Genomic DNA, 107181 nt, shown 5'->3' on the forward strand with positions numbered 1-107181 from the left:
GGGCGAGGTCGCCGCCATGCGAGACGATCCGCTTGACGCGCGAAGACTTGCCGGACTTGGCGACAACGATCTCGTCGCCTGACGCAACCGAGCCGGAGGCGATCGTGCCGGCAAAACCGCGAAAGTCGAGATTGGGGCGATTGACATACTGGACCGGAAAACGGAACGGCAGGTCGACCACCGCTGCATCGACCGACACGGTTTCGAGATGCTCGATCAGCGTCGGCCCGGAATGCCACTCCATGTTGTCCGAGCGGCGGCTGACGTTGTCGCCATAACGAGCCGACATCGGGATCGGCACGATGGTCTGGAAGCCGAGATCGCGCGAGAATTGCCGGTAGTCTTCAACGATCCGCTCGAACACCGCCTGGTCGAACCCGACCAGATCGATCTTGTTGACGGCCAGCACGATGTGGCGGATGCCGAGCAGCGAGGCGATGATCGAATGGCGCCTGGTCTGGCGCAGCACCCCTTGCCGCGCATCGATCAGCACGATCGCCAGGTCGGCGGTCGAGGCGCCGGTCGCCATGTTGCGCGTGTACTGCTCGTGACCGGGCGTGTCGGCGACGATGAACTTGCGCTTCGGCGTGGCGAAGAAGCGGTAGGCGACGTCGATGGTGATGCCTTGCTCGCGCTCGGCCTCGAGACCGTCGACCAGAAGCGCGAAATCGATGTCGTCGCCGGTCGTGCCATGCTTGCGCGAATCGCGTTCGAGCGCGGCGAGCTGGTCCTCGAAAATCTGCTTGGTGTCGGAAAGCAGGCGCCCGATCAGCGTCGACTTGCCGTCATCGACCGAACCGCAGGTCAGGAAGCGCAGCAGCGACTTCTTCTCCTGCGCCGCCAGATAGTCGCGGACGCCGTCGGTGGGTGCGAGGCTCTTTGCCATGATGTGGCGCATGGTCAAAAGTACCCCTCGCGCTTCTTCTTTTCCATCGAGCCGGCTTCGTCGCGGTCGATCAGGCGACCCTGCCGTTCGGAGGTGCGCGCGGTCAGCATCTCACCGACGATGGCTTCCAGCGTGTCGGCACCCGATTCGATCGCACCGGTCAGCGGGTAGCAGCCCAGCGTGCGGAAACGCACCAGCCGGTTCTCCACCGTCTCGCCGGGGCGCAGTTTCATGCGCTCATCATCGCGCAGGATCAGCATGCCGTCGCGTTCCACCACCGGCCGCTCCTTGGCGAAATAGAGCGGCACGATCGGGATACTCTCCTGCAGGATGTACTGCCAGATGTCGAGTTCGGTCCAGTTCGAGAGCGGAAAGACGCGGATCGATTCACCCGATGCAACACGGGTGTTGAATATCTTCCACATCTCGGGGCGTTGGTTCTTGGGATCCCACACATGCTGGGCGTTGCGGAAGGAAAAGATGCGCTCCTTGGCGCGCGACTTCTCCTCGTCGCGGCGAGCGCCGCCAAAGGCCGCGTCGAAACCATATTTGTCGAGCGCCTGGCGCAGCGCCACTGTCTTCATCACATGGGTGTGCGTGTTCGAGCCATGATCGAACGGATTGATGTTGTCGCGCACACCATCTTCGTTGACGTGAACCAGGAGATCGAAGCCGAGTTTTTGCGCCATCAGATCGCGAAAGGCGATCATCTCACGGAACTTCCACGTCGTATCGACGTGGAGAAACGGGAACGGCGGCTTGGCGGGATAGAACGCCTTCATCGCGAGATGCATCAGCACGGATGAATCCTTGCCGACCGAATAGAGCATGACCGGCTTGGAAAAGACGGCCGCAACCTCGCGGAATATGTGGATGGATTCGGCTTCAAGCCGCTGAAGATGCGTAAGCTCTGTTGTCATGGACTGTGAGCGTTCTTTCGTACCTTCCAACAGAAGATTTCGCCTCAAATCATCGAGCTTTTTGCGCCCGGTTCAAGCCCTGCTTCTGGACAATCTCTCTCAAGCCGGCGTTCTAGCAGATCGCCGTTGCCAAGAACAATGCAAGACTGGCGCGCCGACGCACGGTTCGGGAATGAATTTTCCAAGGATGCCGCCAAACTCGGAAATTCCTACTCGTGGGTCAGACGTCCGGGAAATCCCGGGAAAAATATTGCTTGGATAGACATGCGACTGCCCTTCCCAGGAATTCTCCAGATCGATCGGCGCAGGCTGCCGATTTTTCAGCGGCAAGCGGCCCGACACACTTTCGAAAAGCGAACCCAGCCGCTATACCAGCCTTGGGAAGCGGGCAAGTGCATGATGAAGGGTGGTAATTCGGGGCGAGGCATTCTACTTCGCCAGACAAGATCCGCCGCATGAACTTCCCGAAAAATAGCGAGCCCGACAATTGAACCGGCTTTCATCCCTGAGACAGCAATTCACGCCTTCGTGGATCAATATCTACTTCTCCATTCTTTGCTTCTTTTTTCCACCGGTTCTGGGATCGGTGGTCAGTTTTGTTTTCAATGGCGGGGCCCTAGCTTCCATCGTACTGATTGCATCTGGGAAAAGGCGCTTTAACGCAGACCGGCCGGTGATCTGGCTGACAGTCGCGATCTATGCCTACTGCGCGGCCAATCTCCTGGCTTCCGTCGTCAACAACTCGTTCGTCCGCGATGCGCCGCACCTTATCCCGCTCTTCACCTTCCTGTTTTTCCCCGTCTCCTATTCGACCTGGAGCATCACGCAGAAAACCACGCTTGCCCGCATCATCGTACTCAGCAGCATGGTCGCCTGTTTTGTCGCGCTGCCGATGGCTGTCATCCAGCAATATTGGATTGGGGTCAGGGCCGAGGGCGGGGCCGGCAATCCGATCATCTTCGCAACCGTCCTCTGCCTTGCTGTGATGGTCTGTGTGGCCGGTGCCTTGTCAGGCATAGAGCGAGCCCGGAGTCCCGTCTTCCACGCCGCGCTAGCCGGGACGATTGCCATGATCTATTCCGGTTCGCGTATCGTTTGGCTGGCACTGCTGATTGCCGGTATCGCTGTTTTGCTTGTTAACCATCAGAGGCTCAGAGGCAGGAATGCCGCTCGTGTGCTTCTGCTGCTGGTGGCAGTCGGCGTCGTGGTCGCCGCCTTCGGCTTCCAGGCGATATCCGGGCGCGTCGCCTTTCTGCACTCCGATTGGAATGCGCTTGGCGCGCAGGGCAATTACGACAGCTCACTGGGAATACGTTTGGCGCTTTGGGAGATCGGCCTCAAAGCATTCCATGACATGCCGCTGTTCGGACATGGGGTGGGTGCGACCCAGTCTTTGATCAAGCAAGGCTTTCATGATCAGTTCGCGATGGACGCCGGCTTCAATCATTTCCACAACGGCTTCCTGACTGCTTTGGTGCAGGCCGGAATTCTGGGCGCCGTGACGCTGGCGGCGATCTTTGTCGTTGCCGCTGGAAATGCCGCCCGGGTCTTGCGAAACAGCAGTGATCCGGTCGAACGGTTCGGCGCCACCATGATTGTCGTCGTGGTGATAACCTATCTCACGGCCGGAATGACGGGCATCCTGGTCGGCCATGACATTCTGGACTCAGTGCTGATGGTCTTCCTGGTGTGTGGAACGTATCTTGCCTCCGGCCGTCAGGCTCCGTTGACGGCAAAGCATGCACCTCCACCAGTAATGGAAGAGCAGGAGCTTCCGGCAGCCACCCAAGAGCTGTTGCGGGCAAGGCGATGAAGGTCCTGGTCACGGGCGCGACGGGTTTCATCGGGCGCCTTATCGTGCAAAAACTTCGCCAAGCCGGCGCCGAGCTTCGTCTCGCTTCCCGCCATCCGGAAAGGCTTGGATCGGGGGATGGCGCAGTGCTGATGCCCAATTTCGATGCACCGGCCGCGGCCTTCCTGGCACTCACCAGGGATGTGACCCACGTCGTCCATTGTGCCGGCCTCAATAATGATCGGGGCAATGCCACCGAAGCCGACTATTGGGCGGCCAATGTGGAATTGAGCGCGCGGCTGGCGCATGCGGCGGCGGCACAAGTAAGCGGACGCTTCATCCATCTCTCCTCGATCCGGGCCGTGGTCGGTGCTCGCGTCAGCGCAACGATCGACGAAAACACGCTTCCTGCCCCGCAATGCGTCTATGGACGCTCCAAACGCGAAGGCGAGATTGAGGTTTTGGGCGCCTATGCGTCGCAAGGCCGCTCCGACGCCGCCGTGTTGCGCCTGCCCCCGGTCTATGGAAACGGCATGAAGGGCAATCTCGCGACGCTGATGCGCCTTGCCGATACGGCGCTGCCGCTGCCGACCGGCGCCTTGACGGGAACCCGCTCGCTGATGTCATCCGGGGCGGCAGTACGGGCGGTGTCGCACCTTTTGAGCCATTCGGGGTCACTTCGTCAGATCTATGTCGGCGCCGATGTGTCGCCGATCGCAGTCGAGGCCATCATCGCCGCGTTTCGCAGAGGTTTCGGGCGGCCGATGCGTGTGATGGCCATACCAGCCGGCCTGATACGACCGGCGGCGGCCGTGCTGGGCAGGCGGGCGTTTTGGGACAGTCTGACCGCGACACAGATATGCGACCCTGCCCTGCTGATATCGCAGGGGTGGAGGCCTGAAACCGGCACGCTGGAAAGGCTGGCGGAGCTAGCGCGGCTTGGTAAATCCCGACTCCTTGTTTGACCATGATGATGGCCAGTCAGCTTCGATAGAACGTTCCAAGCAGAATCCGAAGGTCGAGCCAGAATGACGCCGCACCGAGATAGGCGGCATCCGTTTCAGCCAGAAGCTTCGGGTTCGACATGTCGATGCCCTTGATCTGGGCCAGGCCAGTAATGCCCGGGAGCGCCGCCAGAACCCCCAGCCGCCTGCGGCACTCGATCAATTCCGCTTGGGTCGGCAGACAGGGGCGCGGGCCGACCAGGCTCATCTCGCCCTTCAGAACGTTCCAGAATTGCGGCAACTCATCGAGCTTGAACTTCCGCAGGACTTTTCCGACCGATGTCACGGAATTCGGTGGTGCCTCATGCGAGGGCAATGACGGGGTCCCGACATACATTGTGCGCAATTTGTGACAGCGAAAAAGCCGCCCGTCGCGGCCGACCCGCGTCTGCGAAAAGATAGCGGGACCGGGTGACGAAACCCGAACGGCAAGGACGGCAAGCGCCAGAACGGGAGATGTGGCCACCAGCAGCAGAGCCGCACCGGCAAGATCGAAGATGTGCTTGGTTGCCTTCATGAACGATCGATCATGCTCCTTGCCAAAGTCCCGAGGCGACGCCGCAGGCGAGGCCCGGGTCGACGTAGCATGAGCTCATCTCTCGACCAAGGGCGCCACGCAGCCGTTCGACGCTCAGATGCGCCCGAGGATGAAAGCGAGATAGAGCCCCAGGGTGCCGGAAACCGTCTGCCGATAGACACCGCTTTTGCGCAAGCCTGCCAAGCGATGAATAAGACTGCCCTGCCGCCCGCGGATGAACAGGTCGAGGCACGCCGCCGCGTCCTCGGTCAGCAGGTCGCGATTGACGGCAAGTCCATCAAGGTTGAGATCCGTCCAGCCGGCAAACTCGCCTTTGAACAGGCGGCCAAGCCGGGAAGCCCTTGCCTTCCACGACACGTTGGCGCCAACCAGGTTCGCGGCGTGCTGCCGGTAGCGCACAAGTGGCCGCGGATCGTAGCGGACGATGCCGCCGGCAGCGGTCACGATGAGATAGGCCCACCAGTCGTGGCTGACGAAGCCGGTCCGCGCGCAGGCTTTGGCCAGCAGGTCGCGTGCCGCGGCGTTGAGTAGGATGGTGTTGCCGCCGGCGATGCTTTGCACAAGCGCGTTGCGAAAGGACGGCGGCCGGGCAAACAGCGGCGAATGGCCTACAAGGCTTCCCGTTTCGGTCATGGTCGCGGTTCGCGAGCAATACATCAGCGGCGTCTTTGCATCGTGGCCCTGCATCCAGCTGATGGCGCTTTCCAGCCTGTCGGGCTCCCAGATATCGTCCTGGTCGCAGAAGGCATAGCCGTCCGCATCGATACGTCGATCAAGGATCATCGACCGGAAATTGGCCGCGAATCCTTGCCGCGGCCCCTCCACAAGGGTCATTCGACCCTTGGGCCAGCGGGATTGCCATGCCTCGATAATCGCGGTCGTACCATCGATGGAACCATCGTCGGATATCCACAGGTCGACCAGACGGTGCGACTGGGCGAGCAGCGACTGCAGCTGCTCATCGATGAAGGCGGCGCCATCTTTCGTGCCCATCAGGACTGCGATGCGCAGGTCTGCTTTATCCACGAACGTCAAACACCTTGCATATGCCAGAGATTTCCGGATCCCATATCATGGTCGCGTCGGAAGAAGAGCGGCTTAGCCCGCCTGCCCGACCGTTTTCGGGATCGCATCTTGATGAATGCTTCCCCTGGCCTTCTTGGCGCGGTCAAGGCCTGCCAGCACGGCGAGCGCGGCAGCCTTGTCCTGATTTTTTGCTGCCTGCTGCAGCGCCGTGAGCGCGACCTGGACATCCGACCATTCCACGACGTCCGTGCTGAGGCCAAAAATCTTCGAAATGTCGAGTTCGACGAGTTCCTCGTCTTCGCCATGCAGCGTTTCGTGGAGCTTTTCGCCAGGCCTTATACCGGTGAACCTGATTGCGATGTCCTTGTACGGGCTCTTTCCGGACAGGCGGATCATCGTTTCGGCCACTTCAAGAATCGGCACCGGCTTGCCCATGTCGAGCATATAGACGGCATAATCGTCCCCGCTCTGCCGCGACGCGGCATCGGCCGCCGACATGATGACGAGATCGACGGCTTCGGCCACGGTCATGAAATAGCGTGTCATGCGCTGGTCGGTGATGGTGACTGGCCCCCCGGCCTCGATCTGCGCCTGGAATATGGTCGCAACCGAACCATTGCTGCCAAAGACATTGCCGAACCGCACGGCTATGAACTTGGTGGCGGAGCGACGCCCGCCCGGCTCGGCCGCCGGCGTCCCATGCAAGGCGCTGACGATCTGTTCGGCGGCCCGCTTCGTCATGCCAAGCACCGATGAGGGATCCACCGCCTTGTCGCTCGATATCAGGACAAACTGCGCAACCCCGCATTTGGCCGCGACCTCGGCACAGACCAGCGTTCCGAAAATATTGGTCTGGATGGCCGAATCCCAGTTTTCCTCCAGCAGCGGAACGTGTTTGAGCGCGGCGGCATGAAAAATGATATCAGGCCGGAATTCGGTGACGACCCGCGTTATCTGGCGCCGGTCCGCGACGTCGACGATGCGGACCTTGAGGCGGTCGTGGTCGTTCTCGTCAATATACTGACTGAGTTGGAAGATGCCGAACTCGGAATTGTCCGCGACCAGCACCGCCTCCGCTCCCAGTTCCAGCGACCGTTTGACCAGCGTTCGGCCGATCGAGCCGGCACCGCCCGTGACCAGGACACGCTTGCCGCCGATAAAAGCGCCGATGCGCTCGATATCGGACGCTACTGTCGGACGGCGCAGGATCGTTTCCATCTCGACGGTGTCGAGAACCAGCTTTCCGTGCCGCTCAAGCTCCGACAGACCGGAGAACTGCACCACATTTATGTCGCCGTGCCGGGCGACGCGGACGAGTTCGGAATAGTCCTCGATCTCGTGCTCGGCGCCACTGCCGAAAATCAGCAGGTCCAGGCTTTTGGTGCCGCTCGCATAGTCTTCCAAAACGTCGATCAGACGCGGCAGGGTCGCCACGACGGGAACACCCTGTATGCGCGTGCCCAACGGCGCGCCGCGCTCGGTCGCCATGATGCCTGCGATCGAATAGTCCGCCGGCTGCGCCGTGCGCGTGAAGCGGATGATCAGGTCGGCCTCGCCGAGCCGGCCGACGAACAGCGCGCGCTTGACCTCGGTCTCGCCGGTCTTGCGGCTCAGAATGCCCCAGCTCGCGCCGTCACGCAGGAAGCGGTAGAACAGCCGCGGCGCCGATATGATCGTGAAGGAGACGAGGAAGAAGACGATGAACTGGCGCTCGTTGAGCCCTTGCACCGGTTGGAAAGAACGAACCACGCGCGAAGTGGCATACAGAGCGATCGTCAAAATCGCGCAGCTCTTCAGGATGTTGAAAAAGTCCGGCGTCGAGGCAAAGCGCCAGACGGTCGTGTAGAGGCCAGAATATCTGAACAGCAGATGGCTGATGAGAACAATGGCCGCCCAGGTTGCCAAACCCTCGTTGGACAGCGCTTCGAACGAAAGATCCGACCGCGAAAGCACGAGGCTGAGCGCCACGGCGACCAGGACCATGACCACGTCCTGGACCATGATGAAGGCGCGCCGCACCTGTGGCCGGAGCCCGAATACTGATTCGAGGTAAGAATTCATCGGAAGGCACTAGACTCCAGGCTCACGGATATGAACACCGCCAAGACGCTAACACGAAGATGCTTCGCATCCACTTTCTCAAAAGTGCTATCCCCGGCCCCCGCCGTCCTGTATCGCATACTGCGAGGTTGAAGGCATAGCCAGAGGTTTTTTGGGGAAATACACCTGACTGAGGGGTTGCTTTCTCAATCCGAGGTCCTGTGGCAGCTTTTGTGCCGGCAGCTTTTCATGATAGGAATTTTTTCTTGACCTCGTGACCTCAGCTATGGTACATATTTAACTATGGTGCTGATTTGCGCCAGTGACCCGCCGTACAGGTGGGTTTTTCGTTTCCGTCAGCCTACGCGCCGGCGAAGGCTCCGAAGTTCGTTGCCTTGACTGTCGTCGCCTACCCATTGCCAGCATTAAACGCATTACAGGAGGCCTATGCGCGCAAATTTCGCAGCCTCCGGGCGAAGGGGCCCAAGATAAATTGCTTCAAAAGACGGCTGAACATATCCGCGCTGAAAAATTGAGCGGTACTCTGCATCGAACGTGGAAAACTGAACCTTCCCTGAAGTTGCGATTCCGCCATGAACCTGATGAAATGTCATGTCTGACAGCAAGCATACGTTTTTAGCATCCGGGCGTTGTACGTAGCGTGCAAAAATCTCGAGATTGGCCAAGCCTCCGCCTGGGGAAATAAAGCCCGTGTGATAGCCGCCGATGGCGTCCAGGAGATGGCGCGGCAAAGAGAACGCGTTGCTCTCGACGATGGGATTCCAGAAGCCGTTGGTGGATGATCCCGCAAATACGGAAATATCATAGAGAGCGGATGGCTTCGAAGGCCAGCCACTATCCGCGATAAGCCTATCTTCCACTGCCTCGTTGTATCCTTGGGTGGTCGAAACCATCTGCACGCTCGGCCCGAGATGGCAGCCCAGCGTATAGACGAATGCATCCGCACACATTGAGTGTGCTTTCAACATGTTGGCGATCAGTTGATCGGAAAAGATACGGGCGCCGTCGATTGCAAAGAGGATATGCGTGCCTTTGGCCACGTGCCTTGCTGCCCAATTAAGCGCAAAGACAGGGGACGGTTGTGGGTCGGGCATGCTGACAATCCGGGGAGCCGGCGACAAACCGGCGCTATTGCGCAGCGTAAAAGGAACGGCCGAGCCATTGTCGACGACAATGACCTCATAGTCCTCCGACGAGACATTTTGTTGATAAGGGCGGCAAGCGGACAGGATCGTACGCGGTGCCTCTCTTGCCATATTATTGATGCAGATGATCACCGACAGGAACGGTCGACGCTTTCGTGAGAAAAGCCTCATGTCCTTCGCAGATATCCATTGGGATTGTAAGTCATGTTCTGACCGAACATGTCACAGCAGGCGACGTCTATTTCAAAAGACCCGGAACCTTTGGCAAGAAATTCCGCAATCGCTCTGTTGGGTCCACCTTGATAACGGGCCGACCATCCGAGATCGTCAAGCACGCCGTCCTCCATGACGAGATACTCGCCGGCGCGAAGATGCTCTTCGAAAAACTCCAGAACCGAGGTGCAAACGGCGTAGCTATGAGCCGAATCCTCGATCACCAGCCAGGGCCGCGGCAAGTCAAAAAGTCCATGCTGGCGGAACGGAACCTCAAGATTGGCGGCATCGCCTTGGACGAACCGAATTCCTTCCGAAGCGGGCACGCCTGGCTGATCCGGATCGATCGAAACAATCCGGGCCTGGATATCCATTGCCCTGCACATGTCTCGGAACAGCATGGCGCTTCCGCCATGTTTCGATCCGATCTCGATGATCGATGCAGGCCGCAGTTGGTCCAGCAACCGCAGATAGATTGCGATGTCAACAGGGCTTTTTAAACACTGAATGCCACGGTAACGATATTCCATCGTCCCGGCATGATAACCAGGCAGACTGGCGCCAGCCAAGCCGGTCACGTAGCTTCGTTTCGAGCGGCGCTCGTTCAATAGCCCAAGATCAGCTTGCAAAGAGGCCGTCGGACGCGGCGCGACAATCCGGGTGATTTCCTCGATTGTATCCAATTGGTAGTGGCCGTCCAGAATCCCGGCCTCGATGTCGCGATATGCTTCCGAGAGGGTGGGGTCGCCCGGCTTCAATCCGGAAACGATACACAGACCCTTCATCTCGACATCGTACGTTTCCACGATCAGGTCAGGTCGGAATTTCCGCAATATCGTAACCAGCTTATAGATATCGCCCGTCCAAACCTGAGTATTGCGCTCACGGCTCGCGTGAGCAATGTCGCGTGGCAAGACATCGTCGATCACAATGGCGCCCTGGGCGTGACTCACGCGTTCACAATTGATGAAATCGCGGAGCGCAAACTCCGCGTTGTGCATGCCATCGATAAAGGCGAGATCGACCGAGCCACCCACCAGCGCAGCGACATCACGCTTGAAGAAGTCGTCGCTTGTCTCAGCAAACAAACGCGTTGGCGCCTTCAGTGGCGCCCTGATTTCATAGTCCGGATCGATCCCAATTGATGGCGCCTCCGACAAAGCAAGGCTGTGGCCAAAGCGAGAACCAATTTCAAGATAGTTCCTGGGTTGCAATATCTTGTGTATCAACGAGAGGGCTTCGAGATAGTCCATTTTACGCAGCCTTGCGGAACCAAACGCCCGTCCAATCGACGTGGTGCATTTGAGGAAGATCTCGCGACGTTCGCGCAAAATAATCTGCGACCGCGAGACGGCATTGCTCTATCCCGTAGTCATCAATGATCACAATCCCGCCTGGCGAAACTTTCTCGTAGAGCGCATCCAAGGAGTCCATCGTAGACTCATAAAGATCGCCATCGAGACGAAGCAAGGCAATTTCGCCCGTCTGGAGCCGAGGGAGCGTGTCCTTGAACCACCCTTTGGCAAAGACAACCGAATCGGACTCTAGCCCGTAAACTCCAAAGTTCTCGCGAACAGTTTCCTCACCGACCGCAAGCTCGGGATAGACTGTCTTGCTCAGGTCAAGTCCGGCATCCTGCGCAAGGCTCGGAGGAGGTAGTCCTTCGAAGCTGTCGGCGACAAATATCCGGCGGTTTTCGGCCGGGTTAATCCTAAGATATCCCGCCATAAAAATACAGCTTCCGCCGCGCCAGACGCCACACTCGACAAAGTCGCCCGGAATGCCGTCGCCAACCACTGTGTCGAGGCACTCATGAAGCATGTCCAGACGCGCCTGCCCGATCATCGTATGGGAATATCCCGCATTGTGAATACTGCGGCTGAAGAATCTGCCATCGGTGCGCCCTGCCATCATCTCGGCATAGGCATCAGCTCGTTCATGTCGAATATTGTGCAGCACGCGGGGATCGAACACTTCGGAGCCCGCAATGCAGTTGCGCAGATAGATGATGCGAAGCTCGTTATCGAGATACACGCGATTCAGCAGCGAGCGCTTCAGCAGATCGAGATAAAGGTCGCCATGATGCTTCATGCGGATATCTCCTGGTCGCCTAACGTTTCCATCGTGATCGACTGCATGGGGATCCCCATCAGGCCTTTTGCGACATGCGATGAGAGAACGTGGAAGAAGATGGCATCTTCGACGCGGTGCTGCTTGAGGTGTTCTGCCTGGTTACCGGTGGCCAATGCGACCGTAATTCCATAATCTCCGGTCGGCAGGTAGGGCATCTGAAACGCGAACCGGGCGATGATCGTCTCTCCGGCCGGTATGACGATGTCATCGTGGCGATAGGTCAGGAATGTGTTGTCGCCAAAGACAGCTTGGCCATGTCGGTCACGAACGGTGAACCCCAGGATTGGACGCTCAAGGTCCGTATTTGCCTTCGCCTTGATCTCAAAGACTATGCTCTCTCCACCCGACAGATTGGTGAGCGGCAACCCCGCCGGATTTTTCAACCCTGCAGAAACGATCGATCCCGAACGGGTACCAATCCAAGCGGCATCATCATCAAAATCGAAGACTTTGATCTCGTTGGCGAGAGAGGACGACCGCAGTATTTCCGAACGATGGTCCGGAGGCGGCGGGGTCTCTGGCGGGCGCTCGCCGCGGCGGCCACCAAATTTCAACTCGGCCGTGCTGTCGCCTTCAAGCTCGATCGCACGGCGGTACTCGTCGCAAACTTCCTTTGTCGGTCCGATCATTCGAACCTTTCCACCGTCCATCCACACAACACGAGAACATAGCGCCATCACCGAACCCAGATCATGCGCACATAGCAGCAGAGTCCCACGTGATTTGAACTCCCGAATGAAACGCATGCATTTCTGCGAGAAGGCAAGATCACCAACGGCCAGAACCTCGTCTACCAGCAGAATATCCGTAGGCAGATGCGCGGCGACGGCGAAGGCAAGGCGCGCATACATGCCACTTGAATAGGTCTTGACTGGCTGGTCGATGAAATCGCCGATGCCGGCAAATTCCAGAATCGAATGCATTTTGCCTTCCGCTTCGGATTTCGACATTCCGATGATGGCGGCTCCAAGATAAGCATTCTCTCGCCCGGTGAATTCCGGATTGAAGCCAGTTCCAAGCTGGAGGGAATACAGCTTGCCATTTTGATCAATGGTTCCAGACGTCGGATGCAATCCGCCGCCGATCATCTGGAGAAGCGTCGACTTCCCACTGCCATTGCGCCCAATAACTCCAACCGTTTCCCCACGAAGAATCTCGAACGACACTCCGTTTACGGCTTGATACTCCCGAAACCGCCGAACACGGCCGAGGGTTGCCATTTGGATCAGACGATCCTTAGGGCGCGCGTAGATGCGATAAACCTTCGTCACATCCTGCAGTCGGATGACAACATCGCTATTGGTCATGTGCGATGATCCTCCCATACAAAAAACGGACGCGAAAAACAGCGGCTTCGCCACCAAGTCGCGACATCAACATCTACCTGAATCGATCCTCCGGTCAGCCGACAATGAAGGATCATATACAATTGGTGCCGTTACTATCGCCGGCTTCTGCCCGCGATTTACTAGAGAACATCGGCGAATCCCTTGCGGGTCTTTTGAAAGAATTGATAGCCGAGAAACGCGACTGCTATCGCAACAATCGAATAGTAGCTCAGCGCTATCCAATCCGGGCTTAGCCCGAAAATCACCACGTCGCGGAAGCTCTCGACAGGAATCGCGAGCGGATTGAGCGATAGCCAGGGCTGCAACCAGGCCGGCAGAGACGTTCTCTGGAAGAACACTGGTGACAGAAACATCGTCGCCGTCACCAGCGGTGCTACAATCTGGCTCATATCGCGGAAATAGACGCCGATCGATGCCAGCAACCAGGCGATACCGAGCACCATCACGATTAGCGGCGCGAACACCAATGGAGCCAAAAGCACCGTCAGCGGGACATGATCAAAGACGATATAGGCGAAAACGAGCAGTACCAACAGACTAACTATCGCATGAAACAAGGCGGCGCCGGCAGAAACCACGGGCAGGATCTGGATCGGGAACACGATTTTCTTGACGTAGTTGGCGTTAGCCACGATCAAACCGGGCGCAAGCGAAACCACCTCAGCAAAGAACTGGAAGACGATAAGCCCACAGAACAGGACAACCGCGAACTCACCAGTTGAATGTGTCGCGCTCTGCTGGTCAGGCATCGTCCAGCGCGACTTCATCACTACCCCGAACACAAAGGTGTAGACAGCCAACATGAACAACGGATTCAGCAGCGACCACAACAGCCCCAGCACAGAGCCGCGATAGCGGCCGGCAATCTCCCGGCGAATGAGGCTCACAATCAACCCCATTTCAAGTCATTCCAGCAACTGAGCGCCATTTCACAGGTCCTCGGTAAACGGCACTGTAAAGTGCCGCACTCCATCATCGAACTTACGATAAAAATTAAACTTAGTCGAAATAATCCTCTGATTTAACTTCCAGTCCGACATCTTTCTTTCACTAAAAGAATCAACCTTACTATAGTGCTTCATCAGCAGCCCACCGGTAACACCAACGTTGTATCCGTGAATATGGCATCTATAGGAGAAATCAATATCATAGCACGTAAACCCGGGTATCTCCTCTGAGAATCTTAATTCCCTTGCCACACTAGCCCTTGACGCTATGAATATCCCATCCAAAGCCTGAGCTTTGCAATTATCTTCAACAGGAGAAAAAACCTCGATCTTGTCCTCCTGCCCAGCATAATCGCCGGGAACAACAACCCTCCCAAGCAAATCACCCGGATCGGAATAATACCAATTTGACGATTGACAGCGACTTGTCCCGCAGACACCAAAGACATCAAACTCTTCGAAAGCATAAGATAACATTCGACTCCTACTTCTTATGATTTCTATATCGTCATGGCAGAAAATCAGCCAGTCACCGCTCGCGCGATCTATTCCCAAATTATAACCGGACGTCATAGATCTAGCCGCGTGAATTGGTACGAACTCAACTTCGCACGAACCATTCTCAATAGCGGAGAAACTATCCATCATGCGTTGATAATTATTTGCGCTATTGGTACACGTTATTATTGAAATAGTCGTCATGCTACACCGAAATCGCCGCTTCCAGATCTTGCAAAAATCGGCCGACACCAAGACTTGAAGACTCCAGCACCGAAGTCTTTTGTGATCCGCCCGAGCTAAAGAGCCTCAAGGCGCCCTTGATACTCCCATAATCCAGAGCTCCTGTGTATTCGACTATGGATTCCTTCATTACCTCTGGGCGCTGCCCCGTAGTCTCAGACAGGACCACACAGCCACAGGCTGCCCCAAGATATATTCTCGGCTCAAAAGAAGGCATTTCGTCCGCGTGAATATTGAGGACGACTTTCGATCTTCTGAATAAGGCAGCCAAGGCTCGTCCGGACAATCCATGGGCCACCCATACAAACTTCAAGTCCGTCGAACGCAAAAAGTCGAGCTCTGCGACCCTGTGTGGTGTCGGCTTACCTATGAAGGCCACATCTATCGGTCGACGGCCTGCATTTGGACGAAAGGCAGAAGTATCAATAGGCAAGGGCCGATAAGCATTGATCGGCCAGCTCCTTTTCTCGATAGCGGACTTTTTAGTCGCATCATAATATAAACAATAGTGATAGCTCTCCCAACTCATTCTGGAATACACATTACTCCGAAGTGAGCTTTCCGGTGTCTCAAATTGTCCAGGCAATTGGATTGGCTCACTAAGGAAAGCGACTCTTTTTCCCGTGATCGACTTGATATATTTCTTTGGGTATAATTCCGGCCTGTAGAATACCGTTAAGTCGGGCCTGAAATTAATCATCCTGGTTAAAAAAGAATAATCCCACTCATCGACGTCGAGACACAATATATCATCTCTTCCCCTCCAGTTCTCGGGGAAATGATTCTCGAAGTAAGTATAAGGTCCAACAAATCCGATCCGCATTTTCGACACACCTACTTACCCATCCACCCCTTGAGGTACCGAAGCGGTGCAGTCACCCTCCAACTTGTTGACGCCTCATAATGCTGCCGAACTGTCTGCAACTGATTCTTATAATGCTGCAGGGCCCACTGAGCATCGGTCAATTGCTTCCTCATTTCCTTGACTTCGCCTGAGCTGGATTGATCGCCAGGATCAGCGACGAGCGGCGGCTCAGACGGCATTTCGGCGGCTAGATACGCGGAGCGAAGAGGCAGAAGTTCTGCAATCTGCGACACAGTGGCACGATAAGCGTTGAATAAGCGCGCGTCCTCGACGAGCCGCTTGAGATACGGATCACTCAAGCTCTTCGCTCCAACAAACAGCACACCCAATCCATGCGAATGCGTAAATTCTAACGAGGGAAACCTATGTTTTAGCTCCCCCCAGAGCCGCCATACCCCAAAATCACGTTCGCGCACGCTAATATCATGGAACATGACCACACCTCTGTCACTCATGACTGGCAGCCAATTTTCATAGTCGTGTTTAACCGCCTCATATGTGTGCAATCCATCGATATGAAGCATGTCGACAGGCCGGTTTTCAAACTCCGCCTTCGCCTCATCAAACGTCGATCGAATGAGGTTAACACCCGAAAAACTCCGACCTAGGAACGACTGGAGGTCATCATATATTCTATCTCCCTCATAACGCCCGGCATGGTCATCCCCTTCCCAAGTATCCACGCCCCACAAATTGGTCCTTAAGTCATAACTTTGCGCGGCTGTAGCTGCAGCAATCAGGCTGGCTCCAAAATGGACGCCGAGATCAACGTAGTGCGCAGGTTTCAGATTTCGAAACAGCACAAACAGAAAAGGAATATGGCCACCCCATGCCGTAATCGGCAGCTTTCGAGGCAGGGAGAAGAGAGGGGCTATATATCTGTCCTGCACGTCAACAGGATCGGAAGAAGCAACGTCAATCTGATCCGCATTCTGGCTAACTCTAGTTTCACGTCCCATTGAATTCTTTCCCAAATTTTCTACGGACACCGCAGAAAGAACTTCACCATCCGATCTGAATATCGTTCGACCGGAGCCGTCAAGCAAATAAAATCCGTCAACTGCCGGACCGACTCTAGGAGAACCCTCCATCAATTTTTGCGGATCAAATCCACTTCGAACATAAGGAAAATTGAAATCGAGCTGAACAGGCCGAGTTCTCGCCTTTAGATCGATGTCAGGATAAAGTAATCCGATATTCTTAAGATCATTATCAGAAAGATCCTGTCTCTGTATAAGATCATCGTGCTCGATCCAGTGAGCTCCGAGGCGGTTCTCGTTGAGAAACCTGTCCTCTCGCACGACTCTTGCGGATAACTTCATCTTCCGCAGATACTTATCTCGAAACGGGATTGGCATATGAAGCAAGCCGAGGGAAGATACCTTAGAAGGCAAAACCGAATTCGGAATACCTATGACGGTATGATAACCCTGCGTAATGGTCATCTCGGGATATGAGCGATAGAGCTCCCGAGATATCCCAACCTTGGTATATTTTGACGGCTTCGATAGTGTGACAAATCCTTCCGAAAAGCTACTCCTCCCGTCCAGATTTGTCGGAACTATGTTTCTCCAATTGAAATTGAAGTATCCTCTATTATTTGCAATTCTTTTTTCTAATTCTTTTCTGCTTTCGAACGGAAGATACTCGTCGCAATCTAAAAAAAGTAGAAAATCTACGTCAAAAACATCGAAAGCTAACCTTGAAAATATATTAGCCAGCTGGGCCTGAGGATATCCGCTCGATATAAGCTTGAAAATCTCCGCTTTTTCTAACCTTTCTCTTATAAAAGCAGAAGAATTGTCGTCAGACGAGTGATCCACAAAGAACGCTAGATCGAAAAACTCATCGATCTGATCGCAAAAAGGACCAAGTATCGCCTCTTCATTTTTAAACATTGTAAAGCTAGCGATACGCATCTACTGTGCACTCTTGCTTTTTGTCTTCCGTCGAAACATTGACGCCATTCGCCACACATAGCTTGTATAAACCGCTTCGAGTTCCTCTAGGACGTGCTGCTTTGCACTGAGAGCCTGATCTCGTTCTCGAAGAATCTTTTCTTGACTGGCGCGGAGTCCTTCCAATTCCTGGGTCAAAAATTGGGACTGACCCTCTGCTTCGCCCACGATTTGCGCTAGCCGATCCACTTCTGCCATCAATTCGATTTCGCGAGCGCCTGCATCCCTCTCCCTTGCTTCCCGATCCGCGGTCAACGCTTCGATTCTCGCCAATTGCGCGTCGGTTAGGTGTTGAAGAGCGTCCTGCTGCCTCGCCAGGGACGCATCTTTCTCAACCATTTCTCTTCGGAGACTCTCAAGTTCCTCCATCCGTCGATCGATCTCTCCCGCTTGCGTCTCAGCGAGATGCACAATCTGGGAATACTTTTCAGCGGTCATACCCGTGCGAACGCGCATCTCAGGAAAAAAGGCCTCACCGAACACCGGACTGACGCTATTGAAAGCATCTCTTATTGTGTCAAGCCGTGCCATGGCTCCAGCGTCGTTCGGGTCCCGTTCGAGTATCATCAGCGCGCTATATGTGTCCTTCACCCATCTGGTCGTGCGCGGATCGGCTTCAAGACGTTCTCTGCTTGCAACATGATGCTGATGCGCCACAGAAAAATGCGTTGAAAGTGCTGTCTCTGCGTCAGCGATTGGCTGCGGCCACTTTATCTGGAGGGCGGCTGTCATTCTTTCCACCCCAGGGCGCCAGTCGTCGAGCATAGTCTCGTATGATAAGAAAACGCGCGGGTAGTCGCGTGTCGCATACTCAGCTTCTAGCTCATGCCGCAACCACAAAAGCGCGCTGAAGCCGTGGGTAAAACTGCCTCGCTTTTCAAGCGAAGCGACGACTGCGAGCGGGTTGCGCTCAGTCAGCACGTACCGAACATCGACGCGCATGCGCTTCAAGACTTCCGCATAAAGCGGAACGAAACGCGAAATACGCGGCTCCTTGAGTACGAAGACCGGGGCGCTGCCATATTCTTCGTCGATAAGCCGTGCGATCTCTGCTTTGTAGAAACGCAGGCGCGGTGCGCCGAGATCGGCTTGGTCGAAGGATCGCCAGTCATCCCAACTGCTTCCTGCTTCGGTCAGCATCTGATCGTGCAGTTCTATAAGACGTGCCGGCTCCCAATGGCCGGCGGGATTCGTCGGATTGGCGCCCAGCATGTTCTTCGGCAATTCCGCGCCAAGCAGACCGATCGCCCCCGTCAGTGCGCTGGTGCCCGAGCGGTGCATGCCGAGCACCATGATGCACGTGCGCTCGGCTGCTTTCGGCTTTGCCTTGCGGTCAACAGGCGTGGCATCACGCGTGTTTTCCGGTGAAGGGTGTTTATTCATTCCGTCAATGCCTATTTCGTCCCATCGATCACAAGCCGCCGCACCACCGTCTCCGTCGATTGCCGCCAGTCCGGCGCGTTCCAGCCGAAGACGGAGGCGAATTTCGCGCTCGATAGCCGGGAATTGGCGGGGCGACGCGCCTTTGTCGGGTAGTCCATCGTAGCAATGTCCCGTACCCGCGCCCAAGGACCACCAGACACGCGGCTTGTGTCCAGGATATGACGGGCAAAGCCGCTCCAGTTGGCCTCGCCGGTTCCGGCCAGGTGATAGGTGCCGGGCGCACCGAAGCTCTTGCCGTCATGCAGCTGTGCTGCCGCATGCAGGATTGCGTCGGCGATATCAAGTGCGGATGTGGGATTTCCCCACTGGTCGGCCACCACCGAAATCTCGTCGCGGTCGGCGGCGAGCCGCAGCATGGTCTTGACGAAATTCTTGCCGAACGGGCTGTAGACCCAGGCCGTGCGCAGGATCAGATGGCGCGGGTTGGCTGATGCCACCGCCTGCTCGCCGGCAAGCTTGGAGGCGCCGTAGACACTGGCTGGTGCGGTCGCGTCGGTCTCGACATAGGCGCTGTCCTTCGAGCCGTCGAAGACATAGTCGGTCGAAAGGTGGATGATTGGAACGCCCAGCCGCCTTGCCGCTTCCGCAACCTTGCCCGCGCCGACGGCGTTCACCGCGAATGCCAGGTCGGGCTCATCCTCGGCCTGATCCACCGCCGTGTAGGCAGCGGCCGACACGACGATGTCCGGCTTGGCGGCCGCAATGGGTTCGATCACCATCTCGGGTCTTGCCAAATCGAGTTCCGGCCGGCCAATGGCAACGACCTCCACGCCGGCGCTTCGCCGGCCGGCCTCCAGAAGGCTTGCCGCGACCTGGCCCTCGCGTCCGGTGACGACGAGCCTCACGCGGCCCCCTTGCGCGCTTCGCCCAGTCTTTCACCGGCATAGTGCTGTTCGCGGATCGGCCCCCACCACCATTTGTTGTCGAGAAACCAGTCCACGGTTCTGGCGAGCCCGCTGTCGAAATTCTCGTTGGGGGCCCAGCCGAGATCACGGCTGATCTTCGATGCGTCGATGGCGTAGCGGCGATCATGGCCGGGACGGTCGGTGACGAAGGAAATCAGGTCGCGATAGCTCTTGCCACCGGCCCGGGGACGCCTGATGTCGAGCAGATCGCAGATCGTCTCGACGACGCCCAGGTTCGTCCGCTCGGAATTGCCGCCGACATTGTAGCTTTCGCCCGGCTGCCCTTTGGTGGCGACGAGTTCCAGCGCGCGCGCGTGATCCTCGACGAACAGCCAGTCGCGCACATTGGCGCCTGCGCCATAGACCGGCAGCGGCTTTTCGTCGAGCGCATTGAGGATGACCAGGGGGATCAGCTTTTCGGGAAAGTGGTAGGGTCCATAATTGTTCGAGCAATTGGAAAGCACGACCGGCAGGCCATAGGTTTCGTGCCAGGCGCGCACCAGATGGTCCGAGGCGGCCTTGGAAGCGGAATAGGGCGAAGACGGCGCGTACGGCGTTTCCTCGACGAACATGCCGCCATCGAAAGGCAGATCGCCGAATACCTCGTCGGTCGAGACGTGGTGGAAACGGAAGCGGCTCTTTCTGTCCTCAGGCAGGCCGCGCCAGTATTCCAGCGCGGAATTGAGGATCTTGTAGGTGCCGACGATGTTGGTTTCGATGAACGTGCCCGGCCCGTCGATCGAGCGGTCGACATGGCTCTCGGCGGCAAGGTTCATGACGATGTCGATATCGTCCCGGCGCAGGATGTCGAGCACCGCCCTCTCGTCACAGATATCGGCCTGCGCAAAGCGGTAATTATGCGCATTCTCGATCGGCCGCAGCGAGGCCAAATTGCCCGCATAGGTGAGCTTGTCGAGATTGGTCACGCGATAGGCCGGGTTGGCGCACAGATGCCGGCACACCGCCGAGCCTATGAAGCCAGCACCGCCTGTCACCAGAAAATTCATGCCACTGTCCTCATCCTTTGGCAATTCATCAGGCAAACACCTCGGCTGCGGCCAGTAGCGGCGCCTTCAGGTCCTTGTCCGAAAGCTGGAACCCGCCGGACAATGACGGCCATTCGATGCCGATGGCGGGATCGTCGAAACGGATAGACCGGTCATGCGCCTGCGAATAGGTGTCGGTGACCTTATACAGGACCTCGGTGTCGGGCACGAGCGTCACGAAGCCGTGCGCGAAGCCTTTCGGCACCAGAATCTGGTTGCCCTTTTCGGCCGACACTTCGAGCGCGACCCATTTTCCAAAGGTTTTCGAGCCGCGGCGAATGTCCACCGCAACGTCGAGAATACTGCCGCGGATGACGCGCAGCAGCTTGTCCTGCGCCCGCGGCGCGAGCTGGTAGTGAAGCCCTCGCAAAACGCCTGCCGCGGCGGAATAGGAATGATTGTCCTGCACGAAAAGCAGATCTATCCCAGCCTGCGCAAAACGTTCGGCATTGTAGGTTTCCACGAAAAACCCGCGCACGTCGCCATGCCGCTTCGGCACGATTTCCAGCACGCCATCGATGCCAAGGGACCTGACTTCCAGCATCTAGCCCTCCGACAGCTCGACGACACGCCGACGCAGATAGGCGGCATATTCGTTCTTGCCCAGGCGGTCGGCGCGACGCAGAACCTGGTCCGCCGTCAGCCAATCCTGTTCAAGGGCAATCTCTTCCGGACAGGCGACCTTGATGCCCTGGCGATGCTCGATGGTGCGCACGAAGGAAGACGCTTCGTGCAGGCTGTCTTGCGTACCGGTGTCGAGCCAGGCATAGCCGCGCCCCAGCCGGTGCACATGCAACTGGCCGCGCTCGAGATAGACATTGTTGACCGCCGTGATTTCGAGTTCGCCACGCGCCGACGGCCGGATGGCAGGGGCAATGTCGACGACATCATTGTCGTAGAAATAGAGACCGGTGACAGCCCAGTTGGATCTCGGGTTCTGCGGCTTTTCTTCGATCGTCAGCGCCGTCCCGGTGGCCTTGTCGAAGGATACGACACCATAACGCTGGGGATCCTCGACATGATAGGCGAACACCGAAGCACCCTTTTCGCGCGAGGCCGCAGTGCGACAAAGCTGCGACAGCCCATCGCCGAAATAGATGTTGTCGCCAAGGATCATCGACACGCTGTCCTTGCCGATGAAATCCCGGCCGATGATGAAGGCTTCCGCCAGACCGTTGGGTTGCGGTTGCTCGGCATAGGACAGATCGAGCCCGAACTCCGATCCATCGCCAAGCAGATCGCGAAAGACCGGCAGGTCACGCGGTGTTGAAATGACCAGAATCTCTCGGATACCCGCGAGCATCAAAACGCTCAGCGGATAATAGATCATCGGCTTGTCGTATATCGGCAGAATCTGCTTAGAGATTGCTAATGTTAGCGGATAAAGGCGCGTTCCACTGCCCCCGGCAAGGATAATTCCTTTCAAGAAGCTCTCCTTGACATGCCAAAGCCCCCTGGCCTTGCTGCTTGTGCTTAGGTTCCACGCAATGGCTTGTCAATCTCGGCAATCGACAAACGACCGGACCGCGTCCGGCGCCGCTCCCGGCAAGTCCACCTACTCTCATCTCGCCAACGTCAACGGCCTGGCGGGAACAAGCAAATCGTCATGGTGGGCCTCGGTCGACCCGCCCCTTTGGCTCAACCGCTCTGCAAAGCCTTTGTGAAAGATAATGCCATTCATGTAGGCAAAAATCATCGCAAGCGCCGCTGTGCGCAAGGGGTAATCAACCAGCGAATGAACCAGAAGAAACGACACCGAGAGGAACGCGGCTTTCTGCAGCGGCTCCCGCCGAACCCCAACAGACGACGCAAAAAGCAATGTCAGGTAAGCCGCGATCAGAAGAACAACGGGCGCGCCACCCTCGAGTGCCAGCTCCAGATAGTCGTTATGAGCGTGATTGACGTAGGGCTTGAAGATCATCTCGCCCTTTTCGTAAATCTGATAGACCTTCTGAAAGCTGCCGAAACCCACACCTGTCGCCCAATTCTCTTCAATCCCCGCAATCGTGGTGCGGGCGAATTCGGCTCGTCCAAATTCCGGATCAACCACCTCCGCATCGATCTTCGTCCACGCGCCTATCGTGTAGAGCGAAAGGCCGATGAAGACCGCAAGGACGCCATACCGACTTAGCCTGGAGCGAGCGGTCAGAAAGACAACCGATATTATGGTGATCGCCAATCCTATCACGATACCGGCGCGCGAACCGGCGGCCAAAAGCAGCAGCAACAGCATTATCAATCCGAGCGATCCAGACAGAAGGTGCCCGCGGAACAGGCCGTGGCAGACAACGAAAGGGATGGAAACGAACAGCAACGCCGAAAAGTGGTTCTGGTTGGCAAACAGACCCGCATTGATCGTGAACGGCAACAACCCTTCTATGGCAACCGTATCGGAGAGTGAATACTGGATCGCGGCAGCCAAGCCGTTACAGATGACAGCCATGAAAAAGAACGGCAGCAGGCCGTAGACCTGCTCCGTACGCAAGCGGATAACGCTCAGAAAAAATGCTGCCGCCGCCGAAAAATACAGAAAACACTCGATCGTGCGCCCGACGCCGACACTGGCGAAGCGCAGCCGGGTCTCGCCAGCCAACCACGGAGTTGCGAGCAGCAGCTCCGGCCGCAATCCGCTCAAAAGGGCTGTGGGCAGCGGCACGACCTGAAAGCAGAACACGACAAGGGTCAGGGCAAGCAGCCACAAGACCGGACGAGGGATGCTCTGCCCCGATGGCCTTGAAAAGATGGCCGCGGCCGAGACGATCGCTGCAATTTCGATCAGCGTTTCGGTGTAGAGGCCACTCGCCGTGCCGCCGCCAATCAGCATCGACAGGAAAAGAACCGACCCAAGCAGATACTTTTCCCATTCCGTGGACCGGCTTGAGCGCTGTCTCACAATGAAACTCTTTCGATGCTCAGCTTGTGCATGACCAACGTGCCGACGTATCGAAATCGCCAGCTCTCAGCGATGGCTGCTGTTTCCAGCCGCAACAATTGCATCGGACACGCGCTCGGTCCGATCGCGAAATCAAGGCTCAGATGCTGCCGGTTGAATGAGCCTGCCGGAATGTTGAACCGGGCTATTTCGCTTGCCGGATCTGCGCAGCGGATGGACCAGAACAGCCCCTTTGGCAACTTCAGGTTTCTCCCGGAGGCAGTCAGGGAAATCCTGTAGGAGCCGGGAGGCAATTCGACATATTGCTGGAGCGCGGCGTTCTTCACCGGCGTGTTCAAAAATCGAACGGTGGCTCCGCTGTCGCTTTCGCCGACATCGCCCGACCCGGCAAAGGTAATTTCCAGACCGGAGCGATCGTGAACCTGCCAATCGAAGGGCTTGCCGCTGCGGACGGGTTCAAAGCCGCCGTTGAAAATATAGCCACCCAGCGTCCGCTCCTGATCGGACAGGCTGAAAAGGAACAGCCGATAGGCCGGCTCATAGTCCTTTTGCCTGATGTAGCCGTTGATCACGGCAGACAGTTCCTTCGATGTCGGTGGTGAACTCGATCCGGTAAGGTCGAGCAACAGTTGACTTGCCGCGCGCAGGCCTTGCGGATCCTGACCAAGGGCAGCGAAAAGATTGGACCTCCACGGAGCCTTTATCTTTATGGCTGCCAGGACAGCCCGGTATCCGTCCGGATCTGAAAGAATCGCCGGCATGCCCGCCGCGATGAGTGGAAAGCGGTCCGGCCACCGACGTAGCAATGTGTCGATCTCAGCGACCGCGCGTGACAGATCACCTACCTCGATCGAACGGTCGATCGATCTCTGAAGTGCATGGATTTCCGTCTTGGACAGTTTTCGAGCCTGGTCGAAGAATTCAAAGGCTTCGTCCTTCTCGCCTTGCCGGTACTTGATCTCGCCTAATAGGCTGTAGAGCCGGGCATCCGCGACATTGAAGCGAAGCGCACCCCTCGCCCTGGCAGCCAAAGCATCCAGATCAGGATCACTGCCTGTTTCGTTCAGGTCACCTGTGATGTCACCTATCAACGCATTTATGTTCAGCGGATCGATCGCAAGCGAGACGGCTGGCGTTCCGGCCTCAAGGAGCCGACTTAGCCCGATCGACGAAGCGGCCAACACTAGAACGGAGGCGACGAACCAAACGCCTGACCGCAGGAGATTTCGCGTGAGCGGGCTGGCCTGCTCCATCATCGACTTTGCCTTCGATTTTCGGGGTGCTCGCGCCGTAGTCGTAGTACTGGTAGTTCATATATTTGTAGGCATAGTTGTAGTCGAACTTGTTCACTGCAAACTTCGACATCGCCCCTCCGATCACATTCGCACCGGCCGCCCGCAGACGCCTGAGCGCCGTCTTGGCTGATTTGCGCGTGACCTGGTTGGTGGAAACGACCATCAACGTGCCCTCCGCCAGCCGGCTAAGGATTGGGCCGTCGGAAAGGCCGACGACCGGTGGAGCATCGATGATGACCAGATCGAAGCGTTTGCCGAGATTGGTCAAGATCATTGCCATCTTCTGCGAAGAGAGAAGGTCGGCCGGGTTCGGCGGAATGGTCCCGGACGTCAGTACAGTCACGTTAGGGTATTTCGTCGTCCTGAAAATGCCCGCCAAATCATCCTTGCGAACGGTATTCGTCAGAAGGTTGCTCAACCCGATCACGTTGTCGAGACCGAACAGCCGATGCAGGTTCGGTTTGCGAAGATCGCCATCGACCAGCAGAACCCTTGCGCCGAGCGCCGCGAAATCCTGGCCGAGCTTGAACGAGGTGGTCGACTTGCCTTCCGAAGGTTCCGAACTGGTCACCAGCAGCGATCGCGGCGCACCCTCCGCACCGGAGAACTGCAGCGATGTTCGCAACGAACGATAGGCCTCTGAGAGCCCGGATTTTTGATCGGCGATGCTGGCTATGAGTTCGCGGTCGTCGACAAGCGGCAGGATGCCGAGCATCGCCAGTCCCAGCTCTTTCTCGACCTGCTCCGGATTGGTGAAGGTGTTGTTCAAGAGCTCGATGATGTAGATGATCGATGCAGTCAAAGCCATGAAAAGCGCCAGCGCGATTGCAAGATTGATGCTCAGGCGTGGAGAATAGGCGGCTACGGGCAGCGAAGCGAAGTCGACGATCGCAGCGCTTTGCATCTTGAGTTCCGAGCTAACCCCAACTTCATTCAGCTTGGTGATAAGACTGTCGTACTGCGACCGATTGGAATCGACCTCACGCTTCAGGATCGTGTATTTGATATTCTTGTCGTTGAAGACGGCCTGCTGTCTCTCCATCTCCGCGAGCTTGGATTTTAGGTCGGCCTCCTTGCCTTGCGCTTCCTGGTATTTCAGTCGCAACGAATCCGTTATCGCAAGAACGCCATTGTCATAGAGCCGCTGCAGTTCCTTGATCTGCGATTGCAATTGCTGCATTTCCGGATAACCAGGCTTCAGGATGCCCAGTTTCTGCTGATACTGGCTGGACAGATCCGCCAGCTTTTCGCTGAGCTTCTGCAGACCTTCGCTTTCCAGAACCGGGCCGAGGCTTGATCCGCGTCCCTTTTCTATCTGACTCACGACCCGCCCCGCATCCAGGCGCTCCTGGATCGCCATGGCCAGCGCGGTGTTCAGGGCTTCGATGTTAGAGTCGATCAGCGATTTGTCGTCGCCAGTGACCGTGATGCCGGCGTCTTTTGCGTAGGTGACCAATTCCTCCTCGGATTTTTGCAGCTTTTGCTTCACCTGCAGAACCTGTTCCTGGATGAATTGCCTTGCCAGATCAGAGGTCTCGCTGGTCTGGTCCAGTCGCTGATCGATAAAACTCTGTGCGACCTGATTGGCTATGTCGCTTGCATATTTCGGCTTCTGATCGACAAAGGTGATCGACAGCAGGCTTGTATTGGTGACCAGATTGACCGTCAGGTCGTCCAGGATTCGCTTGATGGCAATTGCCTCGCGCTCCTCGGGCGTTTTCTCCTCGATGGAAGGCGACTTCGAAAGTCCGAACGCCCGGTAGACAATGTTGCTCAGCGAAAAGCTCGGCGTCGGAAACAGGAAGTCCGGCTTTTCGCCAAGCCCTAGCTGGAAGGTCACGCGCTGAGCCAGCGCGCGGCTCTTCAGCTTTTCACGGGCGGTCAGGAAGGCCCTGACGTCGCTGTTTTCGGAAACAACTTCGATGTCCTGAAAGACCTTCGCCGAGGGGACCAGCACTTCGAGCTGCGTCGTTGCCTGATATTTTGGTGTCTGCATCATTGTCACGATGACGCCGGCGACAAGTCCGGCAGCGGCCATCATGACGATCAACCAACGGTACTGGACAATGTAGAACAACAGCTTGAGCGGGTTGAACCCGTCATCCCGACCGGCATGGTCACGACCATAAGGACCGTAGTTTTGCGGCACGTCATAGGGGAGGTCCGCAGACAGGGCCTGTCGGGATCCGGCAACTTGGGACTGCCTGTTACGATCGAGCATGTGCGAGGTGACCCTGGGGTTGTTCGTCGTGCCCTGTCCTAAGGAATGACCGCAATGCGGGCCGCGCTGGACGCGAGACCCAGGGCATCCTTCAAATTGTTCATCGCGATTTTCGACTTGGAAGCAAACACGACGATCACATCGCCGCCATAAATGCGTGGGTTGCGATTTTTGCCGGCCCGGATTTCCTCGACATTGTAGTTTGCCACGAGCTTGTTTTGGCCGATATTCCGATAGACGAAGACCTTGCCGGCATCACCGACCGGATTGAAGCCCCCGGCAAGGGCGATCGCGTCCAGCAAAGAAGCACTGCTGGACACAGGATAGATACCGGCCTTGTTGACTTCGCCATCGACCGTGATGCGCCGGCCAATCGATTCCTTGACGAAAATCGTCACGTCAGGCGCTTGCAGGTATTTTTCACCGTAGGCAGTCTCGATTTCCTTCTCGAGTTGACGCACGGTTCTGCCGGCCGCAGGCATCGTTCCGATCAGCGGAAGCGAAATCTGCCCACCTGCGTCGACCTGAACAATCCTGTTCAAATTGTCGACCTGGAACACGCTAACCTCCAGCACATCATTGGCAGACAGGGGTTGCTCGCTGCCATTCTGCGTATTCTGCGCCGGCGGCAGATCCTTAACCACCTGCAGTGTGCCACCGCCTGAAAGAGCCCTGGAGGACGCCGCCGGCTGAAGGGCGCTGACAGGATTTGTGGACGACGTCGATGTCGACGGGGTGCTGGTGCAAGCAGATATCGCGAGCGATGCGAGCAACGCTGTCACGGTGCCTGCATTACGCCTTGCAAAATCGAAGATGCCGATCAGTGGGTCCCGCTCTTGAACAGCCGGCCAAATCCGCCGAAACGGCCTACGCTGCTGGCACCCGACCTTTTCGCATTCCGCTTTCCAATGGGCACGAGCGCCCGATTCTGCAATATCGCGTCCGGACGGTTGACCGCCAGAAGCCTCACCTCGACAAAACACAAATGCGCTACCCGCATGACGGCGAATGACGCATTCGACAAAATTACGCAAAACAGCGGGTGTCGGACCTCGGCTATCGGCTGACAGCGTCATCGTCGTCCTGCAGCCCGGTAATAAGAGCGGCGGCGCCACCAACCGCGGCGGCGCCCAAGAGAGCTGGCAGCATGACAGGCTCCGAGCTGGCAGGCACAACCGTCGCAACTGGCGTATCGAGCGAAACGCACATGCCACCTTCGACAGGATCGACCTTGATCGTGGTGTTGCCAGGAATATCGAATGCGCAGTTGGCACCCACCGCAAGCAAAGCGGACGCCTCTGCCCCGGTCATGATGCGCGCGCCCGAATACACTGGCGCTTCGGGACCCACGCCAGCATAGCCGCCGGCCTGGGACATCTGAACGTTACCATGGACCTGCGTAAGGCGACCTACCGCACCGGCGGACGCCGGCACGGTCGCAAGACAGGAACAGGTCTCCTGAGCGAAAGCATCGGGCGTTGCAAACAGAATGCCCTCTGCGGCGAATACAACAAAAACGAAAACAGCCCCGAACCTACGACGAATCCCCATTTCTACCCCACCCAAACCTGCAACTCACCCTCTTGGAATGAATCACACCGGCTCCCCCGTCAATCTCCGTCAGAGGCTGACGCCGCTGACGTCGTACTGCGTCGCCGCGAACTGTCAGAAGCGCGCAGGCAAAATCGCTTCCAGTAGGTCAACCCCCACCGCCGCCACCGGACGGCTGAATTGCGGCCGTCTGTTCGGAACCAACAAGCTTGAGGCAAATGTTGTCGTCGAGGCGGAAAATATCGAGACTCGAATTGGCCGGCACATTCAGGCTGCAGCCGCCGAACTCGATCGACGCAACAAATACGGCAGGCGCCGTTTTGCTCACAGATTCATCTGTCTTTGATCCCCTCTGCATCACCTTCGACGCACCAATTCAAAGATAGCAGATCAGCACGTAGCAGTTTTTCGATCACAATTCCAACACATTTCGCGTTGGCGGCAATTTAGGCCGATTCGTAACTGTCATAGCACAGTACTTTAGCCATATCGAATGAACAGTTTCGACCAAAAATCTCAGAAACCGACGTTACCCAGCAGAAGACCACAAATACCCTAATGCAGGAAACTCGTTGGCCGGGGCCAGGGCAGATCCATTCACTTCGCCGCAAGAGCATCCAGTCCGTGGCGGTTCAGCAAGACTTGCACATTGGACCGGCTTGAATCGACTCGCCGCAGAGAATTCGGCCCTGCGTAAATATGGCAGCCAGGTCTTCCCCCTTGGCCGTCAAGCCCTTTCATTCTTTCGCCGCGAGGCCATCCAGCTTTTCTATCTGCTGCATATACTTCGCGATGACGATAGTTTCCGAAAATTGCCGCTCGACCTTGTTTCTGCCCTCCACTCCCATCCGGCCCCTGGAGGCATCATCCATCATTGCAAACTCGATCATCTTGCTTGCCAGATCATCAGTGTCCCTCGCCTTGCACAGGAAGCCGTTGATGGCGTGGTCCACCACCTCCCTGCACCCGGGCACGTCGGTGGTGATCAGCGGCTTGCCCATCGCGGCCGCCTCGAGCAGCGAACGCGGCGTTCCCTCCCTGTAGGAAGGCAAGACGACACAATCGGCGGCACGCAGGAAAGGCCGCACATCATCGGTGGTGCCGAGATATTCGATCAATCCCTCACCGACCCATTGCTCGACATGCTGCCGACTGACGGCGGTCCGGTTCTCGACATCGAGAAAGCCGAGCAGTTGGAAACGCACACCGGGCATCTTCTGGCGAACCAGACGGGCCGCCTCGATAAACTCGCCGACACCCTTGTCCCAGAGAAGCCGGGCCACCAGAAGAAACACAATCGCTCCAGGGTTGGTGCGCGCTTCGGACGACGGAGTAAAACGCACGAGGTCGATGCCGGAGCCAGGCAAAAGCCCGGTCTGCTCCTTGCGAACCAAATTCCCAATGACGAACAGCGTCCTGTCATCGTCATTCTGAAAGAAAACCATTTTGGAACGGGCCAGCGCCACCCGATACAAGGCCTTGGCAATTCTGAGCAGAAGCCCACCGCGGACGAATGCTGTCCCCAGTCCGGAAATGTTATTTATGACCGGAACGCCGTTCAGATTGGCGGCGATGGAGCCGAACACGTTGGGCTTGATCGTAAACCCGACAAACGCCAACGGCCTCTCATGCCGCAAGAGACGCCAGAAGCGCCACAGAAGTGCCATGTCCCGCAAAGGCGACATGCCGGAATTGTCCATTTCGAGTTCGACATAGCGGCAGCCCATGGCCGATATCAGCGAAGTGTATTCGTCTCTCGGCGCCACGATGACAACGTCATAGCCATGGCTCTGCAATGCCTCGATCAGCCCCTTGCGGAAATTGACGACGTTCCAGGACGTGTTTGTCGAGACAATTATCTTGCTGCGAGCAGCCGGCATCATTGGCTCCCGCCCGGGCATGGCGAAGGCGCTCCTAACAGCACGTCCGCAAATCGCCCAGGCGACCTTTCCGACAGGGTCTCTCCATACAAGGCCGACCGATCGCCGGCGTGAATGACCTTCAACAGTGCGTCCGCGATTTCCAACGCGCCAAATCCGGCTGAAATCTCCAGGCCGGACAGCATGTCCAGATCTCCCGCACAGGGCGTGGTGACGATGCCGGGAATCCGGCAAGCCATCATTTCCAGAAGGACGTTTGGAAATCCTTCCATCGCCGAGGTGAGCAGGCCGGCGCGCGATGCACGAAACAGCGGAAATGGATTGTCTCTCTGGCCGAGCATATTTATTCGAGAGTCCAGATCGAACTTGCCGGCGTAGGCTCTTAGCTCCGCTTCCATGGGTCCCGCCCCAACCATGCTAAGCTCATAATCCTCGCCGGTTCTTCGCCTGATCTCGGCGAGCACATCAATCGCGATCGTTGGCCGCTTTACCTCGATCAGCCGGCCGCACCAGACAATCTGCGGACGACGGGAAATCATCTTCGCGTCGTCCTCCGCCAACATTTCGGTGGACATTTTGACGATGAGATCTTCGTCAACCGGGTTGGGCAACGTACACAGTTTATCGATTGCTCGCCGAGGCAACACGTCGCGCAGGCGTTCATTCATGTAGCTCGTTTGCGCGACAACCATGTCCTGGCTGCCATAGGCAGCGTAGAGCGCCCTGTAAGCCAGTGCGCGAGGGCCATTGAAGCGATCCAGAAGTACCGTGGATTCGCGAGCGATCAGCCTGCGGCTTCGAAGAACCCCGACGCTTCGGGCGGCGGCCAGGAACGAATTCACCCGCGTGTGGCTTGAGAAAACCAAATCGTACCGATGCCGGATCAGCCGCGGGGCAAGCAAAAGCTCGCTCATCGCTTTGCCGCCGCCGAAGCCGTAACTGCGCCGAATTCCATCCTGGAGTGTTCCAACGGCATCCCCCGCCGCCTGGCTACCCAGAAAGCCGATTTCGACGTCCCAGTCGGGACGGCGCGCAAGTGCCTGCGCAACCAGTTTCAGGATGGCTTCGGCTCCACCTCTGATGTCGAGCGGAATGGCGACCAGCGCGAGCTTCCTTTTCATGAGCTGCAGGGATTCACTGTTTTCGCCGAAAGACATAGGCGTAGGTTTCGGCAGCATCCTTGCCGAGAAACAGCGCCGAAACGCCTAACCAGATGCGCCAGGCGAGAAAGGCCGGCACGAAAAAATAGAAATAGGAGCTCTTCCAGAACAGACGACGCTCGATGAGTTCCAGGCCGTTCCGTTTTGCGATTGTTTCGACCTCACTGGGCAGGCACTTGTCGTAAAAAGCCGGAAACCCGTCATGACCCTTGCCCTTTTCGGGAAAGATCGCAAAAAGCAACCGTCGCTTCATGCCCTCTGGCAGGACCCGATTTAACCTTGCGAAAACAGCGTTGCGCGAGGGCGAGAAAATGGCGACCACGCCTCCCGGCTTCACGCAACTGGCAATACCACGCAAGGCGCCTTCACCGTCGCGGACGTGTTCGAGCGTCGCCTGACAAATCACGACGTCGCCATCGCCCCTGCCCACAAACGAGGTAAGGTCCGCTTCAATCTCCTCGTCGTATATTCCGCGCGGCGCTTTCGACAATTCCTGCGCGTCCAGATCGACCCCAACGATAAAAAGCCTCAGGCGCCGCTTCTCGGATAGGCCGACGAACGGCCTTGCACCCCCGCCGAGGTCATAAACCAGCGCATCGGAGGCAAGCCAGGCAGGTCCTATCTCCGTCGCAAACGTTCGGTTGCCGTCGATACGAAGGCGCAAGGGTAGAACGCTGTCCAGGAACTCGGAAACGGCTACGTTCGCGCGAATAAACTTTCGCAACATCGACACTGCCTCACCATCAATTTCGTTCGCCGAACTGTGTCCACTCGGACCAGACATCCGCGCTATATCCTGTGGAACACATAGAGCCGCGTATGATGCGAAAACGGGCCGAGCAACCGATCGGCAGCAGCCCGCAAACCTCTCAGGATGCTGTTCCTGCTGTCGTACCAAGCCTGCATCGGCTTTTTGAAAAACGTCTCGTCCTTCAACCCCTTGAAGCCACCCCTTGGTCGTGTGTCCAGAAGCTTGAAGCCGTGCTGCTCGAACCCGGAAACAATCGAGGATGGCTCCAGGATGAACTGGTAAAATCCGGCCCGCTCACCTGAAAAACTGGGGTAGAGACCTATGCTGGCCTTCAATCTCCTGAGAGGAGAAATGCTCGGCACCGTCACGAAGGCAATTCCTCCCGGCCGGATGATGCGGCGCATCTCCAGTACGATCTCGCGGTACCCGTCGAAGAAGTGCTCGATCACGCCGAGAGACCACACTCCATCGAAGAATTCGTCCGCGAAACCTGTTGCCCGAACGTCCCCAACCGTCACTTGTAAATGCGGCGCGGCGCGATTCACCATCCCCACGGTCTTTCTCGCAAAGTCGATACCATATGCGGAAAAGCCCGCCTGATGCAGGCCGTAGACCGTGTTGGCCAGGCCACATCCGGCGTCCAGAACCTTGGCCGATCCTGACAGATATCGTTTGGTCGTTTCGACGACAAAGCGATCCGGCCTCGAAACAGTCCCTTCGGCCCAGTGGGAATCCCAATAGTCGTCGTCGGCTATCGTGCCGACATGGACGATCCGGACGTTCTTCTCGTCATAGAATGCCTTCTTCTCATTCATTTCCGGCATCCGACCGGCCATAAAAAAGGGTTCGCTGCGTTGCATCAGGCCCATTGTCCGCAATCACACCCCTTAACGAGAAAAACGAACAAGCCGCGGCTATGGCATAGCCGGACAGGAATGCCATTTCGCTGCCAAGCGGCAGCCGCCACCACAGACTCAATGCCGCCAAACAGCAGCAAGCCAATGCTCCTGCCGCGTAGGAATAGGTCAGCGTCCTTGCGTTGTTCGAGCGGAGCGCAAACGGATCGATGACCACCTTTTTCGTCCTGTTTACCAGGACAGCGCAGGAAACGATCGCAAAGACCGCTGGGTGGAATGACCTTCCCAGCCATCCGGACGCATAGCCGGAAAAAAACAGGCCGATTATTCCCACGGCAGACGCGACAGCAAAAATCAGCGCAATGGTCGCGCCCTCGAACAATCCGCGCCGAAACGCCCTGACCTCTCCATTTGCGGCATTGAGAAACGCCCGCGGCACGAACACGAAACTGGCCGCATTCATAAAGAAGCCGACGGAGCGTTGCGAGAGATCGACACAGAACGAGAAGACGCCGAGAAGAGCCTGAGAGCCAAACAACAAGATGATGTATCGAATGCCGACGAACACGCCGCTCTCGGCCAGATTGCTCAGCACAAATGCCCAGCCTGTGGCCAGAGACCCGCCAAGATAGGAAAGGCGCGGCCGCCTCAGATTCATCGGTCCCAGCAAGGCAAATGAAATCAGCGCTCCGGCGAAATAGCTGAGCGAAAAGGCCGTAAGAGCAGAACCTACTTTTGCATCTCCGGCAAGCAGGACTACCGCTCCCGCCTGGTATGCGACAGCCTGGCCAATCGCTGACCAACCGTACGCCCACAAGCGCAGCTGCGACCTCAGGACCTCCTGAAGTGCGGTGTGCAAGCCAAACGAAACGATGATGGTTGCGGCGACGGCGTTGCCAAATCCGAACCACGCCAGCGCCGATCCAGCCAGGATAACAAACAACGCCACAATGGCCAGCGCAGCCAAAATAGACGATACGTACTCTCTACCCATTGCAGCGGCATGCATTTTTGCAGAAACCGGCATTATCGAATAGGTCGCAGTTCCAAAAACAAGCGTCGAGATGAATAAAACGGTCGCAATCGTCGTGCTGAAAATCCCATACTGCGCAGTTTCCAGATGGCTTCCGATGTATAGTAAAGTCACTATGTTCAAAAGGCCTGGCACAATTCGTATGATGACGGCCTCCACGAATTTCCACAGGCAGGATATTTTCATGAGATCACCCGTGCTAGTGACCTCTTGAGCAAGAAGGGAAAACTCAACGCACCAAAGCGCAAGCAGGCAAGGACCGCCTTGCTCAGGAAGCGGCCCGAGCGATATCGTCCACGCCAGAATGCCCTGATATAATTCAAGTTCAGCAACAACAGCGGGTACGCATTTTGCCGCTGAAGACGCCGAATTCTTGCCGTCATCCCCTCCGCCAAATACCTCTTTCGTCCGACATCGACGTTGACACAAATGACATCGTGTTCGATCGCCAATCTGGACCAGAGAAGAGATGTTGGAACGCGGCGGAACCGCCCCGCAGGGGGCACGGCAACCTGTTTCAACAAGGCAGTTCTGATGACCTCTTTCCTGTCGCCGACTACACCTTCGTCGGCTCGCATCCTGATCAGGTTCGTACGCTCAGACGGGAACCGGTTTGCTGCTGCATCTGGTCCCTCGAGAACCATGGAGAACACAAATCCCGCAATCTGCTCATCGGCACCTTGCCGGGAGAGACGCTCACAAACTTCCGGCAAGCGGTCGGTGAAGAGATCGTCGTCATCATCAAAAATCATGCAATAATCGCCAGTGGCGGAAGCGATCGCCGAAAACATCGCGACCCCTCTGCCGCCATTCGGGCCAGCTGTGACCACCAATCTGGCATCGCGAGACGCGATCTCCGCAAGCGCTTCGCTTGTCCCGTCCGTCGAACCGTCGACGTGGACACATATTTGCACTGGACATTTTGCGCGCAGCAGCTCCTGAACCAGCGCAGCAACGCGATCCCGCCGATTGAACGTGGGGATGCAAACGCTTAACAGCGCCTGGGACCGCAATGGATTGCAATCTGCCTGTTTGCGAGCCGTTTCGATCCCCTCTCCCCCTGGTTGCGCGGTCATGGAACGCAGCTACGCGCGGATCCGCCGGGAACCGCCAAAACCAGGCCTATCCCCGTCCAAAATGCGCCAGGTACCACTCGACAAATCGTCCGACGCCCTCGGTCACCGTCGTCGTCGGACGATAGCCCACCGCCTGCTCCAGCGCCGACGTGTCGGCAAAGGTGTCGGGCACGTCACCGGGCTGCAGCGGCAGCAGTTCGACGATGGCTTTCCTGCCCAACGCGTTTTCCAGCGCCTCGACATAAGCGGTCAGCTTCACGGGGCTGTTGTTACCGATGTTGAAGATGCGCCAGGGGGCGCTGCTCGTGGCCGAATCCGGATGGCTGGAATTCCAGGCGGTGTTGGCTGTGGCCGGGCTGTCGCTGGCCCGCACGACGCCTTCGGCGATGTCATCGACATAGGTGAAGTCGCGCGTGTGGTTGCCGTTGTTGAACAGCTTGATCGGCTCGCCGGCAAGGATGCTTTTGGTGAACAGGAAAAGCGCCATATCCGGGCGCCCCCAGGGGCCATACACGGTAAAGAAGCGAAGCCCGGTCGTCGGCAGCCTGAACAAATGGCTGTAGCTGTGTGCCATCAGTTCGTTGGCGCGCTTGGTCGCCGCGTAGAACTGCAGCGGATGATCGGCCGGCCGGTGCTCGGAAAATGGCATGTCGGTATTGGCGCCGTAGACGCTCGAGGTGCTGGCATAGGTCAGGTGCGCAACGGCGCTGTTGCGGCAGGCTTCCAGCATGTTGGCGTAGGCGATGATGTTGCTTTCGACATAGGCATGCGGGTTTTCCAAGCTGTAGCGAACCCCGGCCTGGGCGGCGAGATGGATCACCCGGTCGAATGCGTGGTCGGCAAAGCAATCGTCGACCACGCTTTTGTCGGCGAGATTGCCGCGGATGAAATGATAGCCCGCATTGGTCTTGCGGCTCGCTTCATCGAGCAGCCCCAGCCTCGCCTCCTTGATCTGCGGATCGTAATAGCTGTTGACATTGTCGATGCCGACAACCTCATCGCCGCGCTCCAGCAGCCGCTTCGATACGTGATAGCCTATGAAGCCGGCGGCGCCGGTGACCAGAACCTTCATCAGAAGCGCCCATCCGTGACATGTCTGGGGAACAGACCCTTGATGTCGTAGATGACGCCTGGGGTCTTGCAAAGCGCCTGCAGGCCATCGACGCCCGGCGCGCGGAACTGCCTGTGGCCGACGGCCACAATGACGCCGTCATAGGGCTCGTCGGGAATATCCTTCATGCTCGTTATGCCGAAGGCGCGCGCACATTCCTGCGCGTCGACCCAAGGATCCCAGATGTCGATGCCGGCATTATACTCCTTCAACCGGGAGACGATATCGGCGACCTTGGAATTTCTCAGGTCCGGGCAATTTTCTTTGAAAGCCGCACCCATCACCAGTATCCGGCTGCCGACGACTGGTATCCCCTTGCGCATCATCAGGCGGGCCGTCTGATCCGCAGCATGCTGACCCATACCGTCATTGATACGGCGGCCAGCAAGAATCACCTCCGGATGATAGCCAAGTTCCTGAGCCTTGTGGGTAAGATAGTAGGGATCGACCCCAATGCAGTGACCGCCGACTAGACCCAGCGTAAAGCGCAGGAAGTTCCATTTGGTGCCGGCGGCCTCCAGCACCTCGGACGTGTCGTTGCCCAGCTTGCCGAAGATGAGCGATAGCTCGTTCATCAGCGCGATGTGGAGGTCCCTCTGGGTGTTCTTGATGACCTTGGCCGCCCTGACCTCATCGCTGCTGGCTTCCAGCGTATGGTCCTCGCCGCGCACCAGCGCGTCCACCCTCGATTGGTTGATGTCGAAGCCGACAACATCCCTGGTGGCACCGAAGGCGACCGCCAGCGGCAGGCCGACGTAGCCAAGTCCGACGATGGCTATCTTCCTGGAGGCGAGATCCATCTGCTTCCTGTTTGTTATTCAGATTCATGCTTCGCATTGCGCTATCGCGCGCCAAACCCGGTGATCATTGTTTTCGTTGTCTTGAGCGTTATCAGAACATCAAGCCAGGGTGAAAAGTTCTTTATGTAATAGAAGTCGTAGTGTAATTTTTCCATGACGTCATCGACGGCGGCTACATGCCCCTGATTTACTTGTGCCCAGCCGCTTATACCTGGCCTGACAATATGCCTGTAGCGGTAGAACGGCAACTCAGTCTCGTACCACTGCGACAGCACGACGGCTTCCGGCCGCGGCCCGATCCAGCTCATTTCACCACGCAGAATGTTGATGGCCTGCGGCAACTCATCGAGCCTGGATTTTCGCAAGAAACGTCCGACGCGGGTGATGCGATCGTCGTCGCACTTGGTGATCGCCTCCTCCCTGTCGCTACCGGCCTCGCCATGTTGCCGCATCGAGCGAAACTTGTAGACCGTGCAGATCTTGCCCCGGTACCCCATGCGTTGCTGGCGAAACAGCACGGGACCCTCTGAGTCCAGCCGGATCAGCAGCGCTATCGCCGCCAGCACGGGGGAAAGGGCGACAACCAAGACAAACGCGGAAATCCAGTCGGCCGCCTGCTTGATCTTAAGATAGGCCTGGTTCGGGTTGAGGGAGCCAAGCGTGTTTTCGGACAGATGCTCGATCTCGACCCGACCGGTCAACGATTCCCTGACTTGCTTGACATGGTATACGGGCGTTCCCGAAAGGGCCCGATCGGCGATGTACCGCTCCCATTCCGCGCCAAGATCGGCACGCAGATCGACGACCACGCCGCTGGCTGTTTCAATGACCGTGCTGGTTGACTTGATCCAGAACCAGTGCACCCCGGGCAAGGTCTTGAGACGCTCGACATCTCCGCCGGGAACCACGACGAGCCGGTGTGGGTCGAGATGCCGCGTCAACAGGCTCAGGCCGAAATACCAGAGCGTGGACTGCGTGAAACTTGCTGCGGCCTGGAACCGGCTGTACTCGAACCGGAAAAAGAAGATGGTCAGGAAGACAGCCCCGTAGGACAAGGCAAATGTCGGCAAGATGTAGCTTGCCGCGGCCACTCCCGGGAAATTTCCGATGCGGCGATAGGAGAGGAAACCCGCAAGGTGCGCAATCGCCGCGGCAGTCACCGTTACCTGAAGGTATGCCGAATAGATAAACTCAGGATTGAAGACAATCCGGATAATGGCGGGGGCAAAAATCGCGAATGTCAGTCCGCCAAGCAGCTGAAATCGAATCCTGAACAGGAAATGCCGGCTTCCGACAATAGTTGAAGCCGCGACATTCAACGCCTTGCCCCTTGCCCCGAAGTTGCTGCCACGGGCCAGCGCGATTCTGCATCTGACCTACCCGTTCGTTCGTAGAACGAATCGAACATCTCACCCCCCGGCGATCCGACATAGTCGAAGAGCAATGGCTACGACACTTCGTCTCCGCTAGCAAGTATCTATTTCATATCAATAGTTAGCGGAAGTCTTGATCAACAGCATTGCTTTTTACGCTTTAGAAAAGCCGCTCTGCACGGAACGTCGATGCCAGGATTATAGAGGCAATGATACGGTGCAGTTCTCCGTGCGAGGCGCGCGGGAGCTTGGGCAGATCGTTTTCGGGGGCGAGGAATCTTGTGTTCCCGAACCCATGGATCCTTTGACGGGAGCTGGTCGGATGCCTATGGCCAGCCGGCAGGTGCCGATGATCGGCCATGTGCCGACGAACAGGATGCGCTGTTTCTGGAAAGCTAGGTGAGGTCACTTGGCGGACACCAGGCCGAAGTCCGCCAAGTGCCGTGTTCCAGCCGGGCTTGACCGCTCAAGCCGCCGGCACCCGCTCGCGTTTCAGCCGCGCTTCAGCAACGTCCACACGGCCGGTACAAGGCTTGCCGCGAGCGCCACCTTGATCAGGTCGCCGACGATGAAGGGAACGACACCGAACTGCCACGACTTTTCCGGGCCGATCAGCAGCGCCAGCCAGGCGAAGCCCATGGCCATCATGACGATTTCAGCAACCAGCATGGCGTTGAAGAGCTTGATCGGATGGCGGTCCCAACCGCGATCGGCGGCCCAGCCGACAAGCGCTGCCATGACGACGAAGCGTGCGAGATAACCGCCGGTCGAGCCGAGCATGTAGGCAATGCCGATGCCCTTCTCCGGGGTGCTCTGGAAGACAGGGAAGCCCATGGCGCCCTCCGCCATGTAAAGCAGCAGGGTGGCGACGCCGAGACGCATGCCGAAGGCGGCGGCGATCAGCAGCACGGCCAGCGTCTGCATCGAAATATCGACTGGCCCGAGCATCACCTTGGTCTTGGCCGACAGGGTCAGCAGCAGCGTTCCGGCGATGGCCAGGAAAAGCTGCGTTGCCAGTCGCGCCGCGCCATTTTGCGGCAGAGCCAGAGAAACAAGCGGACGCGTCGTTGTTGCAATTGCCATGGTATTTCCCCAATCCGGTTGCCGCTATCCGATGTTCGCGGCCTCACGTTCTCCTATATTGGCTTGCGTGTTATGCGGCAATCGGTTTTGCCGTTCCTGAAACAAGGCACCGATGCATCCGCCATGGCACTCAAGTTCGATACCAGCTTCGATCCCCTTTATGGCAAAGGGGTAAGCGTCGCGCCTGACATCCAGCGCATCACGGCCCGCAATCCGAGCCCCTTCACCTTTCACGGCACTAACAGCTACATCGTTGGCAACGATACGCTGGCCGTGATCGATCCGGGCCCGGACGACGAGGCGCATCTGCAGACCCTGCTTGACGTGATCGCAGGCCGGCCGGTCAGTCATATCCTCGTCAGCCACACGCACCGCGACCACTCACCGTTGGCGGCCCGGCTGAAAGAGCGCACCGGCGCCGTGGTGCTGGCAGAGGGACCGCATCGCCCTGCAAGACCGCTGCATATCGGTGAGACCAATGCGCTCGACGCCAGCGCCGACATGGCTTTCGCCCCCGACATCACGCTTTCCGACGACGAGGTAGTCGACGGCGACGGCTGGTCGATCAGGACCGTTCTGACCCCGGGCCACACCGCCAATCACGCGGTGTTCGCTCTGGAAGGAACCGGCATCCTGTTTTCGGCCGACCATGTGATGGCCTGGGCAACCTCCATCGTCGCCCCGCCGGATGGGGCGATGGCCGACTATATGGCCTCGCTGGACCGGCTGATCGAACGTGGTGACCGTTTGCTGTTGCCAGGACATGGCGGGGCGGTGACCGCACCGCGCGCTTTCATGCGCGGCCTGAAGACGCACCGCAAGATGCGCGAGCGCGCCATACTGGAGCGGGTCAGAGCGGGCGACCGGACGATCGTGGACATGGTCAAGGCGATCTACAGCGATACCGACCCGCGGCTGCATGGCGCCGCCGGATTGTCGGTGCTTGCTCATCTCGAGGACCTGGTGGCGCGCAGTCTTGTCAGCACTGACGGCGACCCGGCTATCACCGGTATCTTTGTGCCGGCGGGTTAGAACCCGGGCACGAGTTCATCCGTGCTCTCGTACGCTAGAAACGGCTGGAGCGCGCGGCCGGTTGGGGCGACTTCAAGCCCTGGCAAGAGCATTCAGGGTTAGCCGGAAGACGTGCCGCGGTCTCCAGCGCAACCCGCGAGGCTGTCATGGAAAGGCTCGGCAACACGTGCTCCTGCAACAATTCCTGGCGGTTGCGGTCCATATAGTCGTTGAAACCTGCGGTCACGAACGCGCATGGCACGAAACACGCGCCGATCTCGCGCGACAAGGTTGCCTCAGGGGCAATTGAATGGTTGAGCACGTCCGCTCCCATGTTCCGATACGCCAGAGCTTCAGCGGGGGTTGTCAATCGCGGCCCGTAGCAGTGGGCAGCGACCAACTGCTGTTCGATGCCATGGACCCGGCATTCGGCAGGCCAATGGCGCCGGGCGGTCTCGGCCAGCAACGCCGCACATCTTGGACATACGATCTGCTTGCCCGAGCAGTCGAAGCTCTGGCGGCCAGGCAGCAGTGAAAACGGGGTCTGCGACAGTTCGATGATATCGGCGCTCACCACCATGTCTCCGGGCTGGATCGCCTTGTTGACGGCGCCGACGGTCGAGCAGGCGAGCACTTGTCGTACACCCGCGTTCATCAGGACCCAGAACGCGCGGCGATGGCAGGAATGGTCGATATGGTCTCGGGGATTGCCGTGCGAATACATGCACAATGCACGTTTCGTTTTACCTTCAGCTGTAATCGACGCATCGAACTCGAGAAGCTTCCAGTTGTCGGAGCGACCGAAAGGCGTTTCAAAACTCATGTCGCGCCGCAAAGTGCGCACACCATCGACTTCGACATCTTCCGGGAAGGCAAGCCCCCAGTTTGCAGAGCCGGTGATGATGGCCAACCCTACCTGAGGTATGTCCGTTGATTGATACGCCAGATCGGCGGCTGGGTGATGATTTGTAGGCATGTTTCCAGTCTCGGTCAGGATTTTCGGCGAAGGGTCACGATCAGGACGACGGCCACGACGATGGCGGTCCACAATGTCGAGATCGCCGCAATGGTCGGATCGATCTGATCGCGCAGCGATAGGAACATAAGCTTCGGCATCGTGCTGTTGCGACCACTTGAGATGAAGATTGAAATCACAGACTCATCAAGCGAAGTCAGAAACGCCATCAATGTCGCCGACAGCAAACTGATCTGAAGTTGGGGAACAATTATTCCGCCAATAGCTCTGGCCCAGTTCGCACCGAGGCTACGAGCCGCCTGAACCTGGTTCCAGTCAAAGCGGGCCAGGGCGGGCAACAACACAATGCATGCGACCGGAATGGCCAGCACGACATGTCCAACCAGCACACCGAACAGCGTCCCGACCAGCCGTTGCGCCGCCAGAACAAAGAAGAGACCGATCGCAAGCAGGATGCCCGGCACAATGGACGGGGTGAGCAGGACGCCCTGAATGGTTACCGCGGCCTTTCCGCCGAGCCGATTTATCGAAATGCAGGCCAGCAGCCCCAGAGGCACGGCAACCATCGCCGTCAATGTCCCAAGGATGAGGCTCGTCCTGAGTGCGGCCATCCATGTCGCCGAACCGAAGAAAGTCTCGTACCAGCGCAACGAGTATGCGCGCGGCGGGAACTCGAGAAGATTGGACGCCGAAAGGGACAGCGGCACGACCACGAGCGTCGGCAGCATCAGGAACGCCATTACGAGCGCGCAAAAGCTCCACAGAAGGATGCGGGCCAGCCTGTTGTCAGGATAGGCCTCAAGCATGGGCCGCACCGTTGCGCGTCAACAGTCGCCGTGCCGCCAGGAACATCCCCCCGATCATAGCCATGACGACGAGGAGCAGAATACCCAGGACGCTCGCCGAACCCCAATCCTGAAAGGTCGATAGCGTGCGCTCGATCCGGGTAGAGAGAGGATTTACCTTGCCGCCGCCAAGCACCGCCGGTGTGATGAAAAACCCTATGGTGTAGATGAAGACGATGGTCGAACCCGAGAAGATGCCGCCGGCCGAAAGAGGCAGAATGACTGTGCGGATCACTTGCCCGAGAGAGGCTCCCATGCTCGATGACGCGCGAATGAGGTTTGCATCGATATCGCGCATCGCGGCATAAACGGGCAGCAGAAAGAGCGGCAGCATGTAGTGAACCATGCCGATGAGCGTTCCCGTGAAGTTGTAGACCAGCGGCAATGGCTCCGCTGTCAGGCCTGAACCTGTCAAAGCCGCGTTGATCAGGCCATCGCGCCGCAAGAGCACTAGCCAGCCATAGGTGCGCACCAGGATCGAGGTCCATAATGGCAGCATGACGAAAGCCATCAGCACGTTGGCGACCCTTGGTCTGGCGCTGGCCAGAGCGAGCGCCAGCGGGGTGCCGAGAAAAATGCAGATCGCCAGTGTGGCCAAGGATAGCTCAAGGGTTGTGACGAGTGCCGACCATGTCAGCCCGCTCGAAAGCACCTTCTCGTAATTGCCGAAAGTGTATTCGCCTCCCGTTGTCAGGAAGGATTGCCGGATGATCCACAGGATAGGCAATATCGCCGCCAGTCCAACGATGAACAACGCTGGCAGCGAAAGCGACAGGAAGAACCGCCGCTCGCGCAGGGCGTCTGCCGCGAGTGCGGGATCAGCGGTCGCGGTCACGCTATCGTTTCCGGTAACGGGTGAACTTTCGCTGCCGGCGCATAGGCGGTCACCCGCTGGCCGGTGGCAAGCTCGCCGCAGCCGCTGGCCAGGGCTGCCGGAATGCAGACAAGAACCTCTTGCCCGCCGCCATCCAGCGCAAGGGTAAGAAGCCAGTTCTCCCCGCGAAACGCCTTGGCGCGCAGTGTTCCTTCGAGCGCTATCCCGTCTCGCCCGACTAGCTTCTCATCAAGATGGAAGCTTTCCGCGCGGATCATCAAAGTGGCGCGCGACGCATCGGCGCCGTCGATTCTGCGCACCAGGCCTGGGGCAACAATGTTGGCCTCCCCCATGAACTCCGCGACGAAGCGGGTCGATGGGCGATCATAAATCCGCTGCGGCGTGTCGATCTGCTGGATGCGGCCGGAATTCATCACCGCAATCCGGTCTGACATGATCAGCGCTTCGCGCTGGTCATGCGTCACATAGATCGTGGTGATCCCCAGATCGTCATGCAGACGCCGGATCTCGTACTGCATGGTTTCGCGCAGATTCTTGTCGAGCGCCGACAACGGCTCGTCCATCAGCATCACGCGTGGCTCGAAGACGATTGCCCGTGCCAGCGCCACCCGCTGGCGCTGACCGCCGGACAATGCGGCAATGTTGCGCTCCGACAGACCTTCCAGTTTCACGCGGGCCAATGTGTCAAGCGCTCGCCGACGGGCCTCCGCCTTCGGCATCTTTCGCAGCGCCAACGGATACGCGACATTCGCCAGAACGTTCATGTGGGGGAACAGGGCGTAGTTCTGGAACACTATGCCGATGTCCCGCTTGTTGGGGGCCAGGCGGGTGATGTCCCGATCCCCCAACAAGAGTTTGCCGGAATCCGGCCGGACAAAACCGGCCAGAGCCATGAGCAGCGTGGTCTTGCCCGATCCCGATGGCCCTAGCAACGTGAGGAATTCGCCAGCTTGAATGTCGAGCGAAACATCGTCCAGTGCGACGTAGGTCCCGTAAGACTTGCTGACGCTGTCGATGGTGATCGGGAGCGACTCCATCATCTGCTCCAGTCTTACAGCTGAGACTCAGCGGGCCATCATCTCATCGAAGGCTTTTTGGGCAGCCTCACCGTTCTTGACCCACCATTCTGAATTCGAAAACACCGAAGTGCCGGCATTTTCAGGCGCGGTCGCAAGGGTCTTCAGACGGTCCTCGGGAATAAGGCCACCCTCATAGCCAGCAGGATTGACCGGGCCATAGGCTATGAAGTCGGTCAGCTTCGCCACGCGCGCGGGCTGTGTCATCGCCGCGATGAGCTTCATAGCTGCTTCCTTGTTCGGCGCCCCCTTCGGCACCGCAAGACAGTCGGTGCCAATGACCGAACCCTTGAACGTGTAGTCAGCCGCGCCGCCATCCGCTTTCACGGTTTGGGCCCGCCCGTTCCAGGTAACGACCAAATCCGCCTCACCATCTTTCAGCAACTGCGCCGACTGCGCTCCCGAGGTCCACCACACGGCGACATTTGGTTTGATTGCTTCAAGCCGCTTGATGGCACGATCCAGACCCTCCGGCGTGCTGAGAACGGGATAGACGTCCGCCGGTGCCACGCCATCGGAGAGCAGCGCGATCTCAATCGAGTCTTGGGCATTGGCACGCAGCGCACGACGGCCAGGAAATTTGGCAACGTCCCAGAACTCCGCCCATGTCTTCGGCGGGTTCTCGCCATAGGTCTTGGTGTTCCACGACAAGACGGTGCCATAGGAGTCGAACGGATAGCAGTAGTCGGACTTTGCGCCAGCCGGCACGGCCTTTGGGTCGATGATCTTGTAGTCGAGCGGCTCCAGCAGCGATTGTGCGGCGGCCTGCGCGCCTTCCGGTGAGCCCAGGTGAATGACGTCGGTTGTGACCGCACCCGAGGTGACCTGCATCTTCAGGGCGGCCAAGCCGTCGCTTAGGGTCTCCTCACGGACATCATAGCCAAGCTCTTTTGCAGCAGGGGCCCACATGGCCTCCTTCATGGCGTTGCCATAGTCGCCGCCCGCGGTCGTGATGGTGACTGATTGGGCATGGACGGGCAAGGCTGCCGAGATTGCGAATGCTGTTAAGGAAATGCGTAGCCAAGACATAGGTTCTCCTCCCCAATCTTTTACGAATGGTGCCTGAAAGGCCCGTTTATTTGTAATCGTAACGTTACGATTTCACCTTAATGCAAGGGAGTCAAGCTGCTTTCCACGGGAGTTCCAGATTGACCGGGATGTCGAATCCGGTAACGCTATGGAGGTCAGCAATCAGCCGGCGCTTTCGAAGTCGGGCGAACAATGGCCAACCTAAAGCAGATAGCGGCGGAACTTTCCCTGTCGGTGACCACGGTGTCACGCGCTCTGAAGGATGGGCCGGAAGTACAGCCCTCGACCATAGCCCGCGTCAAGGAGGTGGCTAAGCGGGTTGGCTATGTGCCAGATCATCATGGTCGTGCGCTGAAAACCGGTCGGACACTGACGCTGACGGCAGTGCTCCCGATGGAGACACGAGACCATCTGTCCGATCTGTTGAAGCTTCCCTTGATCGAAGGCATGACGCTGGCTGCCCGGCGAGCCGGTTATAGTCTGTCCATTTATTCCACGACTCCCGACGACGATCCCGTTGAGAGTGTGCAGCGGCAGCTTCAGGCGCGCAGCACAGACGGACTGATCATCACGCGCATGGTGTCGGGCGATCCGCGCGTCAAGCTGCTGCTGGATCAACGCATGCCATTTGTCGCGTTCGGAAGAACCGACGTGGATGTCGCATATCCTTATGTTGATATCGACAACGAACAGATCGCCTACGAGGCGACCCTGCGGCTGATGGAAAAGGGCTGTCGACGCATTGCACTGCAACTTCTCGTTCCGGAAGATCAGACGAGTGCCATGCGTCTTTCCGGGTATGGAAGGGCAATGGCCGAGGCCGGCATCCCAATCGACCAATCACTGATCGGTCATGGTATGTTCACGATGGAATTGAGTGCGGCCTGGTTCGATCGCATGCTGGCGTCGTCAGATCCGCCGACAGGCCTGGCATGCGCCAACGAACTGGGCCTTCTAGGAGCGTTACATGCTCTTGGCAGAAGAGGTCTCGTGCCAGGCAACGACGTCCACATTGTCAGTCGTGACAGCACGCGGCTGGCACGCTTCCTGCCGGCAAAGATCGGTGTTCATTTCGTAGATATGGCGGCGGTTGGACGCAAGCTTATCGAAGTCCTGGAGAGTCGGATCGTCAATCCGCTTGGGCCGTCGGCGGCGATCTTGCTGCAGGGCAGATACGAGCCCGCCGAATAGTCGGCAGCAGGCTCAAGCCGAATCTCCACGGCGACAGGCGGATCCGCCTAACAAGTTCTGAACATCACTCGGCGGGCGCCGCACCAACCTGACCGGCGACTTCCTGGTCGAGTTCGGCGAGGAAATCGACGATGCGCGCGGCGTTGTCGCCGAGATCGAAGCGGCCGTATCGCGAAGCTGACCGCATATCGACGATGACCGCATCGCCATCGTCGGTCACGCGGATCGCAACGTCGGCCGGAAGACCGATCACGAACCCCTTGGCGACGGCGGTGATGGTGACATCGTTTTGCCCGGCGAGGTCAGGATAGGGTTCGGACAAATCCCAATCGCGCCGGTCAAGGACGGTTTCGACGGCATTGACGACAGTCTCGAATGGCAGGGCGTAGCTGCGTGCACTGACCAGCGGATAGCTATCGGTCTGCAGCCGCTGTTCGCCAGGCGTCGACGGGGAAAGCACGTTCATTTCTTTCGTCCGGTCACCCACGTCGAGCGCCGGCGGCTCGTCGAAATCCGTCGAGATATCCCTGAGCGGCGGGTAGATTGTCGCCCAGTAGGCGGCGACGCCGTAAGGTGCGAGCACCAGCAGCGCCAGGAGGGCGCCGACCGTCAGGTCGCGACCGCCGCGGTCGCCGAAGTTCCATAGCCTCGAAAAGGCGAATCCGGCAAACAACAGCGCCAAGGCCGCCAGCAACGCGACAATGCCCAGCACCCACAGGAAGGCCGGTGTTTCGACGAGGTCAAAGCGGTGGCCGACGAAAACGGTCAGCAGCAGCACCGCCGAAAAAGCGGCCGTGCGCCGCGACCAGCCGGCCGCCCTCGACGTTTGCCGATCAGGAATGCTAACCATCGTCTTCTGTGCTGCCCCTACCCGAACGGAGACTTAGAACGGTTCACCGTTTCGCGGACCCGGCAAACCGCTCCATCGCCTTGTTTTGACGCAATCCCAAGGGAAAACGCTATGCGCTTTTCCTTGAATTGCTCTAGTGCCTTTTTGCGGCCACTTGAAGCCGAAACGCGCGACATCCCGTCAATCCGTCGGCAAGCGATAGTCCTTGAATTGCTGGCGCAAGGTGATCTTCTGGATCTTGCCGGTGGCGGTGTGTGGAATTTCGCTGACGAAGGCGACATCGTCCGGCATCCACCATTTGGCCACCTTGCCGTCCATGAAGCCGAGAATGTCCGCTTTGGTCGGTTCCTTGCCCGGCTTGCGGACGACGACCAGCAGCGGCCGCTCGCCCCATTTCGAATGGCAAACGCCGATGGCGGCAGCCTCGGCGACATCGGGGTGGCCGACAGCCAGGTTCTCGAGGTCGATGGTCGAAATCCATTCGCCGCCGGATTTGATGACGTCCTTGGCGCGATCGGTGATCTGCATATAGCCGCCGGCGTCGATGTGAGCGACGTCGCCGGTGTCGAACCAGCCGTCCTCGTCGAACTGTTCTGGGCCCGCACCGCCGTAATAGGCGCGGGCAACGGCCGGTCCGCGCACTTTCAGGCGGCCAAATGTCTTGCCGTCCCAGGGCTGTTCCTTGTTGTCGTCATCGGTCACCTTCATTTCGACGCCGAAGGGCGGATAGCCCTGTTTCTGCTGGACATCGAGCCGGGCATCACCCTCAAGCCCGGCATAGTCCGGCTTCAAGGTGCACAGCGTGCCGAGCGGTGACATTTCGGTCATGCCCCAGGCATGGATGACCTGGACATCGTAGTTCTGCTGAAACTTGGACATGATCGCGCGCGGGCAGGACGAGCCGCCGATGACGACCTTGTTGAGATAGGGAAGCTTCTTGCCGGTCTCCTCCAGATGCTGCAGCAGCATCATCCAGACGGTCGGCACGGCGGCGCTGAAGGTCACCTTCTCGGTGTCGAGCAGTTCGTAGATCGAGGCGCCATCCATCTTGCAGCCAGGCATGACCAGCTTGGCGCCGATCATCGGTCCGCTCTGGCCGAGCCCCCATGCATTGGCGTGGAACATCGGCACGACCGGCAAGATCGTATCACGCGACGACAGGCCCATAGCATCGGGCATGGCGGCGATCATGGCGTGCAAGACGTTCGAACGATGGCTGTAGACGACTCCCTTCGGATCGCCCGTGGTCCCCGACGTGTAGCACATGCCGGCGGCGGTGCCTTCGTCGAAGGTCTTCCAGGCGAAGTCGCCATCCGCCTCGTTTAGCCAGTCCTCGTAGGCGACCACGTTGGGCAGTGTCGTCTGAGGCAGGTGCGCCTTGTCGGTCAGCACGACCACCCGTTTCAGCGACTTGACGACGCCGGCGATCTTCTCGAGCAGCGGCAGGAAGGTCAGGTCGACGAAGACAGCCTTGTCCTCGGCATGGTTCATGATCCAGACGATCTGCTCGGGAAACAGCCGCGGATTGAGTGTGTGGTAGATGGCGCCGATGCCCATGATGCCATACCAGGCCTCGATGTGGCGCGCGGTGTTCCAGGCGAGCGTAGCGATGCGATCGCCCAGGCGATAGCCATCACGCTCCAGCCGCTGGGCGACTTTCAGGGCGCGACGATGGATGTCGGCGTAAGTGGTGCGCACGATCGGCCCCTCGATCGATCGCGACACGATCTCGCGCACGCCATGCTGCCGCTCGGCATTGTCGATGAGCTTGTGGCAAAGCAGCGGCCATTCCTGCATCAATCCCAGCATTCGATCCTCCCTTCGCGCTTTTGTGTGCGCTTTTCGGGCCATTGTGGAGCGAACCGCCGGATTGTCCAGCCGCCATGACGGTCGAGCGCTGCATTGGTGGAAAACCGCCACAATCCGGCCATCCTCGGCGTTAAGCTTCGTTAACGGGCAAGGGGGCGATTGGCGACTGAAAGAGGTTCGCATGGACGCGCAACTCGACGACAAAGCCCTCGAGAGTACGCTTGCCGAAAGTCTGACCGATCTGGTGCCGGGCACAAAGACTGTTTCCGAAGACGAATTCGTCGAAGTTGTCGGCGGCGCGCTCGAAGCGGTCGGCGGCACGCTGCTGTTCAAGATGTGCGTCCAGAACCACGGCGAAGGCCAGCATGTCGCGGCCGCATCCGTCGGCGACGGCGGCAATCGCCAGTTCCTGCTGCTCACCCTGCCGACCGGCGGCGGCCCATTGAAGGTCGAAACCGCGTCGAGGAGCAGCAACCCGGTCGCCGGCATCGCTGCCGCCTATGCCGGCCTCATGGACGTGTTCAAGGCCGCCGCCTGATTGCTGGCGACAGGTATTTCAATTTGCTTCGGAGGCACGATCCGTCTTTGTCGGCCGATTGGGGCCTGCGTGTTGCATGGCCACGGCCGGCCTTGAACAATGCCCTTGCGCGACACATCTGAAAATCGACGCAAGGAGAACCCGCATGGACCAGATCACCAACCCCGCCCCCGGTTTTCAACGCAATCCCGACAAAGTCATCACCATCGAGCCCTTTGCCGGCACAGTCACCGTGCGCGCCGGAGACGCGGTCATCGCTTCATCCACGAGGGCCAAGGTGCTGAGTGAGCCCCCCTATCCCGCGGTCTTTTACATTCCGTTCGCCGACATCGATTTCGGTAAGCTCGCCGGCACCGAACACTCGACCCATTGCCCCTACAAGGGCGACGCAAGCTATTGGAACGTGCTGCCTGCCGGCGAAACCGGCCAGAACGCCATGTGGGCCTACGAGCATCCTTTCGACGAAATGGCTGAGATCCGTAACCACGGCGCGTTCTATGCCAGCAAGGTCACGATCGAAGCCAAACCGGACTGACCGATTTTCGAACCCAGGCGAACTCGGCGTGAAGTGCGTTGAGATTCAGGTCAGGCCGAGTCGAGAATGCTGGGTTCCGAGAACCGGAACGGAGCGGACTTTTGGTCCGTGAGTACCGGAAGCGCAGGAAACCAACATTCGCAGGCCGGCATCACCTGAAGATCAATGCACCGGTCAGTCGGTGGTGCCGTGATCGCCAATGCCATCGGCATTGGCATCGTCGAGCCGCACAAAGGTCAGGCCCTTGGCCTTGAGCGCCAGGAGCCCCTGCACCACGCCTTCGCCGGCGGCATGGGTCGGCTGGTTGATGTGCGAGATAATCACGTCACCGTCCTTGGCCGCCGCAATGCGCCGCGCGGTCTCCTTGGCGCCAAGCAATGAACCGCCGTCGCCGTTTATCGAGAAGCCCGCGATCTTGAAACCAAGCTTGCGGATCATGGCGATAGCCGACGGGCTGTATTCGGCGGTTGCGCCCCGAAACCATTTCGGCGCCGGCTCGCCGGTCCCGGCAAGAGCGGCGGCACCCGATTCGACCTCGGCCAGCACCGCATCCGGGCTGCCGGCGCTGCGGATACCGTAGATCTTCCTTGGCGTATCGACCGCCGGGATATGATGGCCGCCGTGATTTTCCAGCTCAAACAGATCGGGATGGGCGCGCATGATCTCGACGGCAGCGGCGTTTCGCTTCAGCCAGATGCCGGTCACGAAAATGGTGGCGGGGATCTTGTTTTCCACTAAAGCTGAAAGAATCCGGTTGTCGGTCTGTCCGCCGCAGGCATCGAGCGTGAGCGCAACCCGGCCGGCTCCGCTCGTCTCCGCCCTGATGTGCAGCGTGGGCTCGACGAGCGGCGCGGCATGGCCGGCGGATACCATCGCCAACGACATGGCGATCATGCAGAGATTTTTTCGCAGCAGGCGCATCAAACCTAATTCCTGACCGGTCGTTTCAAGCCGGCATGCCAAGACCCGCATGAAGGCGGAAATCGGGATGGTGGATAGCAGGAAAGTGGCTGTCGCGACAATTTGACCGTTCGTGTGGTGAAAAGGCCATTGCGGCGATAGCGGTTGGCTGCGCGACGACGATGTCAGATGGCGCGTCCTAGCTTCATTTCGGTGCGCGAAAGAACCTCGCGCACCGCGTCGACAACCGGCTTGACCTCCAGGCCCCAGACGCAGCAGGCCTTGCTGGGATCCGGCGCGCGGCAGAGGCCCTTGGCCAGGCAGTTGCAAGGCATCGGCGGCTGGAGCGAGATGCTGGGCACGCCGACAGGACCCCAGCGCGACGGACGCGTCAAACCGAACAGCCCGACAACCGGGGTTCCGGTGGCGGCAGCCATGTGCATCGGGCCGCTCTCGTTGCCGAGAAACAGCCGGGCCTGCTTCAGCACCGCCAGCAGACTTTCGAGCGACAGGTCCCCGACGAGATTGACGACCGACGGCGCGGTCCTGGCGACGATACGTTCCGCAATCTCCTGCTCGTCCGGGCCGCCCACCAGGACGACGTCCAGATCGGTTTCGCCCATAATCTCGCCGATCGCCGCGGCAAACCGCTCCGGCTGCCAGCGTCGCCCCTCGAAGCTTGCACCTGCATGCACGGCGATGAAGGCGTTTGGCCGCAGGTGGTGCTTGCCCAGCAGCGCCAACGCTTTCGCCGTCTCCAGCGGCAGCGGCTGAAGGCTCGGAATCACCTTGCGGAGTTCGATGCCGAGCGCTTCGAGCGGCGAGAGGTAGCGGTACAGAAAATGCTGGCCATCAAAGCCGTAGGGCTTGGCAAAGATATTGGCGGGCTGGCGCTCCAGCATACGCAAGGGTCTTTCGGAAGGATTGTAGCCGACGCGGGTCTTTGCGTTGACGAGCCCGCTGACAATGCGCGACGTCTTTGAATCGGTCAGGTCGATCGTCAGGTCGAAACGGAACCGGCGTAACGCCCGCACCATGGCGTAAAGCTCTTTCCCGCGCTCGAGGTTAGTGCCGCGCATACGGGCGCGCCGAAACGTGACCACCTCCGAAGCGATGCCATGAGCGATCACGAAGCTCTCGAAGCTGGCCTCGCACAGAAATACGACTTTGGCGCCGGGGAATTCGAGCCGCAGGTTTTCTGCAAATGTCGAGGCGAGGACAAGATCTCCGATGAACTTCGTTTGGATGACCAGGATAGAGCGGAACGGCACGGGTGAGGTCTGCAACATCTGCTTCCGGGGACAATTGGCGGGATAATCGCAAATTGGGCGGGAACAGTGGCGAGATTATGCAATGCCTTCAGCACGTTCGTGTGACTTGGCTTACAAAACGGTAAGCTCAGCCTGGATAGACTATCCGCGGCCTGACTTAGAGCAGTTCACCGTTTCACGAAACGGCGAACTGCTCTAACTCTTTGTTTTGACGCGATTCCCCAAGGGAAAGCGCTGCGCGCTTTCCCGGGAAAAACCGTTTCACAGTTTTCCTGGAGTTGCTCTCGCGACCCGCACCGCCGCCTGTGCGGCCGCCAGCCTGGCGATCGGCACGCGATAGGGCGAGCAGGACACGTAGTCGAGGCCGACCTCTTCGCAAAAGCGGATCGAGGCCGGGTCGCCGCCATGTTCGCCGCAAATGCCGAGCTTGATGTCGGGCCGCGTCGCCCTGCCCTTTTCGGCAGCCATGCGCACCAGTTCGCCGACGCCGTCGATGTCGAGCGAGACGAACGGATCCTGGTCGATTATGCCTTTCTGGCGATAGGTCTCCAGGAACGAGGCCGCATCGTCGCGTGAAATACCGAACGTCGTCTGGGTCAGGTCGTTGGTGCCGAAGGAGAAGAATTCGGCGGACTGCGCGATGACATGGGCGCGGATCGCCGCGCGCGGCAGTTCGATCATGGTGCCGGTGAGATACTCGATGTTGACGCCGGTTTCCTCCATGACGCTCTTGGCAACCGCATCGATGCGCGCCTTGACGTAGTCGAGCTCCTTCACCAGGCCGACCAGCGGCACCATGATTTCGGGGACCACAAGCGCGCCGGCCTTCTTGCCGGCCTCGACGGCCGCCTCGAAAATGGCGCGCGCCTGCATCTCGGCGATTTCGGGATAGGAGACGGCCAGGCGGCAACCGCGATGGCCGAGCATCGGGTTGAACTCGTGCAGCGCCTCGGTGCGCTGCCTGAGCTTGTCCGGCGACACCTTCATGGCGGCGGCAACCTCGGCCACCTCCTCTTCGGTCTTGGGCAGGAATTCGTGCAACGGCGGATCGAGCAAGCGGATCGTCACCGGCAGGCCGGCCATGATCTCGAACAATTCGAGGAAGTCCGAACGCTGCATCGGCAAAAGCTTGGCGAGCGCCGTACGCCGGTCCTTTTCGGTGTCGGCCAGGATCATCTCGCGCATGGCGACGATGCGGTCGCCATCGAAGAACATGTGCTCGGTGCGGCAAAGGCCAATGCCTTCGGCGCCGAAGGAGCGCGCCATGCGCGCGTCGAGCGGCGTTTCGGCATTGGTGCGCACCTTCATGCGGCGCACCGCGTCCGCCCACTCCATGATGGCGGCGAAATCGCCGGAAAGTTCCGGCTGCAGCATCGGCACGGCGCCTTTCAGCACCTGGCCATTGCCGCCATCGATGGTGACGATATCGCCCTTGCGGAAGGTCGAACCCATCGCCATCAGCGTGCCTGCCTTGTAGTCGACGCGCAGCGAGCCGGCACCCGACACGCAAGGCTTGCCCATGCCGCGTGCCACCACAGCGGCGTGGCTGGTCATGCCGCCGCGCGTGGTCAGGATGCCTTCCGCCGCATGCATGCCGTGAATGTCCTCGGGGCTGGTTTCGATGCGCACCAGGATCGCCTTGCGGCCTTGCGTCTTCAACTCCTCGGCGTCAGCAGAGGAAAAGACGATCTCACCGGTGGCGGCACCGGGCGACGCCGGCAAGCCGATGCCGATGACGTCACGCGCGGCCTTGGGGTCGATGGTGGGGTGCAGCAGCTGATCGAGCGATGCCGGGTCAATGCGGGCGACGGCTTCCTCTTTCGTGATCAGTCTGTCCCGCGCCATCTCGACGGCAATTTTCAGCGCCGCCTTGGCGGTGCGCTTGCCCGAGCGGGTCTGCAGCATCCACAATTTGCCGCGCTCGATGGTGAATTCGAGATCCTGCATATCGCGGTAGTGCTTTTCCAGGCTGTCGGAGATGGTGACGAAGGACCGGAACGCGTCCGGCATCAGCTTCTGCAGCGACGGCTTGTCCGAGCCCGCTGCAATGCGCGCCGCCTCGGTGATGTTCTGCGGCGTGCGGATGCCGGCGACGACGTCCTCGCCCTGTGCGTTCACCAGGAACTCGCCGTAGAGCATCTTGTCGCCGGTCGACGGGTTGCGGGTGAAGGCAACGCCGGTGGCCGATGTCTCACCCATATTGCCGAACACCATGGCCTGGACATTCACCGCGGTGCCCCAGCTTTCGGGAATGTCGTGCAGGCGCCGGTAGGTGATGGCGCGGTTGTTCATCCAGCTCGAGAACACGGCGCCGATCGCGCCCCATAGCTGCTCATGCGGATCCTGCGGGAACGGCTTGCCGAGTTCTTCCTCGACCTTGGCCTTGTAGAGCGCGATCACGCCTTGCCATTCGAGCGCCGTCAGTTCGGTGTCGAGCTCATGCCCAAGCCCGCCCTTCTGGTCCTCCAGGATTTCCTCGAACACCTCATGGTCGAGGCCCATGACGACATCAGAATACATCTGGATGAAGCGTCGGTAGCTGTCATAGGCAAAGCGCGCATCGCCGGAATCGGCGGCCAGCGCCTCCACCGTCTCGTCGTTCAGCCCGAGATTGAGCACGGTGTCCATCATGCCGGGCATCGAGGCGCGAGCCCCCGAACGCACCGACACCAGGAGCAGTTTCGATGGGTCGCCGAACCGGCGGCCGGTCAGGTGTCCGATGTGATCGAGCGCAACCGCGACATCGGCTTCCAATTCGGCCGGATAGGTGCGGCCATTGGCGTAATAGGCGTTGCAGACCTCAGTGGTGATGGTGAAGCCCGGCGGCACCGGCAGGCCCAGGCTGCACATCTCGGCCAGGTTGGCGCCCTTGCCGCCCAGCAGATTCCTGTCGCCGGCACGGCCTTCCGCCGCGCCATCGCCAAAGGTGAAAACCCATTTGGTCATGCATTGCTCTCCGGTTGCAGGAGATTGGCGAAACGGGTAGTTCCGCCGGTCCGACCCTGGAGCGATATGATGCTGCAGTGCGAAAGGCAAGGCGTCGGCGAAGCCGGCCTGGCCCCTACAATCGATTAAGCAAAAGCCGCGTCCAAGGATGCGGCAAAAAGACTTGCCATCGCGGAGCTTTTGGAGTAGAACATACCGTGAACAAAGAGGTGCCCATGAAATCGTCCGGAAAACTCGACTATCTCGAAATGCCGGCGACGGGCGGAGCGCTGGATCGGCTCAAGGCCTTCTACAGTGGCGCCTTTGGCTGGTCCTTCACCGACTATGGGCCGACCTATTCGGCCTTTGCCGAGGGCCTGGACGGCGGTTTTCAGGCCGATGCCGCGGAAGCATCGGCAAAGCCGCTACCCGTTCTTTACAGCAAGGATCTGGAAGATACGCTCGGTGCCGTCGAGAGCGCCGGCGGCACGATCGTCAAGCCGATCTTTTCATTCCCCGGCGGCCGGCGCTTCCACTTTGTCGATCCGGCCGGCAACGAGATGGCTGTGTGGTCCGAATAGCCGCCGCACGTCGTCCGGCGGCGCTGCTTTGCCTGACCAAATTTGATCGTTCTGACTGTCGCTCATAAGGATTGTGCTTTTCGGCTGCTCTGCTAATAACGCGCCGCACCAGCGACTCTGACGGCAATTGGGGCGTCGCCAAGTGGTAAGGCATCGGTTTTTGGTACCGACATTCCCAGGTTCGAATCCTGGCGCCCCAGCCATCCCTTTAAGGTCCGTTCCGGACACATAGGTTACACTTTATACCGGAGATATGGGTAACACTTTTGGCCCGTTGGGTTTGGAGTGGTTCGAGCCTCCCAGTGCAAATCGCGGCAAATCGGGATCGTCACTTTGCAGTCTGAACAGTATTGAACATCTCCCTCTTTTCCATACAAGGTCATCGAAGATTCGACCAAGAGGGGTGGCGGCTCAACATGGAACTTCAATGAACCTTCCTATCTTCGCCATCAACCTCGACCGCGAGACCGGTCGCTGGAGCGAATTGGTCGCCAGCGCCGAAGCGGCCGGCCTGACCTTGCAGCGCATTGCCGCCATCGACGGCCGCGCCCTCGCCAAGGAGGACTGGACGGAGATCGATCTTCCAACCGCGCGCAAGCTGAGCGGGCGCGACATTCTGCCCGGCGAATATGCCTGTTACCGCAGCCATATCCGGGCGCTGGAGACCTTCCTCGCCGGTGGCGGCGCCTATGGCCTGATTGTCGAAGACGACGTCCTCTTCAGCGAACGCACAATGCGGCGCATCGAGGCCATCATCGCGGCGGTGCCGGATTTCGATGCCATCAAGCTGACCAACCATCGCACGAGCTTCTTCATGCGCGCCATCGAGACGACGGAAGGCGATGAGATCGGTCGCGCGCTGCATGGCCCGCAAGGTTCGGCCGCCGCCTATCTGGTGACGCGCCAGGGAGCCCAGGGACTGTTGTCGGCGCTCGCCGTAATGAAAATGCCATGGGATGTCGCACTCGAACGCTTTTGGGATACCGGCCTGAAAATCTATTCAGTTCGCCAAAACGTGCTTGGCTTCGCCGCCAGCAGCAAGATTTCCGCCATAGCCGGTCCCTCGGGAAGCTACAAATCTGCAAGGCTTGGCGGACCGAGCCGGCTAAGTGCTGGTGCGTTGCGGGCCAAGGACGAACTGCGCCGCCTGCATCACGTCCTGCTGCGGCCCCCTTTGCCGCGAGAAACCCTGGACTATGCCAAGGACAACGCGCCGCGCCATACCTTGCTTCTGTTGCTTGCGGCGCTCGCCACTCTCGCCATGGTTTCCGCGGTGTGGCGCGAGGCCGACACCTACCGCTATGCGGGCCTGGCCCTTGCCTTGGTCGCAGTCATCCGCTGGTTCAGGGTGGATTTGTGGACCTACAGCAAACCGCTGATCGGTTGGGTCGGCTTTTTGTGTCTGGGTTGGTCGCTCTACGTCTTCATCCGACTGGCGATCGTCTATTTCGGCACCCACCAATTGGGTGGCGCCGAAGGCATTTACATGTTTCCGCTGTTCTATGCGACGACCGGCTTCGCGTTTCTGCTGTTTATCAGGCAGCCCGCGCGGCTCGTATTCTGGTTCATGATCCTCAGTCTTGTCTTCCTGGCGGCGGACACCTTCTATTCGGACATGCTTCAAGGTATCCAACCGACCCCGCGGCTTTTCAACAATCCCATCCACGCGTCGGTGGCTGCCGGCTTCATCTTCCTTTGCGCGCTGCAGTTCATGGCATACACGGCCCAGAGAACGGACCTCGGGAAAGCAACCAAGAACTTGCATTGGGCGCTGTCGACAGCCGTCCTGCTGTTTGCCCTCGTCAACATCATTGAGATGCGGTCGAAGGGCGTCTGGCTTGCGCTTGCGCTCGCCCTGCTCTTGTTGGCGGTCATGACCCTGGCGAGAGGCCATCGCCGCGAACTGTTGGTTTCAGGTGCCGTGCTGGCGATCGTGGCGGCCGGCGTTGTCGCAACACACAACATCTTCTCGTCCACCGCCGGCGACACCATGATCTTCGTCAAGGCCTTGGTTCCGGATATCTTGAGGCATGGCGTCCTCCCAGCCTTCGACCGAGCCATCGCGAGCGATACGACGCCGCTTGCAGCCAAGGAACGGCTGATGCTGTGGGCGGATGCGATCGAGATCTGGAAACGCCACCCGATCTTCGGAGCCAGTTCCAGCTGGCTGACCGAATGGCAGCACAGAACCTATCATCCGATGATCCTAAACGTCTTCCACAACGGCTATCTGGAGATTGCGGTGCGCTATGGTGTGGTCGGACTGGCGTTCTTTGCCTTCCTCTACACCTGGTCGTCCAGGCAGGTTCTGCTGGCCATGCGGGCCAAGCTTATCGCTCCGGCCGCATGGTCCTGCTACATCTCGACGCTGGTCTTCTTCGCCATAACCATCCTTACCAATTCAAACAACCGGCTGGCTATGGGCGAGGCCTTCATGTGGTTTGCTGCAGCGTTCGGCTTCTACTGTTATTATGTTCGCCAGCAGAACAACCTTGTCGCGCCGCGAACCTATTTCTAGGGCCGGCTCTGGCACCGCATCCGGCCAACTGGTCTGACTCAGTGATGGTTCCGTCGTTTTTTCAAAGATCCGGTGCAATCGTCGCAAGGCGCCACCGCCCTGCCCCGCGCACAGGGCGCCCCTGCAAGAGCCCGGCCCGCACCGCCGCGTCGCGGTGCCGGCGTGAGGTTGAGGAAGCCGTTCACGCCGGCGGTCACCTTTTGAACGGCGTGTGTTGTTCAGCCGTTTGGATAGTAGCCGCCATCCGCGCCATCACCCATGTAGGTTCCTTGGCCGGTGGTAGCCTGAAGCCGCTGATCGAGCGCATTGATCTGCCCAAGCTTCGAACGGGCTGAAGTCGACGGAGTGTGCTGAATAATATCCGCCTGCTGCATCAGGTCGCGGGCTTGATCCTGCGTGATCTTGCCAGTTTTCCTGGCCACGCGGATACCCTGCTTCACGCTGAGCAACTGATCTGACGCCGCCCTCGCTTCCGGATCCGCTGGCACCGATGCCGTGGTCTGGGTGTCGACCTTTACCTTGTGGTGACGGTGCACAGCGTAGGCGCTCGAAAGCGGTATGGCCGCGAAGATGCGGCCGCGATGATTTTTGGCATGAAGGTGCGCATGACGATATCTCCTATGATGAAGCGAGCGGCGAAGCCGCTTTCCAAAAGGGCCGTTTGGTCGCGTCGAGCCGCAGTGGCGCATTCATCGGCCGACGGTCCTCGGCCCGAGAAGGCATATATGGAGGCCACTCCGGCGTTGAATGACTTGGAACGCAAATGTTATCGGATGTGATCGAGCGTTAAATTGCGACTGCAACTAAACTAAAACTAGCGGAAGCGAGGCCATCTGCCCGGTCGTGGGCGGGGCCATGATCGAGGCCTTTAAGGGCACGGCGCTGATAGCGCGCGATCTGGATGTGTTCGATTGGGCTACCGATTGCATTTGTATGGCGTGCGGTTCTTGTGGTCGCAACGTGCGCGAACTGGGCCATGCACCGCAACGGCGGATAGTCGACAGCCGGACCGGGTCAGCTCGCTTCGCGCATCGCTTCGGCGGCCTGCAGGTCGACCGACACAAGCTGGCTGACGCCCTGCTCGGCCATCGTCACGCCGAACAGCCGGTTCATGCGCGCCATGGTGATCGGGTTATGGGTGATGATGACGAAGCGCGTCTCGGTGGTGTTAGCCATTTCGTCCATGAGATTGCAGAAGCGCTCGACATTGTGATCGTCGAGCGGGGCGTCGACTTCGTCGAGCACGCAGATCGGCGCCGGATTTGTCAGGAACACGGCGAAGATCAGCGACATCGCCGTCAGCGCCTGCTCGCCACCGGACAACAGTGTCATGGTCTGCGGCTTCTTGCCGGGCGGGCGGGCCAGGATTTCGAGCCCGGCCTCGAGCGGATCGTCGGATTCGATCAGTTGCAACTCCGCCGTGCCGCCGCCGAACAGATGCGAGAACAGCCGCTGGAAATGGCTGTTGACGACGTCGAAGGCGGCAAGCAATCGCTCGCGACCTTCGCGGTTGAGGCTCTGGATTGCTTGCCTGAGCTTGCGGATCGCCTCGATGATGTCCTCGCGTTCGGACACGATCGCCTCGAGCCGGTCGGAAAGCTCCTTCTGCTCTTCCTCGGCGCGCAGGTTGACGGCGCCCAGCCGCTCGCGCTCGATCTTCAGCCGATCGAGCTGACGCTCGATCTCGGCCATGTCGGGCATCGGGCCGTCAGCCTCCAGACCGGTGTGGCGAATGACCAGATGCGGCGGCGTGTTCAGCGTTTCCTGGATGCGCGCCTCGACCTCCAGCCGGCGTTCGTCGGCCGCGGTCAGCCGCTCTTCGGCACGAACACGGGTCTCGCGCGCTTCGGCCAGGAACTGGATGGCGCCGGTGGCGGCCTTGTCCAGTTCGGATTGCCGGTTCTCGGCTTCCTGCAAACGGTCGGCCGCCGCCTTGCGCAAGGTCTCGGCCTCGGTGAGCTGCGACAGCAGCGCGCGCCGCTTGGCGTCGATTTCATCGGGAGCATCCGCCAGCCGTTCGCGTTCGGCCTCGGCTTCGGCTTTGCGTTCGCCAAGCGATGCGATCTGCGTCGAGGCGTTTTCAGCCCGCTCCAGCCAGTTGCTGCGCTCGGCGCCAATGGCATCCAGCCGGCGCGCGCGCGCCTCGGCTTCGCGCCGCAGACCCTCGTGCACCGCACGTGCATCCGCAAGCGTGGCGCGGTCGCGGGCGACATTGGCCGAGGACTGTTCGAGCTGCAATTGCAGGTCGCCGAGATCGGGCGCGTCCTGCAGCAGCATTTCCGCCTCGGCGAAGGCTTCCGAGGTCTCCTCATAGCTGTCGACGATGCGGGCACGCGCCTCGTCCAGTGCCGCGCGGCGGCTCTGCAATTCGCCGCCGGCCCGTTCAGCCTCAACCAGCGCATTGCGGGCAGCGTCCAGCCGATGCTGAGCGTCACGACCGGCCTGGCGCGCATTGCGCTCGGCCTCGCTCGCCAGGCGGAGCGCCTGTTCGGCCTGCGCAAGCGCCTCCTCGGCCTGGCGCAGGACGAGCGTCGCCTGTATCGCCTCGGCATCGAGTTCGGCCAGCCGGTTCTTTTGCGCTAGCCGCTGTGCGGCGGCGGTCGGTGCGTCGGCGCTGGCGGTAAAGCCATCCCAGCGCCACAGCGCGCCCTCGCGGCTGACCAGCCGCTGGCCGGGAGCAAGGAGCGCCTGCAGGCGGCGGCCATCGCCCGGCTCGACGATACCGATCTGCGCCAGGCGTCGGGCGAGCTGTGCCGGCGCGTGAACCACGCTGGCAAGGCTCCTGACGCCTTCGGGCAGAGCCGCGTCGCCGGGCTGGATTCCGCTTTCGCCCCAATGCACCGGTGCGCTGCGGTCGAGCGGCACGTCGAGGTCTTCGCCAAGGGCCGCACCAAGCGCCGTCTCGAAACCGCGGTCGACGCTGATCTGCTCCAGCACCGCCGGGAAAAGGTCGCCGCTGGCGGCATTGAGTATCTTGGCCAGCGTGCGCGCTTCCGTCTCGATCCGCGCCAGTTCGGCCCTGGCATCCTGAAGCGGTGGGCGGGCAGAGCTTTCGGTAGTGCGGGCATCGATGACCGACTGTTCGGTCTCCAATACGGCAGCCTCGGCTTCCTCCAGCAGCGCCATGGCCTGTTCGACCAGCACGCGCTTCTCGGCCGGATCCGGCAGGCCGGCGACCTTGGAGAGTATCTCCGACATTTCGCGGTCGACATCGGCAAGCTGACGGCCGAAGCGGTCGCGGCGCTCGGCGGTGTCGCGCAGCGTCCGTTCGATCTGGTTGCGCGCGGCGGCGGCCTCCGCCCGCTCGGCGGTCAGCGTGGCGAGCTTGGCTTCGCTTTGCGAAAGCGTCGATGCCGCCTGTTCGAAAGCGGCGCGGGTGGTGGCCTCGCGCTCGGCCGCACCGGCATTTTCGGAATTCAGCGTGGCTTCTTCGGCGCGAAGGCGTTCGAGGATGTCCGCATTGTCGCGGACCATGCGCTCCTCACGGGCGATGTCGCCGTCGAGTTGCTGCAGCCGGCGCTCGAGCTCGGTCTGACGGGCGCGGATACGGCCGGCCTCCTCCTCGATCTGCGACTTGGCGATCGACAGGCGCTGGAAGGCAGCAGCCGCGGCGGCCTCCGCGTCGCGCAGATCGGGCAGGCGGTGAGCGCCGATGCCCTGCTCGCGCGCGGCGGCCATCTGTGCGGCGGCGCGGTCGCCAACAAGCGCCGTGGCAACGGCAAGCGCCGAGCGCGCATCGCCCTCCTGGGTCTTGGCCAGCGTCCAGCGCAGATGCAAGAGCGTCGCTTCGGCCTTGCGGATATCGGCGGACAGGTTCTTGAAGCGGGACGCCTGGCGCGCCTGGCGCTTCAGGCTTTCGATCTGGCTTTCCAGTTCGCCGACGACGTCGTCCAGCCGTTCGAGGTTCTGCTCGGCCGCCTTCAGCCGCAGCTCGGCCTCATGGCGGCGGGTGTGCAGGCCGGAAATGCCGGCCGCCTCTTCGAGCAGCGCGCGGCGCGCCTGCGGCTTGGCCTGGATCAGTTCGCCGATACGGCCCTGACCGACCATCGACGGCGAACGCGCGCCGGTCGACTGGTCGGCGAACAGAAGCTGCACGTCCTTGGCGCGCGCTTCCTTGCCGTTGATGCGATAGAGCGAGCCCGCCTCGCGCTCGATGCGGCGCGACACCTGCAGTTCGTCGGCGTCGTTGAAAGCAGCAGGCGCCGAGCGGTCACTGTTGTCGAGGAAAAGCGTGACTTCGGCGGTGTTGCGTGCCGGGCGCGTGCCCGAGCCGGAAAAGATGACATCGTCCATGCCGGACGCGCGCATGTTCTTGTAGGAGCTTTCGCCCATCACCCAGCGCAGCGCCTCGACAAGGTTCGACTTGCCGCAGCCGTTCGGCCCGACAATGCCGGTCAGTCCGCGTTCGATGACGAACTCACCGGGCTCGACGAAAGACTTGAAACCGAGTAGGCGAAGGCGCGAAAACTTCATTCGCGCCGCCCATCAAGCGGTTTTGAGCGGTTTTGCGACTGGAATTCACGGCACAACAAGACGCGGCGCGCGCCGAGGCGGCGCCGCCTCAGCGCTGACCGTATGTCAGAGCAGAGGGTCGATGATGGCCGACATTTCCTCAATCGACATCGCCCCCTTGTAGGTCTTACCGTTGATGAAGAAGGTCGGTGTCGAGTCGACCTTGAATTCGTTGGCGCCGCGCTTCTGGACCGATCTCACATCGTCCAGAAGTTTCTGGTCCGTCAAGCAGGCCTCGAAGGACTCCTGTGTAAAACCGGCGAGCTTCGAGATTTGCAGCAGCGCATCCTTGGTGTTCTGGACGCCGACCCAGTTCGCCTGCTGCCTGAACAGGACATCCACCATCGGGAAATAGTTATCCTTGGCGCAGCGCGCCAGCATGAAACCGGCTTCGGCGCTCGGATCGAACGGGAATTCGCGCAGGATGTAGCGCGCCTTGCCGGTGTCGATGTACTTGGTCTTCAGTTCCGGAAAGGTGGTCTCGGCGAAATGCGCGCAGTGCGGGCAGGTCATCGAGGCGTATTCGACGATGGTGACCTTGGCGTCGTCCTTGCCAAGCTGCTTGTCGGGCAGCGCACCCGGCTTCATCAGTTCCGCCATGTCCACGGTGCCCTGGGCCTCCGGCGCGGTAGCGGCGGCCGGCGTGGCCGGCGTCGCAGGCTTGGCGGGAGCGGCCGGGGCCGCTGGCTTCACATCCGCGGCCTTGGCCTCCTCGCTGGAGTCGCTGCAGGCGGCGAGCAGGGCAACCGCCGGAATGGCCGCCAGCGAAGACAGAACGTTTCTGCGAGACAGACTTTGGCCAAACGGGGGACGGTTCATACGAATCACCTGACAAGGGTTGGATTTTGCAATGCAAAGACACGAAAAGGCGAGAGTTGGCGCGAATTAAGGCATCTCCATCCCCAATCCAATCGCCTAACCTGACAAAGGCGATCACGAAAGCGAGATATTGACGACAAACCCATGACTTTCTTCAAGAGGCTTATGACTTCCTCTCCCCGATAATGGTAGCGCCAAGTTTTTCCAGCGATGCGCGCAGTCCGTCATTGTCGACAAGGCCGACAGTCCCCGACAGTTTCGTCTTCTCGGCTGCCGTCAGCGGCCTGAGGGCCGGCCTGCGCCTTGCCTTGTCGGCTGTCACCGGCTTCTGCAGGATTCTGATGCGGCTGATGGCGGTGAAACCGAGGAAGGCGTTGACCCGGTTGATGATCTCGCCGGTCTCGTGCTGCAGGTGAAGTGCCGCCATGCCTTCGCAGGCGATGACCAGCACCGCCGGCTCGAACGGATCGTCCTCATGCATGCGGCGCGGCCACTGGATTTTTTCAGGGCGCGAGTGGCTGGCCAGACGTGGGCCGGCGATCTCTTCCCATGACTGGACGAGGCCAATCGAAATGCCGGCCCGCTTGCGCAGCACCGGATCGAGGATCTTGGTCGCGAGATCGCTGACCGGGACGGGATTGCCGTAGGGCGTTCTCCCTGCCATGTACGTTCTCCAGCCACGACGTTCATCAGTATCGGCCAAGGCCAATTCCCGATCAATGGCACCAGCAGACCAGACCCGCAAGACCGCCTCCCGAGATAGCAGCAACGCTGCATCCGGAGAAGCTGCATCTGGAGATAGTGGCAAAGCCACATCTAGAGTTCGTGACGATATCGCATCCCGCTTGCTCGGCTGGTACGATGTGCACCACCGCGAACTGCCGTGGCGGATAACGCCACGCGAGCATGCGCGGGGCGTAAGGCCTGATCCCTACCGCGTCTGGCTGTCCGAAGTCATGCTGCAGCAGACCACGGTCGAGGCGGTGAAGGCCTATTTCCGGGTTTTCGTCGAGAAATGGCCTGATGTCGAGGCGCTGGCCGCGGCGCCGACCGAGGACGTGATGAAAGCCTGGGCCGGGCTCGGCTACTACTCCCGCGCCCGTAATCTCAAGGCCTGCGCCGATCAGGTGGCCCTGCGTGGCGGCCGGTTTCCCGACACGGAAACGGGATTGAGAGAACTGCCCGGCATCGGTGCCTATACGTCGGCGGCCATCATGGCGATCGCCTTCGACCGCCCCGCTGCCGTCGTCGACGGCAATGTCGAACGCGTCATCTCCCGGCTGTTTTCGATCACGACGCCGCTGGGCGAGGCGAAGCCTGAGATCCGCGCCCATGTCCAACGCATGATGCCAGGGACAAGGCCGGGCGACTTCGCCCAGGCGATGATGGATCTCGGCGCCACCATCTGCACCCCGCGCCGGCCGCGCTGCATGCTGTGCCCGCTGCGCGAAGACTGCAGCGCGGTCGTTTCAGGCGATCCCGAGCACTTCCCGGTGCGCCTGCCAAAGGCCGACAAGCCGCTGCGACGCGGCGCCGCCTTCGTCGCCGTACGGGGCGACGGCGCCATTATGCTGCGCAAACGGGCGGAGAAGGGTTTGCTTGGCGGCATGACCGAGGTGCCGACGACAGGCTGGACCGCGCGGATCGATGGAGGCACCACGGAAGCGGCCGCGCCTTTCCCTGCCGACTGGCGGCGTGCCGGCCAGATTGCCCATGTCTTCACCCATTTCGCTCTCGAACTCGAAGTCTTTCACGCCCACATCAAAGGTGATGCGCCGGAAGGGCATTTCTGGTCGCTCGCCCACGAGATTTCCGGCGAGGCGCTGCCCACTGTCATGAAAAAGGCAATCGAGGCTGCGATACCCGGCGCGACGAAAAAGCCGTCATCACACAGTGCGAAGAGGCCCCATGACTGAAATACGCCACATCGTTTTCGACATCGGCAGAGTGCTGATCCACTACGATCCCAACATTCCGTTCAGCCGCCTCATTCCGGATGCCGAGGAGAGAAAGTGGTTTTTCGATAATGTCTGCACGCATGACTGGAACATCGAGCAGGACCGCGGCCGGACCTGGGAAGAGGCCGAGGCGCTGCTGATAGCGGACCATCCCGATCAAGCGGAAAACATCCGCGGTTTCCGCCGCCACTGGCACGAAATGGTGCCGCATGCCTACGAAGACAGCGTTGCCATCATGGTCGGCCTGATCGACAGCGGCCACGACGTGACGATGCTGACCAATTTTGCCAGCGACACGCTGGCCGAGGCGCGCGAGCGCTTCGATTTTCTCGAACGGCCGCGCGGCGTCACCATCTCGGGCGAGATTGGCATGATCAAGCCGGATCGCGGAATTTACGATCATCACGTTGCCGCTTTCGGCCTCGAACCAGCCGCGACGCTGTTCATCGACGACAGCCAGAAGAATGTCGACGGCGCCAAGGCGGCCGGCTGGCAGTCGGTGCTGTTCACCGATGCGAAGACGCTTCAAGCAGACCTTGAACGCCTTGGAATCAAGACGTGATTTGAACCGCTTCCAGCGATCAGTTGCGTTGCTACTTTCGCAGCAATTGGCAGGAGATCAGGCCCCTGCCCGCTCCATGCCAAGTCGTGCGATGCGGCGAAGCTCGTCGATCGGGGTCAGGCCTCCGCTGCGCTCATAGTGCCAGAAGGTCCAGCCGTTGCAGGCATCCAGCCCCTGCACTTCGGCGCCGATCTTGTGGATCGAGCCGGCGCTGTCGCCGATCGCCACCGTGCCGTCGGCACGCACCTTGGCCGCCCAGCGCTTCTTGGCGTCGTAGAGCGTCGCGCCCGGCATCATCAGCCCGGTGTCGATCAGGCTGACGAAGGCAACGCGCGGTTCGGCGCGCTTGCCGGTCAGCACGGCGAGGTCCGCGCCATCCAGCGGCCGCACCGCGTCGATGCGCTCGTTGGCGGCGTCGATATAGGCCTGCTCGCGTTCGATACCGACGAAATGGCGGCCGAGGCGTTTTGCGACCGCGCCGGTGGTGCCGGAGCCGAAGAAGGGATCGAGCACGATGTCGCCCGGTTTGGTCGAGGCCATCATGATGCGGGCGAGCAGCGCTTCCGGCTTCTGCGTCGGATGCAGCTTGTCGCCATTGTCGTTCTTCAGTCGCTCGCCGCCGGTGCAGATCGGAAACAGCCAGTCGGAGCGCATCTGGATGTCGTCGTTGGACGCCTTCATGGCTTCGTAGTTGAAGGTATAGCCCTTGCCTTTCTGGTCGCGCGACGCCCAGATGATCGTCTCATGTGCGTTCTGGAAGCGGCGGCCACGGAAATTCGGCATCGGATTGGTCTTGCGCCAGACCACGTCGTTAAGGATCCAGAAGCCGAGATCCTGCATCTTGGCGCCAACCCGGAAGATGTTGTGATAGGAGCCGATGACCCAGATGGTGCCGTTGGGCTTCAGCACCCGTCGCGCCGCCAGGAGCCAGGCACGGGTGAAAGCGTCATAGGCCTCGAAGCTTTCGAACTGGTCCCAGTCGTCATCGACCGCGTCGACCTTCGACTGATCAGGGCGGTGCAGATCGCCGTCGAGCTGCAGATTGTATGGTGGATCGGCGAAGATGACGTCGATCGACTTTTCGGGCAGCCGGTCGAGCGCGGCGACGCAGTCGCCCTTGAGGATCGTGTCCAGCCATTCGGATTGCAGGGGAGCGTGGGATAGCTCGTCGAGAAGACGCACGGCAGACATTCTGACACCCAGGGCACGCGTTACTGTTTTACTCTCTGTTATGGTTACCGATCAGCGTAAATATTCGGTGAAGACTGCCGAGTTTGCGAAGGTGGCCCTGTTGGTGTATGCCGCGCCGCCTCACCTCCCGAGGCCCTTCATACTCCCATTGTCCGGATCACCATGCCCCAGCCAGACCTTGTCATCTTCGATTGCGACGGCGTGCTCGTCGATTCCGAAATCATTGCCGCCCGCGTCGAGGCGGAGCTGCTGACCTTAGCCGGGTACGAAATCTCTGCGGAAGAACTCGCCGAGACCTACGCTGGCCTGACGTTCAAGGACATCATGATACGGGTCGAGGAGAAGTCCAGCATCCCGTTCCAGGTATCGTTGATCGACCGCGCCGAAGAACTGGTCGACCGCAAATTGCGCAGCGACGTACGTGCCATCGATGGCGCGCGCGAGGCAGTCGCCGCAGTCACCGCGCCGCACTGCGTCTGCTCGAATTCGCGCTCCGAGCGCATCGAATTTATGCTGGAGAAGGTTCACCTGATGCCCTTCTTCAAGGACCGCATTTTTTCCGCGATGGAAACACCGACCGGAAAAACCAAGCCTGCCCCAGACGTGTTCCTGTTTGCGGCGGAGAAACTCAACGCAAACCCGGCGAACACGTTCGTCATCGAGGATTCCGTGCACGGCGTCCATGGCGCCAGGACGGCCGGCATGCGGGTGATCGGCTTCACCGGCGCCGCCCACAGCTATCCCGGCCATGCCGACGCGCTGACCGAGGCCGGAGCCGAGACGGTGATACGCCGCTGGGCAGAGCTGAAAAGCGTGATCGCCGCGCTGTCGGAGTGGTCGGCGGATGCCTGAAAAGCGTGCGCCGCGACGCACGCTTCATCCAAATGCCGAGACTTAGTTCGTCGCGACAGCTTTCTTCCTGCGGGTCTTCTTCAGCTTGTCCGTCGTCGCCTTCGGCGCGTTTTCATCATAGCCGGCAAAGACCTGATAGTCCTGCGCCGTCGGCTCCGGTACGACAACATTGGAATCGGTGAAGACGAACTGGGTTGCGACCGAGGGATCGGTGACCTGGACCTGATATTGGTGGATCTGCGAATAGAGGACCTCGGCACCGTGCATCACGGCGATGCGGATTGGCATGGTGATGTTGCCGGGCGAGAACTTCGGCCCCGGCACAATTTTGCCGGCGACCGCGATCTTCATCGTCAGCTGGCCGTTGGCACGGCTGCAGTCGCGCGTCACGTCGCTGACCGATGCCTGGTAGACGATGTTCGCAGACTCGTCGGGCGGAGCAGCAGCGGCGGCGTCGGCCTCTGCCTGGGCGGCGGCATCCTGCGCGGCGTCGCCCGTCTTCTTGAGCTTGGGCCTGGGCTTCTGGACGTCCTTGGAATAGGTGTTGAAGAAGGCCGTGCCGTCACGCACCGTCACTCTGGGACAATAGGCTTGCAACTGGCTGGCCAGTATTTTGGGATCCTGCGGCGGCGGTGGCGCCGTCGGGTCCTTCTTGCCAAAGCCGAGGTTCAGAATGCCATTGTCGCCCGATTGGCAACCGGCGGCGGCGAGCATAAAGCCGGTGAGCGCAAGACCCGCCAAAAAGCGACCTCTAAATGTACGAAACGCCATGAAACTGCACTTCCCTCTCGCAAAGCTGGTGACGTATATCAACCGCGCGGCAAAAATGCGACTGAGCCAGCGCAGAAATTAGCCACCTTGCAGTGGACGAAAAAGCCAAGCAGTAACGGATTTGTGACATGCAATATGTGAGTACCCGAGGCGAAGCCCCCGTTCTTGGATTTTCCGACGCCGTGCTGGCTGGCCTGGCGCGCGACGGCGGGCTCTATGTGCCGCGCGAGTGGCCGCGGTTTTCCGCGGCCGAGATCCGAGCCATGCGCGGCCTTGCCTATCCCGATCTTGCCATCCGCGTGCTGTCGCCGTTTCTCGGCGACGAGATCCCGGCATCGGTCTTCGAACGGCTGGTGCGCGAAGCCTACGCCACCTTCCGCCACGAGGCCGTCTGCCCGCTGGTGCAAACCGGCCCCAACACCTTCATCCTGGAGCTCTTCCACGGGCCGACGCTTGCCTTCAAGGACGTGGCGATGCAGCTTCTGGCCCGGCTGATGGACCACGTGCTTACCGAACGCGATCAGCACGCCACCATCGTCGGTGCCACCTCGGGCGATACCGGTGGGGCGGCAATCGATGCGTTTGCCGGGCGCAGCCGCACCGACATCTTCATCCTTTTCCCGCACGGCCGCGTCTCGCCGGTGCAGCAGCGGCAGATGACGACATCGACGGCTGAGAACGTCCACGCGCTGGCGATCGAAGGTAATTTCGACGATTGCCAGGGCCTGCTCAAGGATATGTTCAACGATCATAGCTTTCGCGACCGGGTTGCGCTTTCCGGCGTCAATTCGATCAACTGGGCCCGTATCATGGCCCAGATCGTCTATTATTTTTCCTCGGCGCTGTCGCTCGGCGCCCCGGACAGGCCCGTCTCCTTCACGGTGCCGACCGGCAATTTCGGCGATATCTTCGCCGGCTACGCAGCCAAGAAGATGGGCTTGCCGATCGAACGGCTGGTCATCGCCACCAACGACAACGACATCCTGGCGCGGACCTTCGCGACCGGCGAATACCGCACCAAAGGCGTCTTTGCGACCACGTCGCCGTCGATGGACATCCAGGTGTCGTCCAATTTCGAACGCTTGCTGTTCGAGGCCTCAGGCCGTAACGCCGCGACGGTGCGGCGCTACATGGACAGTCTGAAGCAGTCCGGCGCTTTCACCATCGAGCCCCAGCAAATCGTCGGGATGCGCTCCGAATTCGATGCAGGCCGGGCCGATATGGACGAGGTCGCCGCCACCATCCGCTCGACGCTCGCGGCCAGCAACTACCTGCTCGATCCGCACACCGCGGCAGCCGTGCATGTCGCGGCGGGCAAGGCGTCAGGCGCCGTGCCGATGGTGGTACTGGGCACCGCCCACCCGGCAAAGTTTCCGGCCGCCGTCGAAGCCGCCAGCGGCGTGTCGCCCGCACTGCCCGCATGGCTAGGGGGGTTGATGACATCCGAGGAAAAATACACGGTACTTCCATCCGACCTGAAAATGGTGGAAGATTACGTCGGCCGCCGCGCGCGGGCGGCGCGTTAGGGAGTAGTAGCCATATGGGTGTTGAGGTAAGCCGTCTGTCGAACGGCCTGACAGTCGCCACCGAAACCCTTCAAAGTATCGAATCGGTTGCCCTTGGAGCCTGGGTCAAGTCGGGTGCTCGCAATGAACGTGACAACGAGCATGGCATGGCCCATCTGCTCGAGCACATGGCGTTCAAGGGTACCAATAGGCGAAGCGCCTTCGAAATAGCCTCGGAGATCGAGGACGTCGGCGGTGAGATCAACGCCGCCACCAGCGTCGAAACCACCTCCTACTATGCCAGGGTGCTCTCCGACGATGTGCCGCTGGCCGTCGACATTCTTGCCGACATCCTGCAGGAGTCCGAGTTCGACCCACAGGAACTCGAACGCGAGCAGCATGTGATCCTGCAGGAGATCGGGGCCGCGCACGACACGCCCGACGACATCGTCTTCGACCGTTTCACGGAGACGGCGTTTCGCCACCAGACGATCGGACGCTCGATCCTGGGCACGCCGGAAACCGTCAAATCCTTCACCTCAAGGCAGTTGCACGATTTCATCGAAAGGCAATATGGCGCCGAGCGCATGGTGATTGTCGCTGCCGGCGACATCAAGCACGACAATTTCGTGCGCGAGGTCGAAAAGCAGCTCGGCGGCTTCCGCAGCAAGGCCGACAGCACCATCCCGCAGTATGCGCAATATATCGGCGGCGATTTCCGCGAGGACCGCGACTTGATGGACGCGCAGATCGTGCTTGGGTTCGAAGGCCGCGCCTATCATGTGCGCGACTTCTATGCCTCGCAGGTGCTGTCGATGATCCTCGGCGGTGGCATGTCGTCGCGCCTGTTCCAGGAGGTCCGCGAAAAACGCGGCCTGTGCTATTCGGTCTATGCCTTCCATTGGGGCTTTTCCGACACAGGCGTCTTCGGCGTCCATGCCGCCACCGGCCAGAGCGATATCGCCGAACTGGTCCCTGTCATCATCGACGAACTGCAGAAGGCCGGCGAGAACATCCTGCAGGAAGAACTCGACCGTGCGCGTGCGCAATATCGCGCCGGGCTGATCATGTCCGCCGAAAGCCCGGCCAGCCGGGCTTCGCAGATCGCACGGCAACTGCTTCTGTTCGGCCGGCCGATCGCCAAGGAGGAATTGATGGAACGGCTGGCGGCGCTGACGATCGAGCGGCTGACCGATCTGTCGTCGCGATTGTTCTCGACCAAGCCGACGCTTACCGCTGTCGGGCCCGTGGGCACACTGGCGCCATACGAGGCGATCCTCGAATCGCTCGCAGGCACGCAGACCACGGCGCGCAAGCTCGCCGTCTAAGCCCCTCAAAGCGCCATGTTCGCGCTCCCTTTCTTCCGCCGTGACCTACCGGCGCTGAAAGGCGACCGCGTCACACTGCGCGTGCCATTCACCAATGATTACCGCGAGTGGGCGGCGGTGCGCGGTGAAAGCCGCGCCTTCCTGGAACCTTGGGAGCCGCGCTGGACTCCCGACGAACTCGACCGCAATGCGTGGCGGCTTCGCATCAGCCGCTACCGCGAAGACTATGCGCAGGGGACGGCCATCGCCTTCTTCATCTTCGAAGGCAGCAGCGGCAAACTGGCAGGCGGCATCACGCTCGGCAACATACGCCATGGCGTCTCGCAAAGCGGCCATGTCGGCTACTGGATCGGCGAACGCTTTGGCGGCCGCGGTCTGATGACCGACGCGGTCAAGGTGGTGACCCGCTTCGCCTTCGATACGCTGAGGTTGCACCGGATCGAAGCGGCCTGTATTCCCGACAATATCAGGTCGATCCGCGTGCTTGAAAAAGCCGGATTCCGGCGCGAAGGACTTCTGCGATCCTATCTCAGGATCAACGGCATCTGGCAGGACCACTACCTCTATGCCCGGATCGCGGACGATCCGCCGTGCGTTGGAACGAAGGACTGATTTTTTTGACGAATTTCCTGCGAAACGGGCTGCTGTTCGCCTTTGTCCTCGCGACAATGCTGACGCTGTGCGCGGCGAACTCTGCCTTCGCAGTCGAGCCGATCAAGATTGCCCGCGACGACGTCGCGCTCGACCTTTCCGGTGCCGTCGAGATCTACCGGAACCAGGGCGAGAATTTCCAGGTGTCGACCGCTCCGGGTCCGGACGGCATCGTGCGGCGCATCGAGGTCGAGGCCAATGACGCGCGTTCGACCGGCGACTGGGCGGTGTTCGCGCTGGCCAACACCACCGACCAGCAGCTCGACAGGCTGATCGTCGCACCGCATTTCCGACTGGTGAATTCAGGCATCTTCTGGCCGGATCTCGGCTCGACCCGCATCGCCGCCATCACGCCCAGCGAAGGCTTCGCGCTCGACCGCCAGACCAGCCCCGACGCCGACGTGTTCCGGGTGACGCTGAACCCCGGGACGGTCATTACCTTCATCGCCGAGCTGGCCTCGCCGAAGCTGCCTCAGGTCTATCTCTGGGATCCGGAATCCTACAAGGACTCGGTCAATTCCTACACGCTGTTTCGCGGCATCGTCATCGGCATTGCAGGCCTGCTGGCGCTGTTCCTGACCATCCTGTTCGTGGTCAAGGGAACCTCGATGTTCCCAGCGACCGCGGCACTTGCCTGGGCGGTGCTGGCCTATATCTGCGTCGATTTCGGCTTCCTCAACAAGATCATCGAGATATCGCCCGGCAATGAGCAGATGTGGCGGGCGGGAACCGAGGTGGCGCTGGCCGGAACCTTCGTGGTGTTCCTGTTCGCCTACCTCAACCTCAACCGATGGCACGGCCATTTCAGCTACGGCGCATTGGTCTGGATCCTCGGACTGTTGCTGATCGCCGGTGTCGCCATCGTCGACCCGGCGGTCGCCGCCGGCATCGCCAGGCTGTCCTTCGCCGCCACCGCGCTGACCGGGCTCGGCCTGATCATCTTCCTCGGCATACGCGGCTACGACCGCGCCATCATGCTGGTGCCTAGTTGGGTGATGGTGCTTTTGTGGCTGTGCGGATCGTGGATGGCGATCACCGGCATGCTGGACAACGATATCGCCCAGCCGGCCTTGGGCGGCGGGCTGATCCTGATCATCCTGTTGATCGGCTTCACCGTCATGCAGCATGCCTTTGCCGGCGGCGCGCTGCATCAGGGCCTGTTCTCCGACCTCGAACGGCAGGCGCTGGCGGTGGCCGGATCGGGCGACACGGTTTGGGACTGGGACGTGCTGCGCGACCGCGTCGTCACCAGGCCCGATGTCAGCATCCAACTCGGCCTGGCGCCCAACAGCCTCGGTGGTGCCGCACGCAACTGGCTGCCGGTGCTGCATGCCGACGACCGCGACACGTTCCGCACCACGCTCGATGTGGTGCTCGAACACCGGCGCGGCCGGGTGTCACAGAACTTCCGACTGCGCGGCGCCGACGGCCATTATCACTGGTTTTCGCTCCGCGCGCGTCCGGTGATCGGGTCGGACGGCGAAGTCATCCGCTGCGTCGGCACCATGGTCGACGTCACCGAGCAGAAGAAATCCGAGGAAAGGCTGCTGCACGATGCCGTGCACGACAATCTGACCGGCCTGCCGAACCGCGAATTGCTGATGAACCGGCTGGAAGCCATCATCTCGATCGCCCGCACCGAAGAGAAGGTGCGCCCGACCGTGTTCGTCATCGACATCGACCGTTTCAAGCAGGTCAATGACGGGCTCGGCATTTCTGCCGGCGACACCATCCTTTTGACCATCGCGCGCCGCCTCCACCGGCTCTTGAAGCCGAAGGATTCGCTGTCGCGCTTTGCCGGCGACCAGTTCGCGCTGATGCTGCTTTCCGAACAGGATCCCGCCCGCATCGCCGCCGTCGCGGACGCCATCAAGCATGCCATCAACAATCCGATCACCTTCGCCAAGCGCGAGATCGTGCTGACGGCCTCGATCGGACTGATCACCTGGAACTCGCCGCAAATGTCGGCCGAGGACATGGTCAAGGATGCCGAGTTGGCCATGCATCAGGCCAAGCGCTTCGGCGGCGACAGGATCGAGCCGTTCCGGCCAGCCTTCCGCACCGTCGGCACCGATCGGCTGCAGTTCGAATCCGACCTGCGCCGCGCCATCGAGCGGCGCGAGTTCACGCTCGCCTACCAGCCGATCGTGCGGCTGGAGGATGGCAGCGTCGCCGGCTTCGAAGCCCTGCTGCGCTGGGACCATCCGCGCCGCGGCATGATCCCACCGGCGGATTTCATCCCGGTCGCCGAGAGCTGCGGGTTGATCGTGCAGCTCGGCCTGTTCGCCATGCAGCAGGCGGCGGAAGACCTCGCCAGCTGGCAAAAGCAGATCGGCGACGCGCCGCTGTCGGTCTCGGTCAACCTGTCCAGCCGCCAGTTGATCCGCCGCGACCTGGTCAGCGACGTCCGCTCCGTGATCGCCCGCGCAAACCTGAAGCCGCGCTGCTTCCGCCTCGAACTCACCGAATCGCTCGTCATGGACAATCCCGAGCAGACGGCCCATGTGCTGACCAAGCTGAAGCAGCTCGGCATCGGCCTGTCGCTGGACGATTTCGGTACCGGCTATTCCTCATTGGCCTATCTGACGCGTTTCCCTTTCGACACCATCAAGATCGACAAGAGCTTCGTCGACGACAAGACACCCAAGCGCGCGGTGCTGCTCAAATCGATGGTCAACATGGCGCATGAACTCGGCCTGTCTGTCGTCGCCGAGGGCATTTCGGACGACAGCGATGCGCTGGAATTGCGCCAGATGGGCTGCGAATATGTGCAGAGCTTCATGTTCGGCGCGCCGATGCCGGGCGACCAGGTGCTGAAGACGCTGAAGGAGCAGTATCCGCTGACGCAAGCGTGAGAAGCTTAGGCGTGTCCGGCGGCGAGGCTGAGATGGGCGAGATCGATGCCGATCGCAGCAAGAATCCGGTCGTATTTGCGCTCGATGTCGGTGTCGAACAGAAGCTCGGCATTGGCCGGGCAAGTCAGCCAACCATTCTCGGCGATCTCGGTCTCCAGTTGGCCGGCGCCCCAGCCGGAATAGCCGAGCGCCATCAGCGCGTGACGAGGACCGCGCCCGGACGATATGGCGCGCAATATGTCGACGGTCGCGGTCAGGCAGATGTCGTCCGAAACGGTCAGCGAGGATTCCACCCGGTAGTCGCCCGAATGCAGGACAAAGCCGCGACTGCGATCCACGGGCCCGCCATTGCGCACGACGAAGTCACGGGCTTGCGCCGGCAGGCGGATCGCCTCGTGTTCGTTCATGATGCCCAGTTGCACGAGCAGATCCGGAAACAACATCTGCTGCGTCTGGTTGATGATCAGCCCCATGGCGCCTTCATCTGAGTGCGCGCAGATATAGACGACCGAGCGCGTGAAACGGTCGTCCTTCATGCCGGGCATGGCAATCAGGAACTGATCGTCGAGAAAGCCGCGGCTCGCGACCGTCTTCTTGTGGCGCAACAAGTCCATGAAAGGCAGCGTAACGCGTTTCCAAAGCGCCGAAAAGATGCACTGTGCGGGATTCGACCAAAGCCCATGCGGCGGGGCCGAGCATTCTCCCCTCGAGGTCACGCAAATATGATACTGGCAAGACCATGAAATCATTGCGCGGCCACGAACGGACGATCAAATCACCGCCATGCGAAGCTTGAAAATCCTGCTGCTCGGCGCCGCCATCGGATTGGCAACCGCACTTCCCGCCGTCGCCTCTTCATCGGCCTGGTACAACAGCGAAGGCGGCAAGGTCCGGCTGGTGACATCAGGCCAACCCGACGACGCCGGCCGCATCCAGGGCGTTCTCGACATAGCGCTCAAGCCCGGCTGGAAAACCTACTGGCGCGATCCGGGAGACGCGGGCGTGCCGCCGCAGCTCGACATCTCAGCCAGCACCAACATCGCCGACGCCGCTCTGTCGTTTCCTGCTCCCCAGCGCCACGACGACGGCTATGGCAAATGGGCAGGCTACAACCATCCGGTTTCGCTGCCGGTGACATTCACACTGGCCACGCCGAACCAGCCGGTGGTGATCGATGCCGACATCTTTCTCGGTATTTGCGAAACGATCTGCATCCCGGTACAGACGCGGCTGACCGTTGATCCTGCCTCCGACCCGGACAATGCCGAGGACGCGGCGCTGGTGAAGGCAAGTTTTTCGGCATTGCCGGCGCCCGCAAGGTCCGATTTCGGCATCAAAGTCCTGCCGGGCGACCACGAAACGCTGATTGTCGAGGCGAGTCTTCCCGGCGATCCGGATGCGGCGGATTTCTTCGTTGCCGGCGAACGTGATTACATGTTCGGCGCCCCTGCCCGAAGCGAAAAGGACGGCAAGCTGATTTTCACAGTGCCGATCCTCGATCGCCCGTCGGCGACGCCCACGGATGGTGGGCTTCACTACACGCTGACGAGTTCGGTGGGTGCGGTCGAAGGGCTTCTGCCTTTCCCTTGATCCAGCGTCTCCAAACGGTTGCGGGACGCCGTTGAGTTCGTTACGCAAAGACCCGTCCTTCCCGATTTTCCCAAGCGAGGAATTCATGACCATTTCAGTTGGCGACAAGCTCCCTGATGTGACCTTCAAGTCGATGACCGCCGATGGCGCGAAGTCGATCACCGGGGCCGAGATCTTCTCCGGCAAGAAGGTCGTGCTGTTTGGGGTGCCCGGCGCCTTCACGCCGACCTGCAGCAACAATCATTTGCCCGGCTATCTCGAGAACCATGACGCCATCCTGGCGCGCGGCGTCGACACAATCGCCGTCGTTTCGGTCAACGACGTCCACGTCATGGGCGCCTGGGCGCACTTCACTGGCGGTGAGGGCAAGATCCTTTTCCTCGCCGACGGCAGTGGCGATTTTGCCAAGGCGACCGGCCTCGACTACACCAGCAACGACATGGGGCTGCGCTCAAGGCGCTTCTCAATGATCGTCGACGACGGCAAGGTTACCGCGCTTAATGTCGAGACCAAGCCCGGTGTCGACGAGTCCGGCGCGGCTCATATTCTGGGGCAGCTCTGAACTTCAGGGCGGCGATCGCGCTTGTGTTCCAGGGATTGCCACTGGGGGGACCCTAGCGATGTTTGACATCTTCTGGCGTGCCATCGCGATCGGCATCGGCGCCACCGTGCTGATGGATCTCTGGGCCGTCTTCCTGCACAAGGCGTTCGGCCAGCCACGGCCGAACTGGGGGCCGGCCGGGCGATGGGTCTGGCACCTCCGCGACAAGCTCTTCCACGACGATATCGGCAATGCAGCGCCCTACGCGCATGAAACGGCGCTGGGCTGGGCCTTTCATTATCTTGTCGGCATCGTCTACGGCGTCATCCTGGTGGTGCTGGCCGGAGCGGGCTGGCTTGCAACGCCGACATTCCTGCCGGCCTTCATCCTCGGCATCGTCACCGTCGGCGCCGGCTGGTTCCTGCTGGCGCCCGGGATGGGCGCTGGCTGGGCCGCATCGAAGCGACCCAATCCGATGCGGATCCGGGCGCTTAATCTAGTATCGCACACGGTGTTCGCGCTCGGACTGTATGGCACGGCGCTGCTGATCCGTTAGAGCAGTTCACCGTTTCACGGAAACGGTGAACTGCCGCCCCGCTCCCGGAATCAATAGCTCTGGGTTGAGCGCCGCACCTTTGCGACAGCCGGCTGTTTTGCCTGCGCAGCCGGGTCTGGCGCCGCTACAGGCTTGAATGGACCCTTCTTGAACGGCGCCATGCCTTCGCGCGCGAGTTCATCGGCACGCTCGTTCTCGGTATGGCCCGCATGGCCCCTGACCCAGTTCCAAGTGACTTTGTGGCGCCGGTTGGCCTCATCCAAAGCCTGCCAGAGCTCACCGTTCTTCACAGGCTTCTTGTCGGCGGTCTTCCAGCCGTTCTTTTTCCAGCCGTGGATCCACTTGGAGATGCCATCCATGACATATTTGCTGTCGGTGTGAAGCTCGACCGCGCAAGGTTCCTTCAGCGCGTTCAGCGCCGAGATGGCGGCGAGAAGTTCCATGCGGTTGTTGGTCGTCTCGGCCTCACCGCCGGAAAGCTCCTTGGTGGTGCCATTGAAGCGCAGGATCGCGCCCCAGCCGCCGGGACCGGGATTGCCCGAACAGGCGCCGTCGGTGAAGATCTCAACCTGCTTGCTCATGATACCCCATATTAGGCCAATCCATATTCCGAAGGAGATCTGATCGCCCGATGGAACCGCATCCTGCGGATATACTCGGTCGGGTCGCGTTTCATCACCAGCCCACCATCGGGCACGGTTAGCCAGTCGTACAGCCGGGTCAGCATGAAGCGCAGTGCCGAACCCCGCGCCAGCATCGGCAGCGCCGCCTTCTCCTGGTCGCTCAGGGGACGCACGCTCTGATAGCCGGCAAGCAACGCCTTGCCCTTGGTGAGGTTGAAGGAAAAATCCTTCTCGAAGCACCAGGCATTGAGGCAGGTGGCGACATCGTAGGCGTAGAGGTCGTCGCAAGCGAAATAGAAATCGATCAGACCGGAGAGCTTTTCGCCGAGGAAGAAGACGTTGTCCGGGAAAAGATCGGCATGGATGATGCCTTGCGGCAGGTCTTTCGGCCAGTTGCGCTCGAAATCGGCGAAGTCGGCATCGACCTCGGCCGCAAGGCCTGGCTCGACTTCATCGGCGCGGTCGCGGGATGCGTTCCAAAGCTTGCGCCAGCCGTCGATGGCCAGCGCATTCGGACGCGTCATCGAAAAATCGGCGCCGGCCAGATGCAACTGCGCCAACGCCTTGCCGACCTCGCCGCAATGCGTCGCTGTCGGCCGCCGCAGCGAAAGCCCTTCGAGGAAGGTGATGATGACAGCCGGTCGGCCGGCGAGCGTGCCGATGACGCTGCCGTCATCCGCGGTCACCGGCAGCGGGCAGGACACGCCCTTTTTTGCTAGATGGCCCATCAGCCCGAGGAAAAACGGCAGATCCGCCTTCTCGACCCGCTTTTCGTAGAGCGTCAGGATGTAGGAGCCGCTGGAGGTGTGCAGCAGGAAGTTCGAGTTCTCGGTACCTTCGGCGATGCCCTTGTAAGACAGGAGTTCGCCGACCGGATAGTGCTTCAGGAACGCGCTGAGTTCGCCTTCCGCAACGTCGGTGTAGACCGCCATGTGCCTTACGCGGCTCCATTGACGAAGGCCATGTCGGCCCGCGTCAGTTCGACATCGCGCAGTACCCGCATGACCGGAAAATCCTCCGTTTCCGTGGCCGTGATGGCCAGGTCGATCGTCACGTCGAAACGTTGCCGGAACGCGTCGATGATCTCGTCGACGATGATTTCGGGCGCCGATGCGCCGGCCGACAGGCCGAGCGTCGAGATGTTGCCGATGTCATTCCACGGAATCTCGGCGGCGCGCTGCACGAGAAGCGACATCGAGGCGCCGGCACGTTCCGCCACTTCGACAAGGCGTCGCGAGTTGGAGGAATTGGGCGCGCCGACGATCAAATAGAGATCGGCGCCGGCCGCGGTCTCCTTGACCGCCTCCTGGCGATTGGTGGTGGCGTAGCAGATCGATTCCGCCGCCGGAGCCTGCAAGGCAGGAAAGCGATCCTGCAAGGCGCGGATGATGCCGGCGGTGTCCTCGACCGACAGCGTGGTCTGGGTAACGAAGCCGAGCGCCTGCGGATCGGCGGGCGCGAGCTTTGCCGCATCGGCTTCTGTCTCGATCAGCGTCACCGCTCCGTCCGGCAACTGGCCCATGGTGCCGATCACCTCGGGATGTCCGGCATGGCCGATCAGGAGCACATGGCGGCCGAGCCGCTGATGGCGCATCGCCTGTTTGTGAACCTTCGACACCAGCGGGCAGGTGGCATCCAGATAGAACAGATTGCGCGCCTGGGCATCGGCCGGCACCGACTTCGGCACGCCATGCGCCGAGAACACGACCGGTGATTGCCGGTGTTCGGCCGGGATTTCGGAGAGTTCCTCGATGAAGACCGCACCAAGGCTTTGCAGACCCTCGACGACATAACGGTTGTGCACGATCTCATGGCGGACATAGACCGGCGCGCCATACTTCTTCAGCGCCAGTACGACAATCTGGATGGCCCGGTCGACGCCGGCGCAAAAACCGCGCGGCTGGCAGAGCCGGATCGTCAGGGGCGGTTTGGTCGTTGTTTGAAGCATGAATCCGGGCCGGTTGATCAGAGCCGAAATGAGGTGCCTACCCCTGCCCTGTCAAGGGCATCGGTAGGGAGGCGGGCGTCGGTGGCGTTCATTCCTCTGTCGCGGGACGGCGAAGCCGCAGGATGAGCACGGCGGCGAGCGCCGCGGCAAGGCCATACCAGGTCATCGCATATTGCAGATGGCTGTTCGGCAGGTCGATGATGGTGACGCCGCCCACCGGCAAGCCGCCTGGATTAGGCGTCTTGTCGGCGTCGATGAAGATCGGCACCAGCGCGGCGCCCGCCGGCAGCCCGGCGCTCGCCGCCATCGCGTCACGATCCTTCCAGTAGAAGATGTTCTTCGCCACATCATTGTCCGGAAGCATCATCGACGGCTTTGCCGGCAGCGGGTTGCGGGCAAGTCCCGTGATCGTCACCCTGCCCGTCACCTGTCCCTTGGCGCGCTTGGCGGCATCCTTCAGATCGTAGGGCACGAAACCGCGATTGATCAGGACGAAGCGGCCATCGTCCAGGGCAAGCGGCGTATAGACATTGAAGCCGGCTTCGCCGTCCCAGGTCGCGAAGAAATGCCGTTCGCCTTGATGCAGGAACGTGCCGGTGACGGCGACCGGCGTATAGTCGACGTCCCCGGTGGCGGCGAATTCTTTCTCAACCTCGGCCAGCGGCCGCGGTTCTGAATGGGTGCGTTGGTCGATGGTTTGGAGAAGATCTTCCTTCCAGTGCAGGCGTTGGACCTGCCAGGTGCCGAGCGCCAGCAGGATCAGCAACAGCACCAGGCCAAGGCCAAGCAGCAATGCCGATCCCGGCCGCGAGCGGCCGCCGGCTTTGATGGACGCCTCGCTCATTCGCCGCGATCCAGCCGGCCCTCGGCCGCCTTGTTGCGGTATTGCAGCGTGAGCAGCACGCCTTTGATCAGCCGCAGCGCCGTCAGGCACAGCACGACCGCCAGCGGGATCCAGACCAGCAGATGCAGCCAGAGCGGCGGGCCTAAAGTCACTTCGACCCAGAGCGCCAGGCCGACGATGATGAAGCCGATGATCAGGATAACGAATACCGCCGGTCCGTCGCCGGCATCGGCGTAGGAATAGTCGAGACCGCAGTTGACGCAGCGCTTGCCGACGGTGAGGAAACCGGAAAAGAGCCGCCCCTCGCCGCAGCGTGGACAGCGGCCATGCAGGCCGGCCGAAATCGGGTCGATCGGAGGCCAGATGGCCCTATCTTCACCCATGGAAGCGTCGTCGCTCATTGCTTACCGCTCGATCTCGATCGGTGTCCTATCGGCCACCATTGCCCAGATTTCATTCATGTCGGAATCCGTAACCGCAATGCAGCCGTCGGTCCAGTCGACCAATTGAAGCAGCTCGGCAACATCATGATCACGAATGCGCAAATGGCACAGGGAATTGTCGGCCGCATGGTCCATCGATCGGCGATCATTGCGCCGAAAAGAAGAGGCGGCCACGTCGCCGCGGCCGCCTTCTTGAAATCGAACCCTCAATCGGGAATCAGTGGGCTTCGACCACCGCACCGACCGATCCCCAGACGTAGATCGATGCGAACAGGAACAGCCAGACCACGTCGACGAAGTGCCAGTACCAGGCTGCGGCCTCGAAGCCGAAATGCTGCTTGGGGGTGAAATCACCCTTGATCGCCCGGATCAGGCAGACCGCCAAGAAAATGGTGCCGATGATGACATGGAAGCCGTGGAAGCCGGTCGCCATGAAGAAGGTGGCGCCGTAAATGGAATCCTTGAAGGCGAAGGGAGCGTGCATGTACTCATACGCCTGCACCATGGTGAACAGCATGCCGAGACCGACGGTCAGCACCAGACCGTTGATCAGTCCCTTGCGATCGCCATGAATGAGCGAGTGGTGCGCCCAGGTAACCGTAGTGCCTGACAGGAGCAGGATGACGGTGTTGTAGAGCGGCAAATGGAAGGGATCGAGAACCTCCATGCCCTTCGGCGGCCAGACGCCACCGGTAAATGTATGGCGCGCGTAATTCTGCACCTCGCCGGCGAAAAGGCTGGCGTCGAAATAGGCCCAGAACCAGGCAACGAAGAACATCACCTCCGAGGCGATGAACATGATCATGCCGTAGCGCAGATGGAGCGACACGACACGCGTATGATGGCCCTCATGCGCTTCCTTGATCGTGTCCGACCACCAGGCGAACATGGTGTAGAGGACGATCACGATGCCGATGAAGAACAGCCACGGATTGGCGATGTTGAGGCCGAAAATCGGGAAGCTGCCGCCCTTCAGATATTGCATCAAGCAGACGCCGCCAAAGGCGGTGACGAGCGCTCCTACCGATCCCAGGAAGGGCCACGGGCTCGGGTCGACGAGATGATAATCATGCTGTGGTTTTGCGTGCGCGTCTGCCATATCAACCCCCGAGATTTGCTTCGGTATTCGAAATTGTTTTGCTCTGGCCTTGAACCGGCTCCGACGACGCAACCGGCTTGTTCTTCTCGACCGGAAACATCGTATAGGACAGAGTGATCGTCTTTACGTCCTTCAGTTCTGGCACGTTGACGATGTCAGGATCCACGTAGAACAGGACCGGCATGTCCAGGGTCTCGCCGGGCTTCAGCGTCGTGTCGGTGAAGCAGAAGCACTCGACCTTGTTGAAGTAGGGTCCCGCCAGTTCCGGCTGCACATTGAAGGTGGCGCGGCCGGTCACGGGGCGATCGAACTTGTTGGTGGCCTTGTAGTGCGCCTGCACCGTCTCGCCGATCTTCATGGTCACCGAGCGCTGGACCGGCTGGAAGTCCCACGGCACGCCGGCGATGTTGGCATCGAAGCGGACGGTGATCTCACGGTCGAGCACGCGGCCGGCATACTGTTTCTCGGCACGCTGCGTCGTGCCGCCATAGCCCGTCGCCTGGCAGAACATCTTGTAGAGCGGCACCGCGGCATAGGCCATGCCGATCATGCCGGTAAAGAAGGCAAGGCAGACGGCCGCGACGACGAGGTTGCCGCTCTTCCCGGCCGGTCTTTTGGGCGTCTCGACGCTCATCACATCGTGCCTGACAGATTGTGGCCGAACTTCACGATCGTCGCGATGTAGAAAATGACGACCAGGACGGCCAGCGCTACACCGATGGCGACCGAACGGTTGCGTCTGGCTTTCCTCTGCCGCTCGGTCAGCGTGACCAGTTCGAGCTTTTCTTCGATCATGGTCATGCTCCGCCCATGGCAAGCGCGCGTTCGACAACGCTGTCGGCCAGATAGGCAGCGAAGATGGCGAAGAGATAAAGCAGCGAATAGGCGAACAAGGCCTTGGCCGGTTTCATGACGCGGTCGTCGTCGGCCATGGCAAGCACTTTCCATGCGTACCAGACAAACCCCAGCCCAAGCAGCGCGGCGGCGACGCCGTAGACCGGCGTGGTATAGCCAAGCAGCCACGGCAGCACACCGACAGGGGCCAGAACCAGCGCGTAAGCGAAGATCTGGCGACGGGTCGAAGCATGTCCGGCGACGTTGGGCATCATCGGGATACCGGCCTTGGCGTAGTCCTCGGACTTGAACAGCGCCAGCGCCCAGAAGTGCGGCGGCGTCCACAGGAAGATGATCAGAAACAGGATCAGGCTTTCCAGGCTGACCGTCCCGGTCACCGCGGCCCAGCCGATCACCGGCGGGATGGCGCCGGCAGCCCCGCCAATGACGATGTTCTGCGGCGTCCAGCGCTTCAGCCACATCGTGTAGACGACGGCATAGAAGAAAATGGTGAAGGCCAGCAGCGTCGCTGCAAGCCAGTTAACCAGCACGCCGAGTGTCATCACCGACAGTACCGAAAGCACCAGACCGAAGCTCAGCGCTTCATGCGCCTGGATGCGACCGGACGGAACCGGACGGCTGGCGGTCCTGGTCATCACCGCATCGATGTCGGCGTCATACCACATATTCAGCGCCCCGGAGGCGCCAGCACCAATGGCAATCGACAGGATGGCGATCACAGCCAGCAGCGGATTGACGGTCACGGGCGCCGCGAGCATGCCGACAAAGGCGGTGAACACCACCAGCGACATGACGCGCGGCTTCAGCAGGGCGAAGAAATCGCCCGCTGTTGCTTCCGACATGCGAAAGCCCGCTTCGTCAATCAATGGGTCGTCGACAAGGGCCATGCGTACTTTAAGTCCATTATTCCGTTGGCCAAAACCGCCGGCGGACCGGCGGTTTCGTATTCGAGCGGGGCAGCCGCCTTACTTGATCTTCGGCAGCTGTTCCCACTGGTGGAAAGGCGGCGGCGAAGGCAGCTGCCATTCGAGAGTCGTTGCACCCTCGCCCCACGGGTTGGCGCCGGCGATCCGCTTCTTCTGGAAAGCTTCGAACACGCAATAGAGGAAGATCAGGACGCCGACGGCCGAGATATAAGAGCCGATGGACGACACATAATTCCAGCCGGCAAACGCGTCCGGATAGTCGATAGTGCGGCGCGGCATGCCGGCGAGGCCGAGGAAATGCTGCGGGAAGAAGATCAGGTTGACACCGACGAAGGTGACCCAGAAGTGGGTGTTGGCGATGACCGGCGAGTACATGTAGCCGGTCATCTTCGGGAACCAGTAGTACCAACCGGCGAAGATGGCGAACACCGCGCCGAGCGACAGCACATAGTGGAAGTGGGCAATGACGAAATAGGTGTCATGCAGCGAGCGGTCGAGGCCGGCATTGGCCAGCTGGACGCCGGTAACGCCACCGATGGTAAACAGGAAGATGAAGCCCAGTGCCCACAGCATCGGCGTCTTGAACGAAATCGACCCGCCCCACATCGTCGCGATCCAGGAGAAGATCTTCACGCCCGTCGGCACCGCGATGACCATGGTGGCGAAGACGAAATAGCGCTGCGTGTCGAGCGACAGGCCGGTCGTGTACATATGGTGCGCCCAGACGATGAAGCCGACGGCGCCGATCGCCACCATGGCGTACGCCATGCCGAGATAACCGAAGACCGGCTTCTTCGAAAAAGTCGATATGACGTGGCTGATGATGCCGAAGCCCGGCAGGATCAGGATGTAGACTTCCGGGTGACCGAAGAACCAGAAAAGGTGCTGGAACAGGATCGGGTCGCCGCCGCCATCGGGAGCAAAGAAGGTCGTGCCGAAATTGCGGTCGGTGAGCAGCATGGTGATGCCGCCGGCCAGAACCGGCAACGAGAGCAGCAGCAGGAAGGCGGTGATCAGCACCGACCAGGCAAACAGCGGCATCTTGTGCAGCGTCATGCCAGGCGCGCGCATGTTGAAGATGGTGGTGATGAAATTGATTGCGCCAAGGATCGACGACGCACCGGCGATGTGGATCGACAGGATTGCCAGATCCATGGCGGGTCCGGGCTGACCCGAGGTCGACAGCGGGGGATAGAGCGTCCAGCCGCCACCGACGCCGAAAGCACCCGGTGCACTCGGCACGAACATCGAGGTGAGCAACAGGATGAAAGCTGGCGGCAGCAGCCAGAAGGAGATGTTGTTCATGCGCGGGAACGCCATGTCTGGCGCGCCGATCATGATCGGCACCATCCAGTTGGCAAAACCGCCGATCAGCGCCGGCATGACCATGAAGAAGATCATGATCAGTGCGTGCGCGGTGGCGAAGGCATTGTACATGCTCTTGCCGCCGTCGATCGCGGCGTCTCCGTTCATGCCGTAGACCATCTGCGCCAGACCGCTGAAGATCTGGATGCCCGGCTCCTGCAACTCCATGCGGATGGCGACAGACAAGGCACCGCCGATGATGCCGGCCATGATCGCGAAGATCAGGTAGAGCGTACCGATGTCCTTGTGGTTGGTCGAATAAACCCAGCGCACCCAGCCGTGATAAGGCTTGTGATCGTGCCCGTCGTGAGCTGCAGCGTCTGCCATGTTCCGCTCCGTTCCCTGATCTTTTCTGGCCGCGGCATCAGTTGCCGGCGGCTGCTACCTTGTTTTGGCCGTCGACCTGCGCCATCAGCGTCTTGTTGGCGCCGGGCAGATTGGTCTTGGCTGCCGCCAGCCAGGTCTTGAACTGCGCGTCGGAGACGACGCGGATGGCGATCGGCATGAAGGCATGGTCCTTGCCGCAGAGCTGCGAGCATTGGCCGTAATAGAGGCCTTCCTTCTCCGCCTTGAACCAGGTCTCGTTGGTGCGGCCCGGAATGGCGTCGATCTTGATGCCGAACGACGGCATGGCAAAGGAGTGGATGACGTCGGTCGCGGTGACAAGCACGCGGGTCATGGTGTTGACCGGCACCACCAGTTCATTGTCGACGGCCAGCAGGCGCGGATATTCCTTGCGGTCCTCCTTGCCGGCGCCGGCCCGATCACCGTCCTGGAGGATCGCGGAGTTGAAGGAGAGCGTATTCTCGGTCTGGTACTCGTAGTCCCAGTTCCACTGGTTGCCGGTCGCCTTGACGGTCAGCTTTGCTTCTTCCGGCGGCGTATATTGCGCGGTCAGCAGCTGGAACGAGGGAATGGCGAGGCAAAGCAGGATGACGACCGGGCCGACAGTCCAGATCACCTCGATCAGCGTGTTGTGGCTGGTCTTGGATGGGACCGGGTTCGCACTGGCGCGGAATCTCACGATGCAATAGGCGAGGAGAAGCAGCACCAGGATGGTGATCGGGACGATGAACCACATCGTGTAGTTTCCGAACCACTCGATCTGCCGCATCATGTCGGTCGCAGGTGTCTGAAAGGTTGTCTCCCAGTCCTTGGGCTGGTCGGCACGGGCGGATGTGCCGGCGAAAAACGTGATAGCGGCACAAGCACTTAGAAGCTTGGCACCTGCTAGAAACTTGGCGCTTGCCAGGAAATTTCTCATCGCCCTCATCGTCTCCCAGTTTCTCGCGGCGGTATCCACGAGAATAACGAACAATGCCGGGACGGGAATCCCGACAGTCTCAAGCTGGTTCAAACCATACTCTTTTTCCCTCTGCAAGAAAGGAGCGGGCGAAACCGTGCGGCATTTTTGCGCGCGAGACCGGATGCGCCTTTGAAGGCGGCGGCGGCGGCGCCGAATCGCCTATGTTGGGCCAACGGTAGCATTCCTGCGGACCGCTCGTGCCGGGCGTCGCAATTCGGGCGAAATTGGCAGGGAAAAGCGCCGCATTGGCCTTTTCGGGGCAGACCGGGTGCGGTCCCGTCCTTTACTTGGCTTTGGCGCGGCTTAAAGTGCCGTGATTCGCAATGGAGCCGTCATGACCCCTTGGCTTTCGAGAAACTCTCGGTTTTCGAGAAACTGGGCGAAGGTCATCTTTCTCGCCGCCCTGTCTGGTATCGGCATGTCCGGCACGGCCAACGCCGCGCAACCGAGCGGCACGGTGCGCTCGACGCATGGCGCGTGGTCGATCATCTGCGACACCCCGGCAGGCGCGACCTCGGAACAATGCGTGATGATGCAGAACGTCGTCGCCGAGGATCGTCCGGAGATGGGGCTGTCGGTCGTCGTGCTGCGCACCGCCGATAACAAGGCGGAGATCCTGCGCGTGCTGGCACCGCTCGGCGTACTTTTGCCCAACGGGCTCGGCCTCAATGTCGACGGCAAGGATATCGGCCGCGCCTATTTCGTACGCTGCTTCCAGGACGGCTGCTATGCCGAGGTCATTCTCGAAAAGCCGCTGCTCGACACGCTGAAGACCGGCACGTCGGCCACCTTCATCGTTTTCCAGACTCCGGAAGAAGGCATCGGCATCCCGGTCGATCTCAAGGGGTTCGCCGACGGTTTTGCCGCCCTGCCCTGACAGGCTGGTGCTTGCTGGAAACCTTTCTAACTGGAATTCGATGGCCAGCGACCTCAAGGACTTCATCCACCAAAAGTGACGTCGACCGACCTGTCGGCGAGCGCATTTGTCTTCGCAATGCGACGGGACGATTGTCTCGACGCGCCTTCGCGCCTACATCGGGGCAAAGACCCATTCCTCCTGTGAACGGACGCGCCATGAACAGCCTGATCGGCCAATTCGACATTTCAGACGATCGCATCAAGCAAATCGTCGCTGAGACCATCAACGGCGCCGACGACGGCGAGCTGTTTCTCGAATACAGCGAAAGCGAAGCGCTGATGTTCGACAATGGCCGGCTGAAGACCGCCAATTTCAACACCGACCAGGGGTTTGGTCTGCGTGCCGTCGCCGGCGAAGCCAGCGGTTACGCGCATTCCAGCGATCTTTCCGAGGCCTCGCTGCTGCGCGCGGCCGACGCCGTTTCAACCGTCAAGGGCGGCTATTCCGGCACGCTTGCCGCCGCACCCGCCCGCACCAACCGCCATCTCTATGGCGAGGAGAACCCTATCCCCTCGCCTTCCTTCGAGACCAAGGCAAAGCTGCTGCAGGAGATCGACGCGTGGCTGCGCGCCGAGGATCCGCGCGTGCGCCAGGTTTCGGCCTCGCTTGCCGCCTCCTGGCAACATGTCGAGATCGTGCGCGCCGACGGCCAGGTGGTGCGCGATATCCGCCCGCTGGTCCGCATCAACGTCTCTGTCGTGGTCGGCAATGGCGACCGCCAGGAGAGCGGCTCCTACGGCATGGGCGGCCGCAAGGCCTTTGGCGAATTCCTGGTCGAGGACAGCTGGAAGCACGCCGCCAAGGAGGCGCTCCGGCAAGCCCTCGTCAACCTCGAGGCGATACCGGCGCCGGCCGGCACCTTCGACATCGTGCTGTCGAGCGGTTGGCCGGGCGTCATGCTGCACGAGGCTGTCGGCCATGGGCTGGAAGGCGACTTCAACCGCAAGAAGACCTCGGCCTTCGCCGGCCTGCTGGGCCAGCAGGTCGCCGCCAAGGGAGTGACCGTCATTGACGACGGCACCATGCCCGAGCGGCGCGGCTCGCTCACTGTCGATGACGAAGGCACGCCTTCGGCCCGCAATGTGCTGATCGACGACGGCAAATTGGTCGGCTACATGCAGGATCGCCAGAACGCCCGGCTGATGGGTATGAAGGCGACCGGCAACGGCCGGCGTGAAGGCTATGCCCACCAGCCGATGCCGCGCATGACCAACACCTACATGACGGCAGGCGACATGGAGCCGGACGAAATCATCGCTTCGGTGAAGAACGGCATCTATGCAGTCTCCTTCGGCGGCGGCCAGGTCGACATCACCTCAGGCAAATTCGTCTTCGGCTGCACCGAGGCTTACATGATCGAGAACGGCAAGGTGACGCAGCCGATCAAGGGCGCCATGCTGATCGGCAACGGGCCGGACGCCATGCATCGCGTTGCGATGATCGGCAACGACATGAAGCTCGACACCGGCATCGGCATGTGCGGCAAGGCCGGACAGGGCGTGCCTGTCGGCGTCGGCCAGCCGCATTTGCGCATGAACCAGATGACGGTGGGCGGCACGCGGGTCTGATGCGATGGCCACTGGAGAAAAGTCCGTTGCCACCAGTTCAACCGATGATCAGGTCACACGGCCTGTTCCGGTCTTTCCCTCAACGCGGCCAGAGGATGTGTTCGGGTCGCTGCCCAGCAGTGGCAAGCCGAAAACATTGAGAGAAATGGAAACGGGCGTGCTCGCGGAAGCAAGGCGTCGCCGAACCAGCGAATGATCTACCGTCGCCGTTTCGGCTTCTCCAGCAGCGCCACCGCCTCGACGTGCGGCGACCACAGGAACTGGTCGATCGGCGTCACGCTTTTCAAGGTGTAGCCGCCGTCGATGAGGATACGCAAATCCCGCGCGAGCGTCACCGGATTGCAGGATACCGCGGCGACGTACGGAACATCCGAGCGGGCGATCTGCTTCGACTGGTCCTCGGCGCCGGCGCGTGGCGGGTCGAACACCAGGCCGTCGAAACCATTCAATTCCTTGAACGTCAGCGGCCGGCGGAACAGGTCGCGGCGTTCAGCCGTCACCCGCTTCAGGCCGGTGGCGAAGCGTGACCCCCGGTCGAGCGCCGAAAGGGCTGCCGCATCACCCTCCACCGCGTGGACTTCGGATTTGGTCGCCAGCCGCAAGGCAAAGCTGCCGCAACCGGCAAAGAGATCCGCCACCCTCTTGGCACGCTTCAGATGGCCGCCGACGATATCGGCCATCGCCTGTTCGGCGGCCTCGGTGGCCTGCAGGAAGGCGCCAGGCGGAATGGCGACGGCAACGCCGCCGAACATGACCGTTGGCTTTTTTGGCTCTATGATGATCTCGTCGTCGATCGAAAGCCGCGCAAATCCCTGGGCCATGACGAAATTGGAAGCGACCCGACGCTGGTTCTCGCCCAGTTTGCCTGATTCATAGACGGCGACATCAAGGCCCGAACCGGTCACGGTGACCGCCAGCCGAAACGATTTTGTTGTGGCGCATATCAACTCGGCGAGCGCTTTCAGCGGGCCGAGCGCGCTGACGATCTCGGGCAGCGAGATCGGACATTCCGATATGGAGATGATCTCCGGCGACAGATGACGGTTGAAGCCAAGCAGCATACCGCTATCGGTTCGCCGGGCGGCAAGCACCACACGGCGGCGCGTGTGCGGCGCGCAGGCGACCAGTTCGCCGATCTCGCAATCGATGGCCTTACCCTTCAAGGCGTGCACCACCTTTTCGCGTTTCCACTGGCGATAGGCTTCGGCTTCGAAATGCTGGAGGGCGCAGCCGCCGCATTCGGTGAAATGGCGGCAGGCGGGATCGATGCGCAACGGCGAGGCTTCCAGCACCGCCACCAGCATGGCGCGATCCCTTTCGCGCGCGGCGGTGACTGTCTCGCCGGGCAGTGTGAAGGGAATGAACAGATCGCCTGTCTCGGTCTCGGCGATGCCGTCCCCCTGAGCGCCAAGTTTCCTGATGCTGAAGCGCGCGCTCATCGATCCTTGATCCCACCGAGCAGGAATTCGCGATTGCCGTCGCCGCCCTCGATCGGTGACAGATGCAGCCCCAGCGCCCGCCAGCCGGGGACGGCATCGAGCCAATCCTGCAACAGGCCGGCGACACGGGAGGCGTCGTAGGGATCTTTCAACAGACCACCCTTGCCGATCGCTTCGCGACCAGCCTCGAATTGAGGCTTGACCAGAAACATGGCCTTGGCGCCAGCCTTCGCAAGGCCAAGCGCCGGCGGCATCGCCAGTTTCAGCGAGATGAAGCTGACATCGGATACGATGAAATCCGGTATACGACCGCCAAGATCGGCGGCGGTGAGATCGCGGGCGTTCAAGCCTTCGATCACCGTCACACGCGGGTCTCCCCCGACATCCGGGTGCACCTGACCATGCCCGACATCGATGGCGGTGACATGAGCAGCGCCGCGCTCCAGCAGGACCTGGGTAAAGCCGCCTGTCGAGGCGCCGATGTCGAGTGCCTCACAGCCGGCGGGATCGAGGCCGAAATGGTCGAGCCCGCCGATCAGCTTGAGCGCCGCGCGCGACACATAGCCTTGCGCCGGGTCGTCGATGGCGATGAGACATTGCGGCGAAACGCTCTGACCAGGCTTGCGGGCAAGGACGCCGTCGACAGTCACCGTGCCGCGTTCGACCGCGTCGCGGGCACGCGAGCGGCTGGCAAACAGCCCGCGCTGGACGAGCAGGTCGTCAAGCCGCTGGCGGGCGCTGGCTGGCAGAGGCGAATTCATCGGCCTTCATGGCGAAAGCCGACGACGATGGCAAGGGCACTGCCCGGCATTGAAGGAAAGCATGTCGCCTCCGACAATGATCTGCAAACGGCGCTTCGTGCTTGGGCAATCACGCGCCTCAACTTCAAGGAAGATGGGCATGACAGAAATTCTCTCGTCTTAAGCCACCGGAAATTTCATGGATCGTTAACCAGTTCTCGTCGCACTTGTTTGAGGACTAAAATGTTATGACTGCGACAGCCCGCAAAACGGGATGAAGAGGCGGCAATCTTGGAAATGGCCAGCGAAATCGTCTACAAGGTGCTTGACCGGATTTCCGGCGCCGGTCTGCTGGCGACCGGACTTCTGTTGCTGACCGCTTTGGTCAGCGCCCTCGTCGCCTATTGGCGCACGGTCGAGAAAAAGAGCTGGAAAGAATTCTTCGAGTTCGCGATCCCGCACGAGGTCGTCACTCATCCCTCGGCGAGAGCCGACCTTCTGTTCTGGGTGACGAGGAAGGCCCTGATGCCGTTCCTCATGCTGCCTGCCGGCATCGTCTTCGTCAGCGCCGTCGGTTATGCGACGAACTGGCTGCTCACGACCTTCCTTCCGATCCAAGCGCCTCTGATCGACGGTCCGGCAGGACCGGTGACGGTAACGATATTCACCATCACAATGCTGCTCGCCTACGACATCTCATATTATCTCTATCATGTCGCCCAGCATCGCTATCCGGTGCTTTGGGAACTGCACAAGGTGCACCATTCGGCCGAAGTGATGGTCGGCATAACCAAGGACCGCGTCCACCCGCTCGACGAATTGATGAACCGGGCTTGGGACGGCGTCATTCCCGGCATCTGCTTCGGCATCTGGTCGCTGGTCGCGTTGAACCTCGTCGAACTGACGATCTTCGGCGTCAACGTCTACATCATACGCAACATCCTGATGATGGATTTCGTCAGGCACACGCATTTCAAGATTTCCTTTGGGCCGCTGAACAACCTGATCTTATGCCCGCACTGGCATCAGTTGCATCACAGCACGGACCCGCGCCACTACGACAAGAACTTCGGGCTGCTCTTCTCGTTCTGGGACCGACTGTTCGGAACGCTATGCGTCCCCAGACCGGACGAGGACTTCAAGTTCGGTTTGATCGAACGCAACGTGCGCGAGTACCAGTCGCTCTCAGGCCTCTATATCCTGCCGCTGAAGCGGATTTGGCGGCTGATCGCCAGATACCTCCGCACTGAAAAGCCGGAGTCACGGCAATCGCCGCAAAGGGGCAAGCCTTGAACGGGCCTGTCGTGTGCCGGCTGCCGCAAACGCACCAGATCGAAGTCGCGACTTCGGCCGCGCGCCTGGCAGAAATAGCGCCGGCCTGGGCGGCGCTCTGGCAACGCGCCGGCGGCCTTGTTTTCCAGCATCCGGACTGGATCTCGGCCTGGTGGCGCACGACGCCGCATCAGGACCGGCGCGGCCTCAGGATCGGGTTGGTCTGGAGCGGCAAGCGCCTCGAGGCCGTCATTGCGCTTGCGACCTTCAAGCGCTCCGGTGTCCGTATCCTGGAATGGGCGGCGAAAGATCACAGCGATTATGGCGACGTGTTGCTCGCCCCCGACTGCGACCCGTTGATTCTATCGCAGCTCTGGCAACGCATTCTCGACGATGGTGGCTTCGACCTTGTCTATCTGAATCGTTTGTTGCCGGATGCCCGATTCCACGCCCTGCTCGGTTCCGCCGCCCCAGGCCGCGGCTCGATCTTGCAGCCAAACCACCGCAGCGAGATCAGCCATCGTGTCGTTGGCACCTGGCAAGGCGGCGCGCAATGGTTCGAAAGCCAATCGAAAAAAACCCGGCAAAACTATCGCCGTGGCCGCAAATTCATGGAGGAAGGCGGCAAGCTGCGCTTCCGCCTGATGGATGCGCACGAAGACCGCGAGCAGGTGCTCGAGCGCGTCGCGGCGCTGAAGCGGCTGTGGCTGGCAAAGCACGGCCGCGCTTCGGATCTCTTCGACGAAGGCTCCACCGCTCTGGCGGCACTGGTCTCCGTCCTGGCCGCGCTCGGATTGCTGCGCATCTTCGTGCTCGAACGTGACGACGCGATCATCGCCGTCTCGATCAATTTCGAGCAGCACGGGACGATGATGGCTTTCGTCACGACCTATGACCCGTCCTTCGAGCGGGCCTCGCCGGGCATGGTCTTGATGATGGACTATATCCAGTGGTCGCTTGACCAGGGCCTGACCACGGTCGACTTTCTCTGCGGCGGCGAGGATTTCAAGCGCCGCTTTTCGACGCACTCGGTGATCTTGTCATCGGTGATGGGTGGGCGAAGCCTTCGCGGACGCCTCGCCATCTTGGCCGACCGCGCCCGCCACGCCACGAAATCATGGCGCTCCGGGAAGCCGCCGAAACAAGCGGAGCTGGCCGAGGAATAGCCTTTTCAGATCGGCTGCATAACGGCAAGCGTCATGGAAAGGCATCTGGCGATGGACCGACACCCATCGTGCCTTCTTAAGCAACTCCAGGCCCTCTGGCCTCCAATTTAGAAAATGGTTCGCGAAACCTGCCGTTCCACGGCGGGCGACAGACCGTCGTCCGGCTTGCCCGTGGCTTCCTCGCGTGGGCGTTCGCTCATGGCCGGCGCTACGCCCTGCACGACCACGAGCTGCGGCACCTGCTTGTAGGAAAAGCCGCCGCGGATATCGCCCATCTTGCCGGCGACGATGCCCATGGCCGCCTTTTCGAGGCTGCGATCGTAGCGCGTTTCGGCGGCGGCCGGCACGACGATGAGGGTGCAAAGCGCTACGCCGCACAGAAGCGTTTTCATTGTTGTTGTCTCCCTGCCTGGTCAACGGTTTAGCAGGGCGCCGTTGAAAAACGACCAAGAGAGACGGTAAGCGAAAGGCCAAACGGCAGCGTAAACAACGCGTTAAGGTCGTGGGCCGGCCAACTGATTCAAATCGTTGAGACTTTGATTCAGGCGCGTTGTGCGCGAACCACATGCCCGAGCGCGACGAACACGGTGCGCACGATGCCCGCCGCATCGAGCCCAGCATCGGCGTACATCTTTTCCGGCTTGGCGTGATCGGTGAACGCGTCGGGCAACACCAGCGGACGCACCTTCAAGCCGCTTTCTAGGAGACCTTCGTGGGCCAGGAACTGCAGCACGTGGCTGGCAAAGCCGCCGACGGCGCCCTCCTCCACCGTCACCAGCACCTCATGCGAGCGGGCCAGCCGCCGGATCAGGTCCTCGTCGAGCGGCTTGGCGAAACGGGCATCGGCGACCGTGGTGGAAAGCCCGGCCGCACCCAGCTCCTCGGCGGCGATCAGACAATCCTGCAGTCGCGTGCCGAAGGACAGCAGCGCTACCTTGGTGCCCTCCTTGACGATGCGGCCCTTGCCGATTTCGAGAACCGAGCCGCGCTCCGGCAGGTCCACGCCGACGCCGTTGCCGCGCGGATAGCGGAAGGCGATCGGGCCGTCATCATAGCTCGCCGCGGTGCGCACCATATGGCGCAGCTCCGCCTCGTCGGCAGCGGCCATGACGACAAACCCCGGCAAGGTTGCCAGGAAGGTGGTGTCGAAAGCGCCGCAATGGGTGGCGCCGTCGGCTCCGACGAAACCAGCCCGGTCGATGGGAAACCGCACCGGCAATTTCTGGATGGCGACGTCGTGGACGACCTGGTCGTAGGCACGCTGCAGGAAGGTCGAATAGATCGCCGCGAACGGCCTATAGCCTTCGGTGGCAAGGCCGGCTGCGAAGGTCACCGCGTGCTGTTCGGCGATGCCGACATCGAAGGTCCGCGACGGGAATGCCTCGCCGAACAGGTCGAGGCCGGTGCCGCTCGGCATGGCAGCGGTGACGGCAACGATACGGTCATCCTCGCGGCCTTCCCTTACCAGGCTTTCGGCGAACACCTTGGTGTAGGCAGGCGCGTTGGCGGGCGCCTTGGCCTGCGCGCCGGTGATGACATCGAATTTGTTGACGCCGTGATATTTGTCGGCGGCGGCTTCCGCCGGCGCGTAGCCCTTGCCCTTCTGAGTGACGACATGGATCAGCACGGGGCCTTCGCCATTGTCGCGGACATTTTTCAGGACCGGGATCAGATGCTCCAGATTGTGACCGTCGATCGGGCCGATGTGATAGAAACCGAGCTCCTCGAACAGCGTGCCGCCGGTAACGTAGCCGCGTGCATGCTCGACCGCCCTTGTGATCGCGCGGTCGGCGCGTTTGCCGAGATAGGACGTCAGTTTCTTGCCGAAATCGCGCAGGCCGATATAGGCCTTGCCCGAAGCCAGACGCGCCAGATAGGCGCTCATCGCGCCGGTCGGCGGCGCGATCGACATGTCGTTGTCGTTGAGGATGACGATCAGCCGCGCATCGAGCGCGCCGGCATTGTTCATCGCCTCGTAGGCCATGCCGGCAGACATCGCACCGTCGCCGATGACAGCGATGACATTGTTGCGGCCGCCGGAGAGATCGCGAGCGGCAGCCATGCCGAGGCCGGCCGAAATCGATGTCGAGGAGTGGGCGGCGCCGAAGGGATCGTACTCGCTCTCGGCGCGGCGGGTGAAGCCCGACAGGCCCCCTTCCTGGCGCAATGTGCGGATGCGGTCACGGCGGCCGGTCAGGATCTTGTGCGGATAGGCCTGATGGCCGACGTCCCAGATAAGCCGGTCATCGGGGGTGTTGAAGACATAGTGCAGCGCCACCGTCAACTCGACCACGCCAAGGCCGGCGCCAAGATGGCCGCCGGTGTGGGAGACGGCATCGATCAGCTCGGCGCGAAGCTCGGCTGCCAATTGCGGCAGCTCGCTTTCGGCAAGCGTGCGCAGGTCGGCTGGGATGCGGACCTTGTCGAGAAGCGGCGTATGCGGCGTTGCGTTCACGGGTGCTCAGGCTTTCTGTTCATTGGCGAAATAGGCCGCCGGCCGGAGAATGTAAATGCACGTCAGTGACGCGGATCGGGCTGCGGTCCTTGGTTTGATGCATGCCGTTCTCCCAGAACCGGGTCACTTTCGGGCAACATGCATCAGCTTTCCGGCAGCGGAATGAACTCTTCCTCGTCTCCGGGAACAATATCGAAACGTCCCGTCTTCCATTCGTGCTTGGCCTGCTCGATGCGTTCCTTCGACGATGAGACGAAATTCCACCAGATGTAGCGCTGCGAGCCGAGCGAAGCGCCGCCGAACAGCATGAAATGCGCGCCGGTCTGCGACGATACGACGATCTCGTCACCGGGCCGAAACACCAGCAGCCGTTCGGCCGGGAAAGCGTCGCCCGAGATCGAGACCTCGCCTTCCAGTGTGTAGATGGCTCGTTCTTCCGCATCGGCGGGGATCTTCACGCTGGCGCCTGGCGCCAGGCGCAGATCGGCATAGAGTGTCTCTGTGTCGGCCCTGACCGGGGATCGCAGCCCTTGGAAATCACCAATGGCAATGCGGCCGCTAACGCCCTCGGCGTCGATCTCGGGCAACCGGAGTGCTGTGGTGTTCTCGAAAACCGGGGCTACATCTTCCTTGCCGTCTGGCAGCGCCAACCAGGTCTGCAGGCCGGAAATCGACATCGGCGCACCGCGCATTTCTTCAGGGGTGCGCTCAGAATGGACGATGCCGCGGCCGGCGGTCATCAGGTTTACGTCACCGGGCTGGATGACCATTTCGGTGCCGAGTGAATCGCGATGCCTTATATTGCCGTCGAACAGATAGGTGACCGTCGACAGACCGATATGCGGATGCGGGCGTACGTCGAGCGCCTGGCCGGCGCGCAGGATGGCCGGGCCCATGCGGTCGAAGAAGATGAACGGGCCGACCAACCGCCTCTTGGCGGTCGGCAGGGCGCGGCGAACCTGGAAACCGCCAATATCCTTGGCGTTGGGGATGACCATCAGTTCGATCTGGTCGCTGGCGAAGGCGTCGCCGGCCCCTGGGTCTTTCCCCGGGAAGAAGCTCATGCACTCTCCTTGTCAGCGCCAGAGGCAGCCTGGACGCTTCAGGCAAACCGGATCGCCGATTTCGCCCTTAGTTTGGCCGCCACTTCCTCGCGATTGCGAGGATGCTGATGGGTTTCGAGTGAATCGAGCAGTTCGCGCGCCGATGCCGCGATGGCTTCGACCGCGTGGTCGAAGGCATGCTGGTTCTGCTTCGAAGGCCGCGTCGTTCCGCTCAGCTTGCGGACAAACTGAAGTGCCGCGTCGCGGACTTCGTCGTTGGTCGCGGGCGGATCAAAATTGAACAGGGTCTTGATGTTTCTGCACATCGTTTCCGTATCTCCTCTTGTCCTGAGCTGTTTCAATCAAGACGAACTCTATGCTCAATCATGATCGTGTCCAAAAAGTCGGTGAGACGGCTGCGTCCCTCAGTCCGCGTCGAGCGGCTCCGTTCCAACCGGCTTGCCGTCACGCGACAGCCTGATCTTCTCGACCTTGTCCTCGGCTGCCTTCAGCAGCCGGTCGCAATGCGCCTTCAGCGCTTCGCCGCGCTCATAGATCTTGATCGACTGATCGAGCGGCACGTCGCCACGCTCAAGATCATCGACGATCTTTTCCAGCGCGTCGAGTGCCTGTTCGAAGCTCATCGCCTTCACATCGTCGTTGGTCTCACCGGCCATCATTCATCCTTTCATCAGTCGCCCGACATGGGCGGCGACCGAAAATGCCAATCCCTGCAGATCGTAACCACCCTCGAGCAGGCTGACGAGCCGGTCGCCGCTGTGACGCGCGGCGCGCTGCATCAGCTGGCCGGTCGCCCAGTCGAAATCGTCCTCGGTCAGGTTGATCTCGGCCAGCGGATCGCGGTGATGTGCGTCGAACCCGGCCGAAATGATGATCAGGTCGGGCGCGAAATTGTCGAGCGCCGGCAGCACGCGTGACAGGAAGGCATCGCGAAACACCTCGCTGCCGGTCTGCGGCGCCAGCGGTACGTTGACGATGTTGCCGGCACCGGTTTCGTTCTTCGCGCCGGTGCCGGGGTAGAGCGGCATCTGGTGCGTCGAGCAATAGAGCACCGACGGATCGTCCCAGAAAATATCCTGCGTGCCGTTGCCGTGATGCACGTCCCAGTCGACGACGGCAACACGCTCGATACCATGCTTCTTCTGCGCATAACGCGCCGCGATCGCCGCCGTATTGAACAGACAAAAACCCATCGCCGTGGTTTTTTCGGCATGGTGGCCGGGCGGCCGCGCCGCGACGAAGACATTGTCGGCGCGGCCTGCAAAGACGTCGTCGACGGCTGCATTGGCCGCACCGATTGCGGTGATCGCCGCCTGCCAGCTCTTCGGGCTGGCGGTGGTGTCGGCATCGATGCGGGCGATTCCCTCGTCGGGAATGGCGGCGCGCACGCGGGCGACGAAATCGGCGGGATGAGCATAGAGGATGGTGGCCTCGTCGCCTTCCGGCGCCTGGATACGATCGAGCGCGGCAAAAGCCTCGTCGTCCAGCACGCGCTCGATGGCGCGCAAGCGGTCCGGCCGCTCGGGATGGCCGGGCGGCGTGAGGTGCTCAAGGAAGATCGGATGGGTATAGAGACGGGTAGCCATCGTCCTAATCTAGTGACCCGGATCGGCAAAGGCCATGCACGGGCGGCCGATGACTGGGGAAAATCGCGCCTGCGTCCATTCGCGTCGCTGCAGGCATTGGCGTCGTCCGCGCTTCGGCGTAAGGTCCGTGACACTGCCTGGTGCCCGCCGCAAGCGGGAGAATCGGGAACACGGTTGAATTCCGTGGCGTGCCCAACGCTGTAAGGGGGACCGCGCCGGTATATGCCACTGTCGATGACGGGAAGGCACCGGACGCGGGTTGATCCCGAGCCAGAAGACCGGCCTGGCAGGCATCGTCATCCGCATGGTCAGGCGGTTGGCATCGATTGCAATCGCAAGGGGACAAGCGATGCCGGAACACATGACCGCTGCTGTTGGCGATGGATTTGAGCAGAATGCGCGCGATGCGGTGTATCGCGCCATGTTCACGCGGCGCGACGTCCGCAGCCATTTCCTGCCCACCGGGCTCGACGATGAGGTGCTGGCGCGGCTGCTGCTTGCCGCCCATCACGCGCCGTCGGTCGGCTTCATGCAGCCTTGGAACTTCATCGTCATTCGCGATGCCGAGCGACGGGAAAAGGTGCGCGACCTGTTCCTGGCGGCGCGCCAGCAGGAACTGCCCGCCATTGCGGAAGAGCGGCAGGCGCTCTACCGCAAACTCAAGCTGGAAGGCATTTGCGAAAGCGCGCTCAACATCTGCATCACCTGCGATCGCGAGCGTTCGAAGGGTTCGCCACTGGGACGCTCGCACAATCCGGAGATGGACCTCTATAGCACGGTCTGCGCGGTGCAGAATTTCTGGCTGGCGGCGCGCGCCGAAGGCGTCGGTGTCGGCTGGGTCAGCATCATCGAGGCGCAAGCGCTGAAAGGCCTGCTTTCTATTCCGGAGCATGTGACCCCGGTCGCCTATCTCTGCGTCGGCCGCGTCTCGGAGTTCGCGCCAAAACCTGACCTTGAAACGCATGGCTGGGGACGGCGGCTGCCGCTGCCGGAACTGATCATGAGCGAGACGTTTTCCGGGCAAGGTGAAGTGCTGCTCAAATCGACCGTGGCGCGCCTCAACACCGTTTCTGCCGCGCCGTCGAGCCCTCGCTGATCAGGGTGTCGCGCCGGCCGGTCCCCAGCGCGAGCCGCCAAAGGAGGCCAGCGCCTTGTCCTTGAGTTCCCTGAACTTCGACGACGCCTCCGCCAGCCGGGTGTCCCAGGCCGGATCTGGCACCTGGCCCGCGATGGTCTTGAAATAGACCTGCATCAGGCAAGCGATGGCGAAGGGCTCGATGAACGCCGCCTTGAAGGCCCAGGCGAAGACGATGGCTAGCACGAAGGCCCAGCCCGCCAATTGCCCTGGCATCAGGAAAAGAATGGCGGCGGCCGGCGCCAGCATCAGCAGGAAGATAACGAAGGATACGCCCCACATGATGACCGCCAGCCAGACGGCGTTCTTGACCATCACCTTGCCGTTCTGGGCATAGAGCACGACGCCTTGGCGCGCCGTCTCGAACGGCGAGGACGAATTGATGCGAATGTTGTAGCCGAGGATGATCTCGTCGACATAGGTCAGCGACAGGCGGATCACCGTGTTGATGAAGGAGACCAGACCGCTCAAACCCGGGATCGGCAGGAAGGCGGCGATGCCGCCGAGCAGGCCGGTGATGGCCCGGATGGCGCCCTTGACCAGCTGATCGACGACGAAAAGGATGTTGGCCTCGGCAAAACGCTGGGTGACGATATCCTTGGCGTAGGCGATCTGGTCCTGGCCGCCGGGAATGTCACGGCCGTCGATCAGATGGACCATCACGGCGATGTGGCCGGCCTTGACGACATAGAGGATGTATTCGCGGATCCAGTAGACGGCGATCGAGACGATGCCGAAACCGACCACCCCGCCCCACAAGGCAAAGGACATCGGCCCGTCGGGATCGGTGGAGATGTGGCCGACGCCATAGCCGACGGAGGCGCCCGTGCCGGTCGCCATGATGTAGGCCAGTGTGATGCCGAAATAGACGATCATGCGAAAGACAATGAACGGCCAGGTCCGCATCATGATGGACACCGACCTGCCGATATCGAAATCCCACATGCCCCGAATCTCCCCCTCAGAGGTGGTGAAAGAGGATGGACCCAACCCGGCGATTGTCAATTGCCGGCCGCGGCGCCGGGCCACCGATGGGATTTCAGTTCGGTTGCGAACCTGGCCTTTTGAGTAGGCCTTCGAGCAGTTGCTTGAACGCCACCACCACCTTCTTCGACGTCGCTTCGGGGTCGTTCGAATTGGCGATCCGTTGCGCCGCCTGGCTGCTCGCCCCATTGATCAGCCGCGAGGCAGTTTCGGGGTCGAGGCTGGAGACTACGACCCCCTCCTCCTGAAGCGCCGTCAGATGGCCGGTCATTGAAGCGATGCACGCATTGGCGTTCGGCCATTGTGCCGGATCCCCCAGAACGGCCGGGCCATCCCGGAACATGATGCGCTGGATTTCCGGCTCCAATGCCATCTCAATATAGGTCGTGCATTCGTCGACAAAATGCTGCCAGCGGGTCGGCGCTCTCGACGCGACCTCATCGATGCGTGCCGCCATCTCGCCGTCGATTTCGGTGATGACCGCCTGCAGCAGGCCCTTCTTGTCGCCGAAATGATGATAGAGCGCGCCGCGAGTCAGCCCGGCCGATGCGGTGAAATCATCCATCGAGGCTTCGGCATAGCCGATCGTGCCGAAAGCATGGCGGGCTGCCGCGATCAGCTTGGCACGCGTCTCGGCAATCATCTCCTTGCGGGGTTTGTGCATGGCTCCTGGCCCTATCCACATACGAACCGTATGCCAATTGACATACGCGGCGTATGCTCTATTTAACATTCATACGCATCGTATGTAATTGTCGAATCGTGCTTTGTCGAGGAACCAACCCATGCAAAATCCCTATTCGGAGATCTTTCGTGCCCCCGGAACCAAGGGCTTTGCCGCCGCGGGCTTCATAGCGCGCCTGCCGATCGCCATGGCGCCAATCGGTATCGTGGCAATGCTGTCGCAGACGCGCGGCGAATATTGGCTGGCCGGCGCCGTCGCCGCGACATTCGCGCTCGCCAACGCTTTCCTGGCGCCGCAGATATCGAGACTGGTGGATCGCCTTGGCCAGACGCGGATCGTAGTGCCCACCACCATCATTTCGGTGCTGGCTTTCGTCGTATTGGTTGCGGCCGCCAACCAAGACTGGCCGGTGTGGATGCTGTTCGTGTCGGCACTGCTGGCGGCGGCGATGCCAAGCATCCCGGCAATGGTGCGCGCGCGCTGGACCGAAATTTTTCGCGGGCGGCCTCAGATGAACACCGCGTTCGCCTTCGAGTCGGCGGCCGACGAACTGGTCTACATAGCCGGGGCATCGCTGTCGGTGGGCTTGAGTGCCGCCCTGTTCCCGGAAGCGGGCATGGTGGCGAGCACGTTGTTTCTCGCATTCGGATCGATCGCCTTCATCCTGCAACGCTCGACCGAGCCGCAAGTGCGACCGGTGGAACAGGGCTCTGGCGGCTCCGCAATCCGCCTGCGACCGGTTCAGATCATCACCTTCGCCCTGATCTTCGTCGGCGCAACCTTCGCGACGACGGAAGTGAGCACCGTCGCGATCACCAAAGAGCTTGGGCAACCGGCGGCCGCCAGCTTGGTCATCGGCGTCTATGCGCTCGGGTCGTTCGTACTGGGCATCATCGTCGGCGCGCTCAACCTGCAAGCACCGCTGCAACGCCAGTTGGCCATCGCAGTCGCCCTCGTCGCGCTTGGCACGCTGCTGCCGCTTACCGCCGACACGGTGCCTCTGCTGGCATTGACCGTGTTCATCAGCGGCGTTGCGATCTCGCCGACCTTCATAACCGCCTTCGGCCTGATTGAACGACACGTGCCGGAAGCAATGCTGACCGAAGGCATCACCTGGGTGATGACCGGCATCGGCATCGGCATGGCTCTTGGTTCCTTCGCCGCCGGTGCGGTGGTGGACGCATTCGGCGCTCAGAACGGGTTCTGGGTCTCGGTTGCTTCAGGCACAATCGCGCTGGCCACGGTGCTGCTTGGCCAGCGCAGCCTTGCTACGCGAGAATGTGACATGGACGGGTGCGAAACCGCCGCCATTCCTGCGGAATGATCGACGGGCCTGGGTTAAGGCCGGGAGCTACCGGCCAGCGCTCAGAGAATCTCGGTCTTGGCGATATGGATGCCAAAACCTTCGAGGCCGACATAGTGTCGTTCGCGCGAGGCAATCAAATTGATCGAGGAAATGCCGAGATCCTTGAGGATTTGCGCACCGAGCCCGATCTCACGCCACTCGTTTTCGCGGCGGCGCGCCTCTTCATGATCCTCGCGGTCGCCGCTCGCCGGCCGCTTGCGCTCCTGGTGGGCGACGCCGACGGAGCCCTCGCGCAGATAGACGATGACGCCGCGCCTGCGCTCGCCCATCGCCTTCATGATGGCGTCGAGGCGATGGCTGGTGCCGAAGACGTCGGTCACCACATCCTCGGAATGCAAGCGCACAGGCACCTCTTCCCCATCGCGGATATCGCCGAAGACGACGGCGACGTGATGCATGGAGTCCCATGGCAGCGTGTAGGTGAAGACCTGCGCCTTGCCGCCGAGCGTGTCGATTTCCGAGCAGGCGACGCGTTCGACCAGCGTTTCCTTGCGCTGCCGATATCCGATGAGGTCGGCGACCGAAACCTGCTTCAGGCCATGCTCTTCGGCGAAAGCCTGCACCTGCGGGCCGCGCTTGACGGTGCCGTCGTCATTGACCAGTTCGGAAATGACGCCGATCGGCGGCAGGCCGGCGAGCTTGCACAAATCGACCGCCGCTTCGGTATGGCCCGAACGCATCAGGACGCCACCTTCGCGCGCGATCAGCGGAAAGATGTGGCCTGGCCGGACGAAATCGGAGGCGCCGACATTGCCGTTGGCGAGGTTGCGCACGGTCAGCGTGCGGTCGTCGGCCGAAATGCCCGTGGTGGTGCCATGCTTGAAATCGACGCTGACCGTGAAAGCGGTGGTGTGCGCCGAATCATTGTCGGCGACCATCGGCGCAAGGTTCAGCCGCTTGGCTTCCTCGCGCGGCATCGGCGTGCAGACGATGCCGGAGGTGTGGCGAACGATGAACGCCATCTTTTCCGGCGTGCAATGGACGGCGGCAACAATCAGGTCGCCCTCGTTCTCGCGCCCGTCATCGTCCATGACGACGACCATCTCGCCGCGTTCGAAAGCGCGCAGGGCTTCGACGATTTTCTTCTGGTCGTAAGGCATAAGTGCTCGCTTCGCTCGCAGGGAATAAGGGAGTAGGGCAGTACGGGAGTAGGGAAAAGCAAAAAGATTTGGCTAGCCGGGCTAAGAGCGCAACATAGTCCCCTATTCCCCTATTCCCCTATTCCCCTATTCCCTTTCCCGTCTGTCCTCGATGCCGCAGATAGTGGTCGGCGATCGCACAGGCAACCATTGCTTCGCCGATCGGCACGGCACGGATGCCAACGCATGGATCGTGGCGGCCCCTGGTCATGATCTCGACGTCGTGGCCGTCCTTGTCGATCGATCTTCGCGGCGTCAGGATCGAGGAGGTCGGCTTGACGGCGAAACGGGCGACGATCGCCTGGCCGGTCGAGATGCCGCCAAGGATACCGCCGGCATTGTTGGACAGGAACACCGGCTTGCCATCATTGCCCATGCGCATCTCGTCGGCATTCTGCTCGCCGGTGATGCGGGCGGCCCCAAAGCCGTTGCCGATCTCGACGCCCTTGACCGCGTTGATCGACATCAGGCCAGACGCGATGTCCTGGTCGAGCTTGGCGTAGATCGGTGCGCCCAGGCCTGCCGGAACGCCGTCGGCGACGATCTCGATCACGGCACCGACCGAGGACCCCGCCTTGCGGATGCCGTCGAGATATCTAGTGAAGACGGGAACGGAAGCCGGATCGGGGGTGAAGAACGGATTTTCCGCGTCGCCGATGAAATTCCAGTTCCAGTTGGCGCGGTCTATTGCTTTTTCGCCCATAGACACCAGCGCGCCGCGCACCACCACGCCGGGCACAACCTTGCGCGCCAAGGCACCGGCTGCCACCCGCGCGGCCGTCTCGCGGGCCGAGGAGCGGCCGCCGCCACGATAATCGCGCACGCCGTATTTGACGTCATAAGTGTAATCGGCATGGCCGGGCCGATATTGACGGGCGATCTCGCCATAATCCTTCGAGCGCTGGTCGACATTCTCGATCAGCATCGACACCGGCGTGCCGGTGGTGATCATCGTCTCGCCGTCCTCGTCGAGGATGAAGCCGGACAGCACCTTCACTTCATCTGGTTCGCGACGCTGCGTCACGAAACGTGACTGTCCCGGCCGACGCTTGTCGAGTTCAGCCTGAATTTCGGCTTGGGTGAAGCGGATGCCGGGCGGACAACCATCGACGACGCAGCCGAGCGACGGGCCATGGCTTTCACCCCAGGTGGTGACGCGGAAAAGGTGGCCGAACGTGTTGTGAGACATAGAATGACCCTGCCCGGCAGCGGAGCCGGCTTGACGCATGACCCGAAAATCGAAGCGACGTTCGGAAAGGATCATGCGCAATCAAAAGTGCTACAGCGTCCTTTGCGCGTCCATGAGGCCGCGCGGCGCTGTAGTCTGCTTCTATTGGCGTTTTTCACAGGGGTCAAACTGTGATCTGGCGGATTTAGTTTTGACACATTCGGTTGGTTTCTGCTCTGCTCCATCCGCCGTTGAACGCCCGCCGCCATGCCGGTGCAATGACAAAGAGGAACGACTATGCGTACCCTGAATGGCGCCATTGCCGCCACACTGCTGCTTTCAACCGCTGCTTTCGCTGGCCAGACCGAAGGTTTGATCAAGAAGGTCGACAAGGACGCGCTGACGCTGACGTTGGATGACGGCAAGTCCTACAAGCTGAATGCCGAGAC

The 107181-nt window shown here is 60.5% G+C and carries 99 protein-coding genes, 1 tRNA gene, 1 pseudogene and 1 riboswitch; of the genes and pseudogenes, 26 read left to right on the top strand and 75 right to left on the bottom strand.

The features are described 5' to 3' along the window. Positions 1 to 898: sulfate adenylyltransferase subunit 1 (locus tag NKI20_RS13330; RefSeq protein WP_352831096.1), on the bottom strand; the 898-nt coding region annotated here is incomplete at its 3' end. A 2-nt stretch (positions 899 to 900) separates the two neighbouring features. Beyond that, on the bottom strand, positions 901 to 1806 hold the full coding sequence (gene cysD / locus NKI20_RS13335; RefSeq protein WP_352735010.1) for a sulfate adenylyltransferase subunit CysD: 906 nt from the start codon (positions 1804 to 1806) through the stop codon (positions 901 to 903). Between the two features lie 487 nt (positions 1807 to 2293). On the opposite strand from cysD, the gene NKI20_RS13340 reads away from it, so the two are divergent. Then, a complete protein-coding gene (locus NKI20_RS13340) occupies positions 2294 to 3619 on the top strand; it encodes an O-antigen ligase family protein (RefSeq protein ID WP_352831098.1) in 1326 nt (441 codons plus the stop codon). After that, the gene (locus NKI20_RS13345) at positions 3616 to 4563 is read left to right on the top strand and encodes an NAD-dependent epimerase/dehydratase family protein (RefSeq protein WP_352831100.1); all 948 of its coding nucleotides are present in this window, start codon (positions 3616 to 3618) and stop codon (positions 4561 to 4563) included. Before NKI20_RS13340 ends, NKI20_RS13345 begins: the two co-directional genes overlap by 4 nt. A gap of 16 nt (positions 4564 to 4579) precedes the next feature. Here NKI20_RS13345 and NKI20_RS13350 read toward each other — a convergent pair whose 3' ends face one another. From NKI20_RS13350 to NKI20_RS13505, 32 genes are all read right to left on the bottom strand, one after another. Beyond that, on the bottom strand, positions 4580 to 5119 hold the full coding sequence (locus NKI20_RS13350; RefSeq protein ID WP_352831102.1) for a sugar transferase: 540 nt from the start codon (positions 5117 to 5119) through the stop codon (positions 4580 to 4582). Positions 5120 to 5233: 114 nt separating this feature from the next. Then, a complete protein-coding gene (locus NKI20_RS13355) occupies positions 5234 to 6166 on the bottom strand; it encodes a glycosyltransferase family 2 protein (RefSeq protein WP_352831104.1) in 933 nt (310 codons plus the stop codon). Between the two features lie 72 nt (positions 6167 to 6238). After that, positions 6239 to 8227: an SDR family NAD(P)-dependent oxidoreductase gene (locus NKI20_RS13360; protein ID WP_352831106.1), complete on the bottom strand. Its 1989-nt coding sequence runs from the start codon at positions 8225 to 8227 to the stop codon at positions 6239 to 6241. A gap of 413 nt (positions 8228 to 8640) precedes the next feature. Beyond that, positions 8641 to 9543, bottom strand: coding sequence for a glycosyltransferase family A protein (locus NKI20_RS13365; RefSeq protein WP_352831108.1), 903 nt, complete (start codon positions 9541 to 9543; stop codon positions 8641 to 8643). Further along, positions 9540 to 10838 carry a class I SAM-dependent methyltransferase gene (locus NKI20_RS13370; protein WP_352831110.1) on the bottom strand — a complete coding sequence of 433 codons (1299 nt, stop codon included), beginning with the start codon at positions 10836 to 10838 and terminating at the stop codon, positions 9540 to 9542. The genes NKI20_RS13365 and NKI20_RS13370 overlap by 4 nt, the downstream gene beginning before the upstream one ends. A 1-nt stretch (position 10839) precedes the next feature. Further along, positions 10840 to 11676 (bottom strand): TylF/MycF/NovP-related O-methyltransferase, encoded by an 837-nt coding sequence (locus NKI20_RS13375; protein ID WP_352831112.1) that lies wholly within the window; start codon positions 11674 to 11676, stop codon positions 10840 to 10842. Further along, positions 11673 to 13025, bottom strand: a complete 1353-nt coding sequence (locus tag NKI20_RS13380) for an ABC transporter ATP-binding protein (protein WP_352831115.1) — start codon at positions 13023 to 13025, stop codon at positions 11673 to 11675. Before NKI20_RS13380 ends, NKI20_RS13375 begins: the two co-directional genes overlap by 4 nt. 161 nt (positions 13026 to 13186) lie before the next feature. Beyond that, on the bottom strand, positions 13187 to 13966 hold the full coding sequence (locus NKI20_RS13385) for an ABC transporter permease (protein ID WP_352831117.1): 780 nt from the start codon (positions 13964 to 13966) through the stop codon (positions 13187 to 13189). Positions 13967 to 13996: 30 nt separating this feature from the next. After that, positions 13997 to 14716 (bottom strand): glycosyltransferase, encoded by a 720-nt coding sequence (locus tag NKI20_RS13390; protein WP_352831119.1) that lies wholly within the window; start codon positions 14714 to 14716, stop codon positions 13997 to 13999. A 1-nt stretch (position 14717) separates the two neighbouring features. Next, on the bottom strand, positions 14718 to 15578 hold the full coding sequence (locus NKI20_RS13395; protein WP_352831121.1) for a CgeB family protein: 861 nt from the start codon (positions 15576 to 15578) through the stop codon (positions 14718 to 14720). An 11-nt stretch (positions 15579 to 15589) separates the two neighbouring features. After that, positions 15590 to 17539 carry a class I SAM-dependent methyltransferase gene (locus tag NKI20_RS13400; protein WP_352831123.1) on the bottom strand — a complete coding sequence of 650 codons (1950 nt, stop codon included), beginning with the start codon at positions 17537 to 17539 and terminating at the stop codon, positions 15590 to 15592. Further along, positions 17540 to 18961, bottom strand: a complete 1422-nt coding sequence (locus tag NKI20_RS13405; RefSeq protein WP_352831125.1) for a sulfotransferase family protein — start codon at positions 18959 to 18961, stop codon at positions 17540 to 17542. Between the two features lie 11 nt (positions 18962 to 18972). Next, on the bottom strand, positions 18973 to 19866 hold the full coding sequence (gene rfbD, locus NKI20_RS13410; protein ID WP_352831127.1) for a dTDP-4-dehydrorhamnose reductase: 894 nt from the start codon (positions 19864 to 19866) through the stop codon (positions 18973 to 18975). Further along, complete coding sequence (gene rfbB / locus NKI20_RS13415; protein WP_352831129.1) at positions 19863 to 20933, bottom strand: dTDP-glucose 4,6-dehydratase; 1071 nt, start codon at positions 20931 to 20933, stop codon at positions 19863 to 19865. Before rfbB ends, rfbD begins: the two co-directional genes overlap by 4 nt. A 28-nt stretch (positions 20934 to 20961) precedes the next feature. Then, entirely contained in the window at positions 20962 to 21516 is a 555-nt protein-coding gene (gene rfbC / locus NKI20_RS13420; protein ID WP_352831132.1) for a dTDP-4-dehydrorhamnose 3,5-epimerase, read from the bottom strand. Continuing rightward, a complete protein-coding gene (gene rfbA / locus NKI20_RS13425) occupies positions 21517 to 22398 on the bottom strand; it encodes a glucose-1-phosphate thymidylyltransferase RfbA (RefSeq protein ID WP_352831134.1) in 882 nt (293 codons plus the stop codon). Between the two features lie 135 nt (positions 22399 to 22533). Continuing rightward, positions 22534 to 23796, bottom strand: a complete 1263-nt coding sequence (locus NKI20_RS13430; protein ID WP_352831136.1) for an O-antigen ligase family protein — start codon at positions 23794 to 23796, stop codon at positions 22534 to 22536. A gap of 65 nt (positions 23797 to 23861) precedes the next feature. Continuing rightward, positions 23862 to 25121, bottom strand: a complete 1260-nt coding sequence (locus NKI20_RS13435) for a tetratricopeptide repeat protein (protein WP_352831138.1) — start codon at positions 25119 to 25121, stop codon at positions 23862 to 23864. Further along, positions 25009 to 27381, bottom strand: a complete 2373-nt coding sequence (locus tag NKI20_RS13440) for a GumC family protein (protein WP_352831140.1) — start codon at positions 27379 to 27381, stop codon at positions 25009 to 25011. Before NKI20_RS13440 ends, NKI20_RS13435 begins: the two co-directional genes overlap by 113 nt. Positions 27382 to 27419: 38 nt before the next feature. Further along, the gene (locus NKI20_RS13445; protein WP_352831142.1) at positions 27420 to 28457 is read right to left on the bottom strand and encodes a polysaccharide biosynthesis/export family protein; all 1038 of its coding nucleotides are present in this window, start codon (positions 28455 to 28457) and stop codon (positions 27420 to 27422) included. Further along, the gene (locus NKI20_RS13450) at positions 28438 to 28932 is read right to left on the bottom strand and encodes a hypothetical protein (protein WP_352831144.1); all 495 of its coding nucleotides are present in this window, start codon (positions 28930 to 28932) and stop codon (positions 28438 to 28440) included. Before NKI20_RS13450 ends, NKI20_RS13445 begins: the two co-directional genes overlap by 20 nt. A 148-nt stretch (positions 28933 to 29080) precedes the next feature. Next, positions 29081 to 29260, bottom strand: a complete 180-nt coding sequence (locus tag NKI20_RS13455; protein WP_352608091.1) for a hypothetical protein — start codon at positions 29258 to 29260, stop codon at positions 29081 to 29083. A gap of 409 nt (positions 29261 to 29669) precedes the next feature. Beyond that, positions 29670 to 30833 (bottom strand): glycosyltransferase family 4 protein, encoded by a 1164-nt coding sequence (locus NKI20_RS13460; RefSeq protein ID WP_352831146.1) that lies wholly within the window; start codon positions 30831 to 30833, stop codon positions 29670 to 29672. Then, complete coding sequence (locus NKI20_RS13465; RefSeq protein WP_352831148.1) at positions 30812 to 31969, bottom strand: glycosyltransferase; 1158 nt, start codon at positions 31967 to 31969, stop codon at positions 30812 to 30814. Before NKI20_RS13465 ends, NKI20_RS13460 begins: the two co-directional genes overlap by 22 nt. Beyond that, positions 31947 to 32756, bottom strand: a complete 810-nt coding sequence (locus tag NKI20_RS13470; RefSeq protein WP_352831150.1) for a class I SAM-dependent methyltransferase — start codon at positions 32754 to 32756, stop codon at positions 31947 to 31949. Before NKI20_RS13470 ends, NKI20_RS13465 begins: the two co-directional genes overlap by 23 nt. 5 nt (positions 32757 to 32761) lie before the next feature. Further along, positions 32762 to 33583: a class I SAM-dependent methyltransferase gene (locus NKI20_RS13475; protein ID WP_352831152.1), complete on the bottom strand. Its 822-nt coding sequence runs from the start codon at positions 33581 to 33583 to the stop codon at positions 32762 to 32764. Continuing rightward, entirely contained in the window at positions 33531 to 34799 is a 1269-nt protein-coding gene (locus tag NKI20_RS13480; RefSeq protein ID WP_352831154.1) for an MATE family efflux transporter, read from the bottom strand. The genes NKI20_RS13475 and NKI20_RS13480 overlap by 53 nt, the downstream gene beginning before the upstream one ends. Beyond that, entirely contained in the window at positions 34796 to 35689 is an 894-nt protein-coding gene (locus NKI20_RS13485; RefSeq protein ID WP_352831155.1) for a glycosyltransferase family 2 protein, read from the bottom strand. Before NKI20_RS13485 ends, NKI20_RS13480 begins: the two co-directional genes overlap by 4 nt. 46 nt (positions 35690 to 35735) lie before the next feature. After that, positions 35736 to 36761, bottom strand: coding sequence for an NAD-dependent epimerase (locus tag NKI20_RS13490; RefSeq protein ID WP_352831157.1), 1026 nt, complete (start codon positions 36759 to 36761; stop codon positions 35736 to 35738). Next, positions 36761 to 37600 carry a nucleotide sugar dehydrogenase gene (locus NKI20_RS13495; RefSeq protein ID WP_352831159.1) on the bottom strand — a complete coding sequence of 280 codons (840 nt, stop codon included), beginning with the start codon at positions 37598 to 37600 and terminating at the stop codon, positions 36761 to 36763. Before NKI20_RS13495 ends, NKI20_RS13490 begins: the two co-directional genes overlap by 1 nt. A gap of 41 nt (positions 37601 to 37641) precedes the next feature. Continuing rightward, positions 37642 to 38919 carry a sugar transferase gene (locus NKI20_RS13500; RefSeq protein ID WP_352831161.1) on the bottom strand — a complete coding sequence of 426 codons (1278 nt, stop codon included), beginning with the start codon at positions 38917 to 38919 and terminating at the stop codon, positions 37642 to 37644. A gap of 546 nt (positions 38920 to 39465) precedes the next feature. Further along, complete coding sequence (locus NKI20_RS13505) at positions 39466 to 40056, bottom strand: biotin transporter BioY (protein ID WP_352831162.1); 591 nt, start codon at positions 40054 to 40056, stop codon at positions 39466 to 39468. Positions 40057 to 40179: 123 nt separating this feature from the next. On the opposite strand from NKI20_RS13505, the gene NKI20_RS13510 reads away from it, so the two are divergent. Continuing rightward, positions 40180 to 41088: an MBL fold metallo-hydrolase gene (locus NKI20_RS13510; RefSeq protein ID WP_023760582.1), complete on the top strand. Its 909-nt coding sequence runs from the start codon at positions 40180 to 40182 to the stop codon at positions 41086 to 41088. Between the two features lie 34 nt (positions 41089 to 41122). Here the strand turns inward: NKI20_RS13510 and NKI20_RS13515 are convergent, their stop codons facing one another. The 5 genes from NKI20_RS13515 to NKI20_RS13535 are packed head-to-tail and all read right to left on the bottom strand — an operon-like array spanning position 41123 to position 45828. Further along, on the bottom strand, positions 41123 to 42043 hold the full coding sequence (locus NKI20_RS13515; protein ID WP_023760583.1) for a phosphorylase family protein: 921 nt from the start codon (positions 42041 to 42043) through the stop codon (positions 41123 to 41125). A 14-nt stretch (positions 42044 to 42057) separates the two neighbouring features. Continuing rightward, positions 42058 to 42849, bottom strand: a complete 792-nt coding sequence (locus NKI20_RS13520) for an ABC transporter permease (RefSeq protein ID WP_352831165.1) — start codon at positions 42847 to 42849, stop codon at positions 42058 to 42060. Continuing rightward, positions 42842 to 43723: an ABC transporter permease gene (locus NKI20_RS13525; RefSeq protein ID WP_352831167.1), complete on the bottom strand. Its 882-nt coding sequence runs from the start codon at positions 43721 to 43723 to the stop codon at positions 42842 to 42844. Before NKI20_RS13525 ends, NKI20_RS13520 begins: the two co-directional genes overlap by 8 nt. Continuing rightward, positions 43720 to 44760 (bottom strand): ABC transporter ATP-binding protein, encoded by a 1041-nt coding sequence (locus NKI20_RS13530; protein WP_023760586.1) that lies wholly within the window; start codon positions 44758 to 44760, stop codon positions 43720 to 43722. Before NKI20_RS13530 ends, NKI20_RS13525 begins: the two co-directional genes overlap by 4 nt. 27 nt (positions 44761 to 44787) lie before the next feature. Beyond that, entirely contained in the window at positions 44788 to 45828 is a 1041-nt protein-coding gene (locus NKI20_RS13535; protein WP_352831169.1) for an ABC transporter substrate-binding protein, read from the bottom strand. Positions 45829 to 46020: 192 nt separating this feature from the next. Between NKI20_RS13535 and NKI20_RS13540 the strand changes: the two genes are divergently transcribed. Further along, on the top strand, positions 46021 to 47019 hold the full coding sequence (locus NKI20_RS13540) for a LacI family DNA-binding transcriptional regulator (RefSeq protein ID WP_352831171.1): 999 nt from the start codon (positions 46021 to 46023) through the stop codon (positions 47017 to 47019). Between the two features lie 64 nt (positions 47020 to 47083). On the opposite strand, the gene NKI20_RS13545 is transcribed toward NKI20_RS13540, so the two are convergent. Both NKI20_RS13545 and NKI20_RS13550 read right to left on the bottom strand, forming a co-directional pair. After that, on the bottom strand, positions 47084 to 47869 hold the full coding sequence (locus NKI20_RS13545; RefSeq protein ID WP_352608059.1) for a DUF1499 domain-containing protein: 786 nt from the start codon (positions 47867 to 47869) through the stop codon (positions 47084 to 47086). A 180-nt stretch (positions 47870 to 48049) separates the two neighbouring features. After that, entirely contained in the window at positions 48050 to 49678 is a 1629-nt protein-coding gene (locus NKI20_RS13550; protein WP_352831173.1) for a fatty-acid--CoA ligase, read from the bottom strand. 181 nt (positions 49679 to 49859) lie between these two features. Between NKI20_RS13550 and NKI20_RS13555 the strand changes: the two genes are divergently transcribed. Beyond that, positions 49860 to 50216: a hypothetical protein gene (locus NKI20_RS13555; RefSeq protein ID WP_352831175.1), complete on the top strand. Its 357-nt coding sequence runs from the start codon at positions 49860 to 49862 to the stop codon at positions 50214 to 50216. 145 nt (positions 50217 to 50361) lie between these two features. After that, positions 50362 to 50751: a DUF427 domain-containing protein gene (locus tag NKI20_RS13560; RefSeq protein WP_352831177.1), complete on the top strand. Its 390-nt coding sequence runs from the start codon at positions 50362 to 50364 to the stop codon at positions 50749 to 50751. A 174-nt stretch (positions 50752 to 50925) separates the two neighbouring features. Here the strand turns inward: NKI20_RS13560 and NKI20_RS13565 are convergent, their stop codons facing one another. The 3 genes from NKI20_RS13565 to ppdK all read right to left on the bottom strand — a co-directional run bounded on the left by NKI20_RS13565 (position 50926) and on the right by ppdK (position 55868). Next, positions 50926 to 51672, bottom strand: a complete 747-nt coding sequence (locus NKI20_RS13565) for a polysaccharide deacetylase family protein (protein ID WP_352831179.1) — start codon at positions 51670 to 51672, stop codon at positions 50926 to 50928. Between the two features lie 164 nt (positions 51673 to 51836). Then, complete coding sequence (locus tag NKI20_RS13570) at positions 51837 to 52940, bottom strand: glycosyltransferase family 9 protein (RefSeq protein WP_352831182.1); 1104 nt, start codon at positions 52938 to 52940, stop codon at positions 51837 to 51839. Between the two features lie 243 nt (positions 52941 to 53183). Next, positions 53184 to 55868 carry a pyruvate, phosphate dikinase gene (gene ppdK / locus NKI20_RS13575; RefSeq protein ID WP_352831183.1) on the bottom strand — a complete coding sequence of 895 codons (2685 nt, stop codon included), beginning with the start codon at positions 55866 to 55868 and terminating at the stop codon, positions 53184 to 53186. Positions 55869 to 56083: 215 nt separating this feature from the next. On the opposite strand from ppdK, the gene NKI20_RS13580 reads away from it, so the two are divergent. The 3 genes from NKI20_RS13580 (at position 56084) to NKI20_RS13590 (ending at position 58946) form a co-directional block, all read left to right on the top strand. Then, positions 56084 to 56428 carry a VOC family protein gene (locus NKI20_RS13580; protein ID WP_352831185.1) on the top strand — a complete coding sequence of 115 codons (345 nt, stop codon included), beginning with the start codon at positions 56084 to 56086 and terminating at the stop codon, positions 56426 to 56428. Between the two features lie 128 nt (positions 56429 to 56556). After that, a tRNA-Gln gene (locus NKI20_RS13585) sits at positions 56557 to 56631 on the top strand. Between the two features lie 224 nt (positions 56632 to 56855). After that, entirely contained in the window at positions 56856 to 58946 is a 2091-nt protein-coding gene (locus NKI20_RS13590) for an O-antigen ligase family protein (RefSeq protein ID WP_352831187.1), read from the top strand. 218 nt (positions 58947 to 59164) lie between these two features. Here the strand turns inward: NKI20_RS13590 and NKI20_RS13595 are convergent, their stop codons facing one another. The 4 genes from NKI20_RS13595 to NKI20_RS13610 all read right to left on the bottom strand — a co-directional run bounded on the left by NKI20_RS13595 (position 59165) and on the right by NKI20_RS13610 (position 64941). After that, positions 59165 to 59635: a hypothetical protein gene (locus tag NKI20_RS13595; RefSeq protein WP_352831189.1), complete on the bottom strand. Its 471-nt coding sequence runs from the start codon at positions 59633 to 59635 to the stop codon at positions 59165 to 59167. A gap of 325 nt (positions 59636 to 59960) precedes the next feature. Further along, positions 59961 to 63419: a chromosome segregation protein SMC gene (gene smc, locus NKI20_RS13600; protein ID WP_352831191.1), complete on the bottom strand. Its 3459-nt coding sequence runs from the start codon at positions 63417 to 63419 to the stop codon at positions 59961 to 59963. A 105-nt stretch (positions 63420 to 63524) separates the two neighbouring features. Further along, entirely contained in the window at positions 63525 to 64277 is a 753-nt protein-coding gene (locus NKI20_RS13605; protein WP_352831193.1) for a DsbA family protein, read from the bottom strand. A 163-nt stretch (positions 64278 to 64440) separates the two neighbouring features. Then, positions 64441 to 64941, bottom strand: a complete 501-nt coding sequence (locus NKI20_RS13610) for a DUF721 domain-containing protein (protein ID WP_352608438.1) — start codon at positions 64939 to 64941, stop codon at positions 64441 to 64443. A gap of 55 nt (positions 64942 to 64996) precedes the next feature. Between NKI20_RS13610 and mutY the strand changes: the two genes are divergently transcribed. Both mutY and NKI20_RS13620 read left to right on the top strand, forming a co-directional pair. Continuing rightward, positions 64997 to 66193, top strand: coding sequence for an A/G-specific adenine glycosylase (mutY, locus tag NKI20_RS13615; RefSeq protein ID WP_502898096.1), 1197 nt, complete (start codon positions 64997 to 64999; stop codon positions 66191 to 66193). Further along, complete coding sequence (locus tag NKI20_RS13620; RefSeq protein ID WP_352831198.1) at positions 66186 to 66797, top strand: HAD family hydrolase; 612 nt, start codon at positions 66186 to 66188, stop codon at positions 66795 to 66797. The genes mutY and NKI20_RS13620 overlap by 8 nt, the downstream gene beginning before the upstream one ends. 57 nt (positions 66798 to 66854) lie before the next feature. On the opposite strand, the gene NKI20_RS13625 is transcribed toward NKI20_RS13620, so the two are convergent. Next, positions 66855 to 67988: a site-specific DNA-methyltransferase gene (locus NKI20_RS13625; RefSeq protein WP_352831200.1), complete on the bottom strand. Its 1134-nt coding sequence runs from the start codon at positions 67986 to 67988 to the stop codon at positions 66855 to 66857. Positions 67989 to 68150: 162 nt separating this feature from the next. On the opposite strand from NKI20_RS13625, the gene NKI20_RS13630 reads away from it, so the two are divergent. Next, positions 68151 to 68840 carry an HAD family hydrolase gene (locus NKI20_RS13630; RefSeq protein WP_352608446.1) on the top strand — a complete coding sequence of 230 codons (690 nt, stop codon included), beginning with the start codon at positions 68151 to 68153 and terminating at the stop codon, positions 68838 to 68840. Positions 68841 to 68882: 42 nt separating this feature from the next. On the opposite strand, the gene NKI20_RS13635 is transcribed toward NKI20_RS13630, so the two are convergent. Then, positions 68883 to 69611, bottom strand: coding sequence for a hypothetical protein (locus NKI20_RS13635; RefSeq protein WP_352831202.1), 729 nt, complete (start codon positions 69609 to 69611; stop codon positions 68883 to 68885). 128 nt (positions 69612 to 69739) lie between these two features. On the opposite strand from NKI20_RS13635, the gene thrC reads away from it, so the two are divergent. The 4 genes from thrC to NKI20_RS13655 are packed head-to-tail and all read left to right on the top strand — an operon-like array spanning position 69740 to position 75950. Then, on the top strand, positions 69740 to 71137 hold the full coding sequence (gene thrC / locus NKI20_RS13640; protein WP_352831204.1) for a threonine synthase: 1398 nt from the start codon (positions 69740 to 69742) through the stop codon (positions 71135 to 71137). Positions 71138 to 71151: 14 nt separating this feature from the next. Further along, positions 71152 to 72444 carry a M16 family metallopeptidase gene (locus NKI20_RS13645; RefSeq protein WP_023759146.1) on the top strand — a complete coding sequence of 431 codons (1293 nt, stop codon included), beginning with the start codon at positions 71152 to 71154 and terminating at the stop codon, positions 72442 to 72444. A gap of 15 nt (positions 72445 to 72459) precedes the next feature. Next, positions 72460 to 73056 (top strand): GNAT family N-acetyltransferase, encoded by a 597-nt coding sequence (locus NKI20_RS13650; protein WP_023759145.1) that lies wholly within the window; start codon positions 72460 to 72462, stop codon positions 73054 to 73056. Positions 73057 to 73061: 5 nt separating this feature from the next. Continuing rightward, positions 73062 to 75950 carry an EAL domain-containing protein gene (locus NKI20_RS13655; RefSeq protein WP_352831207.1) on the top strand — a complete coding sequence of 963 codons (2889 nt, stop codon included), beginning with the start codon at positions 73062 to 73064 and terminating at the stop codon, positions 75948 to 75950. A 5-nt stretch (positions 75951 to 75955) separates the two neighbouring features. Here the strand turns inward: NKI20_RS13655 and NKI20_RS13660 are convergent, their stop codons facing one another. Next, entirely contained in the window at positions 75956 to 76564 is a 609-nt protein-coding gene (locus NKI20_RS13660) for a YqgE/AlgH family protein (protein WP_023759143.1), read from the bottom strand. A 169-nt stretch (positions 76565 to 76733) separates the two neighbouring features. On the opposite strand from NKI20_RS13660, the gene NKI20_RS13665 reads away from it, so the two are divergent. The 3 genes from NKI20_RS13665 (at position 76734) to NKI20_RS13675 (ending at position 78637) form a co-directional block, all read left to right on the top strand. Next, positions 76734 to 77540: a protein-disulfide reductase DsbD domain-containing protein gene (locus NKI20_RS13665; RefSeq protein ID WP_352831209.1), complete on the top strand. Its 807-nt coding sequence runs from the start codon at positions 76734 to 76736 to the stop codon at positions 77538 to 77540. Between the two features lie 85 nt (positions 77541 to 77625). Continuing rightward, the gene (locus NKI20_RS13670; RefSeq protein WP_352608456.1) at positions 77626 to 78102 is read left to right on the top strand and encodes a peroxiredoxin; all 477 of its coding nucleotides are present in this window, start codon (positions 77626 to 77628) and stop codon (positions 78100 to 78102) included. 58 nt (positions 78103 to 78160) lie between these two features. Next, positions 78161 to 78637, top strand: coding sequence for a DUF2938 domain-containing protein (locus NKI20_RS13675; protein ID WP_352608458.1), 477 nt, complete (start codon positions 78161 to 78163; stop codon positions 78635 to 78637). A gap of 50 nt (positions 78638 to 78687) precedes the next feature. Here NKI20_RS13675 and rnhA read toward each other — a convergent pair whose 3' ends face one another. The 12 genes and pseudogenes from rnhA to coxB form a co-directional block, all read right to left on the bottom strand. Then, positions 78688 to 79218, bottom strand: coding sequence for a ribonuclease HI (rnhA, locus tag NKI20_RS13680; protein WP_352608460.1), 531 nt, complete (start codon positions 79216 to 79218; stop codon positions 78688 to 78690). 11 nt (positions 79219 to 79229) lie between these two features. Continuing rightward, positions 79230 to 80192 carry a homoserine kinase gene (locus NKI20_RS13685; RefSeq protein ID WP_352831212.1) on the bottom strand — a complete coding sequence of 321 codons (963 nt, stop codon included), beginning with the start codon at positions 80190 to 80192 and terminating at the stop codon, positions 79230 to 79232. Between the two features lie 5 nt (positions 80193 to 80197). Beyond that, positions 80198 to 81208 carry a 4-hydroxy-3-methylbut-2-enyl diphosphate reductase gene (gene ispH, locus NKI20_RS13690; protein ID WP_109662268.1) on the bottom strand — a complete coding sequence of 337 codons (1011 nt, stop codon included), beginning with the start codon at positions 81206 to 81208 and terminating at the stop codon, positions 80198 to 80200. 88 nt (positions 81209 to 81296) lie between these two features. Then, a complete protein-coding gene (locus NKI20_RS13695) occupies positions 81297 to 82052 on the bottom strand; it encodes an SURF1 family protein (protein WP_352831215.1) in 756 nt (251 codons plus the stop codon). Further along, positions 82049 to 82435, bottom strand: coding sequence for a DUF983 domain-containing protein (locus NKI20_RS13700; protein ID WP_352831249.1), 387 nt, complete (start codon positions 82433 to 82435; stop codon positions 82049 to 82051). Before NKI20_RS13700 ends, NKI20_RS13695 begins: the two co-directional genes overlap by 4 nt. A gap of 21 nt (positions 82436 to 82456) precedes the next feature. Then, positions 82457 to 82567: pseudogene (locus tag NKI20_RS13705) on the bottom strand (L,D-transpeptidase family protein); the annotation flags it as partial. Positions 82568 to 82712: 145 nt separating this feature from the next. Continuing rightward, positions 82713 to 83594 (bottom strand): cytochrome c oxidase subunit 3, encoded by an 882-nt coding sequence (locus NKI20_RS13710; protein ID WP_023759132.1) that lies wholly within the window; start codon positions 83592 to 83594, stop codon positions 82713 to 82715. A gap of 1 nt (position 83595) precedes the next feature. After that, positions 83596 to 84228 carry a cytochrome c oxidase assembly protein gene (locus tag NKI20_RS13715; protein ID WP_352831217.1) on the bottom strand — a complete coding sequence of 211 codons (633 nt, stop codon included), beginning with the start codon at positions 84226 to 84228 and terminating at the stop codon, positions 83596 to 83598. Further along, positions 84228 to 84395 carry a cytochrome c oxidase system small membrane protein gene (locus tag NKI20_RS13720; protein WP_023759130.1) on the bottom strand — a complete coding sequence of 56 codons (168 nt, stop codon included), beginning with the start codon at positions 84393 to 84395 and terminating at the stop codon, positions 84228 to 84230. Before NKI20_RS13720 ends, NKI20_RS13715 begins: the two co-directional genes overlap by 1 nt. Then, positions 84392 to 85336 (bottom strand): heme o synthase, encoded by a 945-nt coding sequence (locus NKI20_RS13725; RefSeq protein WP_352831219.1) that lies wholly within the window; start codon positions 85334 to 85336, stop codon positions 84392 to 84394. The genes NKI20_RS13720 and NKI20_RS13725 overlap by 4 nt, the downstream gene beginning before the upstream one ends. Before the next feature lie 78 nt (positions 85337 to 85414). Next, complete coding sequence (ctaD, locus tag NKI20_RS13730; RefSeq protein ID WP_023759128.1) at positions 85415 to 87067, bottom strand: cytochrome c oxidase subunit I; 1653 nt, start codon at positions 87065 to 87067, stop codon at positions 85415 to 85417. 37 nt (positions 87068 to 87104) lie between these two features. Further along, positions 87105 to 88004 (bottom strand): cytochrome c oxidase subunit II, encoded by a 900-nt coding sequence (gene coxB / locus NKI20_RS13735; RefSeq protein ID WP_502898100.1) that lies wholly within the window; start codon positions 88002 to 88004, stop codon positions 87105 to 87107. 376 nt (positions 88005 to 88380) lie between these two features. On the opposite strand from coxB, the gene NKI20_RS13740 reads away from it, so the two are divergent. Both NKI20_RS13740 and tldD read left to right on the top strand, forming a co-directional pair. Next, a complete protein-coding gene (locus tag NKI20_RS13740; RefSeq protein ID WP_352608468.1) occupies positions 88381 to 88923 on the top strand; it encodes an invasion associated locus B family protein in 543 nt (180 codons plus the stop codon). A 197-nt stretch (positions 88924 to 89120) separates the two neighbouring features. Continuing rightward, entirely contained in the window at positions 89121 to 90533 is a 1413-nt protein-coding gene (tldD, locus tag NKI20_RS13745; protein WP_352831224.1) for a metalloprotease TldD, read from the top strand. Between the two features lie 197 nt (positions 90534 to 90730). Here tldD and NKI20_RS13750 read toward each other — a convergent pair whose 3' ends face one another. Further along, positions 90731 to 91972 carry a class I SAM-dependent RNA methyltransferase gene (locus NKI20_RS13750; protein ID WP_352831227.1) on the bottom strand — a complete coding sequence of 414 codons (1242 nt, stop codon included), beginning with the start codon at positions 91970 to 91972 and terminating at the stop codon, positions 90731 to 90733. Then, the gene (locus tag NKI20_RS13755) at positions 91969 to 92733 is read right to left on the bottom strand and encodes a TlyA family RNA methyltransferase (protein WP_023759120.1); all 765 of its coding nucleotides are present in this window, start codon (positions 92731 to 92733) and stop codon (positions 91969 to 91971) included. The genes NKI20_RS13750 and NKI20_RS13755 overlap by 4 nt, the downstream gene beginning before the upstream one ends. A gap of 276 nt (positions 92734 to 93009) precedes the next feature. On the opposite strand from NKI20_RS13755, the gene NKI20_RS13760 reads away from it, so the two are divergent. Next, complete coding sequence (locus tag NKI20_RS13760) at positions 93010 to 94005, top strand: sterol desaturase family protein (RefSeq protein ID WP_352831229.1); 996 nt, start codon at positions 93010 to 93012, stop codon at positions 94003 to 94005. Continuing rightward, a complete protein-coding gene (locus NKI20_RS13765; RefSeq protein WP_352831231.1) occupies positions 94002 to 95150 on the top strand; it encodes a GNAT family N-acetyltransferase in 1149 nt (382 codons plus the stop codon). Before NKI20_RS13760 ends, NKI20_RS13765 begins: the two co-directional genes overlap by 4 nt. A 107-nt stretch (positions 95151 to 95257) precedes the next feature. Here NKI20_RS13765 and NKI20_RS13770 read toward each other — a convergent pair whose 3' ends face one another. The 6 genes from NKI20_RS13770 to NKI20_RS13795 all read right to left on the bottom strand — a co-directional run bounded on the left by NKI20_RS13770 (position 95258) and on the right by NKI20_RS13795 (position 100255). Continuing rightward, the gene (locus tag NKI20_RS13770) at positions 95258 to 95542 is read right to left on the bottom strand and encodes a hypothetical protein (RefSeq protein ID WP_352831234.1); all 285 of its coding nucleotides are present in this window, start codon (positions 95540 to 95542) and stop codon (positions 95258 to 95260) included. Between the two features lie 149 nt (positions 95543 to 95691). After that, the gene (gene dxs, locus NKI20_RS13775) at positions 95692 to 97605 is read right to left on the bottom strand and encodes a 1-deoxy-D-xylulose-5-phosphate synthase (RefSeq protein ID WP_352831236.1); all 1914 of its coding nucleotides are present in this window, start codon (positions 97603 to 97605) and stop codon (positions 95692 to 95694) included. 143 nt (positions 97606 to 97748) lie between these two features. Beyond that, complete coding sequence (locus tag NKI20_RS13780; protein WP_352831238.1) at positions 97749 to 98669, bottom strand: pirin family protein; 921 nt, start codon at positions 98667 to 98669, stop codon at positions 97749 to 97751. 38 nt (positions 98670 to 98707) lie between these two features. Continuing rightward, entirely contained in the window at positions 98708 to 98974 is a 267-nt protein-coding gene (locus NKI20_RS13785) for a DUF2277 domain-containing protein (RefSeq protein ID WP_023759114.1), read from the bottom strand. A gap of 99 nt (positions 98975 to 99073) precedes the next feature. Next, complete coding sequence (locus tag NKI20_RS13790) at positions 99074 to 99325, bottom strand: exodeoxyribonuclease VII small subunit (protein WP_352608991.1); 252 nt, start codon at positions 99323 to 99325, stop codon at positions 99074 to 99076. Between the two features lie 3 nt (positions 99326 to 99328). Then, entirely contained in the window at positions 99329 to 100255 is a 927-nt protein-coding gene (locus tag NKI20_RS13795; RefSeq protein ID WP_352831240.1) for a histone deacetylase family protein, read from the bottom strand. A gap of 121 nt (positions 100256 to 100376) precedes the next feature. Next, positions 100377 to 100556, top strand: a riboswitch (cobalamin riboswitch). A 48-nt stretch (positions 100557 to 100604) separates the two neighbouring features. Between NKI20_RS13795 and bluB the strand changes: the two genes are divergently transcribed. Beyond that, entirely contained in the window at positions 100605 to 101351 is a 747-nt protein-coding gene (gene bluB / locus NKI20_RS13800) for a 5,6-dimethylbenzimidazole synthase (RefSeq protein WP_352487354.1), read from the top strand. Here bluB and NKI20_RS13805 read toward each other — a convergent pair whose 3' ends face one another. Next, the gene (locus NKI20_RS13805) at positions 101352 to 102335 is read right to left on the bottom strand and encodes a hypothetical protein (RefSeq protein ID WP_352608993.1); all 984 of its coding nucleotides are present in this window, start codon (positions 102333 to 102335) and stop codon (positions 101352 to 101354) included. 94 nt (positions 102336 to 102429) lie between these two features. Beyond that, the gene (locus NKI20_RS13810; protein ID WP_352831242.1) at positions 102430 to 103038 is read right to left on the bottom strand and encodes a TetR/AcrR family transcriptional regulator; all 609 of its coding nucleotides are present in this window, start codon (positions 103036 to 103038) and stop codon (positions 102430 to 102432) included. 121 nt (positions 103039 to 103159) lie between these two features. On the opposite strand from NKI20_RS13810, the gene NKI20_RS13815 reads away from it, so the two are divergent. After that, entirely contained in the window at positions 103160 to 104383 is a 1224-nt protein-coding gene (locus NKI20_RS13815; RefSeq protein ID WP_352731174.1) for an MFS transporter, read from the top strand. A gap of 41 nt (positions 104384 to 104424) precedes the next feature. Here the strand turns inward: NKI20_RS13815 and ribB are convergent, their stop codons facing one another. Together ribB and aroC are read right to left on the bottom strand one after the other, a co-directional pair. Next, a complete protein-coding gene (gene ribB, locus NKI20_RS13820; protein WP_352831245.1) occupies positions 104425 to 105525 on the bottom strand; it encodes a 3,4-dihydroxy-2-butanone-4-phosphate synthase in 1101 nt (366 codons plus the stop codon). A 118-nt stretch (positions 105526 to 105643) separates the two neighbouring features. Beyond that, positions 105644 to 106753: a chorismate synthase gene (gene aroC / locus NKI20_RS13825; protein ID WP_352831247.1), complete on the bottom strand. Its 1110-nt coding sequence runs from the start codon at positions 106751 to 106753 to the stop codon at positions 105644 to 105646. 276 nt (positions 106754 to 107029) lie between these two features. On the opposite strand from aroC, the gene NKI20_RS13830 reads away from it, so the two are divergent. Continuing rightward, a partial coding sequence (locus NKI20_RS13830) for a DUF1344 domain-containing protein (RefSeq protein ID WP_352831252.1) occupies positions 107030 to 107181 on the top strand: 152 nt, incomplete at its 3' end.

It is taken from the genome of Mesorhizobium sp. M0830, from assembly GCF_040319965.1.
Classification (GTDB): Bacteria; Pseudomonadota; Alphaproteobacteria; order Rhizobiales; family Rhizobiaceae; genus Mesorhizobium.

Bases quoted from the DNA above. Each gene is read 5' to 3' on its own strand.
- cysD (WP_352735010.1), bottom strand. From the start codon at position 1,806: ATGACAACAGAGCTTACGCATCTTCAGCGGCTTGAAGCCGAATCCATC.
- NKI20_RS13345 (WP_352831100.1), top strand. From the start codon at position 3,616: ATGAAGGTCCTGGTCACGGGCGCGACGGGTTTCATCGGGCGCCTTATC.
- NKI20_RS13350 (WP_352831102.1), bottom strand. From the start codon at position 5,119: ATGAAGGCAACCAAGCACATCTTCGATCTTGCCGGTGCGGCTCTGCTG.
- NKI20_RS13360 (WP_352831106.1), bottom strand. From the start codon at position 8,227: ATGAATTCTTACCTCGAATCAGTATTCGGGCTCCGGCCACAGGTGCGG.
- NKI20_RS13365 (WP_352831108.1), bottom strand. From the start codon at position 9,543: ATGAGGCTTTTCTCACGAAAGCGTCGACCGTTCCTGTCGGTGATCATC.
- NKI20_RS13370 (WP_352831110.1), bottom strand. From the start codon at position 10,838: ATGGACTATCTCGAAGCCCTCTCGTTGATACACAAGATATTGCAACCC.
- NKI20_RS13375 (WP_352831112.1), bottom strand. From the start codon at position 11,676: ATGAAGCATCATGGCGACCTTTATCTCGATCTGCTGAAGCGCTCGCTG.
- NKI20_RS13380 (WP_352831115.1), bottom strand. From the start codon at position 13,025: ATGACCAATAGCGATGTTGTCATCCGACTGCAGGATGTGACGAAGGTT.
- NKI20_RS13385 (WP_352831117.1), bottom strand. From the start codon at position 13,966: ATGGGGTTGATTGTGAGCCTCATTCGCCGGGAGATTGCCGGCCGCTAT.
- NKI20_RS13390 (WP_352831119.1), bottom strand. From the start codon at position 14,716: ATGACGACTATTTCAATAATAACGTGTACCAATAGCGCAAATAATTAT.
- NKI20_RS13395 (WP_352831121.1), bottom strand. From the start codon at position 15,578: ATGCGGATCGGATTTGTTGGACCTTATACTTACTTCGAGAATCATTTC.
- NKI20_RS13400 (WP_352831123.1), bottom strand. From the start codon at position 17,539: ATGCGTATCGCTAGCTTTACAATGTTTAAAAATGAAGAGGCGATACTT.
- NKI20_RS13405 (WP_352831125.1), bottom strand. From the start codon at position 18,961: ATGAATAAACACCCTTCACCGGAAAACACGCGTGATGCCACGCCTGTT.
- rfbB (WP_352831129.1), bottom strand. From the start codon at position 20,933: ATGAATTTTCTGGTGACAGGCGGTGCTGGCTTCATAGGCTCGGCGGTG.
- rfbC (WP_352831132.1), bottom strand. From the start codon at position 21,516: ATGCTGGAAGTCAGGTCCCTTGGCATCGATGGCGTGCTGGAAATCGTG.
- NKI20_RS13430 (WP_352831136.1), bottom strand. From the start codon at position 23,796: ATGCTGATTGGCGGCGGCACGGCGAGTGGCCTCTACACCGAAACGCTG.
- NKI20_RS13435 (WP_352831138.1), bottom strand. From the start codon at position 25,121: ATGATGGAGCAGGCCAGCCCGCTCACGCGAAATCTCCTGCGGTCAGGC.
- NKI20_RS13440 (WP_352831140.1), bottom strand. From the start codon at position 27,381: ATGCTCGATCGTAACAGGCAGTCCCAAGTTGCCGGATCCCGACAGGCC.
- NKI20_RS13445 (WP_352831142.1), bottom strand. From the start codon at position 28,457: ATGACGCTGTCAGCCGATAGCCGAGGTCCGACACCCGCTGTTTTGCGT.
- NKI20_RS13450 (WP_352831144.1), bottom strand. From the start codon at position 28,932: ATGGGGATTCGTCGTAGGTTCGGGGCTGTTTTCGTTTTTGTTGTATTC.
- NKI20_RS13460 (WP_352831146.1), bottom strand. From the start codon at position 30,833: ATGCCCGGGCGGGAGCCAATGATGCCGGCTGCTCGCAGCAAGATAATT.
- NKI20_RS13465 (WP_352831148.1), bottom strand. From the start codon at position 31,969: ATGTCTTTCGGCGAAAACAGTGAATCCCTGCAGCTCATGAAAAGGAAG.
- NKI20_RS13470 (WP_352831150.1), bottom strand. From the start codon at position 32,756: ATGTCTGGTCCGAGTGGACACAGTTCGGCGAACGAAATTGATGGTGAG.
- NKI20_RS13475 (WP_352831152.1), bottom strand. From the start codon at position 33,583: ATGCAACGCAGCGAACCCTTTTTTATGGCCGGTCGGATGCCGGAAATG.
- NKI20_RS13480 (WP_352831154.1), bottom strand. From the start codon at position 34,799: ATGAAAATATCCTGCCTGTGGAAATTCGTGGAGGCCGTCATCATACGA.
- NKI20_RS13485 (WP_352831155.1), bottom strand. From the start codon at position 35,689: ATGACCGCGCAACCAGGGGGAGAGGGGATCGAAACGGCTCGCAAACAG.
- NKI20_RS13490 (WP_352831157.1), bottom strand. From the start codon at position 36,761: ATGAAGGTTCTGGTCACCGGCGCCGCCGGCTTCATAGGCTATCACGTA.
- NKI20_RS13495 (WP_352831159.1), bottom strand. From the start codon at position 37,600: ATGGATCTCGCCTCCAGGAAGATAGCCATCGTCGGACTTGGCTACGTC.
- NKI20_RS13505 (WP_352831162.1), bottom strand. From the start codon at position 40,056: ATGGCAATTGCAACAACGACGCGTCCGCTTGTTTCTCTGGCTCTGCCG.
- NKI20_RS13510 (WP_023760582.1), top strand. From the start codon at position 40,180: ATGGCACTCAAGTTCGATACCAGCTTCGATCCCCTTTATGGCAAAGGG.
- NKI20_RS13515 (WP_023760583.1), bottom strand. From the start codon at position 42,043: ATGCCTACAAATCATCACCCAGCCGCCGATCTGGCGTATCAATCAACG.
- NKI20_RS13520 (WP_352831165.1), bottom strand. From the start codon at position 42,849: ATGCTTGAGGCCTATCCTGACAACAGGCTGGCCCGCATCCTTCTGTGG.
- NKI20_RS13530 (WP_023760586.1), bottom strand. From the start codon at position 44,760: ATGGAGTCGCTCCCGATCACCATCGACAGCGTCAGCAAGTCTTACGGG.
- NKI20_RS13535 (WP_352831169.1), bottom strand. From the start codon at position 45,828: ATGTCTTGGCTACGCATTTCCTTAACAGCATTCGCAATCTCGGCAGCC.
- NKI20_RS13540 (WP_352831171.1), top strand. From the start codon at position 46,021: ATGGCCAACCTAAAGCAGATAGCGGCGGAACTTTCCCTGTCGGTGACC.
- NKI20_RS13545 (WP_352608059.1), bottom strand. From the start codon at position 47,869: ATGGTTAGCATTCCTGATCGGCAAACGTCGAGGGCGGCCGGCTGGTCG.
- NKI20_RS13550 (WP_352831173.1), bottom strand. From the start codon at position 49,678: ATGCTGGGATTGATGCAGGAATGGCCGCTGCTTTGCCACAAGCTCATC.
- NKI20_RS13555 (WP_352831175.1), top strand. From the start codon at position 49,860: ATGGACGCGCAACTCGACGACAAAGCCCTCGAGAGTACGCTTGCCGAA.
- NKI20_RS13560 (WP_352831177.1), top strand. From the start codon at position 50,362: ATGGACCAGATCACCAACCCCGCCCCCGGTTTTCAACGCAATCCCGAC.
- NKI20_RS13565 (WP_352831179.1), bottom strand. From the start codon at position 51,672: ATGCGCCTGCTGCGAAAAAATCTCTGCATGATCGCCATGTCGTTGGCG.
- NKI20_RS13570 (WP_352831182.1), bottom strand. From the start codon at position 52,940: ATGTTGCAGACCTCACCCGTGCCGTTCCGCTCTATCCTGGTCATCCAA.
- ppdK (WP_352831183.1), bottom strand. From the start codon at position 55,868: ATGACCAAATGGGTTTTCACCTTTGGCGATGGCGCGGCGGAAGGCCGT.
- NKI20_RS13580 (WP_352831185.1), top strand. From the start codon at position 56,084: ATGAAATCGTCCGGAAAACTCGACTATCTCGAAATGCCGGCGACGGGC.
- NKI20_RS13590 (WP_352831187.1), top strand. From the start codon at position 56,856: ATGAACCTTCCTATCTTCGCCATCAACCTCGACCGCGAGACCGGTCGC.
- NKI20_RS13595 (WP_352831189.1), bottom strand. From the start codon at position 59,635: ATGCGCCACTGCGGCTCGACGCGACCAAACGGCCCTTTTGGAAAGCGG.
- smc (WP_352831191.1), bottom strand. From the start codon at position 63,419: ATGAAGTTTTCGCGCCTTCGCCTACTCGGTTTCAAGTCTTTCGTCGAG.
- NKI20_RS13605 (WP_352831193.1), bottom strand. From the start codon at position 64,277: ATGAACCGTCCCCCGTTTGGCCAAAGTCTGTCTCGCAGAAACGTTCTG.
- NKI20_RS13610 (WP_352608438.1), bottom strand. From the start codon at position 64,941: ATGGCAGGGAGAACGCCCTACGGCAATCCCGTCCCGGTCAGCGATCTC.
- mutY (WP_502898096.1), top strand. From the start codon at position 64,997: ATGGCACCAGCAGACCAGACCCGCAAGACCGCCTCCCGAGATAGCAGC.
- NKI20_RS13620 (WP_352831198.1), top strand. From the start codon at position 66,186: ATGACTGAAATACGCCACATCGTTTTCGACATCGGCAGAGTGCTGATC.
- NKI20_RS13625 (WP_352831200.1), bottom strand. From the start codon at position 67,988: ATGTCTGCCGTGCGTCTTCTCGACGAGCTATCCCACGCTCCCCTGCAA.
- NKI20_RS13630 (WP_352608446.1), top strand. From the start codon at position 68,151: ATGCCCCAGCCAGACCTTGTCATCTTCGATTGCGACGGCGTGCTCGTC.
- NKI20_RS13635 (WP_352831202.1), bottom strand. From the start codon at position 69,611: ATGGCGTTTCGTACATTTAGAGGTCGCTTTTTGGCGGGTCTTGCGCTC.
- thrC (WP_352831204.1), top strand. From the start codon at position 69,740: ATGCAATATGTGAGTACCCGAGGCGAAGCCCCCGTTCTTGGATTTTCC.
- NKI20_RS13645 (WP_023759146.1), top strand. From the start codon at position 71,152: ATGGGTGTTGAGGTAAGCCGTCTGTCGAACGGCCTGACAGTCGCCACC.
- NKI20_RS13650 (WP_023759145.1), top strand. From the start codon at position 72,460: ATGTTCGCGCTCCCTTTCTTCCGCCGTGACCTACCGGCGCTGAAAGGC.
- NKI20_RS13660 (WP_023759143.1), bottom strand. From the start codon at position 76,564: ATGGACTTGTTGCGCCACAAGAAGACGGTCGCGAGCCGCGGCTTTCTC.
- NKI20_RS13665 (WP_352831209.1), top strand. From the start codon at position 76,734: ATGCGAAGCTTGAAAATCCTGCTGCTCGGCGCCGCCATCGGATTGGCA.
- NKI20_RS13670 (WP_352608456.1), top strand. From the start codon at position 77,626: ATGACCATTTCAGTTGGCGACAAGCTCCCTGATGTGACCTTCAAGTCG.
- NKI20_RS13675 (WP_352608458.1), top strand. From the start codon at position 78,161: ATGTTTGACATCTTCTGGCGTGCCATCGCGATCGGCATCGGCGCCACC.
- rnhA (WP_352608460.1), bottom strand. From the start codon at position 79,218: ATGAGCAAGCAGGTTGAGATCTTCACCGACGGCGCCTGTTCGGGCAAT.
- NKI20_RS13685 (WP_352831212.1), bottom strand. From the start codon at position 80,192: ATGGCGGTCTACACCGACGTTGCGGAAGGCGAACTCAGCGCGTTCCTG.
- ispH (WP_109662268.1), bottom strand. From the start codon at position 81,208: ATGCTTCAAACAACGACCAAACCGCCCCTGACGATCCGGCTCTGCCAG.
- NKI20_RS13695 (WP_352831215.1), bottom strand. From the start codon at position 82,052: ATGAGCGAGGCGTCCATCAAAGCCGGCGGCCGCTCGCGGCCGGGATCG.
- NKI20_RS13700 (WP_352831249.1), bottom strand. From the start codon at position 82,435: ATGGGTGAAGATAGGGCCATCTGGCCTCCGATCGACCCGATTTCGGCC.
- NKI20_RS13710 (WP_023759132.1), bottom strand. From the start codon at position 83,594: ATGGCAGACGCGCACGCAAAACCACAGCATGATTATCATCTCGTCGAC.
- NKI20_RS13715 (WP_352831217.1), bottom strand. From the start codon at position 84,228: ATGAGCGTCGAGACGCCCAAAAGACCGGCCGGGAAGAGCGGCAACCTC.
- NKI20_RS13720 (WP_023759130.1), bottom strand. From the start codon at position 84,395: ATGACCATGATCGAAGAAAAGCTCGAACTGGTCACGCTGACCGAGCGG.
- NKI20_RS13725 (WP_352831219.1), bottom strand. From the start codon at position 85,336: ATGGCCCTTGTCGACGACCCATTGATTGACGAAGCGGGCTTTCGCATG.
- ctaD (WP_023759128.1), bottom strand. From the start codon at position 87,067: ATGGCAGACGCTGCAGCTCACGACGGGCACGATCACAAGCCTTATCAC.
- coxB (WP_502898100.1), bottom strand. From the start codon at position 88,004: ATGAGAAATTTCCTGGCAAGCGCCAAGTTTCTAGCAGGTGCCAAGCTT.
- NKI20_RS13740 (WP_352608468.1), top strand. From the start codon at position 88,381: ATGACCCCTTGGCTTTCGAGAAACTCTCGGTTTTCGAGAAACTGGGCG.
- tldD (WP_352831224.1), top strand. From the start codon at position 89,121: ATGAACAGCCTGATCGGCCAATTCGACATTTCAGACGATCGCATCAAG.
- NKI20_RS13750 (WP_352831227.1), bottom strand. From the start codon at position 91,972: ATGAGCGCGCGCTTCAGCATCAGGAAACTTGGCGCTCAGGGGGACGGC.
- NKI20_RS13755 (WP_023759120.1), bottom strand. From the start codon at position 92,733: ATGAATTCGCCTCTGCCAGCCAGCGCCCGCCAGCGGCTTGACGACCTG.
- NKI20_RS13760 (WP_352831229.1), top strand. From the start codon at position 93,010: ATGGCCAGCGAAATCGTCTACAAGGTGCTTGACCGGATTTCCGGCGCC.
- NKI20_RS13770 (WP_352831234.1), bottom strand. From the start codon at position 95,542: ATGAAAACGCTTCTGTGCGGCGTAGCGCTTTGCACCCTCATCGTCGTG.
- NKI20_RS13780 (WP_352831238.1), bottom strand. From the start codon at position 98,669: ATGAGCTTCTTCCCGGGGAAAGACCCAGGGGCCGGCGACGCCTTCGCC.
- NKI20_RS13785 (WP_023759114.1), bottom strand. From the start codon at position 98,974: ATGTGCAGAAACATCAAGACCCTGTTCAATTTTGATCCGCCCGCGACC.
- NKI20_RS13790 (WP_352608991.1), bottom strand. From the start codon at position 99,325: ATGGCCGGTGAGACCAACGACGATGTGAAGGCGATGAGCTTCGAACAG.
- NKI20_RS13795 (WP_352831240.1), bottom strand. From the start codon at position 100,255: ATGGCTACCCGTCTCTATACCCATCCGATCTTCCTTGAGCACCTCACG.
- bluB (WP_352487354.1), top strand. From the start codon at position 100,605: ATGCCGGAACACATGACCGCTGCTGTTGGCGATGGATTTGAGCAGAAT.
- NKI20_RS13805 (WP_352608993.1), bottom strand. From the start codon at position 102,335: ATGTGGGATTTCGATATCGGCAGGTCGGTGTCCATCATGATGCGGACC.
- NKI20_RS13810 (WP_352831242.1), bottom strand. From the start codon at position 103,038: ATGCACAAACCCCGCAAGGAGATGATTGCCGAGACGCGTGCCAAGCTG.
- NKI20_RS13815 (WP_352731174.1), top strand. From the start codon at position 103,160: ATGCAAAATCCCTATTCGGAGATCTTTCGTGCCCCCGGAACCAAGGGC.
- ribB (WP_352831245.1), bottom strand. From the start codon at position 105,525: ATGCCTTACGACCAGAAGAAAATCGTCGAAGCCCTGCGCGCTTTCGAA.
- aroC (WP_352831247.1), bottom strand. From the start codon at position 106,753: ATGTCTCACAACACGTTCGGCCACCTTTTCCGCGTCACCACCTGGGGT.